The 115,343-nt window shown below is 46.3% G+C and carries 105 protein-coding genes and 2 riboswitches (2 of these 107 only partly in view); of the genes, 64 read left to right on the top strand and 41 right to left on the bottom strand.

Features of this window, described 5'->3' with window-relative positions; all coding sequences use genetic code 11:
- The 4 genes from QRD89_RS17825 to QRD89_RS17810 all read right to left on the bottom strand — a co-directional run.
- On the bottom strand, positions 1–514 hold the beginning of the coding sequence (locus tag QRD89_RS17825) for a tetratricopeptide repeat protein (protein ID WP_008639959.1). Its footprint begins 749 nt before the window's first position; only the first 514 of its 1,263 coding nucleotides appear in the window; its start codon is at positions 512–514; the stop codon falls past the left edge of the window.
- Between the two features lie 147 nt (positions 515–661).
- Positions 662–1,297, bottom strand: a complete 636-nt coding sequence (locus QRD89_RS17820; protein ID WP_286095940.1) for an SDR family oxidoreductase — start codon at positions 1,295–1,297, stop codon at positions 662–664.
- 66 nt (positions 1,298–1,363) lie between these two features.
- On the bottom strand, positions 1,364–2,311 hold the full coding sequence (locus QRD89_RS17815) for a PD-(D/E)XK nuclease family protein (protein WP_286095939.1): 948 nt from the start codon (positions 2,309–2,311) through the stop codon (positions 1,364–1,366).
- Entirely contained in the window at positions 2,304–2,657 is a 354-nt protein-coding gene (locus QRD89_RS17810) for an MGMT family protein (protein WP_286095938.1), read from the bottom strand. Before QRD89_RS17810 ends, QRD89_RS17815 begins: the two co-directional genes overlap by 8 nt.
- Positions 2,658–2,797: 140 nt before the next feature.
- Here QRD89_RS17810 and thiD point away from each other — a divergent pair, with 140 nt between their 5' ends.
- Positions 2,798–3,601, top strand: a complete 804-nt coding sequence (gene thiD, locus QRD89_RS17805; RefSeq protein ID WP_286095937.1) for a bifunctional hydroxymethylpyrimidine kinase/phosphomethylpyrimidine kinase — start codon at positions 2,798–2,800, stop codon at positions 3,599–3,601.
- 43 nt (positions 3,602–3,644) lie between these two features.
- On the opposite strand, the gene trhO is transcribed toward thiD, so the two are convergent.
- The 4 genes from trhO to QRD89_RS17785 form a co-directional block, all read right to left on the bottom strand.
- Positions 3,645–4,586 carry an oxygen-dependent tRNA uridine(34) hydroxylase TrhO gene (trhO, locus tag QRD89_RS17800; protein ID WP_008639949.1) on the bottom strand — a complete coding sequence of 314 codons (942 nt, stop codon included), beginning with the start codon at positions 4,584–4,586 and terminating at the stop codon, positions 3,645–3,647.
- A 91-nt stretch (positions 4,587–4,677) separates the two neighbouring features.
- The gene (locus QRD89_RS17795; protein WP_026577787.1) at positions 4,678–6,039 is read right to left on the bottom strand and encodes an MFS transporter; all 1,362 of its coding nucleotides are present in this window, start codon (positions 6,037–6,039) and stop codon (positions 4,678–4,680) included.
- Positions 6,040–6,240: 201 nt separating this feature from the next.
- On the bottom strand, positions 6,241–6,789 hold the full coding sequence (locus QRD89_RS17790) for a cysteine hydrolase family protein (protein WP_286095935.1): 549 nt from the start codon (positions 6,787–6,789) through the stop codon (positions 6,241–6,243).
- Positions 6,790–6,837: 48 nt separating this feature from the next.
- Complete coding sequence (locus QRD89_RS17785) at positions 6,838–8,025, bottom strand: MFS transporter (RefSeq protein ID WP_008639946.1); 1,188 nt, start codon at positions 8,023–8,025, stop codon at positions 6,838–6,840.
- A gap of 364 nt (positions 8,026–8,389) precedes the next feature.
- Between QRD89_RS17785 and treP the strand changes: the two genes are divergently transcribed.
- The 4 genes from treP to QRD89_RS17765 all read left to right on the top strand — a co-directional run bounded on the left by treP (position 8,390) and on the right by QRD89_RS17765 (position 12,858).
- Positions 8,390–9,799, top strand: a complete 1,410-nt coding sequence (treP, locus tag QRD89_RS17780) for a PTS system trehalose-specific EIIBC component (RefSeq protein WP_026577790.1) — start codon at positions 8,390–8,392, stop codon at positions 9,797–9,799.
- 27 nt (positions 9,800–9,826) lie between these two features.
- Complete coding sequence (gene treC, locus QRD89_RS17775; protein ID WP_286095934.1) at positions 9,827–11,512, top strand: alpha,alpha-phosphotrehalase; 1,686 nt, start codon at positions 9,827–9,829, stop codon at positions 11,510–11,512.
- A gap of 25 nt (positions 11,513–11,537) precedes the next feature.
- Positions 11,538–12,254, top strand: a complete 717-nt coding sequence (gene treR, locus QRD89_RS17770; RefSeq protein WP_008639660.1) for a trehalose operon repressor — start codon at positions 11,538–11,540, stop codon at positions 12,252–12,254.
- A 97-nt stretch (positions 12,255–12,351) separates the two neighbouring features.
- On the top strand, positions 12,352–12,858 hold the full coding sequence (locus tag QRD89_RS17765; protein ID WP_286095933.1) for a DUF6933 domain-containing protein: 507 nt from the start codon (positions 12,352–12,354) through the stop codon (positions 12,856–12,858).
- A 246-nt stretch (positions 12,859–13,104) separates the two neighbouring features.
- Here QRD89_RS17765 and QRD89_RS17760 read toward each other — a convergent pair whose 3' ends face one another.
- A complete protein-coding gene (locus QRD89_RS17760) occupies positions 13,105–14,388 on the bottom strand; it encodes a helix-turn-helix transcriptional regulator (RefSeq protein WP_286095932.1) in 1,284 nt (427 codons plus the stop codon).
- A 321-nt stretch (positions 14,389–14,709) separates the two neighbouring features.
- Here QRD89_RS17760 and QRD89_RS17755 point away from each other — a divergent pair, with 321 nt between their 5' ends.
- Positions 14,710–16,662 (top strand): aconitate hydratase, encoded by a 1,953-nt coding sequence (locus tag QRD89_RS17755; RefSeq protein WP_286095931.1) that lies wholly within the window; start codon positions 14,710–14,712, stop codon positions 16,660–16,662.
- 49 nt (positions 16,663–16,711) lie between these two features.
- Here the strand turns inward: QRD89_RS17755 and QRD89_RS17750 are convergent, their stop codons facing one another.
- The 4 genes from QRD89_RS17750 to QRD89_RS17735 all read right to left on the bottom strand — a co-directional run bounded on the left by QRD89_RS17750 (position 16,712) and on the right by QRD89_RS17735 (position 19,206).
- The gene (locus QRD89_RS17750; RefSeq protein WP_008633760.1) at positions 16,712–17,671 is read right to left on the bottom strand and encodes a ring-cleaving dioxygenase; all 960 of its coding nucleotides are present in this window, start codon (positions 17,669–17,671) and stop codon (positions 16,712–16,714) included.
- A gap of 71 nt (positions 17,672–17,742) precedes the next feature.
- Entirely contained in the window at positions 17,743–18,444 is a 702-nt protein-coding gene (locus QRD89_RS17745; RefSeq protein ID WP_026577794.1) for a YqjF family protein, read from the bottom strand.
- A gap of 63 nt (positions 18,445–18,507) precedes the next feature.
- The gene (gene sda / locus QRD89_RS17740; protein WP_081594774.1) at positions 18,508–18,657 is read right to left on the bottom strand and encodes a sporulation histidine kinase inhibitor Sda; all 150 of its coding nucleotides are present in this window, start codon (positions 18,655–18,657) and stop codon (positions 18,508–18,510) included.
- Between the two features lie 21 nt (positions 18,658–18,678).
- A complete protein-coding gene (locus tag QRD89_RS17735) occupies positions 18,679–19,206 on the bottom strand; it encodes a helix-turn-helix domain-containing protein (RefSeq protein WP_008633756.1) in 528 nt (175 codons plus the stop codon).
- A gap of 256 nt (positions 19,207–19,462) precedes the next feature.
- On the opposite strand from QRD89_RS17735, the gene QRD89_RS17730 reads away from it, so the two are divergent.
- Positions 19,463–20,074, top strand: coding sequence for a trimeric intracellular cation channel family protein (locus tag QRD89_RS17730; RefSeq protein ID WP_008633753.1), 612 nt, complete (start codon positions 19,463–19,465; stop codon positions 20,072–20,074).
- A 121-nt stretch (positions 20,075–20,195) separates the two neighbouring features.
- On the opposite strand, the gene cysK is transcribed toward QRD89_RS17730, so the two are convergent.
- From cysK to QRD89_RS17715, 3 genes are all read right to left on the bottom strand, one after another.
- Positions 20,196–21,125 carry a cysteine synthase A gene (gene cysK / locus QRD89_RS17725; RefSeq protein WP_008633750.1) on the bottom strand — a complete coding sequence of 310 codons (930 nt, stop codon included), beginning with the start codon at positions 21,123–21,125 and terminating at the stop codon, positions 20,196–20,198.
- Positions 21,126–21,207: 82 nt separating this feature from the next.
- Complete coding sequence (locus QRD89_RS17720; RefSeq protein WP_008633747.1) at positions 21,208–21,840, bottom strand: YpmS family protein; 633 nt, start codon at positions 21,838–21,840, stop codon at positions 21,208–21,210.
- A gap of 18 nt (positions 21,841–21,858) precedes the next feature.
- Entirely contained in the window at positions 21,859–22,782 is a 924-nt protein-coding gene (locus tag QRD89_RS17715; RefSeq protein WP_286095930.1) for an SGNH/GDSL hydrolase family protein, read from the bottom strand.
- A 171-nt stretch (positions 22,783–22,953) separates the two neighbouring features.
- Between QRD89_RS17715 and QRD89_RS17710 the strand changes: the two genes are divergently transcribed.
- On the top strand, positions 22,954–25,230 hold the full coding sequence (locus tag QRD89_RS17710; RefSeq protein ID WP_286095929.1) for an ATP-dependent DNA helicase: 2,277 nt from the start codon (positions 22,954–22,956) through the stop codon (positions 25,228–25,230).
- A 51-nt stretch (positions 25,231–25,281) separates the two neighbouring features.
- Here QRD89_RS17710 and QRD89_RS17705 read toward each other — a convergent pair whose 3' ends face one another.
- Positions 25,282–26,736, bottom strand: coding sequence for an Eco57I restriction-modification methylase domain-containing protein (locus tag QRD89_RS17705; protein ID WP_286095928.1), 1,455 nt, complete (start codon positions 26,734–26,736; stop codon positions 25,282–25,284).
- 290 nt (positions 26,737–27,026) lie between these two features.
- On the opposite strand from QRD89_RS17705, the gene QRD89_RS17700 reads away from it, so the two are divergent.
- The gene (locus QRD89_RS17700; protein WP_008633739.1) at positions 27,027–27,614 is read left to right on the top strand and encodes a biotin transporter BioY; all 588 of its coding nucleotides are present in this window, start codon (positions 27,027–27,029) and stop codon (positions 27,612–27,614) included.
- A 43-nt stretch (positions 27,615–27,657) separates the two neighbouring features.
- Here QRD89_RS17700 and QRD89_RS17695 read toward each other — a convergent pair whose 3' ends face one another.
- On the bottom strand, positions 27,658–28,053 hold the full coding sequence (locus QRD89_RS17695) for a hypothetical protein (RefSeq protein ID WP_008633737.1): 396 nt from the start codon (positions 28,051–28,053) through the stop codon (positions 27,658–27,660).
- Positions 28,054–28,228: 175 nt separating this feature from the next.
- On the opposite strand from QRD89_RS17695, the gene QRD89_RS17690 reads away from it, so the two are divergent.
- Complete coding sequence (locus tag QRD89_RS17690; RefSeq protein ID WP_502875614.1) at positions 28,229–29,329, top strand: M24 family metallopeptidase; 1,101 nt, start codon at positions 28,229–28,231, stop codon at positions 29,327–29,329.
- A gap of 99 nt (positions 29,330–29,428) precedes the next feature.
- Here the strand turns inward: QRD89_RS17690 and QRD89_RS17685 are convergent, their stop codons facing one another.
- From QRD89_RS17685 to QRD89_RS17675, 3 genes are read right to left on the bottom strand one after another with little or no spacing between them, the layout of a single operon-like run.
- A complete protein-coding gene (locus QRD89_RS17685) occupies positions 29,429–30,508 on the bottom strand; it encodes a methyl-accepting chemotaxis protein (RefSeq protein WP_286095926.1) in 1,080 nt (359 codons plus the stop codon).
- Positions 30,505–31,245: a hypothetical protein gene (locus QRD89_RS17680; protein WP_286095924.1), complete on the bottom strand. Its 741-nt coding sequence runs from the start codon at positions 31,243–31,245 to the stop codon at positions 30,505–30,507. Before QRD89_RS17680 ends, QRD89_RS17685 begins: the two co-directional genes overlap by 4 nt.
- A gap of 21 nt (positions 31,246–31,266) precedes the next feature.
- Positions 31,267–31,626, bottom strand: a complete 360-nt coding sequence (locus QRD89_RS17675; protein ID WP_008633729.1) for a hypothetical protein — start codon at positions 31,624–31,626, stop codon at positions 31,267–31,269.
- A 187-nt stretch (positions 31,627–31,813) separates the two neighbouring features.
- Between QRD89_RS17675 and QRD89_RS17670 the strand changes: the two genes are divergently transcribed.
- The 11 genes from QRD89_RS17670 to QRD89_RS17620 all read left to right on the top strand — a co-directional run bounded on the left by QRD89_RS17670 (position 31,814) and on the right by QRD89_RS17620 (position 42,044).
- A complete protein-coding gene (locus tag QRD89_RS17670) occupies positions 31,814–33,448 on the top strand; it encodes a pyridoxal phosphate-dependent decarboxylase family protein (RefSeq protein WP_286095923.1) in 1,635 nt (544 codons plus the stop codon).
- 137 nt (positions 33,449–33,585) lie between these two features.
- A complete protein-coding gene (locus tag QRD89_RS17665; protein ID WP_008633726.1) occupies positions 33,586–33,927 on the top strand; it encodes a lmo0954 family membrane protein in 342 nt (113 codons plus the stop codon).
- Positions 33,928–33,943: 16 nt separating this feature from the next.
- Entirely contained in the window at positions 33,944–34,585 is a 642-nt protein-coding gene (locus QRD89_RS17660) for a PspA/IM30 family protein (protein WP_008633724.1), read from the top strand.
- A 72-nt stretch (positions 34,586–34,657) separates the two neighbouring features.
- On the top strand, positions 34,658–35,377 hold the full coding sequence (liaF, locus tag QRD89_RS17655; protein ID WP_008633723.1) for a cell wall-active antibiotics response protein LiaF: 720 nt from the start codon (positions 34,658–34,660) through the stop codon (positions 35,375–35,377).
- The gene (locus QRD89_RS17650; protein WP_062514940.1) at positions 35,374–36,411 is read left to right on the top strand and encodes a sensor histidine kinase; all 1,038 of its coding nucleotides are present in this window, start codon (positions 35,374–35,376) and stop codon (positions 36,409–36,411) included. The genes liaF and QRD89_RS17650 overlap by 4 nt, the downstream gene beginning before the upstream one ends.
- Positions 36,404–37,036 (top strand): response regulator transcription factor, encoded by a 633-nt coding sequence (locus QRD89_RS17645; protein WP_008633720.1) that lies wholly within the window; start codon positions 36,404–36,406, stop codon positions 37,034–37,036. The genes QRD89_RS17650 and QRD89_RS17645 overlap by 8 nt, the downstream gene beginning before the upstream one ends.
- A gap of 237 nt (positions 37,037–37,273) precedes the next feature.
- Entirely contained in the window at positions 37,274–37,972 is a 699-nt protein-coding gene (gene rpiA, locus QRD89_RS17640) for a ribose 5-phosphate isomerase A (RefSeq protein ID WP_039870697.1), read from the top strand.
- A gap of 83 nt (positions 37,973–38,055) precedes the next feature.
- On the top strand, positions 38,056–39,579 hold the full coding sequence (locus QRD89_RS17635; protein ID WP_286095920.1) for an RQC-minor-2 family DNA-binding protein: 1,524 nt from the start codon (positions 38,056–38,058) through the stop codon (positions 39,577–39,579).
- Between the two features lie 186 nt (positions 39,580–39,765).
- The gene (locus QRD89_RS17630) at positions 39,766–40,407 is read left to right on the top strand and encodes a DUF4166 domain-containing protein (protein WP_008633713.1); all 642 of its coding nucleotides are present in this window, start codon (positions 39,766–39,768) and stop codon (positions 40,405–40,407) included.
- Between the two features lie 12 nt (positions 40,408–40,419).
- The gene (gene kynA, locus QRD89_RS17625; RefSeq protein WP_008633712.1) at positions 40,420–41,238 is read left to right on the top strand and encodes a tryptophan 2,3-dioxygenase; all 819 of its coding nucleotides are present in this window, start codon (positions 40,420–40,422) and stop codon (positions 41,236–41,238) included.
- Positions 41,239–41,336: 98 nt separating this feature from the next.
- A complete protein-coding gene (locus QRD89_RS17620) occupies positions 41,337–42,044 on the top strand; it encodes a hypothetical protein (protein ID WP_286095919.1) in 708 nt (235 codons plus the stop codon).
- Between the two features lie 107 nt (positions 42,045–42,151).
- Here the strand turns inward: QRD89_RS17620 and metX are convergent, their stop codons facing one another.
- Together metX and QRD89_RS17610 are read right to left on the bottom strand one after the other, a co-directional pair.
- The gene (metX, locus tag QRD89_RS17615) at positions 42,152–43,207 is read right to left on the bottom strand and encodes a homoserine O-acetyltransferase MetX (protein ID WP_008633710.1); all 1,056 of its coding nucleotides are present in this window, start codon (positions 43,205–43,207) and stop codon (positions 42,152–42,154) included.
- A gap of 31 nt (positions 43,208–43,238) precedes the next feature.
- Positions 43,239–44,912, bottom strand: a complete 1,674-nt coding sequence (locus tag QRD89_RS17610; protein WP_008633709.1) for an O-acetylhomoserine aminocarboxypropyltransferase/cysteine synthase family protein — start codon at positions 44,910–44,912, stop codon at positions 43,239–43,241.
- A gap of 114 nt (positions 44,913–45,026) precedes the next feature.
- Positions 45,027–45,136: riboswitch (SAM riboswitch) on the bottom strand.
- Positions 45,137–45,283: 147 nt separating this feature from the next.
- On the opposite strand from QRD89_RS17610, the gene QRD89_RS17605 reads away from it, so the two are divergent.
- The 3 genes from QRD89_RS17605 to QRD89_RS17595 all read left to right on the top strand — a co-directional run bounded on the left by QRD89_RS17605 (position 45,284) and on the right by QRD89_RS17595 (position 47,278).
- Positions 45,284–45,481 carry a DUF2188 domain-containing protein gene (locus tag QRD89_RS17605; RefSeq protein WP_026577807.1) on the top strand — a complete coding sequence of 66 codons (198 nt, stop codon included), beginning with the start codon at positions 45,284–45,286 and terminating at the stop codon, positions 45,479–45,481.
- Positions 45,482–45,568: 87 nt separating this feature from the next.
- Complete coding sequence (locus QRD89_RS17600) at positions 45,569–46,795, top strand: NAD(P)/FAD-dependent oxidoreductase (RefSeq protein ID WP_286095917.1); 1,227 nt, start codon at positions 45,569–45,571, stop codon at positions 46,793–46,795.
- A gap of 30 nt (positions 46,796–46,825) precedes the next feature.
- Complete coding sequence (locus QRD89_RS17595; RefSeq protein WP_008633705.1) at positions 46,826–47,278, top strand: hypothetical protein; 453 nt, start codon at positions 46,826–46,828, stop codon at positions 47,276–47,278.
- Between the two features lie 284 nt (positions 47,279–47,562).
- Here QRD89_RS17595 and QRD89_RS17590 read toward each other — a convergent pair whose 3' ends face one another.
- A complete protein-coding gene (locus tag QRD89_RS17590) occupies positions 47,563–48,408 on the bottom strand; it encodes a TetR/AcrR family transcriptional regulator (protein ID WP_286095916.1) in 846 nt (281 codons plus the stop codon).
- Between the two features lie 120 nt (positions 48,409–48,528).
- Between QRD89_RS17590 and QRD89_RS17585 the strand changes: the two genes are divergently transcribed.
- Together QRD89_RS17585 and QRD89_RS17580 are read left to right on the top strand one after the other, a co-directional pair.
- Positions 48,529–51,654: an efflux RND transporter permease subunit gene (locus tag QRD89_RS17585; protein ID WP_286095915.1), complete on the top strand. Its 3,126-nt coding sequence runs from the start codon at positions 48,529–48,531 to the stop codon at positions 51,652–51,654.
- Positions 51,655–51,779: 125 nt separating this feature from the next.
- Positions 51,780–52,745 (top strand): NAD(P)/FAD-dependent oxidoreductase, encoded by a 966-nt coding sequence (locus QRD89_RS17580; protein ID WP_008633702.1) that lies wholly within the window; start codon positions 51,780–51,782, stop codon positions 52,743–52,745.
- A 63-nt stretch (positions 52,746–52,808) separates the two neighbouring features.
- Here QRD89_RS17580 and rarD read toward each other — a convergent pair whose 3' ends face one another.
- Positions 52,809–53,714 (bottom strand): EamA family transporter RarD, encoded by a 906-nt coding sequence (gene rarD, locus QRD89_RS17575; RefSeq protein ID WP_026577810.1) that lies wholly within the window; start codon positions 53,712–53,714, stop codon positions 52,809–52,811.
- Positions 53,715–53,859: 145 nt separating this feature from the next.
- The gene (locus tag QRD89_RS17570; protein WP_286095914.1) at positions 53,860–55,446 is read right to left on the bottom strand and encodes an FAD-dependent oxidoreductase; all 1,587 of its coding nucleotides are present in this window, start codon (positions 55,444–55,446) and stop codon (positions 53,860–53,862) included.
- 142 nt (positions 55,447–55,588) lie between these two features.
- On the opposite strand from QRD89_RS17570, the gene QRD89_RS17565 reads away from it, so the two are divergent.
- From QRD89_RS17565 to cls, 9 genes are all read left to right on the top strand, one after another.
- Complete coding sequence (locus QRD89_RS17565; RefSeq protein ID WP_286095913.1) at positions 55,589–56,845, top strand: EAL and HDOD domain-containing protein; 1,257 nt, start codon at positions 55,589–55,591, stop codon at positions 56,843–56,845.
- 94 nt (positions 56,846–56,939) lie between these two features.
- Positions 56,940–57,371 (top strand): MarR family winged helix-turn-helix transcriptional regulator, encoded by a 432-nt coding sequence (locus QRD89_RS17560; RefSeq protein ID WP_286095912.1) that lies wholly within the window; start codon positions 56,940–56,942, stop codon positions 57,369–57,371.
- Positions 57,371–58,561, top strand: coding sequence for an MFS transporter (locus QRD89_RS17555; protein WP_286095911.1), 1,191 nt, complete (start codon positions 57,371–57,373; stop codon positions 58,559–58,561). The genes QRD89_RS17560 and QRD89_RS17555 overlap by 1 nt, the downstream gene beginning before the upstream one ends.
- 74 nt (positions 58,562–58,635) lie before the next feature.
- Positions 58,636–59,808, top strand: a complete 1,173-nt coding sequence (megL, locus tag QRD89_RS17550) for a methionine gamma-lyase (RefSeq protein WP_286095910.1) — start codon at positions 58,636–58,638, stop codon at positions 59,806–59,808.
- A 167-nt stretch (positions 59,809–59,975) separates the two neighbouring features.
- A complete protein-coding gene (locus QRD89_RS17545; protein ID WP_026577814.1) occupies positions 59,976–60,470 on the top strand; it encodes a PTS sugar transporter subunit IIA in 495 nt (164 codons plus the stop codon).
- A 157-nt stretch (positions 60,471–60,627) separates the two neighbouring features.
- Complete coding sequence (locus tag QRD89_RS17540; RefSeq protein WP_026577815.1) at positions 60,628–61,572, top strand: carbohydrate kinase family protein; 945 nt, start codon at positions 60,628–60,630, stop codon at positions 61,570–61,572.
- A gap of 13 nt (positions 61,573–61,585) precedes the next feature.
- Positions 61,586–63,043: a glycoside hydrolase family 32 protein gene (locus QRD89_RS17535; RefSeq protein WP_286095909.1), complete on the top strand. Its 1,458-nt coding sequence runs from the start codon at positions 61,586–61,588 to the stop codon at positions 63,041–63,043.
- 81 nt (positions 63,044–63,124) lie between these two features.
- Complete coding sequence (locus QRD89_RS17530) at positions 63,125–63,667, top strand: transcription repressor NadR (protein WP_062514922.1); 543 nt, start codon at positions 63,125–63,127, stop codon at positions 63,665–63,667.
- Positions 63,668–63,823: 156 nt separating this feature from the next.
- Positions 63,824–65,266, top strand: a complete 1,443-nt coding sequence (gene cls / locus QRD89_RS17525; protein WP_008634964.1) for a cardiolipin synthase — start codon at positions 63,824–63,826, stop codon at positions 65,264–65,266.
- A gap of 195 nt (positions 65,267–65,461) precedes the next feature.
- Here cls and QRD89_RS17520 read toward each other — a convergent pair whose 3' ends face one another.
- Positions 65,462–66,616 carry a S1C family serine protease gene (locus tag QRD89_RS17520; protein WP_286095908.1) on the bottom strand — a complete coding sequence of 385 codons (1,155 nt, stop codon included), beginning with the start codon at positions 66,614–66,616 and terminating at the stop codon, positions 65,462–65,464.
- A 185-nt stretch (positions 66,617–66,801) separates the two neighbouring features.
- Here QRD89_RS17520 and QRD89_RS17515 point away from each other — a divergent pair, with 185 nt between their 5' ends.
- The 3 genes from QRD89_RS17515 (at position 66,802) to QRD89_RS17505 (ending at position 69,396) form a co-directional block, all read left to right on the top strand.
- Positions 66,802–67,488, top strand: a complete 687-nt coding sequence (locus QRD89_RS17515; protein WP_008634967.1) for a response regulator transcription factor — start codon at positions 66,802–66,804, stop codon at positions 67,486–67,488.
- Positions 67,485–68,816, top strand: a complete 1,332-nt coding sequence (locus QRD89_RS17510) for a sensor histidine kinase (protein ID WP_286095907.1) — start codon at positions 67,485–67,487, stop codon at positions 68,814–68,816. Before QRD89_RS17515 ends, QRD89_RS17510 begins: the two co-directional genes overlap by 4 nt.
- A 64-nt stretch (positions 68,817–68,880) precedes the next feature.
- Positions 68,881–69,396, top strand: a complete 516-nt coding sequence (locus QRD89_RS17505) for an acyl-CoA thioesterase (protein WP_008634970.1) — start codon at positions 68,881–68,883, stop codon at positions 69,394–69,396.
- A 45-nt stretch (positions 69,397–69,441) separates the two neighbouring features.
- Here QRD89_RS17505 and QRD89_RS17500 read toward each other — a convergent pair whose 3' ends face one another.
- From QRD89_RS17500 to QRD89_RS17490, 3 genes are all read right to left on the bottom strand, one after another.
- Positions 69,442–70,158 (bottom strand): ABC transporter ATP-binding protein, encoded by a 717-nt coding sequence (locus QRD89_RS17500; protein WP_008634972.1) that lies wholly within the window; start codon positions 70,156–70,158, stop codon positions 69,442–69,444.
- Position 70,159: 1 nt separating this feature from the next.
- The gene (locus tag QRD89_RS17495) at positions 70,160–71,800 is read right to left on the bottom strand and encodes an ABC transporter permease (protein WP_286096895.1); all 1,641 of its coding nucleotides are present in this window, start codon (positions 71,798–71,800) and stop codon (positions 70,160–70,162) included.
- Between the two features lie 87 nt (positions 71,801–71,887).
- Positions 71,888–72,964, bottom strand: coding sequence for a Fe(3+) ABC transporter substrate-binding protein (locus QRD89_RS17490; protein ID WP_286095906.1), 1,077 nt, complete (start codon positions 72,962–72,964; stop codon positions 71,888–71,890).
- Between the two features lie 269 nt (positions 72,965–73,233).
- On the opposite strand from QRD89_RS17490, the gene QRD89_RS17485 reads away from it, so the two are divergent.
- The 3 genes from QRD89_RS17485 (at position 73,234) to QRD89_RS17475 (ending at position 78,032) form a co-directional block, all read left to right on the top strand.
- Positions 73,234–74,643, top strand: coding sequence for an alanine/glycine:cation symporter family protein (locus QRD89_RS17485; RefSeq protein WP_008634984.1), 1,410 nt, complete (start codon positions 73,234–73,236; stop codon positions 74,641–74,643).
- Between the two features lie 145 nt (positions 74,644–74,788).
- On the top strand, positions 74,789–76,681 hold the full coding sequence (locus QRD89_RS17480; RefSeq protein ID WP_286095905.1) for an ABC-F family ATP-binding cassette domain-containing protein: 1,893 nt from the start codon (positions 74,789–74,791) through the stop codon (positions 76,679–76,681).
- 103 nt (positions 76,682–76,784) lie between these two features.
- Positions 76,785–78,032, top strand: a complete 1,248-nt coding sequence (locus QRD89_RS17475; RefSeq protein WP_008634989.1) for an aminopeptidase — start codon at positions 76,785–76,787, stop codon at positions 78,030–78,032.
- A gap of 43 nt (positions 78,033–78,075) precedes the next feature.
- On the opposite strand, the gene QRD89_RS17470 is transcribed toward QRD89_RS17475, so the two are convergent.
- Positions 78,076–79,209: a hypothetical protein gene (locus tag QRD89_RS17470; protein WP_286095904.1), complete on the bottom strand. Its 1,134-nt coding sequence runs from the start codon at positions 79,207–79,209 to the stop codon at positions 78,076–78,078.
- A complete protein-coding gene (locus QRD89_RS17465) occupies positions 79,202–79,735 on the bottom strand; it encodes a sigma-70 family RNA polymerase sigma factor (protein WP_286096894.1) in 534 nt (177 codons plus the stop codon). Before QRD89_RS17465 ends, QRD89_RS17470 begins: the two co-directional genes overlap by 8 nt.
- Before the next feature lie 130 nt (positions 79,736–79,865).
- On the opposite strand from QRD89_RS17465, the gene QRD89_RS17460 reads away from it, so the two are divergent.
- The 3 genes from QRD89_RS17460 (at position 79,866) to QRD89_RS17450 (ending at position 83,276) form a co-directional block, all read left to right on the top strand.
- Complete coding sequence (locus QRD89_RS17460) at positions 79,866–81,359, top strand: phytoene desaturase family protein (protein WP_286095903.1); 1,494 nt, start codon at positions 79,866–79,868, stop codon at positions 81,357–81,359.
- 42 nt (positions 81,360–81,401) lie between these two features.
- Positions 81,402–81,575: a hypothetical protein gene (locus tag QRD89_RS17455; protein ID WP_008634993.1), complete on the top strand. Its 174-nt coding sequence runs from the start codon at positions 81,402–81,404 to the stop codon at positions 81,573–81,575.
- A gap of 174 nt (positions 81,576–81,749) precedes the next feature.
- Complete coding sequence (locus tag QRD89_RS17450) at positions 81,750–83,276, top strand: BCCT family transporter (protein ID WP_008634995.1); 1,527 nt, start codon at positions 81,750–81,752, stop codon at positions 83,274–83,276.
- A gap of 120 nt (positions 83,277–83,396) precedes the next feature.
- On the opposite strand, the gene kynB is transcribed toward QRD89_RS17450, so the two are convergent.
- The 3 genes from kynB to recQ are packed head-to-tail and all read right to left on the bottom strand — an operon-like array spanning position 83,397 to position 87,464.
- The gene (gene kynB / locus QRD89_RS17445) at positions 83,397–84,017 is read right to left on the bottom strand and encodes an arylformamidase (RefSeq protein ID WP_026577824.1); all 621 of its coding nucleotides are present in this window, start codon (positions 84,015–84,017) and stop codon (positions 83,397–83,399) included.
- 12 nt (positions 84,018–84,029) lie between these two features.
- A complete protein-coding gene (kynU, locus tag QRD89_RS17440) occupies positions 84,030–85,310 on the bottom strand; it encodes a kynureninase (RefSeq protein ID WP_286095901.1) in 1,281 nt (426 codons plus the stop codon).
- Positions 85,311–85,325: 15 nt separating this feature from the next.
- On the bottom strand, positions 85,326–87,464 hold the full coding sequence (recQ, locus tag QRD89_RS17435; protein WP_286095900.1) for a DNA helicase RecQ: 2,139 nt from the start codon (positions 87,462–87,464) through the stop codon (positions 85,326–85,328).
- 111 nt (positions 87,465–87,575) lie between these two features.
- On the opposite strand from recQ, the gene QRD89_RS17430 reads away from it, so the two are divergent.
- The 4 genes from QRD89_RS17430 to QRD89_RS17415 all read left to right on the top strand — a co-directional run bounded on the left by QRD89_RS17430 (position 87,576) and on the right by QRD89_RS17415 (position 91,974).
- Positions 87,576–88,511, top strand: coding sequence for an NADP-dependent oxidoreductase (locus QRD89_RS17430; RefSeq protein ID WP_286095899.1), 936 nt, complete (start codon positions 87,576–87,578; stop codon positions 88,509–88,511).
- Positions 88,512–88,685: 174 nt separating this feature from the next.
- A complete protein-coding gene (locus tag QRD89_RS17425; RefSeq protein WP_286095898.1) occupies positions 88,686–90,146 on the top strand; it encodes a circularly permuted type 2 ATP-grasp protein in 1,461 nt (486 codons plus the stop codon).
- A complete protein-coding gene (locus QRD89_RS17420) occupies positions 90,139–91,101 on the top strand; it encodes an alpha-E domain-containing protein (RefSeq protein ID WP_008635009.1) in 963 nt (320 codons plus the stop codon). The genes QRD89_RS17425 and QRD89_RS17420 overlap by 8 nt, the downstream gene beginning before the upstream one ends.
- Positions 91,102–91,122: 21 nt before the next feature.
- Positions 91,123–91,974 (top strand): transglutaminase family protein, encoded by an 852-nt coding sequence (locus tag QRD89_RS17415; protein WP_008635011.1) that lies wholly within the window; start codon positions 91,123–91,125, stop codon positions 91,972–91,974.
- Between the two features lie 48 nt (positions 91,975–92,022).
- Here the strand turns inward: QRD89_RS17415 and brnQ are convergent, their stop codons facing one another.
- Positions 92,023–93,339 carry a branched-chain amino acid transport system II carrier protein gene (gene brnQ / locus QRD89_RS17410; protein WP_008637853.1) on the bottom strand — a complete coding sequence of 439 codons (1,317 nt, stop codon included), beginning with the start codon at positions 93,337–93,339 and terminating at the stop codon, positions 92,023–92,025.
- A gap of 352 nt (positions 93,340–93,691) precedes the next feature.
- Here brnQ and QRD89_RS17405 point away from each other — a divergent pair, with 352 nt between their 5' ends.
- Positions 93,692–95,554: a cation:proton antiporter gene (locus QRD89_RS17405; protein ID WP_008637852.1), complete on the top strand. Its 1,863-nt coding sequence runs from the start codon at positions 93,692–93,694 to the stop codon at positions 95,552–95,554.
- A gap of 58 nt (positions 95,555–95,612) precedes the next feature.
- Here the strand turns inward: QRD89_RS17405 and QRD89_RS17400 are convergent, their stop codons facing one another.
- Positions 95,613–95,801, bottom strand: a complete 189-nt coding sequence (locus QRD89_RS17400; protein ID WP_008637851.1) for an SE1832 family protein — start codon at positions 95,799–95,801, stop codon at positions 95,613–95,615.
- 114 nt (positions 95,802–95,915) lie between these two features.
- Between QRD89_RS17400 and QRD89_RS17395 the strand changes: the two genes are divergently transcribed.
- Positions 95,916–96,755, top strand: coding sequence for a GNAT family N-acetyltransferase (locus QRD89_RS17395; RefSeq protein WP_008637850.1), 840 nt, complete (start codon positions 95,916–95,918; stop codon positions 96,753–96,755).
- Positions 96,756–96,798: 43 nt separating this feature from the next.
- Here the strand turns inward: QRD89_RS17395 and QRD89_RS17390 are convergent, their stop codons facing one another.
- On the bottom strand, positions 96,799–97,992 hold the full coding sequence (locus QRD89_RS17390) for an MFS transporter (protein WP_062514910.1): 1,194 nt from the start codon (positions 97,990–97,992) through the stop codon (positions 96,799–96,801).
- A 71-nt stretch (positions 97,993–98,063) separates the two neighbouring features.
- Complete coding sequence (locus tag QRD89_RS17385; RefSeq protein ID WP_008637847.1) at positions 98,064–99,134, bottom strand: AI-2E family transporter; 1,071 nt, start codon at positions 99,132–99,134, stop codon at positions 98,064–98,066.
- 148 nt (positions 99,135–99,282) lie between these two features.
- Here QRD89_RS17385 and pepT point away from each other — a divergent pair, with 148 nt between their 5' ends.
- The 5 genes from pepT (at position 99,283) to QRD89_RS17360 (ending at position 102,972) form a co-directional block, all read left to right on the top strand.
- Positions 99,283–100,512 (top strand): peptidase T, encoded by a 1,230-nt coding sequence (gene pepT, locus QRD89_RS17380; RefSeq protein WP_286095897.1) that lies wholly within the window; start codon positions 99,283–99,285, stop codon positions 100,510–100,512.
- 318 nt (positions 100,513–100,830) lie between these two features.
- Complete coding sequence (locus QRD89_RS17375) at positions 100,831–101,604, top strand: TerC family protein (protein WP_026577832.1); 774 nt, start codon at positions 100,831–100,833, stop codon at positions 101,602–101,604.
- Positions 101,605–101,833: 229 nt separating this feature from the next.
- Positions 101,834–102,028, top strand: coding sequence for an SE1561 family protein (locus tag QRD89_RS17370; protein ID WP_062514904.1), 195 nt, complete (start codon positions 101,834–101,836; stop codon positions 102,026–102,028).
- A complete protein-coding gene (locus tag QRD89_RS17365) occupies positions 102,025–102,498 on the top strand; it encodes a GNAT family N-acetyltransferase (RefSeq protein WP_008632210.1) in 474 nt (157 codons plus the stop codon). Before QRD89_RS17370 ends, QRD89_RS17365 begins: the two co-directional genes overlap by 4 nt.
- Positions 102,499–102,516: 18 nt before the next feature.
- Entirely contained in the window at positions 102,517–102,972 is a 456-nt protein-coding gene (locus tag QRD89_RS17360; protein WP_008632213.1) for an OsmC family protein, read from the top strand.
- A 55-nt stretch (positions 102,973–103,027) separates the two neighbouring features.
- Here the strand turns inward: QRD89_RS17360 and QRD89_RS17355 are convergent, their stop codons facing one another.
- Positions 103,028–104,692 (bottom strand): glycoside hydrolase family 13 protein, encoded by a 1,665-nt coding sequence (locus QRD89_RS17355; protein WP_286095896.1) that lies wholly within the window; start codon positions 104,690–104,692, stop codon positions 103,028–103,030.
- 250 nt (positions 104,693–104,942) lie between these two features.
- Between QRD89_RS17355 and QRD89_RS17350 the strand changes: the two genes are divergently transcribed.
- The 9 genes from QRD89_RS17350 to QRD89_RS17310 all read left to right on the top strand — a co-directional run bounded on the left by QRD89_RS17350 (position 104,943) and on the right by QRD89_RS17310 (position 113,990).
- Positions 104,943–105,458: a hypothetical protein gene (locus tag QRD89_RS17350; RefSeq protein WP_286095895.1), complete on the top strand. Its 516-nt coding sequence runs from the start codon at positions 104,943–104,945 to the stop codon at positions 105,456–105,458.
- 70 nt (positions 105,459–105,528) lie between these two features.
- A riboswitch (FMN riboswitch) is annotated at positions 105,529–105,678 on the top strand.
- Positions 105,679–105,808: 130 nt separating this feature from the next.
- Positions 105,809–106,900, top strand: a complete 1,092-nt coding sequence (ribD, locus tag QRD89_RS17345) for a bifunctional diaminohydroxyphosphoribosylaminopyrimidine deaminase/5-amino-6-(5-phosphoribosylamino)uracil reductase RibD (RefSeq protein WP_026577835.1) — start codon at positions 105,809–105,811, stop codon at positions 106,898–106,900.
- A 5-nt stretch (positions 106,901–106,905) separates the two neighbouring features.
- Positions 106,906–107,556, top strand: a complete 651-nt coding sequence (ribE, locus tag QRD89_RS17340) for a riboflavin synthase (protein WP_008632222.1) — start codon at positions 106,906–106,908, stop codon at positions 107,554–107,556.
- A gap of 12 nt (positions 107,557–107,568) precedes the next feature.
- Positions 107,569–108,762 carry a bifunctional 3,4-dihydroxy-2-butanone-4-phosphate synthase/GTP cyclohydrolase II gene (locus QRD89_RS17335; protein ID WP_008632224.1) on the top strand — a complete coding sequence of 398 codons (1,194 nt, stop codon included), beginning with the start codon at positions 107,569–107,571 and terminating at the stop codon, positions 108,760–108,762.
- A 15-nt stretch (positions 108,763–108,777) separates the two neighbouring features.
- Positions 108,778–109,245: a 6,7-dimethyl-8-ribityllumazine synthase gene (gene ribH / locus QRD89_RS17330; RefSeq protein WP_008632226.1), complete on the top strand. Its 468-nt coding sequence runs from the start codon at positions 108,778–108,780 to the stop codon at positions 109,243–109,245.
- Positions 109,246–109,357: 112 nt separating this feature from the next.
- Positions 109,358–110,782, top strand: coding sequence for a cryptochrome/photolyase family protein (locus tag QRD89_RS17325; RefSeq protein ID WP_286095894.1), 1,425 nt, complete (start codon positions 109,358–109,360; stop codon positions 110,780–110,782).
- 22 nt (positions 110,783–110,804) lie between these two features.
- Entirely contained in the window at positions 110,805–112,046 is a 1,242-nt protein-coding gene (locus QRD89_RS17320; protein ID WP_008632228.1) for an aminopeptidase, read from the top strand.
- A 204-nt stretch (positions 112,047–112,250) separates the two neighbouring features.
- Positions 112,251–113,267, top strand: a complete 1,017-nt coding sequence (locus QRD89_RS17315; RefSeq protein ID WP_008632230.1) for an acyltransferase family protein — start codon at positions 112,251–112,253, stop codon at positions 113,265–113,267.
- 60 nt (positions 113,268–113,327) lie between these two features.
- Positions 113,328–113,990 (top strand): type 1 glutamine amidotransferase domain-containing protein, encoded by a 663-nt coding sequence (locus QRD89_RS17310; protein ID WP_008632231.1) that lies wholly within the window; start codon positions 113,328–113,330, stop codon positions 113,988–113,990.
- Between the two features lie 81 nt (positions 113,991–114,071).
- Here QRD89_RS17310 and QRD89_RS17305 read toward each other — a convergent pair whose 3' ends face one another.
- Positions 114,072–115,343: the 3' portion of a YjiH family protein gene (locus QRD89_RS17305; RefSeq protein ID WP_008632232.1), read on the bottom strand. Its footprint extends 81 nt past the window's final position; only the last 1,272 of its 1,353 coding nucleotides appear in the window; the start codon falls outside the window, past its right edge; it ends in the stop codon at positions 114,072–114,074.

Here is a 115,343-nt window from a genome sequence, read left to right as displayed (position 1 = left end):
ATTCACGGAAATGCCGAAGTGCTTCACGTAATTCTCCTTGAAGGAGGTAATGAATACCGACAGTTTTGTAGAAGAAAAATCTGTATTCACTGGAAGCATCCTGCACGATATCTTTCAATTCTTTAAGCGTTTGTTCAGGAATCGGGTTTCCAGTCATCGTCATTTCATGCCTTACCAGAATGACGTTGAAAAGGTTGACCAGCAGAATGTTCTTATTGTCCTCAAGGGAGATTCTGCACTTCTCCTTCATCTTCTTCATTAGTGGAAAGTCCCTCATCTGTGCTGCTTCGTGCCATTCAAGAAGGTCCTGATATATACGTTCATCGAAGTCTTGGTTAATATCGGTCAGTTTGATGTTCAAACGTTGTCCTAATAAACGATAGATCTCGTCACTGGCGTTTATTGTGTTGTGTTCAATTTTACTTAAGTAGGATACTGAGCAAATTCCAGAAGCTAATTCTTCCAATGTCATATTCTTGAATTTGCGATGTTGTTTAATCAACGTACCTTTCATGTTCACAACTCCCTTTTGGCCGCCAAGTATACACATTATAACAAAAAAAACCTCTATGCAAATCATTTCCGAGTGTATAGGTTGGTTTTTTTGATTTGGGAGCACGAGAAAAACCCAGCCGGAAGAAGGCTGGGTTGTCCTTTTTTTTTATAGAGATTTTAATGCATCTTCAATCTGGGTGTCTCCTTCGATCATTTCAAAAGTTTTGTGATAGGCCTGTGGCTCTTGCAGGGCTGCAATCATTGTTTTCGCGACATCTTCACGGGATATCGTGCCGCTCTCTAATTTATCTCCTACCTTAATCTTACTTGTACCGGCCTCATGAGTTAAGCCGCCTGGACGGACAATGGTGTAATCGAGTTCCGTCGCCTTCAGGTATTCGTCTGCTTCGCCCTTCATTTTCATATAGAATTCCAATTCTTTCGGACCGCGTTCCGGCTCACCGGCCGCCATTCCTGAAAGCATAATGAATTTTTTAATGCCGAGTTTTTCCGTCGCTTTCGCCAGGTTGACGGCACCATCCCGGTCGACTGCTTCCGTCTGATCATCGCCTGTTTTGGAACCGGAACCGGCTGCGAACATGACGGCATCCATTCCTTTAACGGCATGCCCGACATCCGAACGCGTCACATCGCCAAGGACAGGGATACCGCCCAGCTCTTCCACTATCGCTTTCTGCTCTTCTTTACGAATCAGTCCGTAAGGTTCGTGGCCGGCTTCTTTTAAATATTGGATGAGAAGACGACCTGTATGACCGTTTGCTCCTGCAACTAGTACTTTCATGTGAAAATCACGACTCCTTTTATGGTTATTCAAGACTACTCTTTATGTAGCCGGAACGGAAAAGGGTTAAACATGGGAGTCGGGGAAGCATAATTCCTGGTAATTACAATGGGCGCAGATACGCGGATTATCCTGCATTGGAAACTGCTGCAGAGGAAGGGGAGCATTCTTTTCCGGATCCTCCAAATAACGCTGCATCTCTTTCATGCTTACTTGATAGAGGTTTTGGACATTGATTAAATCCTGTTCGGTCAGTTGGTGCTCCACATACGTACCCTCCACAAGGTATTCATTTCGTATGATGATGTCATCAAGGGATTCGATGTCATACTTCTGCTTCAGGTAGAGTGCATACAGGGCGAGCTGATTCCGGTCTTCTTCTGACGATTTACCTGTTTTCCAATCGACGATAATCCATTTGTTTTCGGATGTATCCTTATAGACCAGGTCCATGACGACGAATATTTTGACGCCGTCGCTCTTCATGAACCGGAACGTTTCTGCATCAATGAACTCCATACGATCTTTCTTCAGCACGTCGGCGAATGTCTGGCTTGCGTAGAAATTCTTCACTGTATTTTGAAGACGGCTGGTAATTTTCTTCACTTTTTGTTCCGGGAGCTTTTGCTGTTGGCTGTAATAGATTTCATGAAGCATGGTAAAGTGCTTCGGACGATTCATCCATAAATGCTCTTTCTTAATGGATTCGATAAAACCTCTATTCAAGTGATGACGCACTTCTTCTGTAAAAGCTTCCTCGAATTGGAATGTTCCTTCTTTACGGACTTGTTGGATAGTCTGGTAGATCAGATCGTGGACAACGCTTCCGAAATGCATTTCCAAGTTCGTTATTTTCTTTAACCGATAAGCTTGTTTCGCCAAACTGTCAGACTGGCTTAACCAGCCGTTGTGGGAAGCGTAATAGTCATAGGCGTACTTTCTTAAACATTGAAGCATCGTTTTATGTCTGGATATGGACCAGGATAATTCCGGGTAAGGCTTCACTTCAAACATCGTCTAACCATCCTTCTTCATCTGATAAGGAGCTCAGAACGACTTCATCCTGGATCTGGTAGGTGTTAAGTGAAACCTTGCCATGGATGACCGTCATTCCTTCTGCTTCAAGTTTGAGCTGCTGAAGGTGAGCGCGCTCTTCTTCTGAGAGCACAATTTCTCCGTTTCTATTTACGACTCGATGCCAAGGCAGGCTGTATTGATCACTCATCGCATGGAGAATGCGCGATACTTGTCTGGCTGCTCTCCGGTTTCCTGCAAGGCGCGCCACCTGTCCGTAAGTCGAGACCGATCCTTCTGGTATCTTTTGAATAATTGCCAGGACTTTCTCGGTAAAAGGTTTCAATGAAGAATCTCCTTTTCTAGCTTTTTCACCTTCTATCCTAACAAAAAGGCGGGGGAGGGGGAATCCATTCCGTTAGCAGAGCGTTCTTACAATTTGATACAATTAGAAAATAGGAAAAGAAGAGAGGGGTAGGCACGTCTATGAGTATACCGAAAGTGTTAAGTATCGCCGGCTCAGCAGCTCAAGGGAGCGCGGGCATACAAGCTGATTTAAAAACCTTTGAGGAGTTCGATGTCTATGGCATGAGTGCTATAACGGCCATAGTCGCAAATAATAGTACAACAAAGCAGGGGATTTTCACACAGCCTTTAGAAGCAGTGGAGGCTCAGATCCATGCTTCTTTGGAACATGTTGGCGTCGATGCTCTTAAGACAGGGATGTTATTCACGGAAGACATCATTGATCTGACAGCAAGACTTATAAAAGAAGCGAATGTGTCGAACGTCGTCGTCGACCCTGTCATGATCGGAAAGATGGGTTCCCAGCTGCTAAAGGATGAAGCTATCGCTGCGCTTGTGGAGAAGTTGATTCCGCAGGCTGCCATTATCACTCCGAACCTTCAGGAGGGCGCCCGTTTGGTGAATAGCCCTGTCCCTGAGAACCCAGACGATATGAAGATGATGGCGAGGGACCTCTATCAATTAGGCGCTTCTTACGTCCTTCTTAAAGGCGGTGCTTTGGAAGGACATCCAGCTGTCGATATCTTATATGATGGTACGAGCATCACGGAGCTTGAGTCGGAACGAGTGCAGACCATCCATACGAGTGGAGCCGGCTGTACCTATTCCGCAGCGATTGCAGCTGAATTAGCGAAAGGCAGTTCTGTAGAGGATGCGGTCCGCCGTGCGAAATCGTTTGTGACAACAGCGATTCGTTATGCATTATCCTTCGACCGCGGCATCGGTTCGACCTTTCACGCTGCACATCGATTAAAAAAAGATTAAAAAAATCCCCGCACTGGGATCAAACACAGTGCGGGGATTTTCATTATCCGTTAATACGATCGTACTTATCAATCTGCTTCTTACGTTCAACATCCCAACGATTTTCCGGATGCTCCTTGCATTCTGCTGTACATGCGGCATGGTGTTTCTCTTCACAGTCTTGACAGCAGACGTACTGCCGGTTACATACCGGATTACTGCAGTTGATCATGCGGTCTTCTGCTTTTCCGCAATGCTCGCAAGTTGCAATGACTTTTTCTTCAACCTGGTTGATCGGAACAGAGATGCGCTCATCAAAGACATACATCTTACCGTCGAACAATTCACCTTTGACTTCCGGATCTTTTCCGTAAGTCGTGATTCCGCCTTCCAGTTGATAGACGTCCTCTACACCGTTCTTCTTAAGGATTCCTGTCAATTTCTCACAGCGGATTCCTCCGGTGCAATACGTAAGGACTTTCTTATCCTTCCATTGATCTGCATTCTCAGCAATCCATTCCGGAAATTCGCGTGATGTCTCTACATCCGGGCGGATGGCGTTACGAAAGTGTCCAATTCGGTATTCGTACTCGTTTCGACCATCGATGACGATGGTGTTCTCGTCCTTCAAATATTCGTTGAATTCTTTCGGCTTCAAGTGTTTGCCGCCGAAAGTCTTCGGATCGATATCGTCATCATCGATGCTCCAGTTGACGAGCTCCGGTTTGACGCGGCAGTGCATTTTCTTGAATGCATGTCCGTCGTGCTCATCGATTTTGAAGTGAATATCAGCAAAACGCTCATCGGAGCGCACATAGTCCATATATTCTTCCACTTGTTCGACTGTTCCGGAAACCGTACCGTTTATTCCCTCGTGGGATACGATAATACGTCCTTTCAGCCCAAGATCCTTACAGAATTTCAAGTGGTTTTTGCAATATTCTTCATAGTCAGGAAGGTCGACATACTTATAATACAGCAGAACTCGATAATCTTTTGAGCTCATATATGATTCCTCCTAAATGTAAATCTATAAACTAAAACTCATTAATAACAGAAATGTCCATACTCCATCATATTAAATTACGTTTAAAAAATCAAATGTCACTTGTTTGAACTTTTTCCATCGCTTTCTTTTTCTTTGCGTAAAGAAGGAAGATGGAGAAAGACAGGGTCATTAGAAAGACAAGCATGCCGAAGGGCAGGTCGAAGTCTTCTTTTCCATAAGGGGCATGACGCATCTCGAGCAAAATTCCGGCAAGGACTGATCCTGTAGCACTTCCAATGAAATGAATCTGCTGTTTTAAGCCGATTCCTGCACCGATCTGTTCTTTAGGAAGAATCTGCGATACTTCGTTCGTAGAACTGGACGATAGGCTGGAGAAACCGAAACTTGTGAACATGTAGGCGATCATGATCATAGAAGGGTGGAGGCCGGCGAGTAAGAAATAGGCCAATGCTGCTATGGAAAGCAGTAACTGGGATAAAATCAGCACACGGATATTCCCATAAGCATCAATCATCCTCCCGATGAATATGGCAGCAACTGCAGAGAGAATCGCACCGGGGAAAATAAAGAAACCAATAGCCGCAGCGCTTTGACCGTACACTTGCTCCAACATGACAGGCATAAGAAACAGAACTGCGAAATGTAAGGTGAACCCAAGAAAGCTCAATATCAATATTTTTCTGTACTGTGCATCAGCCAACAGCTCAGGTTGGATAAACGGTGTATCTGTTTTGTTGATACGAAGCCACAGGAGTGCTGCTGTGAGCAGTCCTCCCAGTAAATATCCTGTGCTGAAGCTCGATATATACAAGAGAAAGAACGTAGCACTGCTCCCGGATAAGAAGGCACCGATCCCGTCAAACCGCCCCTTGCCTGTCGTTTCCTTCGGCATGAGCCGGAAGAGCGCAGGCAGGACGCCCACAGCTAGAATAGTGACGATGAACAAATAGTTCCAATCCAGGTAATCCGTGACCACCCCCCCTATAACCGGCCCAAGGCCGAAGCCTAACGAAGTGGAGGAAGCAATTAAAGCATAGGCACTTCCGCGTCGGGATGCAGGAATATAGCGGCCGGCAAAGACCATGGATAAACCAGGAACTGCCGCAGCTCCGACTGCCTGACAAAGACGTGCAATCATCAGCCATAAGTAACTTTCAGCGAAGAAACCTAGAATGGAAGCGAAGCTGAAGATAGTAATTCCGATCGTCAGCAGCTTACGAATCGGCAGGTAATCGGACAGTCTCGTGAAGGTAATAGTGAAGATAGACAGAACAATTGAATATCCTGAGACGATCCAAGCTCCCTCGGATGGCAGCAAAGTAAATTCACGCAATATATTTGGTAAGGCGATGTTGAACATCGTCGTATTCATAACCACAATCAGCACGGCTGCACTAAGGACAAAAACCGTACGGAAATGAGATTGGGAGGGACGAGATAGAGTTTCCATGTTGATGACCTCCCTCATCGTTTATTAATGAAAGAAAAGTCCCTGTAATACCCGACATACTATACCACACGGGTGGATCAGGAGAGAAATAAGACGCTCGCGCTATTTACGTCTTCTCTTCAAAGCCTTTTGTGCTATAAGATGTGTGGACCTTGAACAGCCAAAAACAACGCCCGTCCTTTATAAGGATGGGCGTTGTTTTTAATGAAGGACTGCTCCAAGCGTCTGTTCAAAATGTTTCAGAGCAAAGTCGTGTCCGACGTTGTTAAAGCTTGCGACTCCTTGTTGATGAATGTGAATGTCATATCCGTAGTTGTAAGCATCCATTGCTGTATGAAGTACACAGATATCGGTGCAGACTCCGACCAGATGGAGTTCTTGTATTCCACGTGCCCTCAGCTGCATGTCTAAGTCCGTTCCGGCAAAAGCACTGTACCTCGTTTTGTCCATCCAATAGGTAAATGGAGAAGCTTTGGCCGATTCGTATACCTCGGCTAAGCGCCCGTAAAGTTCCCGGCCTTTCGTTCCGCGGATATTATGCGGCGGGAAAAGCTTTGTTTCCGGGTGATAGATGTCATCCTTTTCATGCAAATCGACACCGAAGATGACGAACTCTTTCTTCTTCAGAAAGGACGTGGTCAAATCCGTGACATATCCCTCTATCTCCTGCCCGGGCTTTCCACATGTAAGGGCGCCGTTATCTGCTACAAAGTCGTTTGTATAATCGATGATAAGTAATGCACGATCCATACAATCCCTCCATATATCGTTTGACTCTATCATAGCAGAACAGGAGGGTTAATAGGTCGGCGCTTCCTTCATGGCATGTGATTTCTTTTTAACGACAACGGACATTACCGTACCACAGGCGATCAGGAGAGCGCTCGTCACAAAGAATACCATGGAGAATCCATAAGCTCCTGCGATCATACCGCCCATTGCAGGGCCGATGATGTTTCCTAAAAAGCGCAGGCTGGTGTTGTAGCCTAACACTTCTCCCTGCATGGCGACAGGGGCTTCCTGACGGATGTACGCTGTGCGCACTGGTATGATGCCGCCGATGGATACTCCTAATAGGAAGCGAAGTACAACCAGCTGCCAGATATTCGTTACGAAAGCGGCGGGAAAATAAACAATACCCGCCATGAATAGGAGAGCAATCATAATTTTGATATACCCGACCCGATCGGCAATTCTTCCCCAGCGCTTAGCCATCAACAAGTTACCAAGACCTGCAGCGGAGAAGGCGATTCCTGAGAACAGAGCCAAGTTCTCCGGTCCATGTAAATCACCTACAAATAAGGAAAGGATCGGCTGGATGCTGAAGTGAGCTACTTGAACAAATAAAGAGATAATCATGACCATCAGCAGGATCGGGTGCCTGACAATGTGCAGAATGACCTCTTTTGAGTTGTAGCTGGACTTCTCATCCTCGCTTTCCTGGACAACCCGCTGCTCCTTTATACCGAATAAGACGAGGAAAGCAGAGATCCCTACTGTAATCGATACGAACTGAAATGTTGTCGCGTACCCGATTGAATCGGCGATCCATCCCCCTAGCATCGGGCCAAGCAGACTGCCTGTTATGCTTCCTGTCTGCAGAGTACCGAGAACTTGGCCGGCAATATCCTTCGGTGTCTGCGTGGAAATCAGCGCCTGGGACATCGGGATGAACCCGGTGAATATACCCATAAACATCCGCAGCAGGAACAGCTGCCAGACGCTTGTGACGAAGCCCATCAGAAAAACCGAAACGGCCAGCCCGGAAGCTGATAGAATAAGGATTTTCTTTCTGCCGTATCTGTCCCCGATTTTCCCCCAGACAGGGGAGAAGAGGAAGGCGGTGACGAACGTGACACCGAAGACCCAGCCGGACCACGTCTGAACATAAGCATCCGTGAAATTTCCGAGTTCTTCTATATATAAAGAAAGGAAAGGTAATACCATCGTGATACTACCAGCAATGAAAAAGTTAGCAAACCACATAATCCATAGGTTTCTCTTCGCTTGCGTTTCATTAGTCAGGATAAATATCCCTTCTTCCTATTTATTTCGTTACCCTAAACATATATAGCACAGTTCCATTTCTACTTAAAGTCTTCTGCTTATCGTTTGTAAATGAAAATGATGTTAGCGGTTGCATAACCTGTATATACAAGTTATACTTGCAACAGAACATGTATATACAAGTTGTTTTTGGAAGCGTTTAATATTTACGATTTTTGGAAACCGAAGTAGGGTACTAGTATGAATACGGTTATAAATACATCGCCTTCGGTTACCGACATTCTGTTTCGTAAGCGGTTTCTCGGTTTTTGGCATTGGTATTCCAAACTAGGGAGGTAACGGTATGAATTACAAAAAACAGGCAGAGCAGATTTTAGAGGCGATCGGTGGAAAGGAAAATCTCTCTGCAGCTACTCACTGTGTCACGCGTCTTCGGTTGGCCCTTCATGATGAGGGCATTGTCGATCATGAAAAATTGAACAATATTGACGCAGTCAAAGGGTCCTTTTCGACGAACGGTCAATTTCAAATTGTCGTTGGTCAAGGAACAGTGGAGAAAGTTTACAAAGAATTCATTGCTTTAGCAGGTGTGGGAGAAGCATCGAAGGAGGAAGTGAAGGAAGCGTCCAGTAAAAAGATGAATCCGCTGCAACGTGCCATCAAGACGCTGGCGGATATCTTCATTCCAATCCTACCGGCAATTGTAACAGCGGGTTTACTGCTCGGAATCAATAACATTCTGACAGCGACAGGAATCTTCTGGGATGACCAGTCCATCATCGATGTGTACCCGCAGTGGTCCGGCCTTGCTAACATGATCTTTATCATTGCGAATACGGCTTTCGCCTTTCTGCCGGGTCTCATTGGTTGGTCAGCTGTCAAGAAGTTCGGTGGGAGTCCCATCCTTGGTATTGTTATCGGTCTCGTGCTTGTTCACCCCGACCTCTTAAGTGCTTGGGCATACGGGGACGCTGTAACGGAAGGAAATGTCCCGACGTGGAACTTATTCGGGTGGGAAATCGACAAAATCGGTTATCAAGGACAAGTACTACCGGTTCTGGCTGCCTCCTATCTATTGACGAAAATTGAATTATTCCTTAGAAAGCGGGTGGCAGACAGCATTCAGCTGCTTGTTGTCGGCCCTGTAGCACTATTGGTAACAGGTATCCTTACATTCATTATTATCGGGCCGGTAACGTTCGCCGTAGGGAATGCGATTACAGATGGTCTTGTTTCCATCTTTAACTCCTTTGCTTGGCTTGGCGGATTGATTTATGGTGGTTTATACGGAGTGCTCGTCATCACGGGGATGCACCATACATTCCTGGCTGTTGATATTCAGCTGGTAGGAAGTACAGAAGGGACATTCCTCTGGCCGATGCTCGCTCTATCTAATATTGCACAAGGGTCAGCTGCTTTTGCCATCTGGCTCGCTGCGAAAGATGATAAACTGAAGGGTCTTGGTGTGTCTTCCGGTATATCTGCTTGGCTTGGCGTTACAGAACCAGCTTTATTCGGAGTGAACTTACGATTTAAATATCCATTCGTTATCGCTATAGCATCCTCGGCAATTGCAGGTTTATATATTTCATCTCAAGGTGTATTGGCAAGCTCGATTGGTGTCGGAGGAGTACCGGGTATCTTCTCCATCATCCCGGAGTATTGGGGAGACTTCCTCATTGGTATGGCAATCGTCATCGTGCTGCCGCTTGTCGGAACTTACTTGTATGCAAAACGGAAGCAAGACGTTTAAAAATGAAAAAGAATCGGTGGTGTTATCATGAATGAACAACCATGGTGGAAGAAAGCAGTCGTCTATCAGATTTATCCAAAGAGTTTTCGTGATACGACTGGAAACGGAGTCGGTGATATTCAAGGGATTATTGAAAAGCTCGATTACTTGAAAGAGCTTGGAGTCGATGTCCTGTGGCTGACACCTATGTACAAATCCCCTCAGAACGACAACGGTTATGACATCAGTGATTACTATGATATTCACGAAGAGTACGGGACGATGGAAGATTTCGATCAACTTCTGCGGGAAACGCATGACCGCGGCATGAAGCTTATTATGGACATCGTCGTGAACCATACGTCCACGGAGCATGAGTGGTTCCAGGCATCCCGGATGTCCAAGGACAGTCCTTATCGGGATTATTATATTTGGAAGGACCCTGTGGACGGCGGGGCACCTACGAATTGGAAGTCCAAGTTCGGAGGCAGTGCATGGAAATATGAAGAGGAGACAGGCCAATATTACCTGCACTTGTTTGATGTTACCCAGGCAGATCTCAATTGGGAAAAGGAAGCTGTTCGAAAAGATGTTTATGATATGATGAGCTACTGGGCGGAGAAAGGTATCGACGGATTCCGATTGGACGTTATCAACCTCATATCCAAAGATCAGGAGTTTCCGAATGACGATGGTACCATCGCGCCAGGAGACGGTCGTAAATTTTACACGGACGGGCCGAAGGTGCATGAATATATGCAGGAAATGAATAAAGAAGTGTTTCGTCCTTATGACCTTATGACGGTCGGTGAGATGTCTTCGACGACGATTGACCACTGCATCAACTATACAGCCCCGGAGCGGAATGAATTGAGCATGACCTTCAACTTTCATCATCTGAAGGTGGATTATCCAAACGGGGAGAAATGGACCGTGGCGGACTTTGATTTTCATGAGCTCAAGAGCATCCTCTCCACATGGCAGGAAGAGATGCACAGAGGGAATGGATGGAATGCATTATTCTGGTGTAACCATGACCAGCCCCGTGTGTTGTCCCGGTTTGGAGACGAGCAGAATTATCCGTTGGAATCCGGGAAAATGCTGGCAACGACAATTCACATGATGCAGGGTACCCCTTACATTTATCAAGGGGAAGAATTCGGAATGACGAACCCCGGCTTCTCTTCTATCGATCGCTACAGAGACGTGGAATCCTTGAATATGTACGAAGCTTTCCAAGCGGAAGGGTACAAAGAGGAAGATATCCTTGCGATTCTTCAGCAGAAGTCGCGTGACAATTCCCGTACGCCGGTACAATGGACGGCAGAAAAGAATGCAGGTTTCACGAACGGGACGCCGTGGATTGACGTAGCGGACAACTATGAAACGATCAATGCAGAAAAAGCCATGAAAGAGGAAGGATCTATTTTCCAACACTATCAAGAGCTGATTCGTCTGCGGAAAGAATATGATATTATTACTCATGGAGACTACCGCCTGATTTCTCCGGAACATGATCGTGTGTTTGCGTACCTGCGGGAGTGGAACGGAGAACGGTTATTGGTCGTTAACAACTTTTACGGGGAATCCGTTGATTTTGTTCTTCCGGATGATATAGAAACTTCAGGACAATCCGAAGCGTTGGTAAACAATTATGAGAATGCTCCGGCACTTGATGAAAAACTGGAACTTCGTCCATATGAGTCGGTAGTTTACCATTGGAAAGATATATAATTAAAATAAAGAACGGTGAAGACCGATGAAAAACAAGTATTTTGTTATCTACAGTGAATTGGCGGAGAGAATTCAAAGTGGAGTGTTGACTCCAGGGGATACCCTTCCTTCCGAGCATGAGCTGACAGATGAATTCCAGACATCTAGAGAGACAATCCGAAAAGCTTTGCACCTGCTTGCTCAAAACGGCTATATTCAAAAAGTGCGGGGGAAGGGATCTGTCGTACTCGATCACGGGAAATTCGAATTTCCTGTTTCCGGATTGACGAGCTTCAAGGAGCTTGCCGATCAGATGGGACAGACCTTCCATACGTCTGTTCACGAATTGGCGCGTATCAGTGGACAGGGGGAGTTGGGGGAGCGGTTGAACTGTCCTCAGCAAACCAACCTGTGGAAGGTTGTCCGATCGCGGGAAGTAGGAGGAGAGAGGATTATTCTCGATAAAGACTTCCTTCGTGAAGACATCGTTCCGGATTTGACGAAGGAAGCAGCCGAACGTTCCCTATACGAGTATTTGGAAAACGAATTAGGTCTTGTCATCAGTTTCGCTAAAAAGGAGATTGTTGTCGAGCCGGTTACGAAAGAAGACGAAAGCTATCTGGATCTGGCCGGACATCCGCAAGTTGTCGTGATCCGCAGTTACGTCTATCTGGCGGATGCAACGGTGTTTCAGTACACAGAGTCCAGACACCGTCCGGATAAGTTTCAATTCGTTGACTTTGCCAGACGTACCAAATTATAAATAAAACATGATGCAAAGAAGGACCGCAACGGTTCTTCTTTGTTTTTCTTACAGAAAGCGTTAGAATAGAGGCACACGAGAGAAAGGGGTGGAGAAAGTGTTCGTTATCGGAGCGACAAAGAAATTACAGAATGAGATAGATAAGCCGATCCAGGACGTAGAAGCATATAAAGAAGTACCTGAAATCCATCAATGGCATGCGAACCTGGTTACTTTCAACCGCAGGAAATGTTTAATCCTTGTCAACAATGCGACAGGCCTTAACCTGACCTTATTCGGATTGAGAAAGCCGCAATTCGACCACCTCGACACCGTCATTAAAGGTTCGCTCAAGCAGCTATTTCAACTGCTTGAAATCGACGAGTCTGTTGGGGAAGAAATGCTTAGGGCGGCAGATGAAATCGTATATACGAAAACAAAAAACAGGCGGGTCATAGGCATCATGAATGATCTTAAATCTACGATGGAACATCAGCTCCAAGGCCAAGCCTATGAAGACATTGATGCCCAGAAAATAAATGAAGAAAATAATAAGATGCCTTTCCGTCCGCTGGAGCATACTTATCCTTATAAAACTTTCATTAAATATTTCCAAAATCAGTAGTGCTGTCCCGGCGCTGCTGATTTTTTTCATGAAAAAAAGACCTCTACCGGGTCAGGGTAGAGGTAAATGTTTATATAGGTATAGGATTAGGGGAGGTGCTTAAAAACTGTTACATACTACTAAAAAGAAGTTAAACTACGTCTTCAACTAATGGTCTTGGGTAGGTACGTACTGCCTCATCCTGTGTCAAAGGAGCTAAGACAGAAACAACAATGCCAACTGCAGCGATGAAAGCGATGGCTTTCTTCATAAGATCATGCCTCCTAAATGAGAATGTTTATTTAACAATTGCATTGCTAACCTTAAATATTCAGAAGAACGCTTATACATCCTTTGCTTCTCAAATAAGTCGGCTAGGAATTTAGCGTATCTGATGACATACTCCGGATCCTTCATTTCTTTGAAATATGGAAGTACTTCATCTTCAAGAAATTCAAGGGTATCTGGAGCGTTCGTTAGTATCTTTTGAAAAACATCAAAATGATACGTGTGCTCTTTTGAAGGGAAATCTACAAGCCTTTTTTTACCTTCATTTACCCAATAGAGGCATCCTTCCTTGTTACCTATGAGGTAGTGCTCGAGGATTAATCCGTGAATAATATTCATGTATTCATAGATATCATAGGTGGAAGATGATGCTTCTGTGTACTCCAGGCTCTTTTTGTAATGCTCGATGGATAACGTATGATTATCTAGATTAGAGTCTAAAACAGCCATGTTAATATAAACCAGTTTCAACTGCTGGTGGTCCTTAGTCTGAGAAGCGATCTTGAGAGCAGACTCGTAATTCTCCCTCGCTTTTTCATGATTCTGGAGCCTGCTGAAACTTATTCCTAAAATGAGATGGCAATCAGCACTCTTTCCTAGGTCGTAATGATCTTTATAAATGCGGAGTGCCTGTTCTGTATAAAAAATAGAAGCTGACACATGGTGCGCCTGACTTGAACTTAGTGCCAAGTGGTAGAAAAGGTCGCTCACTTCCCAGCTTTCCATATTCATGGAGCGCGATAAGACTTCCGCCTTCATCAACTGCTGGAATGATTCCTCGAAATCACTTCGGTAATACTGGAGCAGTCCATTGCTCAAATGATAGTAGTACTTCATCTCATCATCAAATGTATCCAGGTGCTGCTTTATTTCACTCCATGCTTCATAAGCCTCCTCCACTTCGTTTTCTAACAAAAAGTGGCGGATGCTGTACAGCTTGTAGTAAATATAAAGGTGATGATTGTTCCGCATATCCTGCTGACTGAGCAGCTCCTCCTTCAACCTTCGTGCTTCTTCCTTCCGCTTGAACATGATAGCTTCATACCACTTTTTCAGCTTTTCTTTGGAAGGGTGGCTGTAGGAAGCGTCATGGAATTCCAATCCCAGACGTTCATATAGCATTTCCAGCACTTCGGAGGCAGGCACGGTCTGATTGTTCTCAATCTTAGACAGATATGCCGGCGAGATGATTCCATCTGCTAACTGGTTTTGCGTCAAACCCTGTTTCACCCGATGGAACCGGAGCACTTTACCATATTCCATTTTCAACACACCTAGTTGATCAACTGTCGACTCTTAAGAGATGTTGCTCTTTCGAATCTATTTTTAGAATACATCCTCAATTAGTAATAATCAACTATATTTACCAGTTTCCCAAGTCTCCCTTTAAACGGCCCTTTAAGAGGTTTTTTGACTGGTGACTTTCCTGATATAAAGGGAAACCAGATTTTTCAGGGTGAGAAAACTATCGTAATTTGTCATTATAAGGAAACTTTGCATAGGGACGATGTCTTACGGGTATGGGGTTTATAGGAAAAAAACGCCAAATTACCAGGCGGTAAACCATGTGAAGGAGGAATCGGTGTGGGTTATAACGTCACACAAAAGCTGATTAACAGCCATCTTATTCAAGGAGAAATGACACCAGGTTCGGAAATAGGATTAAAAATTGATCAAACCCTTACCCAGGATGCAACAGGGACAATGGTGATGCTTGAGCTTGAAGCGATGGGGGTGGAGCGGGCACAGACGGAAGCGTCCGCTCAATATGTCGACCATAACTTAATACAGGAAGACAATAAGAACCCGGATGACCACCTGTTCCTGGAAAGTGCAGCCAAGCGTTTCGGTTTGCATTTCAGCAGGCCGGGAAACGGAGTGAGTCATCCCGTCCATATGCAGAGGCTCGCTGCTCCCGGGAAGACGCTGCTTGGATCGGACAGTCATACGTGTGCGAATGGATGTATGGGCATGCTTGCCATGGGGGCTGGTGGAATCGATGTTGCTATGGCTATCGCAGGAGAGCCTTTTTATGTGAAAATGCCGAAAGTGTGGGGAGTGAAGGTGACCGGTGAGCTTCCTGATTGGGTAAGCGCAAAGGATGTCATTCTTGAAATGCTGCGTAGACATGGAGTAAAAGGGGGCGTCCATCATGTTTTTGAATATTACGGCCCGGGTTTGAAAAACCTTACGGCGATGGACCGCCATGTCATTGCAAATATGGGAGCGGAACTAGGCGCTACGGGAACGGTTTTTCCAGCGGACGAAGTTACGCGTCGTTTCATGGCACGGCAAGGGAGGGAAAAAGAGTGGTTTGAGCTCTTGCCTGATGAGGGAGCGGGGTACGATGTGCATGACGAATTGCATCTCTCTGACCTGGCCCCTCTCATTGCAAAGCCTTCCAGTCCGGGGAATGTGGTGCCGGTCGAAGAGGTGGAAGGGGAGGCGATCTATCAAAGCTATGTAGGTTCTTCCGCTAACCCTGGGTACCGGGATTTTGCAGTAGCATCAGAAATCGTCGCTGGTAAACAAGTTGCGGACGGTGTTTCGTTTGATATCAACCCGACATCCAGGCAGATGCTCGTCGATCTATCTCAGAATGGTCATATAGCTAATTTCCTCCAGGCAGGAGCAAGGCTTCACCAAGCGGGATGCAACGGATGTATCGGCATGGGACAAGCACCGGCGACAGGAAGAAACAGCTTGCGGACGACTCCTAGGAATTTTCCAGGGCGTTCCGGAACGAAAGAGGACAGCGTGTATCTATGCAGTCCGGAGACTGCTGCAGTAAGTGCGTTGGAAGGGAAGATTACAGACCCTAGAAAATCGGGTCTCGCTTATCCTTCGGTCGTTGAACTTGAAAAGCCGACGGTAGATACGCGGCTGCTTGACGATCCGCTTCCGCTTTCGGAAGCAAAAAAGGTTAACCTCGTGAAAGGTCCTAATGTGGCTTCCATTCCGGAAATGGGTGAGCTTCCAGACGAAATGGAGCTCCCTGTATTATTGAAAATGGGGGATGACATTTCGACGGATGAAATATTAGCAGGCGGGGCGAGAGTCCTTCCTTACCGAAGCAACCTTCCGGAAATCAGTAAGTTTGCCTTCGAAATTGTAGATGACACCTATTACGACAGGGCGATGGATGTGAAAGAATCCGGCGGCCATGCGGTTGTTGCCGGTGCGAATTACGGGCAGGGATCGAGCAGGGAGCATGCGGCTTTAGCTCCGAAGTATCTTGGATTGCAAGTGGCTATTGTCGAAGACTTTGCCCGTATTCACTGGCAGAACCTTGCTAACTTCGGTGTACTACCACTAACCTTTACCAATGCTGATGATCTAGAGAAGCTGGAAGAGGGAGATGTTCTTCAATTTAAGGATCTGCGGAACAAACTCTCTAAATCCTCTACCTTTCATGTCGAAGTAAAGGGGAAAGACCTACAGATTGAAGTGGAGCATGCTCTTTCGGAGCGTCAAATTGAAATCATGAAGGCGGGCGGTCTGATCAATTGGGTGAAGGAGCGCCTGGATAAGGACTGATTTAATACAAAAAGAAAAGCCGGACCTGAAAAGGTGCCGGCTTTCTTTATTAGTCTTGTGGAGCTGTTGTGTGAATTGGTTTAAGGTTTCTTTCGATTTCTTCCCGTTTTTGTTCAAGAAACGGCGGAAGTGCCAACGCTTCCCCCAGACGGTCTTCCGGTTCATCCGTGGCGAAACCAGGACCATCTGTCGCCAGTTCAAATAAAATGTGGTTCGCTTCCCTGAAATAAAGGGATTGGAAGTAGTAACGATCGACAAGCCCGGAATTCGGGTACCCGGCAGCATCAATGATTTCTTTCCATTTGGTGAGTTCTTCCTTGTTCTCCACCCGGAAGGCGACGTGGTGGACGCTTCCTCTTCCAGGTCGTTCCCGTCTGTCTGCATCCGTCTCTTCCACGTGGACCTCTGCACCTGTGCCACCTTCGCCTGTGCTGAAGACAGTCCAATTATCGTACTCACCTGTTTTTCGGAATCGCAGAATTTCTGTAAGGACATGCTCCGTTTTACTCTTATCAGAGACAGTAAGTCTTACAGGTCCCAGCCCTGTAATACCAAAATCAGCTGGTACCTCGGATCCTTTCCATGGGATTCCGGCTGCTACACCCTTGTTATGTTGATCGGATACAAGCATTAACCGTTGGTCTTCCGGATCACGGAAAGACAGAGTGAGGCGTCCGAAGCGCTCCTCCATTGGATCATGGGCTACTTGATGCTGTTGGAATCTCTCGAGCCAATAATTCAGTGCTTCGTCGTTTGGGACGCGCAGTGTGGTCGTCGATATGCTCTGAGAGCCCGGATAGGTGTGTCCGGCGCGATGAATTTCAAAAAAAGTTAAATCGGTTCCGGGACGTCCTTTTTCATCGGCATAAAACAAGTGATACATGGAAGGGTCGTCTTGGTTAACAGTTTTTTTTACTAAACGCATTCCTAATATGCGGGTATAAAAGTCAAAGTTTTTCTCTGCATTTGCTGTGATGGCTGATACGTGATGGATGCCTTTAAGTTCCATAAAGGTTCCTCCTCTGATTATCTCGAATTCAAGATAATTATAATACGCAGAGGATACATTGTCAAAAGAAGCTACTTTACTCGTTCAAATGGAAAAATCCTCGTTTGTAAAGTTTTAGAATAATAGGCGGTTGGATCTTGTTCTGTTACGAAGGAGGGGAGGAAATCGAGCAATTGATTGACAGGAAGGTCGACTTTGACTTTCTGCAACCGCCAGTGCTTATGCTGGATTGGTCCCTTGTACACCTTTTGGCCTCGGACTGTCCAGAGGGCATATCGTTCGGTAAGCCAGTAAAGAAGGGATCCTGGTGCAGGATGAACGGCAGGGGAAAAATGAGATGCCTCCATATGGAAATGAGCGTTCGGATAGCCTTTATGAATTCTTCTGCTGGAGAAATGAATCCTCTCCGGTGTCGTGTCCATCCGCATGGATGCATGCACGTAAGGAAGAGAAAATCCTGTTCGGGCTAAAAAAACGCCGAGGGGGTGATCGGCATCCAAAGTGAGGAAATAAACTCCTGGTTCTCCTTTATAAGTGACATAGGTACGGACATTCAATTCCAATAATTGATTGCCGAAAGGAAGAGAAGGAAGGTTCTTGAACCGGATGTGGTTCATACGAAACGGGACGACGGCTATCCAAGCCGAACCGTCAAATTCGTCCAACTCAAACACACTTGGTATATACCTGGCCAAAATCTCAGCGGGTACGGGCCAATGGAGGAAGATAAGATCTTCCCATTCCTGATGCATAATCCATTTTTTTGAAGACATTCTCATCACCTCCCCAATGGTTTACCCGCAGGGAGGGAGAATCATACATGAATGTGAAGATCGTCACTTCATTCGGAGCGGAACGTTTTTCCGCTCTTCTCGCTTGTGCAGTTCTTTCTTCAGCAAGAGGATGAATTCTTCTTCCAGGTTCAAATCCACTGCTCTTTTTAGAGAGTCCTGCAACACCTTGTAGGAGAGCCTTTCGACAATCATGCGGTTGCCCCCTTTACTTTGCTATGACGGAAGTGCGGTCGATGCCGTAGCTGCTCCTATAATTCGTCCATGTGAATCAAAGATAGGTTGGCAGAATACGTCGTAACGAATCAATCCCTCGGATAACGGGAAAGGAATTGTTTTTCTGATGCTCTGTCCTTCCTCTATGACCTTGCTTTTTAATTGCATTAATTCAGTAGTACCGACGTTATCATCCAATTCATCATCCCTTTTCCCGATCACGGAGTTCATTTTGAAATCAGGGTGCGGGTTATACATCCAGGTATAGCGTAGATCCAAGTCGCAGTGTGCGACGGTAATTGGAGAATGGACCAATGCTGTTTCAAATGGTTCGCTCAGGTGTTCGGTATAAAAGAGTGAAGGATTTATGTGAAGAAACGAAGCAATTTGAGAAGCGACCGCCATGCTGGGATTGCGCGTTCCATTTTCGATTTGAGCATAATAGGCCCGGTCGATATGTGCGCCTGCTGCGATTTGTTGTTGTGTCAGTCGTTGTTCTTTTCTAAGTTTGATAAGCCATCTTCTCATGGTTAAAATCACACCCTACTTTCTTTTTTCATATAAATATTTCTTCCTATATATATAAAATCCTTGTGGCAGTTTGCAACGTAGTGGAATTTCTTTGCTTAGAAGAAAACTTTCGTATAAATAGTAATTATAACGATTTATTTCGAGTATGTTCGACGAAATTTTTAGCAGCTGTGTAAAAAAATACATAGCTTCGCCTACAGGTCTGATATAATCAAATCGGCTTGCATTTTTCAAGGGGAAGAGGAGGAAAAGGATGACTTGGGAAATCCTGAATATATTAGCTGTCAGCGCTTTTGCTTTCAGTGGGGCCATTGTCGCTCTCAACGAAAGGTACGACATATTCGGTACGTTTATTCTCGGGATTGCGACACCGTTCGCAGGTGGGATTATTCGTAATATCGCATTAGGGATCCCGGTCGTCCATGTTTGGCAGCAGGGATATCTGTTTTATGTCGCGCTTGGAACAATCGCTGTTGTCTATTTCTTTCCGAAGACATGGGTGATGGCATGGGACAGATGGAATTTCTATCCGGATGCCGTTGGTTTATCAGCTTTTGCTCTTCAAGGGGCCTCCTTTGCGGTCGCCAACCAATTTCCGCTTGGAGGCATCATTTTTTCGGCAATCCTGACAGGAGTCGGGGGCGGCGTTGCCAGAGATGTGCTTGCACAGCGCCGTCCGATGGTTCTTCATCAGGAAATATACGCAGTATGGGCAATGCTTGTGGGGCTGGCAGTCGGCATCGGGCTTGTAGATGTAGGGAGTGCGTGGCAGACTTATGCATTATTTATCCTGATTATCTTGTGCAGGGTGTTCTCTTATCGATTAGGATGGCATCTAAGGTTTCGGGATTTGTATAGAATTTGATCATAAAAAGGCCGCCCCGCTTTGGGACGGCCTTTTCTACGATTAGCTGCAGTAAGACAAGTTTGGACAGGAGAAAGAAAACTTTCTCATTTTTTCTTTGTGATACGGAGTTCTTCTGTAGTTAATAACGGAAAAGGTCTCCGGAAAGGTAGCGCTCACCGGTATCTGGTGCGATACATACGACTACTTCGCCGGGATTTTTTTGTTTAGCTGCTTCGATGGCAGCCCAACAGGCGGCACCGCAGGAGGTTCCAAGGAGCAGCCCTTCCTCACGGGCGAGACGTCTCGTAATTTCGTAGGCATCTTCATCGGTCACTTGTAAGATTTCATCATAAACATCCTGATTCAGGATGGAAGGAATGAAACCAGGGCTTGTCCCGACCAATTTATGCTTCCCTGGCTTGCCGCCTGATAAAACCGGGGATCCTGCAGGCTCTGCTACATGGATAGTCATATCCTTGTAGCGTTTTTTCAACTCTTCTCCCGTACCTGTAATCGTCCCGCCGGTCCCGGCTGTAGAAACGAAGGCAGATAGAGGTTTGCCCAATTCATCCATAGCTTCGATGATCTCTGCAGCTGTCGTATGGCGGTGTGCATCCGGGTTTGCCGCATTTTCGAACTGCATCGGCATGAAGCTGCCTTCGATTTCTTCCACGAGTTCTTTGGCTTTCGCGATGGCTCCGGGCATTTTCGCATCTCCAGGCGTCAGGACGATTTCTGCACCGTATGCTTTCAGTAGATTGATTCGTTCCTGTGTCATCGTATCCGGCATAACGAGGATAGCGCGATATCCTTTTGCAGCTGCATTCATAGCAATCCCTATGCCGGTATTGCCGCTTGTCGGCTCGATAATGGTCGCGCCTTCCTTAAGCAGCCCTTCTTTTTCTGCTTGTTCCATCATATTGAAAGCGGCGCGGTCTTTTACGCTTCCGCTTGGATTGTATTTCTCCAGTTTCAGGTAAATATCGGCTCCACCTTCAGGAGCCACACGGTTCAGTTTGACTAACGGAGTATCACCGATCAAATCTGCTATGTTGTTAACGACGCGCATGTTGTCACTTCCTTTTAGTAGTGGGGATAATACTATTAGTTTATCACAGTCGGAAACCGGTTATCACATCCACTGCTTTCTGTCAGAACTTGTCTTCTACCACTTTCTGCGCTAACTGAAAGGAGTTTCTTGGTACGGAGATCTTGAACGCCAGCTGATTGGAGTTCAGGTTGAAACGATCTACCTGGACGTTGAAATTACTTGCTGTGTCCATCTGAGTGACGGCTACATAAATGTTCTCTTCGTTGGGATTTACGGTTACCCACTCAGGAAAGTCATAGTTATCTTTAACAAATTCCAGTACTTTTTTGTTCGGGAGAGGAAGCTTTCCGAGGGAAATGCGTTCCTGCTCCAGGATAAGATCTCCGTTTTCCTGAACAACCGGACTTAATTCCACTTTAATCGGAATGACCTGATCGAAGGCTTTAATATTCCCTGCCAACGTTACGTTACGGTCAAGAGATATGGAATAGTCAAAGCCGGTTTTTTCCGAGAACTCTCCGAGGTAGTCGTTTGCCAGCTGCTCCAGATTCTCCTTCGTCGACACAATAGTGAATTCCGCATCCTGTGTTTCCTTCTGCTGATCGACGTTGACGATGGTATAAGAGCTGGGAAGGAAAATAAGACCGACTACTGAAGCCACCACAAGAAAATTAATGATTGCCAGTATCCAAAAAGAGGTTCGCCATTTGTTGCTGAATAATAATTGTTTCATCTCTACATTCCACCTGTGTTATTGTTCGACGTCATCTTTGATATATTCCAACACACGTTCTGCCATTTGCTTGTAACCACGTTCATTCGGGTGAAAATTATCTTCCTCCCATAGAAGTTCATCCTCGGATCCTTCAAACAAGTCCCTCACCGGGATGAAAGTAACGTTCTCCTCTTCTGCAACGACCTCTTTGCTGATTTCGTTCCAATCTTCCATAATCTTCCCTAATTCGGGGATATTATCAAAGTAAAGATTAAAAGGATTGTAAAGACCGATCAGGTAAATAGGGGCATCCGGGTTCTCTTCGCGAATCATGGAAAAAATGGTTTCCAGTTGTGTTTGATAGGAATCCTGTGCGTCCACAAAGTCCTGGTAATTTAAGTTTGTAAAATTATCCTTCACAACTTTCATTACATCATTGGCTCCAATGGTTATTAAAATAAGGTCAGCATCCTCTAAAGCGGTGGAAATTTCCTCCTGCTCCTCCAGGCGGCTGATCAGTTGATCGGTTCGGTTTCCCCGTTTCCCGAAGTTATCAATGTGAATCAAATCTCTTTCTTTATTACTGTTGAATGTGTCCTCTAAAATTCCTACGTAACCGCCATTGTCCGTATCATCTCCAACCCCTTGAGTCAGAGAATCACCGAGGGCTACAATTTCCATGTCATCTTTCACGAACAACCCTTTCGCACTGTCGATGACGCCGGTGAATACATCTTTCAGTCCCTCGCTGATTGCTCTGTCTGAATCTTCTTCGTCGGGTGAGAATTCCTGTTCCTTCGGTTCCGAGGAAGCCGGCTTGGACTCCGAGCGCTCCTTTTTAACTGTTGAATGATCCGAATCTGTCGAATGCTCTTCAGGAGTATAGATAAATGCGGCTGTTATGAAGAAGGCCAGGAATAAGGAGAGTGAAATGGAAGCGATCCATCTCCATTTTTTCAACGTGCATCCCTCCTGGAAAGTATTGGCTTTATTATATGCTGGTGACATATGTTTGGGAAATGGAAAAGTTTTATCTACAATTATATCACGAAGACTATACAATAAACATACGGGAGCCCTTGTCAGAACATGAGGGTGGAGCGGTCGATTTATTCAAAGGAGAGAGAAGCGATGGAAGATCAAATGACGATATCGGTACGAGATCTTGTATCTTATGTTTACCGGACAGGAAGTATCGATGAACGTTTTCAATCGAATACCGCTTTAGTGGAAGGAACGGCAATTCATCAGGAAGTCCAGAAGACATATAGAGATGGGGATGAGAAGGAATTATTTCTTCAGCATGAGTTTGAACAGGAAGGAATAGTTCTACTCGTTCAAGGAAGGTGTGACGGTCTGCTCCAGACGGAGGACGGCCCTGTTGTCGACGAAATAAAGTCGACAGCGAGAGAGTTGGAAGAATTGGATGAAGACACCCACCCTGTCTATTGGGCTCAGGCGAAAGGGTATGCCTTCATGTATATGCATGACCACCATTTAAATCACATCGTTGTGCAGCTTACTTATGTTCAAAAAAAGACGAAAGATAAAAAGCGGATGCGAAGGACGTTCCGGTATGAAGAGCTGAAAGCATTCATGGAAACGACCGTGAAGGCTTACTCCTCTTATGCTGGAATTCTTCTGCACATAAGAGAGCAGAAAAAACGTACCGTTCCGGATCTGGAGTTTCCCTTCAGCGGCTACCGTAAAGGACAACGGAAGCTGGCTGGAAGTGTGTATCGGACCATCAAAGAAAAACGGCATTTATTTGCACAGGCTCCTACTGGAATCGGAAAAACGATTTCTACTTTATTTCCTGCTGTGAAAGCTTTCGCTGAGGGAGGGCTGGATAGAATCTATTACCTGACAGCGAAGACGATCACACGTTCCACAGCGGAGGAGGCTCTGCAGTTGATGGAAAAGGAAGGTCTGGAAATCAGGTCTGTCACTTTGACGGCTAAAGATAAGGTCTGTTTTCAGGAAGAAACCATCTGCCAGCCGGAGTATTGTGAATTTGCGGACGGGTATTATGACCGAATCAATGGGGCGATTGTTGATATATTGAGAAAGGAAACAACCATGACGAGGCACACAGTGGAAGAGTATGCGCGCAAACATCGCGTCTGTCCATTTGAATTTTCCCTGGACTTGTCGGATGTCGCTGATGTGGTCATCGGAGATTACAATTATATATTTGACCCCCGTGTAGCTTTAAAGCGGCTGCTTCCGGAGAAAAAGAAGAAGACGACACTGCTTGTCGACGAAGCCCATAATCTTGTTGAGCGTGCGCGAGAGATGTATTCTTCTAAATTGGGGAAAAGGGATCTTGAAACGGTGGTTGAAGACTGGCGTGGAGAGCAGGAGGAGGTGGCACGCGCTGCCGACTCTGTCGTGAAAGACTTAGCTCGGCTGGAGGATCCGAAGACGCCCCATAAACAATTGGATGAAATTCCAGGAGCGTTGGAAGAAGGTGTGGAACGGTTTATTAATCAGGCAGAGCCGGTTCTTCAGGAAAGGGGAGAAGATGTACGTAAAGAACACCTGCAGGATGTGTACTTTCAATCACAGAATTTCCTTCGGATACTGGAGCTGGTCGATGACCACTATCGTTTCATAGGAGATAGCAGCGTAGGCGATTTTCAATTGACTTTGTTTTGTCTGGACCCGTCTCTGGTCCTGAGGAAAGTATCCGGCGGCTTCCGGTCCAGTACTTTCTTCTCGGCGACGCTGTCGCCGTTTGCTTATTACAAGGAGATGCTCGGAGGTTCGAAAGAAGATTATATTCTCCAGCTTCCATCTCCGTACGATTCTGATCAAATTGATGTGCAAATAACTCCGCTTTCGACACGGTACAAAAACCGACAGGAAACGTCACGTGCCATTGCGGAACGGCTTGATGAGCAAGCGGGACACCTTCAAGGAAACCATTTGTTTTTCTTTCCTTCCTACCAGTACATGGAGTTGGTATATGATGCTTTCCGGAACGTATCGGACTATAAGGCTGTCATGCAGGAGCGGGGAATGAATGAAGACAGGCGGGAAGATTTTCTCTCTCAATTCGTTCCCGGCGGAAACCTGATTGGATTTGCCGTCCTTGGCGGGATCTTCTCAGAAGGTGTCGACCTCAGAGGAGATCGGCTGAATGGCGTAGCGGTTGTGGGAATCGGTCTTGCACCCAGAAGCTTCGAAAGAGAACTGATCATGGACTATTTTAAGAGCAAGGGTCGGAATGGTTATGATTATGCCTATGTTTATCCAGGTATGAACAAGGTGCTTCAAGCAGGTGGACGTCTCATCCGATCAGAGAAAGATCACGGCATTATCCAATTGATCGATGACCGCTTCTTGACAAGGAAATACTTGCAGCTGCTTCCCGAGGAGTGGGGAAATTATCGAATGATGAAATAATAAGATTTCCCGGGGAATAAAATGTAAGTATTCCATGAAACCCAGGATATTTTAGATTTTCTCTAGAATATCCTGGCAGAAGGATTCGACATGGGTACGGTTTTCTCCGGATATTCCATATATGTCATAAATCGCACCATCAACGATCGAGTGTAATAGGGCTGTATCCATCTGTGGATCGGCCTTTTTGCCTTCCACCAGCTGTTTTGTTGTTTGGATGACGAGGTGCTTCTTATCTTCCGCCGGCAGCACATACGGAATTTTCTTGATATACCCGGAAGTAATCATATTCGTTCGGTTGAGTACTTTTCTTACCATATATTTAATGAGCTGGCTGTTTAACAAACCCAAATAGTAGAATAAATCCTCCTCATTTTCCGGGAATAGATTGGCATTCACTCCGAAAAGGCTGTTTTCCGGCAGGTAGGCTGCGGAGAAGTCTACGCCCATGGAGGAACAAGTAATTCCCCGTCTATAGAAATAAGCCCTGTTCCTAACGGTGAAAGATGGATAAATCGCCTCATTATCTTCCCAATCTTTATGAATATAAAATTTCGGTTCATAATACCATGCATCCTTTACCCCGCCATTTTTATAGAACGGAAGCCATTCTTGATCATCTTTCACATCCTCACGCCTGCGCAGGAAAAGGGTGTCATTCCCTGTTGAGATTCCTGTACCGCCTTTTAAGACATTTCCTAACTCTTCATGGGGACGCAGAAAGTGAGCAAGAATCTCCTCGGGAACGTTGACTGCGAAGTTGTTGTTGGGAAGATCGTGGAAGTGCGCTTGCTTTAAGTATTGGATCTTATCCTCTGTGATATTTTGGTATTCCTGCGTTTCCAGACGGTCTACCAGCTTCATGACCATATCTTCCTGGCGTTCATTTCCCTCTTTCTTTTTTAATGTCAGGATGGCTGTTCGAACATCTGCCTTTCCTTTGTGAAACAGTCTGCGTGGTGCAAGGACAATCTCTTTTATGATGGTTTTTTCCAATAAGTAGGCTCTGAATTTTCGATAATACACGTTCGTAAGGAAAGAGTCCTGCACAATCATTGTCAAGACTCCGCCGGGCTTAAGCAGCTTGATCCCGTTGTGGATAAATAAAGAATAGAGATTATGCACACCGATGCCGCCGTAGCGTTCTGTGATGGCTTTTTTGTTTTCGATGAAGTAGTCGCTCTGACGTTTTGATTTGTAAGGAGGGTTGCCGACAATGGCATCAAACTTTTCTTCCAGTTCGACCTTAAGAAAATCGACGTGACGGAAAGTGATACCCTCATGCGGGGAAGGAGTAGCTGTATCGATATCGTAGGCGTGAATTTGGGAAGGGGAGAAGCCCTCTTTCAATAAGGAATAAACAAAGACACCGTCACCGGTGGCAGGGTCCAATATCTCCGGGTTCCTTCTATTATCTGGCAAGTGATTGGATAAAGTCTGGACCATGTATTCTACTGTTTCCGGCGGTGTACCGTACTGGCCCATGGATCTTTGTCTTGAGAACATACTACCCCTCCTGGTACTTTTTAGGTATACATTACTATAATTATAGGTAAATGTCACCAATTAATAGTCTTATAGTCATTTATTATTCCAATAAAATAACAAAGGGAGGGAGCATATAGTCTTGTTTTGGGCTTTTTTAGAAGGAGTGTGATTCTGTGGAAAGGAAAATACCCGAATCTGAATACAGGGAATTCACTACAAATGTTTTTGTTAACCTATAAAAAATAAAGTTGACAATAGGTTTTCCTTTCCCTTATGTTTATAGCAGACAAGTTCTAGGAGGAGTGACCATGGGGAAATCGAGGATGACAGCATACGACATTACATTAGGTGCATTATTCGTCGCTTTGATGGCAGTGGGAGCAAACATAACGGCTTTCCTGCCTTTCCTGCAGGTTCTTGGTGTTCCATTGACCTTGCAGACATTTATCGCAGTTTTGGCAGGATTGATTCTTGGTAGTAGATTAGGCTTCTTTTCCATTCTTGTGTATGCCGTCCTGGGGTTGATCGGGGCGCCTATCTTTGCCGGCTTCGGCGGTGGGTTATCCACGGTCTTCTCACCGACATTCGGATTTATCATCTCTTATTTTATCCTTGCATACTTTGCCGGAAAGGTTGCAGAAACGAATCGGCGGCTGCCGGTATATATTGCCGGAGCGCTCGTCGGTATCGCGGTCAATTACTTGATCGGAGTGAATTGGTTCTATGGGGCAATGAATTTCTGGGTCGAAGGAGATCCAGTGAGTTATGTAGTATCATGGACGAGCATGGTCCCATTTTTGATTAAGGATATTGTCCTGGCTGTCTTTGGCGGGTTATTTGCCTATCGTATGGAGAAATCTTTTCTGTACAAAACGCCGCTGCGCCAATCGGCGTGAAGGACACAAAAAAGCAGAGGGAGCTCCCTCTGCTTTTTTGTGTTTATTCTGTTATGGATCTCCCATGAATCCAAGTCATTAGTGCAAAGAGGAAAAACGCAAGAAGAAGGATCGTGCCGCCGACGATGAAAAATACGGTATTGAGAGTTCCTAATCCGGGGAGAGGCTGCGTATAGTAAAGCCACATGCCGACAGTCAGTCCGAATACACCGAAAAAAGACGTCCATACGTGTGCTGCGGCCAGCTTGGACTCTTTCGGAATAGGAAATACTTTATAGAAGACGCCGAACGCAAACAAAGACAGCCATCCGACAACGAGAATATGAGCATGGATAGCGCTGAGCTGCAGTCCGCCACCGCCGGCCATGTGCGAGCCGATGAATGCCCCGACCAAAGCATAAATGGCTGAAGTTCTTATGAAAAATCGAGTACGATCCATAGATAAAGAGAGCCTCCGTTTCCTTCGGTTTACGTTATTATATATGAGTTTCCTCTTAATGGAAACTATGACGGTAAGGATCAAACGATGATAAAAACAAATGGCCTGTATTTGGAAAGGTGCGGGCCATAAGATATGATAGTGGTAGATATACATAGGAAATGAGGGAATGAAGATGGAACAAAGAAGAGCGACATTCATGAATGATATGAAGGAAAAGAATATCGATGCAGCATTTATCAACTCTGCAGAAAACTTTTATTACTTGACGGGTTTCTCCACAGATCCTCATGAAAGACTGCTGGGTCTCCTGATCTTCCCGGAAGCTGATCCAATAGCTATTCTCCCTGGGATGGAAGAGGGACAGCTGCGGGATGCCGGTTGGGCGTATGACGTAATCGGCTATGCCGATCATGAGAACCCTTGGACGCTGATGAAAGAAAAGCTTGGAGAAAAAGCGCTTCTCCGCGCTGGTGTAATAGGGATTGAGAAGGAAGTGTTATCTTACGGACGGAGTGAAGCCTTCTTCGATATATTTAGAGAAGCGGCGGTCGTAGATGTAGAAGGAATGCTTAATGATATGCGTCTTGTTAAAGATGAAACCGAAACAGCCATCATGCGGGAAGCCGCAGAACTCGCAGATTACGGAGTGAAAGTAGGGAAAGAAGCGCTTAACGAAGGCGTTACGGAAATGGAAGTGCTTGCCACCATTGAGTATGAGCTGAAGAAAAAAGGAGTAGCGGAGATGTCCTTTTCCACCATGGTTCTCTTCGGTGAGAAATCCGGGCATGCTCATGGTAATCCAGGAAACCGCCGTTTGAAGGCTGGGGACCTCGTGCTGTTTGACTTGGGTGTCGTTTGGAAAGGATATACTTCGGATATTACAAGAACCTTCGCATACCAATCTGTCAATGATTCTCAGAAAGAGATTTATAATACGGTTAAACAGGCGCTGGAGGCCTCACTTGCCATCAGTAAACCGGGAACGAGGATCGGAGACTTGGATACAGCTGCCCGTGATGTAATTACAAAAGCCGGTTATGGAGATAAATTCCCTCACCGCATCGGCCACGGACTCGGTATCAATGTCCATGAATTTCCTTCCATGAGTCATTTAAATGACGGTGTGTTAAAGCCGGGGATGACGTATACCATTGAACCGGGAATTTATGATCCGGCCGTTGGAGGGGTTCGTTTGGAAGAAGACGTATTAATTACGGAAGATGGCTGTGAAACGTTGACAAAAACACCGATAGAATTGGAAATTGTGGAATAAGTGGGGAGGGCGGACTCCAGGAAAAGGGAGTCTGACCATTTATCTACTTAAGTTTCATGACAGACTGGAAAAAGCCGCCTGAATAGGCGGCTTTTCTTATTAGGAGGCAGCTGGTTGATCTGTGTCGGGTATTTCAGGAGTGGCCATATCCTTGGTGCTCGTTTGCTGGAGTGCTTCTGCTTTATGGACAAGCTCAGCCATCGTGGCAAGTTCATCGTCGCTGATTTCTTTGAGTTCATCAAACATTTCGACAGACTCCTGGGTGATGAAGGTAACTTGCTCTACCGCTGCTACGATCTGCTGTACACCGGCAGACATTTCGTGTGTAGATACGGAAGTTGCTTCGTTGTTTTCCGCAATTACTTGTGTTGCTGCAAGTATTTCTCCGAATAACCTGCCTACTTCCTCCATCGATTTCGAGGTTTCATCGGACTCTTTCAAGCCTTTTTCCATGGAGGAAACGGCGGCTTCCGTCTCCTGTTTGGTACCATCGACAATTCTGGTCACTTGATCAGATGAATTCTTCGTCTGTTCTGCAAGCTTGCGTACTTCATCAGCAACGACGGCGAACCCTTTGCCGTGTTCACCGGCTCTTGCTGCTTCAATGGCAGCATTCAGGGAAAGTAAGTTGATCTGTTCGGATATGTCCGTGATCACTTTGGCGATGGAACCGATCTCTCTTGACTTCGTCCCCAGATTTTTAACTACTTCATAGCTGTCTGTAACTGTATCATTTAAGCTGCGCATCTGTTCGATGGATCCTTGAATGGTTCCATTCCCTTCCTGCGTCCGTTCCAGGGCCATGGAAGACTGTTCGGATATGTCGGACGATCGATTTGATAAATCAAGAATCGCTGAATTCATTTCCTCAAGCGCGGCAGAGCTTTCTTCCGTTGCAGCCAGCTGTTTATTAAGTCCGACACCCACTTCGTCCATGGCAGCACGGACGATTTCTGCTTTCTCAACAGCTTCGTACCCTTTGTCTATGAGCCCGGCTGTATCATATTCCTTTTGGGGGATATCGGTGGTTTCCGGAATCTCTGTCACCAACTCCGGTTCAAAAGGAGTATGGTACTCTTCGTCCAAAACCTTTTTTCTTAAATCATTGTAACGGTAGGCGAAAAATATGGTAGTACCCAATAAGACGATACTGACGGAAGCTAACAGGTATAGGGTCATGCGTCATTCCTCTCCTTGTGTGCAGATGAAAGGTCTTTGATCACAATAATGGTTCCCTCTGATACAGAAGAAGGGATTCCTTTCAAGCGTTCGTTTTGCTTATACTCATGCATGATCGGCTTCCCGGCGAGGGTCTCATATTTTTGGAATCCATGGTATTTTTCCATAACACGGAAGGACTTCGGATTTGTCGCTTCTCCATAGACAGCTGAGAGGCCTTCTTCGACGGCTCTGTCCATAAGGGTGTTCGTCATGGATTGGATAATATCATGACGCTGCTCTTCAGCAGTGACCCCGATCATGAACAGATGGAGCATTTCTCCATCTTCTATGTCTTTCCCGTTACGGATTCTGTAGTCTTCTTTAAATTGGAGATCGACATCTTCCAATACGTGCAGAATGACATTCATGTCTTTGAAGGAGCCTTCAAAGACATCTTCTCCAATAATCTCTGGAGCATTCGTATCACCTGCAAGCACTCCTCCAACCTCCCCATTTTCGTCTACAGCTGCGATGCAGTAGCCTTGATCGACCGTCGCCTCCACATACTCTTTTGTGAATTGATAGAAGTCGTCATAGGTAATATCCAGGAGTCCGACCATCGGCTCCTGAACCCATTTGCCTGCTACGTCTACTCCGATGAAAGACGTAGCTAAGCATGCGCTGGCTTTATGAATGAAGAGATCGTCTTTGGAGGTCAGGATCTGATAGGTGTAAGTTTTTTGCTTTTGAATCATTGTTCATGCCTCCTTGTTTGTTTAATGCTGAATCACTTTTCCTTTAAATTGGATGCGTTCAAGGGCATTACGGAGCTGGACCTGTGCAATTTTCGAAGTAGGATAAATCATATGGATATCTTTGAAGCCCAGACTGGAATAATAGTTGAGTGTGTCATCAAGCTGTCGGACGACAGAAGATGGAACGGTTGTCTGATGGGTGCCGTCGATCACCAGATTATAGCGCCGCTTATCGACTTTTTCGATCGTACTCTGCAAATCGACCATATACTCTGCGGCATCCTCCTGTTTAATCAATCCGAATACCTGAATCCTTACCTCTTTCTCCTGTTCCTGAATGACCATCTTATATTTTCTCTTATCAACAACAGTTCCTGTCATTTTACATAATCTCCTCGCTTATAGAGTGGTCGTGTCTATTCATAAGGATTATCGACAAGATTCGATTGTTATTTAACTGCCAGGTGCAAAAGTTTATTATTCTATCTCGAAATAATATTTTTAACCTTTTCCACCTTTTGGACGATGTTCTATGTGGGAAGACCTAATACAAATGAGGTGGTTTGAAATGAAAGAAATACAAGCAATGTATCCTAGTGAAGATGGAAATGCAGAGAAGCGGGATCAAATAATCCACTATATAAGACAGCTGCTGGAGGGTGTTGATGAAAAGAAAAATCCAGAAAAGTTAACACTCGGACAGGGGGCGGAACAAGACGACAGATTCTATGAGAACCTCTCCGAGCGTGCAGAGATTCCCCTGAACAGGCAGTCTATTGAAAAAGTAATAGAGGAGTTAACGGAGCTTGCGGAGGGGCACCGGTTTGTAAACAGCCGATATGTCGCCAATGCTGCTCCACTCCCTAATATCCCGAGTATCCTCGGTAATCTGACCATGGTGCTTCTGAATGGCAATAATCTGTGGGATGTGGAGGGATCTGCTGCCGCGGCTGCAGAAGTTAAAATTACCAGTATGCTTTCCAAATTGGTGGGGTATGATCCGTCCGAAAGCGGAGGATATACGACGTGGGGAGGGCAGGGAGCGGTCTTTCAGTCGTTAAGGCTTGCCATAGCCAGACGCTTCCCTGATTCGAATAAAACGGGTCTCCCGGGTAAACTCTACTGTTTCTGTTCAGAGTTATCCCACTATAGTTTATACAAGGCGGTCGAAGCGACAGGAATCGGTACGGACCACTTAATTCGTGTAGAGACGAAAGAAGATCACTCGATGGACATAGAGGATTTGAAACATAAGATGAATACAGTGATCAAGCAGGGGGGCATTCCTGTCTATGTTTTGGCTAGTACCGGAACGACAGACACTTTCGGGATTGATTCCGTGGCATCTATCAAAAACGTGACGGAGGAGATGGAGCGTCTGTATGGGTTGGATCCTGTCTACATTCATGCAGACAGTGCGATGGGAGGAATGTACACCTTCTTTAATGCGTACGACTTTGACGCCAATCCTTTATGCTTCAATAAAGATACCGCTGTCGTCCTCCGTGATTATCAGACGAAATTCAGGCAGCTTTCGCTGGCCGATAGTATGGTGTTTGATTTTCATAAGCTGGGACAGACGCCATACACATCCAGCCTCTTTCTCATTAAAGATAAACGTCTGCTTGGTGCTGTGGATCTGGAGCATGACGAGACGCCTTATGTCGGAAACAGAAGCTATGGGAGCTACCATACCGGTTATACGCTGGAGTGTTCCAGAATGGGAAGTTCTCTCGCTATTTATGCTTCTTTGACAGGGATGGGAATCGAGGGATACCAAAAGGTCCTTGGGAACTACATTACTGTAAACCTTGCTTTCCGGAAGGAGTTATCGGAGAAAGTCCCGTGTGCGGTTATGACAAATGCCCCTTCTCCTGTGACGACATTCCGTATCTACCCGGAGCGGGTAAGCTGGGGTGACGAGAGGTGTGGCAAGATGACTGCAGCGGAACTGGATGAATTGAATGGGTTTAATGCGGAGTTCGCGGACTATATCGGGCATAGGAGAGAGGAATTTTATTTCGGTAGTACGTCTAAGCAGCGACTCGTTCCTGCCTGCGATTCGGATGAAAGGACGGCGGTGTACGCCCATAAATTTTTTGCCATTTCGCCTTATACCACCCTTGAAAAAGTGGAGGAATATGTCGACTTCCTTGCTGGGAGTGTGGAAATGTTCAAGAAAGAATACATGCATACTGTATAAGGTTTTGCTCTCCTTTTTCCGATGGTTCTAGATGTGCCTAAGTCTCCAGGCGTAGGTGAAAATATATCTCCGGCTCATTACGACATTTTTCTTTCCTCGGTATGATAGAAACAAGAAATGAGCGAGGAGGGAAAAGGATGAAGAAATTTTTACTGTTTATCGCCGGGCTGGTCGCTCTCGGGGTTCTGCTGGCTAACCTGGGTCCGATGGTTCTGCTTGGTGTCAGCGTCTGGCTGTTGTATGTCGTTTTTAAACGGTTTGTGAAGAGTGATTCCACAGCCGGCAAGATCGGCTGGACAGTCGTCGGGCTGCTATTGGTCAGTATTGCATTATCCAATATTTATGCAGTGATCGGTTTGGCTGCCGCTTACGTTCTTTACTTGATTGTTAAGAATTGGACGAGCAGAGAAGAAGAACCGGTCGAATCCAATGACCCGTTTACAAATTTCGAAAGACAATGGGCAGAGATGAACAAATAAAAAGGAGAGATTTGAAATGGCAAACGTATTTAAACGATTGAAAGATTCCATTACGGCAGATCTTCATGAAGCTTTGGATCAGAAGGAACAGAAAAATCCAGTGGCTATGCTTAACCAATACTTGCGGGAGAGTGAGAAGGAGACGGAAAAAGTCCGGAAGCTGGTGGAGCGTCAATATCGTTTGAAAGATGAATTCACAAGGGAATACCAGCAGGCGCAGGATATGGCAGACAAGCGTCGTCGTCAATCTGAAATTGCGGAGAAAGCCGGCGAAACAGATATGTATGAGTTCGCATTAAAAGAAAAGCAGGAGTATGAAGCACGTGCGGAACGTCTCCAGACAGCGAGAAGAGACAGTATCGAACAGTTGGAAGCTCTGGAACGCAAATATGAAGAGATGAAGCACAAGCTGAAAGATATGCACTTGAAACGGATGGAATTAATGGGCAGGGAGAATACAGCGAGAGCCCATCATCGTATGAACCGGGTGATGGAAGATACCTCGGACAAGCCGTATTCCCGTTTCGCGGAAATCGACCGTTACATTGATAACCTGGAATATAAAGTGAACTCCGCTTACTATCACAATACGTTTGACAGTAAAATGGCCAAGATTGAGAAGGAATGGGAAACATCCGGGGAAGTGTCTGCAAAATAGAAATCGTGGTATGATAAGGACGCAGTTTTCTGCGTCTTTTTATTACCTTTAGAAGCAAGGAGGATGACTCATATGATTAAAAAATGGAAAACAGATACGATCAACTTGATTTTATTCATAGGGGTGATCCTCCTTATTGTAGAAATTGCGTTCTTTAATGGAGGCCTTGTCTTCACTCTCTTTTTTGCAGGGATTCTGACATATGTAGGAAAGAAGAAATATCGACGAATGTGGGGAAGGGTTTGCTTTTGGCTTGGCATTATTATTCTTGTTTTCACTGTGTTAAGTATGATAGCTGTTCGTTTTCTCATCGTTGCTGTTCTGTTTCTGTTTGTTCGCGATTATTGGAAATCCCGTAAGGAGCCGGAGCGGATCGAGCCTGAAATTATCGATAATTATCAAGAGTTTCCGTATCAGGAGCCGTTGTTAAAGCAGAAATTCTTTGGAGATCAGGAGACGCCTGACCGCTCCTATGGATGGAGAGATGTCAATATTCAAGGTGGGTTCGGAGACAGAATCATCGACTTGAGTCAAACCGTCCTCCCGGGTGATGAGGCAGTCATTTCTATTCGCCATTTCATAGGAAACTTAATTGTCTACGTACCGTATGAAGTGGAAGTGAGTATTCACCATAGTGCTTTGGTCGGTCGTGCGACAGTCTTTCAATATAAGAATACAAAAGTCCTGAACCAGGTTCTATCTTATGAAACAGAAAACTATCGAAGCACCAGACCGCGAGTGAAAATTATCACGTCCAACGTTTCAGGAGATCTTGAGGTGAAGCGAGTGTGAATATATGGAAAAGGCAAGTGATGACAGGTCTGTTAACGTTTCTTGCGTTTTCGCTGATCCTCCTTGGTATTACCTTTGTTACGTTCCCGGTGGGGTCATTGGCGGAGTTATGGAGCCGGGAAGTCATGGATCTTCCATATGTATTACTCGTTTTGTTTCTTGCCGCAATGGGCGGAATAGTATCAGGGGTTCTCCAGGGGTGGTACTGGAGAAGAAGGTGGAACGGTGTGCAGTACCAGCTTGAAGAACTTGTAAAAGGTAATGAATTGTTTTACGAAGGAACTGATTTGAAGGAAATCAGTCAGATAGACGAAGCGATACGTAAATTAGAGAGGAAAATAGCTCAGCAGACAATTGCCAATCAACGGCTGGCCACGGAGCGCGCGGAAGAAAGAGAGCGCAGCCTCCAGGAAGTTGTTGTCCAGGAAAGGAACCGCCTTGCACGGGAGCTGCACGACTCGGTGAGTCAGCAGCTGTTTGCAGCCTCTATGATGATGTCAGCCATTAATGAAACGGCTGATGACGGTCGGGGAAGTCGTCAGCTCCAGATGGTGGAACGGATGATACACCAATCTCAGCTGGAAATGAGGGCTCTGCTCCTCCACCTCCGTCCTGTGGCTTTGAAAGATAAGACATTGAAAGAGGGTGTGGGAGAGCTGCTTGGTGAATTGACACAGAAAGTGCCAATGGAAATCAGTTGGACCATGGAGGATCTTCATTTAGAGAAAGGACTGGAAGATCAATTGTTCCGAATTCTTCAGGAATCTGTTTCCAACACGCTGCGTCATGCGAAAGCAGAAGCGCTTGAGGTGATGCTGATTGAGAGGGATCACAATGTCATTCTCCGCATCGTGGACGATGGTATCGGATTCGATGTAGAGCAGGGGAAGGCAAGCTCCTACGGATTGCAGAATATGCAGGAAAGGGCGCTGGAAGTAGGTGGAACGTTGAAAATTGTCAGCGTCGAAGGACAGGGAACGAGGCTTGAGGTGAAAGTGCCGCACCGTGAAGAAGGGAGAGAAGTGCATGATTAGAGTACTGTTTGCTGATGATCATGAAATGGTCCGTATTGGTGTGTCGGCATATTTGTCTGCACAGCCCGACATTGAAGTCATTGCAGAAGCGGACGACGGGCAGGCGGCGGTCGATTTAGCGTTACGTCACCATCCTGACATCATTCTCATGGATTTGGTAATGGAAAATATGGATGGGATTGAAGCGACAAAGCAGATAACGGAACAATGGCCGGAGGCGAAGATCATCATTGTCACCAGTTTTCTTGATGATGAGAAGGTATATCCAGCTCTGGAAGCCGGCGCCACCAGCTACATGCTGAAAACGTCGAAAGCGGAAGAGATTGCGAAGGCCATACGATCTACATTCGATGGCCAGTCTGTGCTGGAACCGGAAGTGACAGGGAAAATCATGACAAAAATGCGTAAGCCCGATGCGGCTGATCTGCACGATCAACTGACCGCGCGGGAGAAAGAAGTTCTATTACTGATGGCGGAAGGCCGGACGAATCAGGAAATCTCGGAGCAGCTGTTCATCGCTTTGAAAACCGTTAAGGTTCACGTCAGCAATATCCTTGGCAAGCTTCAAGTATCTGATCGCACCCAGGCGGTTATCTATGCATTTAAGAACGATCTGATCGAATGAGAACTCCGACCCGTGTCGGAGTTCTTTAATGATTTAAGGAGACATATACGAAGGTTGTCAGGATGATCAAGTAGAAGATGATCAATTTGATATAGTACTTTCTCATATCCATCCCTTCTTTCAGAAAATAATTTCTTTTCTCATCTTATGTGTTCAGAACAATGGAGATTCCTGTATGGTGGATGATGCTTGTTTTCTGTCGTTTTTGGGAATACCAAAGAGGAAGAGGTGATACACGTGCGATGGAACAATCAACTGGCAGATGCGCCGGTATGGCAAGGGGAAATCTCCAACCGATCAGGTAAAGAAAAAATAGCTCAAGAAGTGAGCAGGTTGGTGCGTGAAGGAGATGTGATAGGAGTAGGATCGGGGTCGACCGCCTACTTAGCCCTGGAGCAGATTGCTGACAGGGTGAAGGAGGAGGGGTTGACCATCACAGGGATTCCAACTTCGAAAGAAGCCGAGATGAATTGTGCCTATTTCGGCATTCCTACAGCTTCCCTCATTCAGGCGAGACCTGACTGGGGATTCGACGGAGCAGATGAGGCGGATGATCGTAAGAGGCTTATTAAAGGAAGAGGAGGAGCACTGCTTGCTGAAAAGCTTGTAATGGCGAGTTCTCCGAAAACGTATATTTTAGTAGATGACAGCAAATTCGTTACCGAGCTTGGTGCAAAGCAACCGGTTCCGGTTGAAGTCGATCCGAGAGCGATCCACCTTGTGGAGACGAAGCTTGAGCAGTTTCCGATCCGATCCGTTACGCTCCGGATGGCAGCGGGGAAGGACGGGCCTGTTTTTACGGAAGCAGGAAATGTTCTGCTCGATGTGGAATTCATAACTATTGAAGATGATTTGGAAAAAGCTCTGGGAGCCATCCCCGGAGTGATGGAGACAGGCCTGTTTATTGGGTATTCCGTGGAATTTCTTACGATATAACGCCCATTTTCAGGATAATCATTGGTACATCTTAATACTTTTTCTATAATAGAAGTAAATCCTTATTTCAAAGGGGAATCATTATGGGACTGCCACAAAGGATTGCTTACCAGGATCAGCGTTACCCGTATATTGTACTTGCACCGATCGGGAAGAAGAATAAGTATATTCGTTCGATCGGTCACAAGTTTGAACGGGGGTTGCTTTCCAGGCTGAATGACGCCATCATGGACCAAATTGATGCAAAAGGACTCGATGTTACACCGATCCGCCGTTATTTGGGATTGGAGGAAAATGCGGTCCTTCCCGTTTCGTTCCGCAAAGACGAAATCCATGACCATTTACTGCGCCCAGAATTATTTCTATGGAAGTCCCTGCCTGAAGAACATGGACTACCTTTAAAAGACGAATATCAATACGGTACAGATTACACGCAGCTTTCCTCAGAGCAGCTTAATGATCATATTGGGGAAGTGCTGGAGGATTATCTGTTCTTATCCCATATAAGCTCGGAAGAAAGGGAGCATTGGCTGAAGAAGATAGCTGCTGCTTTCCAGCAGCATCCGCTCGTCCGGCTGTACCATCAAAAACAGCAGGTGATCGATGCTGTGGAAACGATGAATCAGTCTTCGCTGCTGTCTGTTTTAAATTATCCCGAAGATGTTGCTTATTGGCGGCACCGCGTCGAAATAGTCATGCGTCCGTTCCGTTCCCTTCCTGACTCATGGGTGCGAGGGAAGGAAGACAGCTGTTCCCATGATAAAGTCCTGACCTTCCATTCAAGCAGCCGCACAATCCGGTGCGAGTGTGAAACGTGCGATTTCAGGCTTTACTATGATGTAGATGTCGACATTGTGCGTTTATCAGAAGAGTACGACGTAGAGCGGGCGGCAAAACGAACGGCGACTATAGAAAGACAGTTCAACGAAGTTGCCCAACAGAATCCGCGTCTCCTGGATCAGCTGGCTCAACTCAAAGCTTTGAAAAAACAGCTGGCTACTGCGAGAAAGACATTGGATGAAAGCCTGCAGGTTTTCAAACAGATAGAGCGATATCAACGGAAGCAGGAACATCTTACCTCGTATCCGCTGCTGGATATGTACGACAAGCTGAGCAGGACTTACATTCCTGATTGCCTGGAATCGTCAGAGCTGCTTTGGATGTCGGAAGTGGAGCTTCATGACATTCGTATATTAAAGCAATTGAAGGAATGGAAGAAGCTTGTTCCTGAACATGTGTATCCATTCACAAGTCATGTGCTGGAAGAATTAAAGGTGAAGCTTGAAGAAGTGCGCTATGCGGATGACGATATCATTCTGACAGTAAAAGGACGCCCGCTCACTTTTGCAGATACGCAGCAGATATTGGATTTAATCTATTACTATGGAACGGATCATCCTGCCCATACCCTTGTTCAAGTACTGGCAGGGAAGGCTACGAATAAGTTGAGGACGCTGCAGCTGCATGAAACACGTTGGTTCGGTCAGTTATCTCATTGGCCGGAAAAGCACATCCAGAAGATTTTTAATCAGCTGGAGAAGCAGGGGTGGCTTATGAAACAGCAAAAGGGATATTCTGTGAGCGATTACGCAGAAGAGGTCATGTAATCGTGTTATGGAATCCATTACAAAGAGACGGCCCGCGCTTATGCGGGTCTTTTTTTTCCTAATTATCATTGGTTTGGTAAGCGTTTTCTTGTGATATAATTTGGACAAGTACATGGTAGGTTTCCATAACTGATCCAGGTGAAATATGCTGGTCGGCTCTGGGGATATTCGGAAAGGAGTATAACGATGAAATCAATATATCAGCAGGCATTGGGAGAGGAATTTGAGAGGCTTCACCCGGAATTAAAGAAAAAGTTCGGTTTGACGAGTGATCAGCATTTGATGATTCTTGGTCAGGGGAGAATGCAGGAGATAAGAGGTACGCACCCTGTCCTTCGACCTCTTCTGCAATTCGGTGTCCGCGATCATTTGGTATTCGGTGAAAGAGGGAAAGACGTTCCTTTCACGATAGAGAATTATGCATATCAGGATGAACAGGGGCGGGAAACAGTCAGTTGGATCCGGCGTTTCTTCTTTCCTTATGCTATTCGCGGTTTTGACGCTGCTATGCATTTTAATGAAGAGAAGCAGACAATCGTCGATGAACTCGGTAAAAGCGGAAACGTTCAGACGAGTTTGTCCATGCATGTTACCCCGGAAGGCGGCCTTTATATGGAATCTGCCGGTCTCCAGTTAAAAGAAAAGACTGTTTTAAATGCTGTCACCTCTGTTTATGAACACTTTGATGAGAGGGAGAATGCCATCCGTGTTCACGTGCATGTGGAACATCCGGCACTGGGGACACTTCTCATGTATGAAGGAACGGTCCATGTCGAATATTTACCGATGACAGTCCGTAACATTCCTGAGCGGGGACTGTTGGAATAGAGGAGGGATGAAGTGGGAAAGGAAAAAGATGAACAAGTGTACACGGATTTTTCTACGAGTATGACTTACGGGGAATACCTTGGATTAGACGAACTCCTCTCTGCCCAGAAGCGGCTTTCTGAACACCACGACGAAATGCTGTTCATCATCATCCATCAGGTGAGTGAGCTGTGGATGAAGTTGATTCTTCATGAACTTCAAGCTTCTATTCAGTCAATACGAAATAAGAACATACAGCCAGCATTCAAGATGCTCGCACGAGTGTCAAGCATTCAGAAACAGATCATTCAGGCCTGGGATGTGCTTTCCACGTTGACGCCGGCAGAGTACATGGAGTTTCGTCATACTTTGGGCAAAGCATCCGGATTCCAATCGTTTCAGTATCGCATGATAGAATTCTCCCTTGGATATAAGACACCCCATGTATTAAGGATATATGAGAAAAATCCGGAGTTACATAAGCAGTTGCAGTCCGCCTACGAAGCACCGGGTATATATGACGTGGCAATTGCGGAGCTTGCAAGAGCCGGCTTTTCTATTGACTCCCGCAGCGATTATACACAGACATATAGGCGAAACGAAAAAGTAGAGGCAGCCTGGGCCGCGGTTTATCAGGATGTCGAACGTTATTGGGAACTGTATCAACTTGCGGAAAAGTTGGTTGATATCGAAGACAGCCTGCAGCAATGGCGATTCAGGCACATGAAGACGGTTGAGCGTATTATTGGTCACAAACAGGGGACCGGTGGTTCTTCAGGCGTAGGTTATTTGAAGAAAGTATTGGATCATCGTTTCTTCCCGGAGCTTTGGGACGTCCGGACCCGTATTTAATCGACAGAAAAGACTGAATATGACTGCATGATTAAAATATTATTACATTTGTGTTACAATAGGTTATGTAATCATTATTAAACAAAGAGGTAATTTCTATGAATCAACCTATTATATATATATTTGGTATCGCAGTCTTGTTCTTGTCCGCCTGTTCCTTCATAGCCAATGCCAACGAGGATAAGGACGGGAAGCAATCAACTAAAATGCCTATCTATGATGTAGATATTGAATCGGATGTAGAAGATTATCAGGATTACCACATCTCCATCCAATATCCTGATACCCCCAACAATCAAATTGACCAAAAAATTACGGATTATGTGAATCAGCGTAAAGCCATGTTTAAGCAGAAAAGCTATTTGAGTACACAAGAGCAGGAAGTGGATCAGCCTACGGAATTGCAAATAAACTTTGAAGTCATCCATCAGGACCATCGTTATTTTAATGTGCGCTTTCTTGAAACGATGAGGATAGGATCAGAAGAGCCCATCGAAATGCAGACCGTTTTGAATTTTGATAAGAAAACGGGCTCTGCCATTGATATGGAGAAAATATTTAAAGCGGACAAGGATTATTTAGGTATGGCGGAAAAGCTTGCACGCGAGGAGCTGGACGACGAATCTGTTCAGATCGATCCTCGAAACCTGGCCTTGTCAGACAAAGGAATCCTCTTGTACTTGGATCAATCGAAGGAAGACTGGCCGGATCATCTGCTTCTGAAGAGGAAAGAAGTAAAGGAATGGCTGAAGGAAGAGTATCTGGAAAACCTCGGACAGAATCAAACAGCTGAAGGGAAGCAGTAAGCGAAAGAGTCTTTTCCCTTAATGGCGAGGAGCTTTAAAAAACTGTCAAGAAACTCAGTAAAATAACAAGCGGAAGAGGCCGGATGTGAAAACATCCGGCCTCTTTCTTATGTGTCTAATTTTTCTTTAATCCATTGCCCCCATCGTTCGAACTCGACTAAAAACCCATCATGGCCGAAATCAGTCGTCACATGATAATGCTCCGCTTGGGGTGCGAGAGCAGAGAAGCGGGCGATTAAACTTTCCGGATAAAGGAGGTCATGTTCGAAACTGATGGTATAAATAGGTGCTTCATAAAGGGCGGCTGCTGCTTCCCATCCTCCTCGTTTTTTTCCAATATCATGGTTATTCATAGCTTCAAGCAAGTATAAATAGCTGTTGGCATCGAAACGTTCTTTGATCTTGGCTCCCTGATGATCGAGGTAGGACTGGATATCATAACGATCTTCTTTGGCCTGTGATCGGTCGAACCGCTGCTGAAAAAGTGTACCACTGCGGTATGTGACCATTCCGGTCATGCGGGCTATTTCAAAACCCTGCAGAGCTGTATTGGATTCGTAATTTCCTCCATTGAATGCGGGATCGGAGCATATGGCTTTTGATCCTATGTGGTTGAAGGCAATCCCGTAATCGCTCAAATAAGGAGTGGCTGCGAGAATAAACAGCTTCTTCATAAAGGTCGGGTACAGCAGACCCCATTCATATGCCTGCATACCGCCCAGTGATCCCCCGACGACTGCCTCTAACTGCTGAATACCCAGTCTTCTAAGCGCTTCAAATTGGGCGTTAACCATGTCCCGGATGGTAACAGGTGGGAATGTTTGTTTGTATTCCTTACCGGTGTCAGGGTTTATGCTCGCGGGTCCTGTAGAACCGTGACATCCGCCGAGCACGTTGAAGGTAATGACTTGATAGTGTTTCGTATCGATGGGACAGTCGTCTCCGATCAAGCCAGCCCACCAGCCAGGTTCTTCCTTTGATCCGACTGCCAATTGGTTTCCCGTCAACGCATGGCAGACTAAAATGACAGGAGCATCCGCTTTACCATAACGCTCGTAAGCGAGTTCTACATCAGTCAGCCGATCTCCTGACTCTAATTCCAAAGGACCAATGGAAAGGACTGGACTTTCTGTTTCCTGGCTGACTGGGTTTTTCAATGACATGAACGAATTCTCCTTTCCGTAATGCTTTCGATTAGACCGATTGTAGAGAGGAGGAGATGCTTTTTCCTGTACGAACCGCTACGACAGCGTCATATATTCGTATACCGGAAATCGTGGTTTCCTCATCCTCCGCTATTGCCTCATTAATCCACAAAATTCCGTGCGGCTGCTGCTCGATAATCGGTTCATCTGTGTTCAACCGGTCAAAATGAAGGATATCCACATAAGTAGGTGCCTCTTCTTCTGAGGATAGATCCACAATCGTATAGCCGAGTTGAGCAAGTCTGTTTACATCCTCCGGAGAAGGACTTGTGGTAAACCCGATCGTCCTTTTCCTCAGTTGGCCTTCTGAACGATCCAAGGATGATTGTAGAATCGGCAGTGCTGGATGGTTCCTGTTTTTACTTGCCGACCCAGCACCTGTAGCTTGGCGGATGGCAGCATCCAATTCATCAATCAAGTCATCAACCGACTCCAGGCCTACAGACAGACGCACGAGCTCCTCGGTGACGCCCGATTTCTTCAGGTCATGCTCGTTCAACTGTTGGTGTGTGGTGGATGCGGGATGAATAATTAACGATTTTGCATCGCCGACGTTAGCTACATGGGACCACAATCCGATGTTGTCTATCAGTGTACGACCAGCTTCCCTGCCGCCTGAAATACCAAAAACGACGATGGAGCCGTGGCCGTAATGGAAGTACTTCTCAGCAAGGGGGTGGGTAGGATGATCGGGTAATCCCGGATAACGCACCCACTCGACTCCTTCATGTTTTTCTAAATACCTGGCAATCTCGAGTGCCTGATCCGCATGCTTTTTAATTCGGAGATGCAGCGTCTCCAACCCTTGCAGCAACAGGAAAGCATTTTGCGGGCTTAGGCATGCCCCGATATCCCGGAGAAGTTGGACGCGGAGTTTAACCGCGTAGGCTGCGGGACCGAGATCGGCGTAGCGGATTCCATTGTAGCTCTCATCCGGAGTTGTAAATCCAGGGAACTTCTCGTGGTCCCAGTTAAAACGGCCGCTGTCAATGACGACACCGCCAATCGTCGTGCCGTGTCCCCCGATCCATTTCGTAGCGGAGTGGACGACGATATCCGCGCCCCATGCGAAAGGTTGGCATACATAAGGGGTGGCAAAGGTGTTATCGATAATAAGTGGGATGTGATGACTGTGGGCTACAGCTGCCACTTTCTCGATATCGAGAACATCCAGACTCGGATTTCCAATCGTTTCCGCGAAAATAGCCTTTGTATTTGAGGTAATGGCTGCTTGGAAGTCGTCATGGCTGCTGCCTTCAATGAAACGAACATGGATTCCATACCTCGGAAGGGTATGGACGAAGAGGTTGTATGTGCCGCCGTAAAGGTTGGAGGAAGCCACGATTTCATCTCCGGCCCCTGCAATATTCAAAATGGCGAGTGTGATCGCTGACATTCCGGAAGAAGTAGCTACAGCTGCGGCTCCGTCTTCCAATAAAGCCATCCGCTGCTCGAAAGCATCCACGGTCGGGTTCATGATCCGCGTATAAATGTTTCCCGGTTCTGCAAGGGCGAACAGGTTCTGAGCGTGGTCTGTGTCTCGGAAGACATAAGAGGTCGTTTGATAAATCGGCACTGCGCGGGAACCGGTAGCCGGGTCTGGCTCCTGTCCGCCGTGTAACAACAAAGTCTCTGGACCGTACGGGTGGTTAGGGAAAGTCATCAATCATTCTCCTCCTTGGATTGTTGTTCCTAGGAACCTCTACCTTGGTGGCGGAAGGCAAACGAAAAGCCCTCTTCTGTAAGAAAGAAGAGGGCTGTATGTACGGATTACCTCCCCTTATCTTTCAGATCACCGGATCTGTAGGATTTAGCACCTTTTCAAGTCTTTGCTTGATGGTTGCCGGGCGTCGTAGGGCCTAGTCCCTCTGCCGCTCTCGATAAGAGTGTATTCGATTAGTCTGACTTGTTTGAAATTATATACGTGTGCCTGTGCAATGTCAAACCCTTTCTCCGAGGTCTTTGATGTTTGAGTATGCATCCAGCTGGGAATGCTCTTACTACATTCAAAAATAGTAGAGGAGTGAAGATAGAATGAAAGAATATAGTGTAGTCCCAAATAAAGACGTAACAGGCTGGTTTGTTAAAATCGAAGACGTGGCTCCGACAGATCTTTACGATGAACGTGATACTGCCATCGAAAAGGCTGAAGAAATGGCGAAAGGAAACTCACCAAGCAAGCTTTCCATTATGAATCAGAATCACGAAGTAGAAGAAGAGCGCACGTACTAATACATGACTCCCGGAAACGGGAGTTTTTTTATGTTATGAATCTGGTAGAGTGGAAGCAGGATTAGTAGAAAAGAAGAGGGGATCTTTATGGACAATCGCTATGATGTGGTCATTGCAGGTGCACGGGTGGCAGGCGCGAGTTTAGCAGTTCTGCTTGGAAAACTCGGAAAAAAAGTACTTCTTATAGATAAAGCTCCTTTCCCGAGTGATACGTTATCAACTCATTATATGTCGCATACCGGTTACTTAGAAGAACTCGGCATTTTAGACAAATTGCTGGCTGGCGGCCTGCGGAAGGTGGATCGGATGAGGACACATATCGGTTCCAGTTACATAGATGGCCCGAGGTCTGCCTACACGGTCATACCAAAGCGTGACCGCCTGGATATGCTTCTTATAGAACGCACCTTCCTGTACGAGGGAGTAACCTTTCTTTCAGAGACAGCTGTGCGGGAGGTTTTGTGGGATCAAGACCGCATGGTAGGGGTGAGGATAAAAGGGAAAGGGAGAGAGAAAGAGGTGTATGGTGATTTAATTGTCGGAGCAGATGGTAAACATTCGACGATCGCCCGCCAGGCAGGTGCGGAAGTGTATCACGATACACCGCCTCTCAGACCAGTGCTGTACGGATATTTTGAGGGAATTCCCCCTTTGGAAACGCCTACTACGGAAATATTTCTTCATGAAGGAAGAATCGGCTTTTTGTTCCCAATGGAACAAGGAAGAGATTGTATCGGTCTTGAGGTTCATCCGGATGAGTTTAAAACTATGATGAAAGATTCCCCCGAAGCGTTTGTCCGTATGTACAAGCAGCTGTATGGAATGGAAAAGCGGTTGGAGAATGCCCGTTTGCAAGGAAGTATCATCGGGACCTCAGGGGTGCCTAACTTTTTCCGTAAACCTTATGGAAACGGATGGGCCCTGATCGGCGATGCAGGTCACAGTAAAGACCCAAGTACAGGACTTGGTATTAATGATGCTTTCATGCAGGCGTTTCTGCTCGCAGATGCGTGCATGCGGATCGATGCAGGTGATGACAGGGAAGTGGTCATGGAAGCTTTCCAGAAAAAGCGGGATAAACACCTCTTCCCGGGCTTTCAGTTGACGCTGGATTATATCCACTCGTTAAAAAGGTTCTCGAAGAATGAACTTGCCCTGTTTCAAGCGATGGCTGCCAACCCGATGGTATGGAACAAAGTGGCGCCGAAATTGGGGGATTATTTGAGAGAAGGGACCAGAGACTTTCCTCTGCTTTACCAATCTGTCGAAATGGAAGCGGAAGCATTCGGATATGACAAGGATTCCTCTCCCTGACGGCGAACTATATAAAGAGAGGTGATGGGGATGGAATGGACGAAAGAAACCGCATATGCAAAGCTGCAAGAGGTTTATACAGATAAGGTCATGCAGGAGGAGAAGCGGAGAGTGTTCCAACAAGTTTACCGGCACCTTCGTGAACATTTGGATGATCTATGTGTCAGTCATGGTTTAAAGGAGCAGGCGGAGAAACAGCTTGGATTCTTTAAGGAATATACGTTCATGCCGGGAGATAATCTGTTTCAATCCATGCGTCACGTTTTTCTGTTGGCAAGAGGCGAAAGAAAAGAGGAAGAGGCAGTGACCAGGCAGCACTTGGAACGGATCTATCGCGCGCTTTATCAGCCGGCAGGTTTGAAGAATCCATATATCCCGGATTCGTTTTGGGATACACCGGTCGGGGTAGCTTGTCTTGTTGCGGAAGAAGGAATTGAAGCGGCTTATCCTGTGCTCGATCAAATCATGGAAGCGGAGAAATAAAACCAAAGCCAGTCACATTTGTGACTGGCTTTGGTTTGCTTCCGCAGTGGTTTTGGAGTCGGTGTGCTCCGGGCTTTCCACGGGACGTCCAGTGCTCCTCGTAGCTTTTCTCTATCAGGGACCTGTCTGTTTCCGCTGTTCCTGTTGCCCATTTTCATGTCCCAAGATTGTCCTACTATAAGTCAATGAACGAGAGAGTGTTTGAACAAGAAACGTTTTTACATATGCGGAGAGGATTATTGTTCTATCTTTATCCTCTCCAGTTTCCACACAGGTTTGTAATCTTAGATTCTGTAGAAAAGGCGGAGCTCCTGCAGGAACCCCTTATAATCCTCGAGGGGTTCTAAATTGGCAGAGAGAGCTTTCAAAATGGCGGGACGTGGCTCCTCCCGTTTGATCTCTTCCATCAATACAGTTAACGTATCCGCTGTATCGCGATCTGCCTCTTTTTTTCTGGTCTTTAATTCTTCCAGGAAGACCTTTTTACGATTGTCTGTAAAAGCATCCGGCAAAATGTTCTTAATAAAGGATTCGTTGATGACTGGTTGGTCATTGTGCTTCTCGAACCCTTCCACTATATAATCCGCGTATCTTAACATGGAACGCGAAATCGCTTCATAGTCTACGTCAGCTGCTTCAATAATAATTAAATCCATATAACCCTTCAGTATTCCCTGCATTAACAGGCTGACTTCCCAGAGGATATCCTCTTTGTCTTCTCCGTAGATTTTCCTTAGATGGTAATGGTAGAAGAGGTAGGATTGAAGTCGTGTTTTATTGATGAACTCCTCAATATTGTCATTGAACGGAATGGCCTGCTCGCGGATCTGCATTATTATGAAATCTCTGTGCGCTGCTAACTCTTCATAGGTGACCTGCATCTGTTTCAGGAAGGTTTGGCGGGCATCTAAATTTAATTCATTAATGCTGTCGATCTTCCCTTGAATCTGATCATAGTAATAGTGGAAAATGTCCATCAGCAAGGCGTCTTTTGACTTGAAGTGAAGGTAGAATGCACCTTTCGATATTCCGCATTGTGTAGCAATTTCCTGTACTGATGTCGAGCTGAACCCTTTTTTGGCAAACAACTTGATTGACTGTTCAATGATATAGGTGGACTTCGGTTCCATATATGTTTCGCTCCTTTGACGTTGAAAAAAGGTGGACTTCCCACTTGACCATGACTGTTCGGTCATATATATTATATTGGTGAGTGACTGAACGGTCAAATGGAAGGGGAGAGTTCTTTTATGAAAAAAATCATCGATTTTTCGATGAATAACAAATTCGCTGTTTGGCTCATGACAATTCTGATTACAGCCGCCGGACTGTATGCGGGATTGAATATGAAGTTGGAAACCATTCCAAACATAGAGCCGCCGATTATAACAGTGACTACTACTTACCCGGGTGCGACACCCGAAGAAGTGGCATCCGAAATATCAGAACCACTGGAGCAGCAGGTCGGTAACTTGAGTGGTGTAAAGACGGTAAGTTCGACCTCCTATCAGAATGCATCTTCACTTCAGCTGGAGTACAGCTTTGATAAGAGCTTGGACGAAGCGGAAGACGAGCTGCAAGAGGCAGTTGCGGATGTCGCCCTGCCTGAGGATGCTCAGGAGCCGTCCGTGTCCCGCTTGAACTTCAATGCTTTTCCTGTCGTAAGCTTCAGTGCCATCGATAAAGATGCCTCTTTGGAAGAACTGACGCAGGAAATGGAAGACACTGTCGTACCGGCACTTGAAGGTCTGGAGGGAGTTGCAGATGTTCAAGTTTCCGGACAACAGCTGAAAGAAGTCCGTATGACACTGGATGAGGACGCGCTTGCAGAACGCGGTCTTGATTCAGAGACGATCAAGAACTTGATACAAGGTTCGAATGTCAATTTCCCATTAGGGCTGTTTACGTTTGATGATTCACAGAAATCTGTCGTTCTGGATGGCAGTGTAGCCAATATAGAAGAATTGAAAGAATTAGAGATTCCTGCTGTACCTGCTTCTGGAGGCGGGGAAGCGCAGCAGGCCCCGGGCGGCCAGAACAGCCCGACAGGCACCGGTCAGGCACAAACGACTTCTTCCATCCCGACAGTAGCACTTGGAGACATCGCTGATATTGAAGTCGTTGGAGAAGCGGAATCCATTTCCAGAACCAATGGAGAAAATTCTATTGCTGTTCAAATCGTCAAGTCGCAGGAAGCGAATACAGTTGATGTCGTAAATGCGGTGAAAGCAGAGACAGAAGACCTCCAAACGGAATTGGACGGAGTGGAGTTTATTTATTCCTTCGACCAAGGAGAACCGATTGAAGAATCTGTCAGCACGATGCTGAATAAAGCGTTGTTTGGTGGAATCTTCGCTGTCATCGTCATTCTGTTGTTCTTAAGAAATATTAAAACGACTATCATATCCATTATTTCGATCCCTCTATCCCTGTTGATCGGGATCATTATCCTTAATCAAATGAATATTACGCTGAACATCATGACGCTTGGAGCTATGACGGTCGCCATCGGACGTGTCGTCGATGATTCCATTGTTGTTGTAGAAAACATATACAGGCGAATGTCTCTGCCTGGAGAATCATTGCGGGGCAAAGCGCTGATCAGGGAATCGACAAGAGAAATGTTCATGCCGATTCTTTCTTCGACGCTCGTAACCATCGCGGTGTTCCTGCCGCTTGGGCTTGTGGAAGGAACGGTCGGACAGATATTCCTTCCATTCGCTTTGACAGTAGTATTTGCTTTGCTGGCTTCTTTACTCGTTGCTGTCACCATTGTACCGATGCTGTCCCATACGTTATTGAAAAGCGATAAAATTAAGCAACAGCCTCATGAAGAGGGCGGCGGCCGGCTCGCTCGCTGGTATAAGTCAATATTGACCAAGGCTTTGAATCATAAGATCATTACATCGATTATCGCTGTTGCTGTATTGGTCGGGAGCATAGCCTTACTTCCTCTTGTCGGAACGAGTTTCCTTCCGGATCAGGAGCAGAAGATGGTCATCGCGACGTATAACCCGGAACCGGGTCAGACATTAGAGGATGTAGAGGCAGTTGCTGATGAAGCGCAGGACTTCTTCCTCGACCGTGATGGGGCGGAAACAATCCAGTATTCCGTCGGTGGAGAAAACCCAATGAACCCGGGTGCGTCGAATCAAGCGATGTTCTTCGTAGAATACAACGATGACACGGAAGCTTTTGACAAAGAAACGGAAACGGTCATTAAGGAATTAAACGCGAACTCAGATCAGGGAGAGTGGGTAAGCCAGGACTTCTCTGGTACTGGTTCAAGCAGTAACTTGGAGCTGAGGGTATATGGAGAAAATATCGATGAAATCAAGCCGGTTGTGACAGAGCTGGAAGATCTTCTTTCACAAGAAGATAACCTTCGTAATGTCGACTCCAGCCTTTCAGAATCCTACGATGAATATACACTCGTAGTGGATCACGATAAACTGAGTGAACTTGGCGTTACGGCTGCCCAGGTAGGAATGGAACTCAGCCAAAATAGAGAAGAACCTGTTCTGACAACTGTGCAGCAGGATGGAGAAGACTTGAACGTTTACTTAAACGTGGAGGAACCGGAATTATCAACGATAGAAGACTTGACCTCGCGGGAAATTCAAACGCCGCTAGGCCAGACGGTTCCGGTTTCTGAAGTGGTTGAAGTGGAAGAAGGAACGACTGCGGATACGATTACTCGTCGAGACAATCGTGTGTATGCGAGTGTCAGTGCAGAAATTACGGTAGACGACGTCGGAGCCGTTTCGGGTGACGTTTATGACAAAGCACAGGATATCGATACACCGTCCGGCGTAGAAATCACCCAGGGCGGAGTAGCCGAAGACATTGCTGATTCCTTCTCCCAACTAGGATTGGCCATGCTTGCTGCCATTGCAATCGTCTATTTGATTCTGGTCATCTTCTTTGGTGGAGGACTTGCGCCGCTTGCCATTTTGTTCTCGCTGCCATTCACCATCATTGGAGCGGTGCTTGGGCTGCTTATCAGCGGAGAAACCTTGAGTATTTCCGCTATGATTGGAGCACTCATGCTGATTGGTATCGTAGTAACGAACGCAATTGTACTAATTGACCGTGTCATCCATAAAGAGAAAGAAGGATTTACGACACGCGAAGCCTTGATTGATGCAGGTGTGACAAGACTCCGTCCGATTCTGATGACGGCATTAGCCACGATCGGCGCGCTGCTTCCGCTTGCGCTTGGTTTTGAAGGCGGTTCGATCATCAGTAAAGGGCTGGGTGTGACGGTAATCGGAGGTCTGGCAAGCTCGACGCTGCTGACACTGTTGATTGTTCCGTTGGTTTATGAGATTTTGTCTAAATTCCGCAAGAAAAAGCGGGTAACAGTAGAAGAGTAGGCGACTTCCGTACTATGTCCCTTGTTGAATAGTAAGTGGTAAAATAAGAACATCCTTGGATTGTCCGGGGGTGTTCTTTTTTCATGAAAGAGCATTCTACGAAAAGGAATATGGAGGTGGCTTAATTGGATCACTATGAGATTACGATCGTCGGTGCAGGGCTTGCTGGTATTACGGCAGCCAGAAGGTTTAAAAAACAAGGCCGGGATAATTTCGTTCTTGTAGATAAAGGAAGAAGTGTCGGCGGACGTCTCGCTACCCGTCGTGTCGCTCAGGGGAAGGCGGATCACGGCGCCCAGTTCTTCACAGTGAGGACCGAAGAGCTGGAGGAGGAAACGCAGGAGTGGCTCGATGAGGGGTGGGTGAAACGTTGGTTCGGGGAGGACTATCCTCGCTACACAGCAGTCGATGGAATGAACGGGTTAGCCAAACAGCTCGCCCAAAATATCCGTACTTCCTTACATACGAAGGTCGTCAAGCTGATGGAAATAGACGGCGGCTATCGTTTGTTTGGGGAAGATGGCGCAGAATGGCAGTCCGACAAAGTTCTGTTCACAATGCCGGCTCCGCAGGTTGTGGAGTTGATACGAAACAGTAATCTTGATATGGATCCTTCTTCTTGGAAACAGCTGAAGGATATCTTGTTTGAGCCTACTTATGTCGGGATTTATCATTTCAATGAAGCGACGGGTCTTCCGGATGGAGGTCATCTGGATAAGGATCTCCCGGAGGGCGTGGAACGGGTGGTTGACCATCAGAAAAAAGGAATATCTGAAGATCCTGTTGTCAGTGTTTATATGCAGGGGGATTGGTCCAGAAAGCATTATGGGGAAGATTATGTACTTTCCCTGATTAAGGACAAGGTCGATACTTACCTCGACTGGAGTCATTTAGAGTCGGAGCAGCTGAAGCGTTGGCGGTATGCGCAGGCGAAGAAGGTCGTCCAACAATCCTATCTCGATTTGTCGGGAGACGGTCGCCTCGTCGCAGCCGGGGATGCTTTCCTTCGCCCGAATGATCAGGCGGGGAGGACCAGACTCGAAAGTGCCTATCTATCCGGCAAAGACGCTGCGGCTTTTCTAAGCTGGTAATAACGTAAAAAAGCTCTCTGTGCGCAGAGAGCTTTTTTGATTAAAGAGCGAGGCGGTAAAGGATCAGCTCGCTTTTCTATAATATTTCTGCAGACGCTTCATCCGGCTGAATGTATAGACGGCGAGTCCTGCCCATATCAGACTGAAGGATACAGCGTGTACGGATGTGAACGGTTCTTCATAGAGGAAGACGCCGATCAAAAGCATGATAGTCGGAGCGAAGTACTGCAGGAAGCCGACCATGGACAAGGGGATTCGCTTCGCTCCTGCCCCGAATAAGAGCAGCGGGATGGCTGTGACAATACCGGAACCAAGTACGAGAAGAGTTGTTGATGAAAACACAGTGATTTCTTCCCATTGTCCATATTGTCGTTGAAGAAGAAAGGCAACGGCCACAGGAGTTACAATCATGGTTTCTAATGCAAGTCCGAACATAGCGTGGAGCGGGACGAGCTTCTTCAGTAGTCCATACGCACCGAAGCTGAATGCGAGCAGCAGGGCGAGCCATGGAATGGAACCGAAATGGAATGTCATGTAGAGGACGCCCAGACCTGCAAGAAGGAAGGCGGTCCACTGTGCTTTTGAAAATGTCTCTTTAAGAATAATCATTCCGAGCAGGATGCTCACCAGGGGATTAATGTAGTAGCCGAGACTTGCCTCTACCACATGCCCTGTATTGACAGCCAGTATGTAAACAACCCAGTTAATGCTGATGGTGATCGAAGCAAATACAATTCCGATGATCTGTTTTTTATCTTTTAGAATCAATCGAGCCTGTTTTAGAAATGCATGATAATTACGAGTAGCCAAAATCACGATTCCCATGAACACGAAGGACCAGACGATCCGGTGGGCGAGAATTTCAAAGGCTGGGATGTGCTGAATCAACTTCCAGTAAATAGGGAGGAATCCCCAGCATATGTAGGAACCGGCAGTGAGAAGGATGCCTGCTTTTTGTTCTTTGTCCATGTGAAGAAGTCCTTTCTGTGTGGCTCTTAAAATTTTTCATACGAATCATTATAGCACCGATTCCTGGAAAGGACAGCAGGGAAAAAGACGCAGGAAAGATAATAAAACCAGACACCTGAGGAAGTGGTGTCTGGTTTTATTCCAATCAGATTTGATCTTGATTTCCATTCGAATCCTCTTCTAGTTGAACAGGAATATCTTTTTCGTCTTCTACAGCAAGCTTCATAAGCGGACGGTCGGCAGGTCCTTCCATCACAGACCCGTCAAAAGCGAAACGCGATCCATGGCATGGACAGTCCCAGGTGCGTTCAGCATTGTTCCACTCCACTTCGCAGCCTAGATGGGTACAGGTTGTATCCAAAACATGAAGCTTCCCTTCTTCATCTCTAAAGGCGCCGGCGCGCTCTCCTTTCCATTGGACAACCATCCCTTCGCCCTTATCCAATGTTTCCGGACGGTCAGCGACAAGTTCCAGTTTTCCTTCGATTAAGTGACTGGCGACATCAAAATTTTGGGACAGGAAGTTTTTCATGCTTGGATCTGCTTTGAAACGGGCCGGCTTGAATAATTCGTGATAGAGGGACTGCTCTCTCATAACATAATCACGAAGCAGCATGGCTGCGAGTGTTCCGTTCGTCATGCCCCATTTGCGGAAGCCGGAAGCGATCAAAACCCGATGATTGTTCCTTGTTATTGGTCCGATATAAGGTACTTTATCAAGCGTCGTCAAGTCTTGCGCAGACCACTGAAACAGCTTCTGTTTTATGCCGAATGTCTCGGAGGCGAATTCTTCCAAGGCTCGGTAGTGAAAGGAAGTATCGACACCCTGGCCTGTTTTGTGGCTTTCGCCTCCGATCAGCAGTACAGAAGTTCCGTTGTAGTCGGCTGTTCTTATCGAGCGTTTAGGTTCATCAATAGAGATGTACATCCCTGGTGGTACGGCCTTTTCCGGCTCAATAGCTATGACATAAGAGCGTTCTGCATACATGCGGCTGAAGTAGAGGCCCTTTCCGTCATAGAAAGGGAAGTGGCTGCAGGAGATGACGTAGTCGCTTGTAAGTGTGAACCCTTCCCCGGTGCGTACATGAACTCTTTCGGCTTCTTTCACGTCCACGGCCTTTGTGTGTTCGCAGACTTCGCCGCCAAGACGGATAAATTCGTCGACAAGTCCTTTCAAATACTTCACTGGATGAAATCGCGCCTGGTTTGTCATGAGGAGCGTCCGGTTGGCATCACTGTCAAAAGGGACCTCGTCTCCGATCGCACCTTCAATTTTCAGTTTTTGATAGGCCTCGTATTCTTGTTCGAGCTTATGAGCTCCCTGCTTCGTAGTGGAGAATAGAAATGCATCTTCTTTCTCCCATTCACAGTCAATCTTGTGTTTGGTAATAAGATTCTCCATGGTTTGGAGTGCATCCATCTGAGCCTGATAGTATAAGGCAGCCGATTCTTCCCCGAAGTGTTTTAACAATTCATTGTAGATCAGCCCGTGCTGGGCCGTTACTTTAGCAGTCGTATGGCCGCTGGTCCCATTCAACAGTACATCTGATTCAATCAGGGTTACCTGTCTGCCTTCTTTTGCAAGCAGATAAGCGGTTGTAATTCCTGTGATGCCACCGCCGACGACTGTGACTTCTGTTTGTTTATTTTCTTTGAGTGCTTCGAAAGCAGGCAGGCGTAAATTTTCGCGCCACATCGGCTCTGGTTGTGTCCATTTCTCGTGATGTCCCATGCTTTTCCTCCTATGAACGTTTCTTTATCTTCATTATTTCCTTTCTTTACCGTTTCATGTATATCCTCTCCAAAATTAACAAGTAAATGGGTTTGTAGTATAATTGAGGAAGTGTATGCGTGCGTTGGAGGGAGGTTGGAAAATGTATGTGTTTGTGGCGAGACAGCCGATTTTAACGGTTGCCGATGAAGTGTTCGGTTATGAATTGTTATATAGAAATAGTGAAGAGAATCGTTTTGTGCCGGTAGATCCGAACAAGGCGACGTCTGAGGTGTTGATGAACGGGTTTATTACAATCGGTTTGGAGCGCCTTTCCAGGAACAAACCATGTTTCATTAACTTTACGGAAGACTTATTGCTGGAGAAAGTACCGGAATATTTCCGTCCGGATCAGCTGGTCATCGAGATTCTCGAGAACGTCTCTTTAAGTCTGGATTTGATCCGGGTGTGCAGGGACTTGAAGCAGAAAGGGTACTTAATAGCCCTGGATGACATGATCGATATTAACAGGCCGGCCTTGATGGAACTTCTGCATTATGTTGATATTCTAAAAGTGGACGTACGAGCGGTTTCTGATGAAAATCGTAGGAAGATCATCCAGCTGGCGGAAGATTTCTCTTTGACTCTTCTTGCAGAGAAGGTGGAGACATTGGAAGAACACCAGCGTTGTATGAAGGAAGGCTTCCGATTGTTTCAAGGATTTTATTACAGCAAGCCTGTTATCGTCCAAGCGTCTTCTATTATGCCGCTGAACATTACGTATCTGCGGTTAATTCGTGAATTGTCTGTTCTGGAGGAGTCAGTCGATGTCGATAAGGTGACATCCATATTGGAGCAGGACCTCGCATTAACCTATAAACTGCTCCGCTTGATCAATTCTTCCCTTTATAAGCCGAAGTATTCCATTCGCTCCATCAAGCAGGCAGTCATGCTGCTGGGCACCGAGACGCTGAAAAAGTGGATGTACGTCTTGACAGTAGAGAATGCTGCTCCTCCCACGCACCCTCGGGAGCAATTGGTTATGAAAACGAGTCTGACCAGGGCAAAGGTGTGTGAACAACTGGCTTTGGCTTCAGGAGAAGGAGATATGGCAGACGGACATTTCCTAACGGGATTTCTTTCTCTTATTGATGTCATCACTCAGCGCCCATTGGCGGAAGCAGTAAGCATCCTGCCGCTGGAGGCAGATATCTTAGCAGCTCTTCAAGGCGGTGAAAACCGTTTCCGGAAAATCCTTGAATTAGCCGTCCATTTGGAGACGGCAGATTTTCAGAAGCTGGGAGAGTCGTTAGGCGGGATGCCTTTGAACGTGTCTACGGTGTTTGAAATATACGCCCAGGCTGTCTCTTGGACGGAAGAGCTGTTTCAAGAGAACTTTATGGAAAAAATAACAGAATAGACAGACCTGGAACATCATGTTAAAATACTCTTTATGTGTTTAGAGAGTATTTTTTTACGACAACCGTTACCTAGGTAAAGAAAGGAGGAGTATAGTGTCACTCATCTTTCACCACATTCAGCAATTATCCCGTAATGTGAATCAATATTTGAATGAAGCGCTCAAGGAGGAAGAAATCTACATGTCCCATTGGGCTGTCCTGTTCCAACTGTATTCCAATGGAGGAGTGATGACGCAGTCCTTATTGAGAGAGCGGCTTAATATCGAAGCGCCTCCTTTGTCGAGGGTCATCGTTAAATTAGAGAGTTTGGGATACGTATCCAAAGGTCCCAGCGAAGATCAACGAACAAATGACATCACTCTTACCGAGGCTGGCACAAAAGCATTCCCGAGATGGCAGCAAGCCATCCAAGATTCAGAAGAAAGGCTTCTGAAGGAACTGGGTGCGGATAATGAACGGGATCTGGAGTCTTTAATCAAGCATTTATCGGATATAATTTCGAAGGAAAGAAGGAAGTCAAATTGATGGAAAAGGAACCACTATGGACGAAGAATTTTTTGACGGTATGCGCCAGTAACTTTTTCTTATTTCTCGTCTTTTACTTAATGTTCGTTACGATGCCGTTGTATGCAATGGACGGTCTTCACGTCGGGGAGGGGGAAGCTGGACTTGTCATTACGATCTTTCTTATCGCTGCCATTCTCATCCGTCCATTGACGGGACATTGGGTGGAGACGATTGGAAGGCGCCGCATTGCTCTGACCGCGCTCTCCATTTTTGGAGTCAGTGCAGTTTTGTACCTGTTGACGGACGCCTTTACGGCTGTACTCGCTATTCGTTTTCTTCAAGGAATCGGATTTGGTATGGGGACGACGGTTCTGGGCGCGATGGCGGCAGATGTTATTCCAGTTCAGAGGAAAGGCGAGGGGATGGGATACTTTGCCATGTCTATGAATATTGCCATGGTCATCGGACCTTTCCTTGGACTGTTCCTTGTTAAGAATACGGGGTTTCGTTTCATGTTCCTGACGTGCCTTGTCTTCGCCTTTGCTGCTTTGGTGACGGCTCTGTTTATTACGATATCGGAGGAACGTAGTGGATCGATGCAGCGTAGCTTCGTTCCGAAAGTGTCAGGCCTCTTTGAAGTAACGGTCATCCCGATTGCGCTGACGGGAGCAGTGATGGCGCTCGCGTACTCCGGGGTGCTGTCGTTTGTATCCGTGTATGCGAAGGGGCTGGGACTGGAAACATATGCAACATTCTTCTTTGTCGTATATGCGGTCGTGCTCCTCCTTTCTCGTCCATTTACAGGCAAATGGTTTGATCAGCACGGAGAGAACGTCATCGTCATTCCTGCGATTGCCGTTTTTGGAATCGGAATGATTCTATTGAGCATCGCAGACAGCGGCTTGCTGCTGCTCATCTCCGGCGGTTTGATCGGCTTAGGCTGGGGAACCATCGTCCCGAGCTTTCAAACGATTGCATTGAAAAAAGTGCCGGAGCGCCCCGGTGCCGCGACAGCTACTTTCTTCGCAATCTTCGATACGGGAATGGGTGTCGGCTCTTACGTAGTAGGAGCAGTGGCATCAGGAATCGGCTTTTCTTCTCTGTATTTTAATAGTTCCTTCCTTGTTTTTGCCGGGATCATCATTTATATGGTTCTCCATGGAAGAAGGAAACAGAAGGCGAGCCCCCGCATAGAATATAGTAGTTAAGAAGGAGGTCTTTCCCTCCTTCTTTTGTTAAGATTATTGTAAACGCTTACAATATATAGGTGGGAGAGATAGGTATGAAAAGGGAGAAAAAACAGATAGAGACAGAGATGATCCATGGTGGTCCGGAAAGAAACTACGAAGGAAGTTTAGCAGCACCGATTTTTCAAACGTCCACTTTTTCGTTCTCATCGGCTGCGGAGGGGGAGCGCCGATTTGCCGGGGAAGAGGAAGGGTATATATATACGCGCCTCGGAAACCCGACCGTGCGGGCGTTGGAAGATAGAATCGCTGTGTTGGAAGGCGGGGAGAAAGGGCTTGCTTTTGCATCGGGAATGGCAGCTGTTTCCGCTGTGTTGATCGCCCTGACGAAAACGGGGGATCATATCCTGTGTTCCAACGGGTTGTACGGATGTACATTCGGGCTCCTTACCATGATGGAGGAGAAGTATGACATTACACACAGTTTCAGTCATATGAGGACAGAAGAGGAAGTGCGGGAGCAAATAACGGATAGGACGACGTGTGTCTTCATTGAAACGCCGATTAATCCTACAATGCGGGTGATTGATCTTGAGATAGTCGCAAAAGCAGCTAAGGAATATGGTGTTCCGGTCGTGGTGGACAATACATTCTGCACCCCTTATCTCCAGCGCCCATTGGAAAAAGGGTGCGATATTGTTATCCATAGTGCGACGAAATATATCAGCGGACACGGAGATGTTATTGCAGGTCTTGTGGTCGGCGATGAAGAATTCATGAACCGTCTTCGAATGTCGGAACAGAAGGACATAGGTGGAGTATTGTCTCCTTTTGATGCCTGGCTGCTTTTGAGAGGATTAAAAACGCTCCATGTCCGTATGGATCGCCACAGTTCGAATGCACAAGTGATTGCTGATAAGCTGGCTTCTCACCCGAGAGTAGAGCGTGTCTATTATCCTGGAGTAAGGGAGATAGACAGCCCGGCCGGCCGGCAGATGAGAAATGGCGGTGGAGTCGTTGCTTTTGAACTGAGTGGAGGCAAGCGTGAGGCGCAGAACTTCATTGACAGATTATCGTTTATTCGGATTGCCGTCAGCCTTGGGGATGCGGAGACGCTTATTCAGCACCCCGCCTCGATGACCCATGCAGTCGTACCGGCACACAAAAGGGAAGAAATGGGGATTACCGATTCGCTGATCCGCCTGTCCGTAGGACTTGAAGCAGCTGATGATATTTGGCATGATATATATCAAGCATTATCCGTGTGAGCGGGAAGAAGCCGGAGCAATTTGAACCGGCTTCTTCTTTAAATGGACAAAGGTTCCGCGTTTACCTTATTTTTTGAAGGGAAAAGAACCACATGGATAATGTGAGGAAGGAAACGGACAGCAATACCCTCTAAATACAAATGATAAGCAGAAAGGGACGATGCAGTATGTTTAAGAAACTATTTGGTAAGAAGAGTGTAGAAGAGCAAATCGTAGCACCTGTAAATGGTAAGGTTGTACCTCTGGACGAAGTGGACGACCCTGTATTCAGTCAGCGGATGATGGGGGACGGAATCGCTGTCGAGCCCAGCGACGGAAAGGTCGTGGCACCCGTTTCCGGAGAAATTGTCCAGCTGTTCCCGACGAACCACGCAATCGGAATTAAAACGAAATCCGGTGTGGAAGTTCTTGTCCATATCGGTCTTGAAACCGTATCCATGGAAGGAGAGGGGTTTGAAGGACATGTGAAAACCGGCGATCACGTGGATGTCGGAGATCATTTGATCACGTTCGATGTTGAATTAGTGAAAGAGAAAGCGAAAAGCACGATTACACCAGTGGTCATCACGAACTATGATGATATCGTCGATCAATTCGACCCTGCTTATTCCGACGGTGCAAGCGCAGGTCAGACGACCGTTGCCACACTCCAGACAAAATAAAAGGACAAGCCCTTGATGAGGTATTTCAAGGGCTTTTTTTTAGATCGGAAACTTTCTTAGATTAGGATTGGAAACGTTACCGGGAACGACGTATAATGAAAACAGAGTTTGTCCCAATGGTAAGGGAACGGCCAATTGTAAAGAGAGGATGAGTGATATGAAGAAAGGTATCATCAGTTTAGGAGAAGCCCTGATCGATTTTATCCCTTTGGATGATCAGAACATAAATTTTCAAAAAAGTCCCGGCGGGGCACCTGCTAACGTAGCCGTCGGTCTTGCACGGCTTGGAGCAAAATCTACGTTCCTCGGTAAAGTAGGAGACGACGTACTCGGACGCTTTTTGAAAGAGACACTGGGCAGCTATGGTGTACATACGGACCACATGTACTTAACGCAGGACACGAGGACCGGTGTCGTATTCGTTACGCTTGGGGAAGACGGAGAACGAAGCTTTGATTTCTACATCGATCCAAGTGCCGATCGTTTTCTTGAGGAAGAAGAGATTGATGATGATTTATTCCGAGCTCATAACTTATTCCACTTCGGTTCGATTTCCATGATCAATGAGCCTTCGAAGTCTGCTACCAAGAAGGCGGTTGCGCGTGCCCGAGAAGAAGGGATGATTGTTTCTTATGATCCTAACCTCCGACTCGGGTTGTGGCCTTCCGGAGAGCAGGCGAAAGAAACAATTCTTTCTATGCTCGGAGAGGCGGATGTTGTGAAAATCTCAGAAGAAGAATTGGAATTTCTTACAGGGGAACAGGAAATAGATAAAGGTGTAAGAGCACTTGCATCGTATGACATTCCATTGCTTTACGTAACGATGGGCGGGGAAGGAAGTCATCTGTTTACAAATTCCGGTCATGTCCACGTTCCGGCTATGAAAGTAAAAGCTGTCGACACCACAGGAGCGGGGGATGCCTTTGTTTCAGGGATCCTTTATCAATTAAGCGAGCGTAATCAAGCTGTTGACGAGTTATCTATGGAAGACATGGAATCGATTACTCGTTTTGCAAGTGTATCGGGTGCGCTTGCGGCCGCGACCAAAGGGGCAATGACGGCATTACCGACCTTGGATGAGGTCGAAGGATATTTGAAATAAGGGAGGCGTCGTTTTGTCAGAACGCGATTTAGAATTACGAAGACTAGCTAACGAAGAAGTGGAGAAGCATAAGGACACAGTGGAATCCGATCCTTACCGCCTGAAGTATCATCATATGCCCCCGGTCGGGCTGCTGAATGATCCGAACGGATTTATTCAATGGAAAGGTACGTACCATCTTTTCTACCAATGGATGCCCTTCGACACCGGCCATGGTGCGAAGTTTTGGGGCCATTACGCCTCCGAAGACTTAGTGAAATGGCGGCATGAGCCCATAGCTTTGACGCCTTCGGACTGGTTTGACAAAAACGGAGTTTATTCAGGAAGTGCAGTGGTTCATGATGATGAACTCTATCTTTTCTATACGGGAAATGTGAAAGACGAGAATGATAACCGGGAGGCTTATCAATGCATCGCAGTATCGCAAGACGGTGTACACTTCGAGAAACAAGGGGTGGCTGTCAACCTTCCTGAAGGGTACACACCTCACTTCAGAGATCCAAAAGTTTGGAAGAAAGCCGATCATTGGTATATGGTCATTGGAGCACAAAGCGAAGATCTTCAAGGGAAAGTTGTTATGTTCCAGTCATCAGACTTAAAGAACTGGGAGTTGATGGGTCCGGTGACAGGAAGCGGGGAGGGGACCCTTGGCTCCTTCGGTTATATGTGGGAATGTCCCGACTTGTTTGCACTAGGTGGAAAAGACATCCTGATCGTATCGCCTCAAGGACTGGAACCTCAAGGTATGAACTATGCCAATACGTATCAGAGTGGATACTTCGCAGGTGCTCTTGATTACAACACTGGAAAGCTTGAGCACGAAGACTTCCGGGAACTAGACCGAGGGTTTGAGTTCTATGCCCCTCAAACGACCCTGGACGAACAGGGTAGAAGGCTTCTCTTCGGATGGATGGGTGTGCCTGACCAGTATGAACAGGCCCATCCAACCATCGAATATCAGTGGGTTCACTGCATGACCCTTCCGAGAGAATTGACCTGGAATGGCACGCAGATCATTCAGAAGCCTGCGGAAGAGCTTAAGCAGATGAGAGGACCGGTGCTCCTTCATTCGTCTATTACGATTAACAATGATCAAAAGGCAATCAGAGGGATAGAAGGGAAAAGCGTTGAGTGGAACCTGGAGTTTGAGAAAATTGAGGATCAATTCGCCATCGAGCTTTTCCAATACGCTTCTTTAAGTTATAAGGACGGCGTGCTCACCTTGTCCAGGCCCCATTTGGAGGACAAAACGAAAACGGAATTCCGTCGGGTCGCCCTTGAACAAGGGTTGAAGAGTATGCGTTTGTACGTCGACCACTCCTCTCTTGAAGTATTCATAAATGAAGGGGAAGAAGTTATGACTTCACGAATCTTCCCTCAGCCGGAAGAAGAACATATTCTGTTCACCTCCCTCGGTGAAAGTACATTCTCTATTGAACAATGGAAGCTGGATGGTTTTCAACACGCCTGATTGCTAACGGACGTGTGCTTCCAGAATAAATACAGATTGTGATAAAATGTTCTTATGTTAATCGTACGGAGGGGTCATGTGATGAGTCAATCTTCTAAAAAAATGAAAGCAAGTGAACGGCGCGACCATATTCTAACGTTATTGAAACAGAAGCGTACTCCTGTAACGGGAAGCTCTCTGGCAGAGGAAATGAACGTGACCCGCCAGGTGATCGTCGGCGATGTGTCCTTGTTGAAAGCTGCCAATGAACCGATTGTCGCTACTAGTCAGGGGTACATGTACATGACAGATGCGAAAGAAGACATGGCATTCGAACGGACGATTGTGTGCCAGCATGCCGGTGAAGCAACAGAAGAAGAATTGAATATTCTTGTTGACCACGGAGTCCATGTCCAGGACGTCGTCGTAGAACATCCGATTTACGGCGACTTGACAGCTCAGCTGCGCATAGCGAACAGGCGGGATGTGAAGAAGTTCATTCGGAAGGTCGAGTCCACCAACGCCTCGTATCTTTTGGAACTCACGGGAGGTATCCACACCCACACGATAGCAGCGGATAATAAGGAAGCATTGGATGAAGCAGAAGAAGCCTTGCAAGAAGCCGGTATTCTTCTGAATCAATAGCCATGCAGAAAAAAGGGAAATGCTTTATCAAGAAGCATCTCCCTTTTTTCTTATGAAGCGGAAGAGATATCCCTCTGTTTTAATCAGGGTGGTTTCGGGGATGAGTGTGGTATATTTAAATAATAATCGTAAGATAGGTAAAGGCAGGTGATTCCAATGGATTTTTTACCTCACATACTCAGCTTTCTCCTAGCATTTAACGTTCTTCTCGCTCTGGCGATTGTGTTCCTCGAACGAAGGGATGCGAGTGCGACATGGGCATGGTTGATGGTCTTGTTGTTCTTACCGATCGTCGGCTTTATCTTATACTTAATCTTCGGAAGGCGTTTGAGCAACAAAGAAATTTTTACGTGGGATAAGAAAAGCAGGCTTGGCTTACTGACCGCTGTGCAGGAGCAGCTGCAGGCGATCAAGGAGGATAAGCTGGAAGTGTATCATGAGGACATCATTCCATATGAAGATTTAATTTATATGCACTTAAAGAATAATGATGCATTGCTGTCCCAGAACAATGAAGTGGAAATATTCACGGACGGCCAGAAGAAATTCCATGCTCTGATGCAGGATATTGAAGAAGCGGAGGATCACATTCATCTGCTGTATTATATTCTTAGAGATGATAATCTCGGGCAGAGGCTGGCGGACGTCCTGATAAGGAAAGCACAGCAGGGACTTGAGGTAAAATTACTATATGATGATATGGGCTCGAGGCTCTTGAAGAGAAAGTACAAGAAGAAGCTGGTCGAGGCAGGAGTTCAAGTCGAGTCTTTCTTTCCGTCTCTTATTCCAAAGGTCAATTTCAAAATCAATTATCGTAATCATAGAAAACTGGCAATTATTGATGGGAAGATCGGTTACATCGGCGGTTTTAACATCGGCGATGAATACTTAGGGTTCAACAAGCGTTTCGGATACTGGCGTGATACGCATTTGAGAGTGGAAGGGGAAACGGTCAATCATATGCAGACTCGTTTCATCCTTGACTGGAACCAGGCCTCCAGAAGGGATATCGTCTATGAAGAGCGTTATTATCAGGCGGAACCTAAGGGGGATGTCGGCATGCAGATCGTTTCCAGCGGGCCGGATTCCGAATGGGAGCAGATCAAGCATGGGTACATTAAGATGATTCTGTCTGCTAAGGATTATGTGTACATTCAAACGCCTTACTTCATTCCTGATGACAGTTTGCTGGATGCACTCCGCGTAGCTGTCCTTTCCGGGGTCGACGTCCGGATTATGATCCCCAACAAGCCGGATCATCCATTCGTATACTGGGCTACTTACTCCAATATCGGCGATATGCTGAAGGCGGGAGCAACCATTTATGTATATCAAAAGGGGTTCCTGCATGCGAAAACGTTAGTAGTTGATGGGAATATAGCATCCGTCGGAACAGCAAACATCGATGTTCGAAGCTTTCGGTTGAATTTCGAGGTCAATGCCTTCCTCTACCATCCGGATATCTCCAAAACCCTGGCAGACCGATTTCAGGAAGACATTGCAGATTCGACAGAGCTCACTTTGAAGCTCTATCAATCCAGATCGAAATGGATAAGGTTTAAAGAAGCCATTTCCAGGCTGTTATCACCGATTCTTTAAATAGAAGCGGAAATAAAAAGAGCCCCTGCGCATTGCGCAGGGGCTCTTTCGAGAGAGGTTGGTTATAATAATGGTGTCTGAAAGGTCTGCGGCAAAGTTCAATCAGGCATTGGTTGGAGGGGGGATCGTATGCCTGGTCCCCTTTAACCGCCAGACGTTTCAAGACATATCAAATTAATAGCTTATCTGTTGTTCTTATTGAGAGGTTAGCGTAAGTTTTATATTCATTGGGCTGCCGTCACGATAAACGGTCAAATCTGCAGTATCTCCATCGTCCATTTCGTTATAAAGATACTTTCTTAGATCAATGAGGGATTTTATTTCTTCCCCATCGATTTCCGTAATGACATCGTACCGGTCGATTCCTGCCTTTTGGGCGGGGGAACCTTGTTCGATACCCTGTACAAGCACGCCTCCTTTAACATCCTCCGGGAGACCTAATTCATCCTGCAGGATTTGATTAGGTACCTGAGTGACATCTTGGAGTGAAACGCCCATATAAGGCCGTTCTACTTGTCCTTTGGATTCCAGGTCCTCGATGACTGGCTTGGCTACATCCATCGGGATGGAAAATCCGATGCCTTCCACTTCTGCTTTGGCAATTTTCATCGAGTTAATCCCAATGACTTCCCCTTGCAGATTTATCAATGCCCCACCACTGTTTCCTGGGTTGATGGCAGCATCCGTTTGGATCACTTCGGTCTGCCAGTCTGGCTGTTGGTCTCCGTTAATATCTACAGGGATATCCCTTTTAAGACCACTGACAATACCTTTGGTGGCTGATCCAGCGAACTCCATGCCTAGCGGGTTACCGATGGCTATGGCTGTCTGGCCGACCTCTACGTCTTTCGCTTCACCCAACCGGGCAACCTTTTGGACGTGTTCGCTATCTATCTGTAAAACGGCTAGATCTGTTAACGGGTCACTGCCTTTCAATTCGGCATTCACTTTCGTTCCATCACTTAAAATGACTTCCAGTTCGGAAGCATTCTCTACTACGTGATGGTTGGTGGCAACAAAAGCTTTATTACCGTCTTTCTTATAAATGACCCCGGATCCAGTACCGGCTTTTTCTGCACCTTGTGAACCATTCTGGATATTGCTTATCCCGACGACTGCTGGGGAGGCTTCATCTATCGCCTGAGTTACGGCCTCTTGTGTTTCTCCAATCTCAAGTTCGTTCGCTTGAGCAGTAGGCTGATCTGTGTTGATATGGATGGAAATTCCTTTCCATTGGAACACAGTCGTAACAAGAAAAACAGCGATGATGGCACCTAGGACGCTGAAGGCCAATCCAGAACGCTTATACTGGCTTTTTCGGTGTTTTTTCTGTTTTTCGTCATCAAACATAGAGAAGCGCTGGCTCCTTTCTCTTCGTTTCGATGTATGTCTCTTGATGTCTCTTACATTCTTTATAATACGCTCGATATATGGAATGACTTTGGAGTAAATGTGGAAAAAGTGTGTAATGAAGGGAGAACGCCCGCTAATATGAGAAAATAAGTAGAGGACGATCGTTTGAAGGAGGAATAAGCATGGACTATAAGATCGGTCTTGTAGAAGATGATCCGAATATAAGAGATATTGTGGAAGGATATTTGAAGAAAGAAGGCTATCGTGTCTACGCTTCCGATACGGCTGAAAAGGCGTGGGAGGTATTTGAGGAAGAGACACCTGACTTGTGGGTGTTGGATATTATGCTTCCAGGTATGGACGGGTATGAGTTTTGTAAGAAGATAAGGCAGACGTCGGAAGTACCCATTTTAATCATATCAGCGAAGGATGATGAAGTCGATAAAATCCTGGGGCTGGAGCTTGGTGGAGATGATTATTTGACGAAGCCCTTCAGCCCGAGAGAGTTGATGGCGCGTGTGAAGCGTCATTTAAAGAGATGGGAAGCATTACGCCCTGTCTCCGAAGAACAGGGAGACAGGGTTATCGCAGGGGAGCTAGAGTTGAGTTATTCCGAGCGTCGGGCTTACTTCCGATCCGAAGAGGTGGAAGTGACGACAAAAGAATTCGAAATGCTCCGCATCCTCGCATCCCAAGTTAATCGTGCTTTTTCCCGGGAGGAACTTCTCATCAAGGTGTGGGGAGAGGACTACTTCGGAAGCGATCGGGCGGTGGATGATCTCATCAAAAGGTTGCGGAAGAAAATGAGCCAGCTTCCGATTGAGACCGTTTGGGGACATGGCTACCGGCTCCGGGAGAAGGGGTCATGAAGCTTCAATACCAGCTGAATGCCGCATTTGCTGCCTTGATCATCGCAATCATGTCCATTACCGCTTTCTTCATTTATTCTCTGCTCATGGATATGCTGATTCAGGACGAACAGAGACAATTGAAGGGGAGAGCCGAATTGCTGATCAACGTCATTAATGAAGACGGACCCGACAGGAACACACAGCTGTCCGAGCTGATTCAAGATAGAAATTATCCGATCCTTCTATTCGACAGGAGTACGGGGGAAGTATTGTTCCGGACGATGCCGGCAGACATCGCATACACCTGGATCGACAGGTATGAGGATGAATTGATGGGGCAGGAAGTGTGGGAAAGCCGGGAAGAGAAATTTGTGGTCTACGATTTTGCAGTGAACTCCGGAAACGATCAGGTATTGGTGATGGCTACACCGCTCAATGACCTGCAGGCTGTCCAATCCGTCTTCGCGCTCCGGATGCTTGCTGTTTTCGTAATCGGTCTGTTGATGGCTATCATCGTCAGTTATGTGCTGACTTGGAGGCTCGTCACTCCACTGACGAAATTGAAACGAGAATTAAAGAAAATTGAGAAACGGCAGTTTTCTGATGTTCAGGAGGTGGAAGCTTCCGGAGAAATCCGGGAAGTGGAGCAGAGCGTAAGGCAGATGGCGAAAGAACTCTCGCGCTACATTCATTCGCAGAAGCAATTCTTCCAAAATGCCTCCCATGAATTGAAGACCCCGTTGATGTCTATCCAAGGTTATGCCGAAGGGATCAGGGACGGGGTGTTTGAAGGGGAAGCAAGAGAAAAGGGCTTGAATGTAATGGTAAGCGAAACGGAACGATTGAAGAAGATTGTAAATGAAATGATCTTACTCGCTAAGCTGGACAGTAATGAAGACGTCTACCATCCGGAAGACACGGATCTCTCTGAAATAGCCAATCAGGCCAAAGACTTGATCTATCCATTGGCGAGAGACAAAGAAATTGCGTTGGAGATGGGAAATGCAAGGCCGTTCCGCGCCAATGTAGATCCGGAAAGAGTACTGCAGGCGCTGATCAACATTTTAAGCAACGCCGTTCGTCATGCCGAAACGAAGGTCTCTATCGAAACGGAAGAGAAAGAGAATCGTTTTTTGGTCCGTGTTATAGACGATGGAGGAGGTATTCCGGAAGAATTGCTTCCACAATTGTTTGAGCGTTTCATTAAAGGAAAAGGAGGAGAAACAGGTCTTGGTCTCGCTATTGCCAGAGCCATCATTGAGCGGAGCGGTGGAGAAATCAGCGCGTCCAACAAGAAGAATGGGACCGGAGCTGTTTTCGAGGTCCAGTTTTTTAGAAGAGAGTGAGAACGGACGAACATGGTATAATAGGAACAGAGAACGATTTCACATAGAAGAGAGGACAGAGACGATGGAAGCAAAACCATGTATAGATTCACTGACTGTTAAAAGTTCACACGTGCTCCCACCGGATACGAACAGCCACGGAACATTGTTCGGAGGAAAGTTGATGGCCCATATTGATGACGTAGCCGCTATTGCCGCCGTCCGTCATTGTCGTAAACCCGTTGTCACCGCTTCAACGGACTCTGTAGACTTTCTGCAGCCGGTTTTTGAAGGAGATACGATCTGCCTGGAGGCCTTCGTCACTTGGACACATAACACATCGATGGAAGTGTTCGTAAAAGCGACGACAGAGAATTTGCTTTCCGGTGAACGGAAAGTATGTACTACGGCTTTCCTGTCCATGGTTGCCGTGGATGAGAATAATGAACCTTCTCCAGTGCCTGGAGTCTATCCGGAATCAGAAGAAGAGAAATGGCTCCATGCGGGAGCTCAGAAGAGACATGAATACCGCAAGAACCGCAGGAAAGAATCGAAAGAACTGGCAGAGAAGTTCGGGACAGACCTGCCTTGGAAAAAATAAATGATTAAAAGACGGGCTTCTTTTAAAGAAGCCCGTCTTTTACGTTTATTTCATATGAACAAGTTGTGACTGGGGGGAAGGGTCCTGTTTCATTGTACAGATGGATTCCCAGTTATAAGCTGCGCCGTCTCTTATGGTGAGTATCCTGTCCGCTATCGCCTTGGAATCCTCCCGGTCGTGCGTGACCAGGATGGATGTGGTTCCTGTCTTTTTAATAATGTCCTTCAACTCACTCCGGATTTTAATTTGTAAATCCGCATCAAGATTACTGAAAGGCTCATCTAATAATAACAGAGAAGGTTTTGGGGCAAGTGCCCGGGCCAAAGCGATACGCTGCTGCTGTCCGCCGCTCAATTCATGCGGATACCGTTTTGTAAATGCCGTCATATTTACTAAGGACAAAACTTCATCCACGCGCATTTTCTTTTCTTTTTGCTTCATGCCTTTTAGTCCGAAGCGGATGTTCTCAGCAACCGTCATATGAGGGAATAAGGCATAGTCTTGGAATACCATACCGACTCCGCGTTTTTCAGGAAGAACGAAGGTATGATCATCCGTCATCGTCTCCTCGTTAATGACAATGCGCCCTTTCTCAGGCTTCTCCAGTCCACATAAAAGGCGTAGGACTGTACTCTTTCCGCTTCCGCTTTCGCCAAGGATGGAAATAATTTCTCCTTTTTTAATATGAAGGTTCAAGTGATCGACTGTGTACGATTTCACATTCTTGTATTTGAAGGTAAGGTCCTGAATGGTCACAAACATATCATGTAGGCTCCTTTTCTAATACTTGATAAAAAATGTAGATAGCCAAGGCGCTGATCAATACAATAATGATCGATGCCAGAGCTGCTTCCTGTATTTTCTCATCGCTGGCATACTTAAACGCATTGGTTGACAGCGTGTCGAAGTTGAACGGCCGAAGGATCAAGGTCAAGGGAAGTTCTTTTATTATCTCAATGAAAGCCAGTAGAAATCCACTGATGATGGGCCCTTTCAGCATAGGGAGATCTACTTTGAAGAACGACTGCGTCACGTTCATTCCCAGCATTCTGGATGCCTCGGTGTACTTGTTGCCTATCTTATCAAAACCAGCTTCTATGGAATTATAACCAACTGCCAGAAAGCGTATGATATAGGCGGACACCAGTATGATCAGACTTGTGCTCAGGAAGAGCCGGCTTTCCAGACCCGTTTGTTGATAGAACAAGGAAAGCTTCTCATCCAGGTCAATGAATACAGTGCTGATTCCCACTGCAATCACGGCCCCTGGAATAGAGTAACCGAGAATGGTCGACTTGGATGCTAATTTGGAAAGAAAACTTTGATGCATCCTTGAAAAATTAGCAATGATGACAGCGAATAGGGTGATAATCATTGCACCTGCAATAGACACAAGGAGAGAATTCCATATTAATTGTGCAAATGCAGGGGATGCGATCTTTTTATACGTCAGGAACAGCCAATCAACCAACTGAAGCACAGGGATCAAGAACCCTGCAGCAAAGATAAGGAAACAGTAAAGAAATGCCATGGCTGCCTTTACACCATGTAAACGAATTGGTGTCAATGGTCTGGCTTTGGCTGTAGTCGTACTATATTTCTTCCTGCCCCGCAGCCATCTTTCAAGCAGCAGTACAATAAATACGATCATCATAAGTGTGGCAGATAATTTGATTGCTGCGTTCAAATCATTCATTCCGAACCAAGTTTGAAAAATGGCTGTGCTGAATGTGGGAACACCAAAGTATTGAACGACCCCATAATCATTCAGCACTTCTAATAGAACGAGGCTCGCTCCTCCTACAACTGCACCTCTGGACACCGGGAGGACGACACGGAAGAATATTTCCATTGGATTCCGTCCCAATAAACGGGCATTTTCAATTAACGAAGCGGATTGGTTGGCAAGGAAGGCCCGCGTTATCGTATAGACGTAAGGGTAGAGAAATAATGTGAAAATGAGAACAGCTCCGGGTAAGTTCAGGATGTTGAAGTAGTCCTGATTCACTTCCACTCCCCACTGGTTTCTTAACGTAGTTTGAATGACTCCTGTATAATTGAGGATCCCATTGTATGTGTATCCGGCAATATAAGGAGGAACTGCAAGGGGAAGAATGAGCCCCCATTTAAAAAATCCACGCAGAGGGAAGTCATACGCGGAAATAATCCAAGCTAGACTTGTCCCGATAAGAATCGTGAATAATCCGGTGCCTATGATGAGAAGGCCCGTGTTCGTTAACAGGTCTGGTAAAATGTACGTTTGTATGTGTTCCCAGTTTTCTGCTTTTCTGGTGAAAAAGTTAGTGAAGATGGAGAGATTGGGGATCAGGATCAGAACAACGATAGCTATGGTGAAGAGCGTCCAACTATTTGTATAACCGGATAATTTTCTGGAGAGTTTCAAAAGCGACACATCCTTTAACGACCGCACTGTTTTCTCATAGTGGAAGTACCGCACAGGAAACCTGGTGCGGTACTTCTGATTCAACTGTTATTTCCAACCGACTTCATTCATAATTTGAATGGCTCTGTCATTGTTTTCGCCAAGTTCATTCAACGGGATATCCTGTTCTTTAAAGTCTCCCCAGCTTTGCAGAAGCTCTGATGCTTCTACATTTGGATTGACAGGGTATTCGTAGTTGGCTTCTGCAAATTCTTTCTGTGCTTTCTCTTCCGTCAGAAACTCCATGAACTTTTTAGCGTTTTCTTGGTTTTTACTGCTGGTTGTCATACCTATTCCGCTGATATTGACGTGTGTACCCGTTGTTTCCTGGTTAGGGAAAATCACCTCGAGTTGTTCCGCCGCCTTAACTTCTTCTTCCTCTTCAGAATTCAGCATCTGGCCGAGGTAGTATGTGTTCATGACTGCAACATCTCCTTCACCGGATGCAATGGCTTTCGTCTGATCGCGGTCACCGCCTTGAGGATCTCTTGCCATGTTGTCTACAATACCCTTTGCCCAATCCTTCGCATTCTCTTCCCCATCGATGGATATCATGGATGCGAGTAGAGACTGATTATAAATGTTGGAGGAAGAGCGGATTAAGACTTTCCCTTGAAAGGCATCTTTGGTCAAGTCGGAATACGTTTGGATGTCTTCTTTATTAACTCGATCTTTGTGAGCTACGATAATCCGGGCCCGCTTCGTCAAGCCAAACCAGGTTTTATCTGTATCCCGGAATTTTTCAGGGATGTTCTCTGTAAGTACGTCACTGTCTACAGGTTGAAGTAACTCCTGTTCTTTTGCTCGGTGCAGGCGTCCGGCATCGGCAGTAACAAGAAGATCTGCCTCTGATGCTTCGCCCTCTCTGGCCAGGCGTGCAATCAGTTCGTCATCTTTACCTTCTATCACGTTGACTTTAATGCCTGTTTGTTCTTCAAATTCTTCGTATAGCTGCTGATCTGTGTCATAATGCCGCCCTGTATATAAGTTGATTTCGCCTTTATTCTTTTCTTTTTCATCGCCCGCCGTTTCCGAGCTTTCTTCTTTACTGCTGCTTCCGCAAGCGGCTAAGAAGAGGGAAGTGAGTAGTAATAAGAATCCAATTAAATACTTTTTCTTTTTCATCTGCATCCACCTCTGCTATGTAATCGGTTAAGTGAAGAATGATAATCATTATCAATCTCTTTTCTATCTTAATGATAAGGATTATCAAAGAGATGTCAATAGCAATTTTTACTCTTTTCTATCTTGTAAAGAGTTATGGAAGAAAACCTAACATATATGATATGATAAACAAGTTGTCACTTTTCGAAGTTTTTAAAAAGATTTAATCGGGAAAGTGTTAATAACTGGAAACTAAATGAATTTTAAAAATTACAAAAGAGGTGAATGGTATGGAAGCAGTTCTATCGTTCTTAAACGATTGGATGTGGGGAACCATCCTTGTTGTGGCATTGCTCGGAGTAGGTTTGTGGTTCTCTATTAAGTTGAAATTTATTCAATTCCGTTATATTCCGGAAATGTTCCGCGTGTTATTCGATAAACGATCCATTTCTGCGGAAGGGAAGAAAGGAACATCGCCTTTTCAGGCATTTGCTATCAGTACAGCATCACGGGTTGGTACAGGTAACCTTGCTGGTGTGGCTGCGGCAATTACCATCGGTGGACCTGGTGCAGTATTTTGGATGTGGATTGTTGCGATTCTGGGTGGAGCATCCAGCTTCATTGAGAGTACGTTAGCTCAGGTGTATAAAGTTCCGGATAAAAACCAATATCGAGGCGGTCCTGCCTATTATATTGAGAAAGGGCTTAAGAACAGGACGCTGGGTATAGTCTTCGCTATTACGATAACGTTTACATACGGTCTTGTATTCAGCTCTGTGCAATCCAATACCATTCGCCTTGCGTTTGAAAATTCATTCGACATCGGTAAATGGTTGATGGGTGGTATTTTGACCTTGGCTGTCGCGTTGATCATCTTCGGTGGTCTGAATCGGATCGCACAAGTTACACAAATCATTATTCCAATCATGGCTATCTTCTATATTATTCTTGCTGGGTACGTGCTTATCATGAATCTTGGCCAAGTACCGAATATGATTGGACAGATCTTTGCAGGAGCCTTCGGTTTCAGAGAAGTTGCCGGTGGAACCTTTGGAGGTATGATTCTGATTGGAATTAAGCGTGGACTCTTCTCGAACGAAGCTGGGATGGGTAGTGCGCCAAACGCTGCTGCTACGGCAGAGGTGTCGCACCCGGTTAAGCAGGGGTTGATTCAGACGTTGGGTGTCTTTACAGATACCCTGCTAATCTGTAGTGCGACAGCTGTCATCATCCTGTTCGCGGGAGACTACGCCAATACGGACCTAGACGGTATTCAATTGACACAGGCTGCTTTTGAATCGGAGCTTGGTGCGTGGGCAGCCATCTTCATCGCGGTTGCTATTCTCTTGTTCGCTTTCAGTTCTATCATTGGAAATTATTATTATGGTGAAACGAACATGGACTTTATCAAGACAAGCAAAGTAAATATCTTCGTTTATCGTATCGCAGTACTAGCGATGGTCATGTTCGGTGCTATTGCTGAATTCGGCCTTGTTTGGGCATTAGCGGACTTAATGATGGGAATTATGGCTTTGATCAACCTTTATGCTATCTTCCGCTTGGCACCTGTTGCTTATGCTGCATTGAATGACTATCGTAAACAGCGGAAAGCCGGTAAGGACCCGGTCTTCTACCAGGATCATCTTCCTGATGTAGACGGTATGGAATATTGGAAGAGAGAACACGAACATGGTTCATAAATAGGATGGAAGTACAGGAACTGCTCTGATGATCAATCAGAGCAGTTTTCTTTTTGGAGACGCGTTATGGCCTGGCGCCGGGCAAGCGAAAGAAACCAATAGATGTGATATGATGAATGCAGATTATGTTAAAGGGATGAGCGGAATGAGCTTACTATCAGTGAATGAGTTAACCAAAAGTTATGGAGATAAAGATCTCTTCGATCACATTTCTTTCACCATAGCTAATCAACAGCGTATCGGCTTGATCGGTGTCAACGGAACTGGGAAATCGACACTGTTGAAGATTCTAGCCGGGATGGACAGCGTGGACGCGGGGGATATGGACCACGCAAAGGATTTTCGTGTGGAATACCTGCCTCAAGATCCTGAATTGGATGAAAAGAAAACCGTCCTTGAACAGATTTATGAGGGAAATGCAGAAATTATGGTTGCGATGAGGCAGTATGAGAAAGTGCTGCTGGAACTCTCGGCAGATCCAGAGGACACGGATGTTCAAGAGCAGTTGTTCCGTGTGCAGCAGCACATGGAGGAGAAGAACGCCTGGGAAGCGAATACAGCGGCGAAGACGATCCTTTCCAAATTAGGCGTCGATTATTTCGACAAGCAGATCGGTGAGCTGTCCGGTGGCCAGAGAAAAAGGGTGGCCATCGCCAAAGCATTGATACAACCGGCAGATCTGCTTCTATTGGATGAGCCGACCAACCACCTTGATAACGAAACGATTGAATGGCTGGAAGAGTTCCTTGCGTCATATCGAGGTGCGTTGATGATCGTCACCCACGATCGGTACTTCCTGAATCGGGTGACCAATTTGATTTATGAATTGGATAAAGGCAGGCTTTACACCTATGAAGGGAATTATCAGACTTTCCTTGAGAAGAAGGCAGAGAGAGAAGAGTGGGAACGGCAGGCGGAGCAAAAGCATCAAAACACACTGAGACGTGAACTTGCCTGGCTGAGGGCTGGTGTAAAGGCGAGATCGACGAAACAGAAAGCACGTATTCAACGAGTCGAATCCATGAAAGAAGAAACGTTCCATACACAGAAAGAAGAAGTGGATATGGCAATCGGCTCCACAAGACTGGGAGATCAGGTTATCGAGTTGCAAGGGGTGACCTATCAGTATGAGGGTCAGAAACTGTTTGAGAATCTCGACTACCTTATCGTTCCGGGGGAAAGACTGGGCATCATCGGCCCTAACGGCTCCGGTAAAACGACGTTGTTGAACGTCATGGCGGATCGCCTGCAGCCCTACAGAGGTGTTGTGAAAACAGGGACCACCGTAAAAATCGGTTATTATACGCAGGATCATGGGGAATTAGATGAAAGCCTTAAGGTAATTGAATACATTAAAGAAGTGGCAGAGGTTATTCGTACGGCGGACGGAACGGAAATTACCGCAGAACAAATGCTTGAGCGTTTTTTGTTCCCGAGACCTCAGCAATGGACGTATATCAAACGTTTATCCGGTGGAGAGCGACGACGGTTGTATTTGCTGCGTGTGCTGATGAGTGAACCGAACGTCTTGTTTCTTGATGAACCGACCAATGACTTGGATACGGAAACGCTCAGTGTCCTGGAAGAGTATCTCGAGCATTTCCCTGGGGTTGTCGTGACTGTATCCCACGACCGTTATTTCCTTGATCGGGTTGTCGATAAGCTGCTCGCTTTCGAGGATGGAGGCTTTGTGCGCAAATTTTATGGTAATTATACGGAATACCTGGAATTGAAAAAGGAAACAGAACAAAAGGCTCAAGTGGAGAAAAAAGCCTCCCTGCAGGAAGAAACGCGCCGATCCAACCGTAAAAGAAAGCTCTCCTATAAAGAAAAACAGGAATGGGAAACGATTGAAGATGAAATTGCTGAATTGGAGACGAAGCTGGAAGATTTAAATCATCAGCTTGCAGCGGAAGCAACCAACTATGACAGAGTGCAGGAATTATCTTCCGATCAGCAAAAGGCGGAAACAGAGTTGGAAACGAAAATGGAGCGGTGGGAAGAATTGTCGCTCATTGTGGAAGGAATGGAAGACTGATAACCGGGGGACTCGGATTGGCCGAGTCTCCTTTTTTGTGGTTCTGGTTATAATATGAAATAATGTATTCGGATACAAGGAAACTGAATTGGAGGAAAATTCAATGAAAATGCCTAGTGTTGAGAAATTAGAGAAATATGCAGATCTTGCTTTACGAACAGGTGTGAACCTGCAAAAAGGCCAGCTGCTAATGATTAACTCTACTATTGAAGGTGCAGAATTCACCCGTATTGTAGCACGTAAAGCTTTTGAGCTTGGTGCGAAGAATGTACATATTAACTGGTCTGACGACGCACTGACGCGTATGAAATATGAACATGCGGATAAAGAAACGTTATCTGACGTTCCGGAATGGCAGCAGCAGAAGTTCACCTACTTTGCAGAGCAGGGGGCGGCAGTACTATCGATTCGTTCTACTGATCCGGATCTTCTTAAAGGAATAGACGGAGAGAAAATTGCAGCGGCGAACAAAGCCGGGGCAGAAGCAATGTCTACTTTCCGTTCCTACACGATGAATGACCGTATTCCGTGGTCGATTGTAAGTATTCCTGTACCTGCCTGGGCACAAAAGATCTTCCCGGGGGAAGAAGAGGATACAGCGGTTGAGAAACTTTGGGAACAAATCTTCAGCATCGTCCGCGTCGATCGTGAGGATCCTAATGAAGCGTGGGCAGAGCACAATAAAACATTGATCAAAGCCCGTGAATTCCTGAATAAGAAGCAGTATAAGAAGCTGATTTATAAGGCACCGGGTACGGACCTTGCTGTCGGTCTACCGGAGGGGCACGTTTGGAAAGGCGGTCCTGCGCAGACAGAAGGAGAAGAGATTCCGTTCAATCCTAACATGCCGACAGAAGAAGTGTTCACCGCGCCTCATAAATATGAAGTAGAAGGTACGGTCTCAAGCACAAAGCCGTTGAACTATGGTGGGAACGTCATCGATCGATTTAAACTGACCTTCAAAGAAGGGAAAGTCGTCGATTTTTCAGCCGAAGAAGGAGAAGAAACATTGAAACACCTTCTTGATACGGATGAAGGTTCCCGTCGTCTGGGGGAGCTGGCATTGGTGCCGCATGAATCTCCGATTTCCCAGTCGGGACTCATCTTCTACAACACATTGTATGATGAGAATGCCTCCTGTCACTTGGCGCTTGGAAAAGCATATCCAACAAACATGACCGGCGGTTCATCCATGAGTGAAGAGGAGCTTGATAAGAACGGGATCAACCACAGCCTCTCCCACGTTGATTTCATGATGGGTTCTGCTGAGTTGGACGTCGACGGCGTTCTTGCAGATGGAACAACAGAACCAGTGATCCGTAAAGGAAGCTGGGCTCTTACTTTCGAATAATAAGATAGAAAAAGGAAGCTGATATTTCAGCTTCCTTTTTTTGTTACCAGCGTACATCAATGCCTTCGAATTGGAGTTCCTCATAGTTTGGAACGACGGTGGGGTCGAGTCGGACGATGGTTAGAGATTTCAGTTTTAAAAGATCATCTACTGTCCCATTGAAAGAGGAACTTGCAATATTTAAATATTGGACATGCTGCATCCCTTCCTGCATGGAACTTAAGTCAGTGACGGTGTCACCGATGATGGTGACCTGTTCCAATATGGGGAGGTGCTTCAGCAGATATCCCGGGATGACTGCATGATTGAGTTTCAAGACGCGGAGCGACTGCATCGCTTCAAAGACCTCTTCATTCTCATCTACAACATAAGTGCTGTCTAAATGAGATGCATTAATTGTTAATTCCTGAAGGTTCATCAAGTCTGCTTTCGTAATTTCCTCCGGCTTCTTATTCAAATCACGGGCGATCGATCGTAACAGCAGATCGTTTATTTCCAATGGCTCTTGATCATCCTCAAAAGTTTTGAAGGCATGGTCTGTAGGATTAGAGTAGAACGTCTCAATCGTTACGTGCTTTCCATCTTCTGAGAGGGTGGAGATCTTTACCAAAGGACTGACCTCAAAGGAGGGGATGTCTATTTCAAGGAACACGTCGATCTCGCCATTTTGATAATCCTCGAGGTCCGGCGTGCGCTTCGGCGACCAGGATTCTGCAATGCCGTCATTGTCTTCCTTCCAATGATAAGCATAGGTATAGGTCGCGTTTTCTTCCACACCCACTTTTGGTAACGTTTCTCCACTTCCGTACTTATCCAAGACGTCTTGCATATTCTCCGGGAGAGGGTTGGTAAGGATAACCTGCTTGAATTCTTCCAGAAACGCTTCCTGTGTAAGCTTCGGTTCTTTAACGGATACCAATGGCTCCGTTTCTGACTCTGGTTTGCTCTGCTCCGGAGACGCGGTTTGTTCAAAGAGGTTGCTGGACTGCACGTAATAGATGGTCCCTGATAAGAATAGAACGGCAAGCAAAGCCGTCAGCAGGCGAGGAACAATAGTCGACCGTAAATGTTTCCTTTTTCTTCCTTCGTAAAACCTACGGCGGTCTCTATCCGTAAATAACGGCTTTTCACTGATTCTATTATCAAGAGCCTCTTGGATCTTCTTCTTATTATTCAAGGGTCCACTCTCCTTCTATGAGCTTTTCCTTCAGCATTTCTCTTGCGCGCTGCTTTCTCGTCTTTACAGTGGATAAGGGGATGCCGGTCACTTCTGCGATTTCTTTTTGTGTCAGGTGTTGATGAAACGTAAGAATCATAACTTCCCGGTATTTAACAGGCATATTCAGGATTGCTTCTGCAATTTCTTCCCACTGCTCTTTCTGTAAGACAACGTCCTCCAACTGTTTAGGATCCGTCTGTTCCAACCATTGATCTTTCATGAGCTTCATTCTCTGGAAAGGAGACCGAAGAAAATCCTTGCAGCGGTTGATAGCAATCCGCATTACCCACGTCTTTAACTGTGAACGACCATCAAAACGATCCCATTTCCTATAAACCAGCAGGAGTACCTCTTGAAACAGATCGTCTGTGGTGTGGTGATTTTTCACATATGTATATATCATCCGTTTTAACATTTCGCCGTATTCCCTCATCACGAATTCAATGGCTTCATCACGTGTGAAGGAAGGCTCCTTACGTTCCATCACCAAATTTCACTCTCCTTTCTGATTGTTAGACGTTCCCATGTGGAGGAAAGTCTTCTTTTTTCCTTTATTATCGTCAGACAGAGCATAGAAGGTATTGAAACGGGGGTTCAGGGGGAAAACAGAAGAAATGGAGGTGAAGGTGATGTATGATGCAGCCATAGTTGGAGCGGGGTTCGGTGGTTTGGCAGCTGCTGCGTCCCTTGTGAAGCGAGGACGAAAGGTCGCTGTCTTTGAAGCCTCCAATGAGCTGGGAGGAAGTGCCGGGAAATTTGACCGTCAAGGCTACCGTTTCCAATCAGGTGCAACGGTCGGAATGGGTTTTGAACCGGGAGGTGTATTTGATCAATTGTATGACGAGCTTGGTCTCGAGGTTCCTGTTATGACCACACTGGATACGATCATGGATATCCACATGCCTGATCGAACCATTCACTATTATCGGGACAGACAAGCGTGGTATGAAGAGATCGAGCTTCACTTTCCGGAGAAGTCCGCGGCTATTCAAGCTTTTTATGATGAAATCTTCTACGTCGGTGCCCTTGTCGACCGTTTAATAGACAAGCTTCCAATATTTCCGCCCCGGACATGGAAAGATGTTAAAAACCTGCTGCCGATGGTGGACCGGTCTTCTTTGCGTCTGCTTCCGTTCCTGAACCAGACAGTCGAAGATCGATTGAAGAAATATGGATTGGAACGCCACCAGCTGTTTCGGACGTTTCTTAATGGAGAGCTGATGGACAGTGTACAGACAAGCGTAGAGTATTGTCCGGCCTTTCTTGGTTGTGCAGCTCTCCAGACGTTTCATAAAGGTGCCTACGCCGTTCATGGAGGGCTTGCAACGATAGCAGAACAGCTTTCCGAATATATCAAGAGCGGCGGGGGAGAGATTTATATGCGCCACCCTGTACATCGGGTAGAGAAGGAAGCGGGAATGTTCCTTCTTCATTCCAAACGCAATAAAGTATTTCAGGCGAAAGAAATCATCCTTAACAATTCGGTCCATAATCTCCATGATACGTTATCAGAAGAGCTTCTGAAACAGACCTATATTAAGAAGACAAAGGAAGTGCAGCGGGAGGCATGGGGGGCTTTTATTATACATGCCGGGATCGACACATCTGTATTCCGAAATACAGATGTGCTGTATCATCAGTTCATCGATCCGGAACGGCCGGAGGAACTGCATGACGGAGGGCAGTTCCTCTTATCCCTTTCCGATCCGTCAGATGAGAGCATGGCGCCTGAAGGGAAGCGGTCTCTTACCATATCGACCCATACGGAGTTGGAGCAGTGGTGGCAGGCGGAGGAGTATGAAGAACATAAAGAAGCCATGAAAAACCGGATGCTTCAGACGGTGGAACACTACTTCCCGGGATTCGCGGAAGGGTTGGATATTGTCCTGCCGGGTACACCATTGACTTTTCATAAGTGGCTGAGAAGAAAGGAAGGAAAAGTTGGAGGATATGCACCGGATGGGAGATACAGCTGGTTGAAGAGCTATTCGGTCCGTACAGGTATCGACGGTGTTCATCAATGTGGCGATACGGTATTCCCGGGGGCAGGCACCCTCGGTGTCACACTCTCCGGTTTAATGGCAGCGAAAGAAGTTTCGGCTGATTGAAAACGTGGAGTAAGGGAATAAGAAAGGAAAGGAGCGATGTAAATGCCAGGTCCAGAACATGAACTCCCGGGATTCCAGGCGAACCCTAATGAGTTTGACAAATGCAGCAGCTGTGGAACACTTTTGACGAGCAAGCAGGAACAGGAAATGAAGCTTTGCAAAGAGTGTCAAAGAAGACACAAAGATAAAGAAATTGAATATGACGAATCAGAATGAAAAAAGGTCACGGAAGCGTGACCTTTTTCTCATGGAGTTGTCAGGATATAATGCAACATCAGGGGAATATTACCAAACGATAGGAGTAAACTGTTTCTTTACATCCGAATCCCTTGATGTTAAAGTGGTCCACTGTGCTTAAAACAACTAAGAGTTACTATGAAGGAGAGAATCATGAAAAATAAACAAACAAATGGAATCGATTGGCCGGTATTTGCGATCAGCGGCGGACTGCTGGTACTATTCGTAATTTTTGCCTTAATCGATATTGATTTGATCGAACTAATCGTAAATGAGAGCTTTGCATGGTCAGCAAAATACTTCGGTGCCTTCTGGCAGGTACTTATGTTAGCTACGTTCTTTGTGGGCCTTTGGCTTGGTTTCTCTAAATATGGAAAGGTAAAGATGGGAAACAGGGAGAAGCCCGAGCTCGGTTTATATCAATGGCTTTCTATCATTATGGCTACCCTTCTGGCGGGCGGCGGTGTTTTCTGGGCGGCGGCCGAGCCGATGTGGCATTTCCTGACGGTTCCGCCATCCCAAGCCGGGGTGGAAGCAGGTACGGAAGCAGCTGTCGATCCAGCTTTGGCACAAAGTTTCATGCACTGGGGTTTTCTCGCATGGGCTATTCTAGGAACGATCAGTGCTATCGTTATGATGTATGGCCACTACCATAAAGGAATGCCGATGAAACCTCGTACCCTTCTTTACCCTATTTTCGGTGAAAAGCTGCGAAACAGCTGGCTTGGTACCGTAATCGACGCGTTCTCTGTCATTGCGGTTGCTGCCGGCACAGTTGGTCCGTTAGGCTTCTTGGGGTTACAAGCGAGTTATGGTTTGCAGGCCATTTTCGGAATCCCGGATGAATTCGGCACACAGTTCACTATCATATTGGCCGTGGTGCTGGTTGCGACTATCTCCGCAGTAACAGGATTGCATAAGGGAATTCAGTTCCTGAGTAATTTCAATGTCCGGCTCGCGTTAGGTTTGATGATCTTCATCGTTATCTTTGGACCGGGCGGGTTTATCATCAATCATTTTCTTTCAGCTTTCGGCTATTATATCGATCAATTTGTTCCGATGAGTATGTATCGGGGAGATGAAGGATGGTTGTCCAGCTGGACCGTATTCTTCTGGGGATGGTTCATTGGGTACGGACCGATGATGGCTATTCTCGTAAGTAGAATTTCCAGAGGACGGACGATTCGTGACATTATTATAGCCGTTTCTATTTTCGCACCGATTATTTCTACCTTCTGGTTCACCGTGCTGGGCGGTTCCGGGATTTCCTTTGAGTTAAGTAATCCAGGATCAATTTCAGAAGCGTTGGAGGCCGGGGGGAACCCGGCGGCTATGTTTGCCATCACGGAGCAGTTCCCTCTGGCGACTATCATTTCACCATTGTTTTTGGTATTGACGATTCTTTTCGTCGTGACCACAACAGATTCCATGTCTTATACCATTGCTATGGCTGTCACAGGACAGGGGGACCCTAAGAAATGGGTTCGTGTCTTTTGGGCGGTTCTGATGGGCGCAATCGCAGTGATCTTGTTGGTAACAGGAGACAGCGGAATTACGCAGTTGCAGAACTTTATTGTTGTCACCGCTGTACCTGTTTCCATTTTGCTGCTTCCAATGCTGTGGCTTGCTCCTAAGGTCGCTAAACAACTGGCCTTCGAGCAAAAAACAAATAGGAAATGACTTTGGAAGGGGAAGGAGAGGCCGTCGTCGTATCACCCTATCCACTCTTTCTTAAGGTAAAGTGAATCAATAAAAGGAAAAAAGCTTAGAGCATGGGTTCTAAGCTTTTTTTATGGAGAATTATTTTTCTCGCAACACAGCACGTACCGGACTCCCATCGCCGTCCTCCATTTTCAACGGAAAAGCCATGAGTTCATAAAATCCAGGAGAAACGTGATCCAATTGCAGACCTTCGAGGATGAGAATGTCGTTAGCATATAAGGAATGATGACCAGGTAAAGCTTTGCTTTTTTCCGTATCGACAGAGGGCGTATCCACGCCGATCAAATCGATGCCGTGTTCCCGAAGCAAGGGAGCTAGATCTTCGCCGATGGTGGTGTAGGTATTCGGGAATTTAGTGCGGTCTTTCCAACTCTTTGTTTGGAGTATCACCTTCGTTACGGCTGTCAGGTCGATGCCTTCCAAATCTTTCGCTTGAATTCTATCTTTATCCGGAAGGGAGAGGACTAAAGCATCACCGATATATCTCTCCAATGGGACTTCAGCAATTCTCCACCCATTGGAGTCATAATGGTAAGGCGCGTCCACATGGGTTCCGATATGGTTGCTTGCCTGGAATTGACCGACATTAACAGAACCTGTTTCTTTCATCGTAAATGTATGCTCATAGTGAAAAGGCGTATCTCCCGGCCATGGCGGGGTTCCTTCATGCAGGGGCATGCTGATATCGATAAGTTTCATGTTTCTGCCTCCTTATGCTATGATTCCACGCTCGTTTTCATATTGCTTATGCTTGTCTTGGTCCATAATGTCTTTCAATACCTGGACCACTGTAAATACATCTTCGAAGGATGTGTAGAAAGCGATCGGAGCGAGTCGGATAACATCTGGTGCCCGGAAATCCGGGGTGACTCCTTCTACTTTCAATGCTTGGCATATACTTGCTGCCTCTTTGTGCAGAAGACAGATATGGCCGCCTCGCCGTTCATCTTCCATAGGATTGGCGATACGGAAGCCTTTCCCGGAAAGCTCTTGATGGATGAGGTCCATAAAAAGCCGCGTCAGCTTTAATGATTTAGTCCGTATAGTGTCTATACCAGCTTCGTGAAAAAGCTCCAAGGAACCAAGAAGCGGGGCGGAGCTCAAAATGTGCGGGGTTCCAATCTGGAAAGCACCGGCATCTTCAGCAGGCGTCAGTTCGTGTTCCATGTCGAACTGTTTCTGTTTATTAGAGCTGAACCACCCGGCAAGGCCGGGACTCCTGCCTAAATGACGTTCGTTGACATATAAACCGCCGACACCTCCTGGTCCGCTGTTCAAGTATTTATACGTACACCAAACGGCAAAATCGACTCCCCATTCATCAAGGGAGTGCGGAACAGAGCCGATGGAATGAGCCAGGTCGAAACCGACGATGATGCCATGTTTGTGCGCTGCTTCTGTAATCCTTTGGATATCCAGAAGCTGACCGCTGCGGTACAGGACAGAAGGCAGCAGCAACAGAGCAATATCCTCTCCCATTTGATTGATGATGTGCGTCTCCTCCAGCGTGTAACCATCTTTGCTTTGAATCTGTACTAACTCTTGTGCCGGGTCTAAATCCCGAAGTTTGATTTGGCTTTTCAGAGCATAGATATCGGATGGGAAATTCAAGGTATCTGCAAGAATTTTTGTTCTTTTACCTGCCGGGTTGTAGAAAGTGGCCAGCAGTTGGTGGAGATTGGTCGTAATGGAGCCGGTGTTAATAACCTGATGCGGCTTTGCTCCGATGAGGGGAGCCGTCTCGTCTCCCAGCTTCTCCGACAAATAGAACCACGGCTCTTTCGCTTCCGTCCATCCATCAATCCCCGAGGTTTTCCAATCCTCCAGTGACGTAAACAACGATTGTTCTGCCCGTTTGGAAAGCAGGCCCAGTGAGTTTCCATCCATGTAATAGCTGCTTTCCTTCAAGTAAAACTCTTTCTTGAAGTGCTTCATCGGATCTTCTTGGTCCAACTTCCGAACGGCGTCCAACGTCCATAGATGCTTTGTCATTTCGGGTTCCTCCTTTTATACTAAATCGTGTTTAACTAAAACAGCTTTGATGGCAGAATAGCTGTAAGTGTCCGGAAGCATGTCTTTTAAAGGTTTAAGCTTCTTATCCTCCAATTGTTCATAGGCTTCCAGTACAGAGGTCTCCTGTTGCTCATCAAACCAGCTTGGCCAGTTGATATCATAGCCTTCCTTGGCTGCACGGAACAAATGGCTCTCAATGGTAAGTTGACTCATGCCCCTGGCTTCAGCTATCTCCTTTGGCGTCTGTTCCTCGAGTTTCCACATCTCGTAACTGATGATGTGACTCGGTCGATCGTCACCTGGGTCTCTCTTTAAAGGAGCAGAGGGGGAAGAGGAGGCAGGCCGTGGCTTATCCGCCGCGGCTTTTGCCCATGGCTGAATCATTTCAAGAAATGCTTCCCCGTATTTCTGATATTTCTGTTCCCCGATACCTTTTATCTTCAACATGTTATCTTTCGTTTCCGGGAGATAAGCGGTCAAGTCCTTCAAAGTCGCATCAGAGAAAATGACATAAGGCGGCAGGGATTCTTGTTCGGCTATCTGCTTGCGTAAACGGCGTAATTCTTCAAAGTATTCTACGTTGTAATCAGCCTTCGTTTTTGTGACGACGGCTTCCACCAGCATGATTACAGGTTCTTCTCCTTTAATTACTTTCTTAGCCTCCTGGGTTAGCTGTAAGGTTGGGTAACGGCCGGAACCGGGGTACAGATAACCTTCTGCGGTGAGAAAATGAATAAAGCGCGTCAATTCTTTTTCCGTATAGTTGGACATGATTCCATAGGTAGACAAGGAATCGAAACGAAACTGCTTTACTTTTTGGTCCTTCGATCCCCGAAGCACCTTCGCGGTAAGGGAGGCACCGAACCGTTCCCCCATCCTCTTCACACAGGACAGCACCATTTGAGCTTCTTTCGTCATATCCGTCTTCTGCCCTTCATGCATACAGTTCGAACATTTTCCGCATGGCTCCACAGGTACCGGATTGTCGAAATAGTCAAGAATATATTGCTGCAGGCACGTGTGGGTGTGGCAGTAATTAATCATAGCCTGAAGTTTATCGTATTCAGCTGTCCGCTTCTTTTCAGAAGGAGACTGATCAATCAAAAAGCGCTGGAGGTTGATATCCTGACTGGTGAAAAGCAGAACGCAGTCTCCCGGTTCTCCATCCCGACCGGCCCGACCGGCTTCCTGATAATACGATTCAATATTCATCGGCATGGAGTAGTGGATCACGTAACGGACGTTGGATTTATCAATCCCCATTCCAAAAGCGTTCGTAGCAACCATGGTGGTCACCTTGTCCTGGACAAAATCCATCTGTGTCTGTCTACGCTGGTTCTCCGTCATCCCAGCATGATACTTCCCGGAAGCATATCCCTTTTCCGATAAGTATGTATGCAGTTGGTCAGCATCTTTACGAGTAGCGGTATAAATGATGCCGGCATCCTCCGGAACTTTCTGCAAATATGTTTCAACGAAGTCACGCTTATCGCGTCCTTTGATGACCCGGAAGGATAGGTTTTCACGGGCAAAACCTGTGTTGACCACGGCTTCTTCCGGCACATCGATGAGGCGCTTAATATCTTCGATTACTTCTTTCGTGGCCGTAGCTGTTAATGCCATGACCACCGGGAGGTTCGGTATGGTACGGAGAGTAGGGACGATCGATCGGTAGCTTGGGCGGAAGTCATGTCCCCATTGCGATATGCAGTGGGCCTCGTCGAAAGCGATCAAGGACAGCGGGATGGAGGAAAGTAGATTAAGGAAATCCGGTGCTTCCATCCGCTCCGGTGCGACGTACACAAAAGAATATCTTCCTTGCCGGATGGCAGTCATGCGTTCCTGCTGTTCTCGTGCGGAGAGGGAGCTGTTGATGTAAGTCGCCGGTATTCCATAGGATAGGAGAGCGTCGACCTGGTCCTTCATCAATGAAATGAGAGGGGAGATGATCACGGCAGTACCATCTAGTGTGAGCCCGGGGATTTGATAGCAGAGTGACTTCCCTCCGCCTGTCGGCATGACCGCGAGCGTGTTATGCCCATGAAGGACATGTTGAATTACTTCTTCCTGCCCTGGCCGGAAAGAGGAATAGCCGTAATATTGCTGTAGTATTTTTTCCGCTTGCTGCATCATTTGGATCATCCTTTATTTGTAATCATTCGTGCCTCCATCTTATCATGTTTCAAGCTGGATCTGTGGGGAAAACTACACGGGTAAAGCACAAACAAAAGGAGTGATCGCTGCATGAAAGCGGTTGTTATCGAACAGTACGGAAATAGAAATGAATTGATAGAGAAGGAAATGCCGAATCCCGAACCGGCTGCTAATCAAGTGGTGGTGGAAGTCCACGCGACGTCCATCAATCCAATCGACTGGAAGCTGCGCGAAGGATATTTGAAAGAAATGCTTGATTTTGACTTTCCGATAATTCTTGGATGGGACGTCGCAGGAATTATTAAGGAGACGGGCGAAGACGTCCGTGGCTTTAAAACGGGAGATCGCGTTTTTGCGCGGCCGGATACGACAAGGTTCGGCACGTATGCGGAGTATACGACCGTCGATGAGCACCTTCTGGCACATCTTCCTGATGGGATCGGGTTTGAAGAAGCTGCTGCGGTTCCGTTGGCAGGGCTGACTGCATGGCAGTGCCTCGTTGACTTCGCGGATATAAAGGAAGGGGACAAGGTACTTGTTCATGCTGGATCCGGCGGAGTCGGACATTACGCGGTACAGATTGCAAAAAAAATGGGAGCGTATGTTGCAGCCACTGCCAGCGGTAAGAATAAGGATTGGGTCAAGAAGCTGGGTGTTGACCGGTTTATCAATTATAAAGAAGAGGACTTCTCGGAGGTACTTCATGATTTCGATATCGTCGTTGATACATTAGGTGGAGAAATTCAGGAGAAGAGCTTCGCTGTATTGAAAAAAGGAGGGCGAATGCCTTCCATCGTTCAGCCTCCTGATGAAAAGCTTGCTGAGAAACACGGGGTAAAAGCGGGGTCTGTATGGCTGGAACCAAGTGGTGAACAATTGGCGAAGTTAGCGCAGTTCATGGAGGAAGGAAGCCTTGTCTCCGTCATCGGCCACACCTTCGACTTTTCCGGTGAAGGATTGCGGGAGGCTCATAAATTAAGTGAGACGCACCATGCCAAAGGAAAAATTGTTATTAAAATGAAATAGACCACTTTTTATGTCCCTTTGATAAAGCGAAGGGACACTTTTTTGGTCAGTTATTATAAAGCGATTACATAAAATAGAGGCTGCATTATTTTCGAATTTTCTTACAATTTTTGTGTACCTGCAGTAAACTAAGGGTAAAGGCTTTTAAAGAAGCAGAATTGGAGGAGAAGTGGTGTGCTTACAAATTATAAGACCGGGGTATATTTTGACGAAATGATGCATTCGGATGGAGGGCCAAAACAGCACTATCAATGGTTCTATCAACTCGTACAGCAGTTCTCCGAACGTGAACTTATGAACAAACATGAAACGGCCCAGATGAATTTTCTCAGAAAGGGTATTACGTTTACTGTTTACAACCACACAGGCGGGACGGAGCGGACGATGCCGTTCGATTTCGTTCCCATCATTATTCCCAGAGAAGATTGGGAGAAGATCGAGCGCGGGATGGTGCAGAGGATGAAAGCCCTGAACCACTTTCTTGAAGATGTCTATAATGATCAGAGGATTGTTGAAGCTGGAATCGTTCCGAAAGAATTAATAGAGAACAACCCCTATTACTATAAGGAACAAGCGGGTGGGTTATCCATTCCTCTGAATAACCACATTTTTCTTGCCGGTGTCGATTTAATTCGTGATGAGAACGGGGACTATCGTGTTCTTGAGGATAACCTCCGGAACCCATCCGGGATGTCCTACGTATTCCAAAACCGTTACGTCATGAGACAGGTGTATCCGGAGCTGTTCTTCCAGCATGCCATCGAGACACTGGAGCACCAGATTTCCGAGCTGCATCAGGCTGTCATCAGTCATGTGCCGGAAAATGCTCTACAAGACAAAGAACCAAAGGCTGTCCTGCTGACACCTGGTACATATAACTCCGCCTATTATGACCATGTTTTCCTCGCGCAGCAAATGGGAATCGACCTCGTCGAAGGCCGGGACTTAACGGTGAAAGATGATGTAGTGTATATGAAGACGATCAGGGGGCTGCAGCGGGTCGATATTATATACCGTCGTATTGACGACGATTTTCTCGATCCGGAAGCCTTCCGGCCGGATTCTGCTTTAGGAGTTCCGGGGTTGCTTCGAGCCTACAGGAAGGGGAATGTTTCGATTCTGAACGGGATTGGAAACGGGGTAGCAGACGATAAAGCCATGTATGTTTATGTGCCGGAAATGATTCGTTTCTATCTGGATGAAGAACCAATCATCCCGAATGTAGAAACCTATTTTCTTAGTGATCCGGAACGTCTGAGTTACGTTTTAGATCATATCGATGAACTGGTCATTAAAAATGTCGGTGCCTCAGGAGGCTATGACATGCTGATTGGTCCACAATCGAGCGAAGAGGAGCAGGAAGAATTCCGTCGCAAAATCATCGAGCACCCTAATCAGTATATCGCCCAGCCGACGATCAAGCTTTCCAGAGCCCCTGCATACCAGGGGGGACGTTTCTACCCATGCCACGTCGATCTAAGGGTCTTTGTCATGAACGGGCGGAAAACCAACGTCCTGCCGGGAGGTCTGTCGCGGGTTGCTTTAAAAGAAGGATCGCTTGTTGTGAACTCTTCTCAGGGTGGCGGCGGTAAAGACACATGGATTATGACAGAGGGTGGTGGTGTTCATGCTTAGCAGAGTAGCAGATTCTCTTTATTGGATGTCACGTAATTTGGAAAGGGCGGAAAACAATGCGCGTGTTCTCAGTGTCCAGCTCATCCATTCGCTGGAAGCAACCAGTCAGGAGACAGCGGATCGTGATTGGGAAGAGGTACTTGAAATCTGTTCCTCTAAAGCGGATTACTATGATACTTATGAGCGACTCGACAGTGAGACGCTTCTGGAATACTTAACCATCAGTCCGATCAATATGAATTCCTTAATCAATTGCATGAATTATGCACGGGAAAATGCACGTATAACCAGGGACAACCTGCCGGGGGAGCTCTGGGAAGTGTTAAATGAGTTCCATCTCAATCAAAAGGATTGGCAGGAACTACCGAATACAAGACAGCATACGCAAAGTTACTTGAAGAATGTAGTAAATACATCGATGACGGCTCAAGGAGTTATCGAGTCCAGTATGACACGTGGAATTCCTTATACATTCATTAAAATTGGAAAATGGCTGGAGAGGGCGGAAAAAACGGCACGGCTTTTGAACGTCACCTGTGAGAAGAACAGAAAAGAGTCGACGGTCGATACGGCTACCTATTATTATTGGCTGACAGCCTTGCAGTTCTTAAACGGATATGACGCCTATATTAAGGAGCATCCACCTACCATGGACTCCAAAAGTGTGCTGCGTTTCATGATTCAGGAGGAGACGTTCCCCCGTTCGATCCGTTACTGCATGAACCATGTCTGTGAAGCAATTGAAAATTTAGAAGATGGAAAGATATCTCATTATTCTGCGGACTTATTCGAAATGCTTGAAGTGATACAAAACGAAATCCAACAAACGAATATCGAAGAGATGGATATGGAACAGCTGATGCATTTTCTTGATCATTTCCAAGATCGTTGTCTCACATTCAGTCGAATGTTTTCAGAGACATATTACCTCATAGAACCTATTCGTGTGAAGTAGACACATACGGGAGGAATACAGATGAAATACCACATAGAACATACCAATACATTTCAATACGACAGCCCTGTGGATCAAAGTATGAACCACATCCGGTTAAAGCCGAGAACCGATGAATGCCAACGGTTGCTGACCTATCGGACGGAGATCACTCCGGGGTCCATGACGAAAGAACATATCGACTTATGGGGGAACCATGTAGAGACATTCTTCATCCCGGAGAAACACGACCACTTAATGCTGAAGACGAGTTCAACTGTCAGCATTCAAAAAAGTCCTTTCATCCGAATGATCACCTGTTCGGATGAAATGAGAGAGATCTTCCATTCGGAATTGTTCCATCACCATTACCTGGCTTATTTAAATGATACGCCATACACTTTCTTATATAAGAACCAAGTGGAAGATATTATGAAGGAGGTAGGCGGTGCGGAAGACCCCGTGCGATTCTCGCTGCGTCTGATGGAATACCTGCATCAATCTATTTCCTATGACACTATGACCACAGAAGTGAGTACAAAAGCGCATGAGTCCTGGCCGCTGAAAGCGGGCGTATGTCAGGATTATGCCCACGTGATGCTCGGTGTGCTTCGTTCCCAGGGGATACCTTCCAGATACGTCAGCGGATACTTATACGTAGGTGAAGACTCGGCGTTGGTAGGAGATGCAGCGACACATGCCTGGGTGGAAGTGATGGTACCCGGCATCGGTTGGGTTGGCCTTGACCCGACGAACAATGTGGAAGCTCTCGAACAACATATTCGAATTGGAACAGGGCGGGACTATGCAGATGTCAGTCCTCTCCAAGGAGTATATCGTGGAGGCGGGCAGAGCCTTGATGTGAAAGTAAGCGTCACGCTTCTGCATCAATAATAAAGAAAAAATCCCTCTTCTGTATGAAGAGGGATTTTAAGTAAGCTGTTAATTCTGGTAGCTTTCCTTGTGGTTCGGTTGTCCTTTAATCGAATGAATGATCAAGCCGATTAATCCTCCGACAATTGCCGGCACGATCCAGGCCAAACTGAAATCGTAAAACGGCAGATGGCTGATGATGGGTTCCAGCAGAGAAACGTCCGTCCCAAAAGCTTTCAGTCCGTCATACAGTCCGATAATAGCTGTAAATAGAACAGCACCTCTGTACACATAAGGGGAGTGCTGGAACAGTTTTCCCATAAAGGTAAGAGCGACTAGAACGATAGTAATCGGGTAAACGAAAACAAGTACAGGAACAGAATAGGCAATAATTTGATTCAGTCCGATATTAGCAATCGCAAAGCTGAGCAGCGTAACGAGCAGGTTAATCTGTGTATAAGACAATCCTTTGATCCGGTTGGAGAAGAACTGTGCGCAGGCAACGTTTAATCCGACACATGTCGTGAAACATGCAAGTCCTACAATGACACCGAGCAGGATGGTACCAAGATCTCCGAACATAATGGTAGCAGCGCCGGAAAGAATGGCACTTCCGTTCTCATACGTTCCTTCTGTAGCCATCCGGGCACCAATCCATCCAATGGAAACGTACACAGCGATTAAACCAATGGCTGTCACCAGTCCGGCTTTCAATGTACGATAAGTAATTTCCCTCGGTTTCGTTACCCCGCGCTCGCGGAAGGATGACACGACAATCAGACCGAAAGCAAGCGAAGCGATAGCATCCATCGTTAAATAACCTTCAACAAAACCGGAGAAAAAAGGCTGCTCTGCATACTTTGGTTCAGGCGGTTGTATGGGACCATCCAATAAGAAAAAGCTGCCGATAACCAATCCTAAAATTGCCAGGAAAAGCATGGGTGTCAAGATCTGTCCCACACGGTCCACCAGCTTGGATGGGTTTCGGGCAACGATGTAGACCAAGGAAAAGAATATAACGGTGAACACCAACAAGGCATAAGAAGCACCATTCGTAAATGGAGCGACTCCTGTTTCGAAAGCTACGTTGGCAGCTCTTGGAATAGCGAAAAATGGACCGATCACAAGATAAACCATAGAGGTGAACAACAGACCGAATGTAGGGTGCAGTCTACCTGCGAGCTGGACGGCTCCATTCTTAACGAGTGAAATGGCTGCAATTGTGACTATAGGCAGGCCTACCCCGGTGATTACGAAACCAATGATTGCGGGAATATAAGAAGTACCTGATTCAAACCCTAAGGAAATGGGGTATATTAAGTTTCCGGCACCGAAAAATAGAGCAAACAAAGTAAACCCGATCACAATGGTATCTTTTGCTTTCATAAACTTGCTCCTCCTCTTAGATGTCTCTATATTTTGCGTAAAAAAACCGCTCTTATCCATGGCAAGAGCGAGGCACACTATGGTACTTTAAACGAATTTTTCGACAAAAACAATCAATTTTCTTCATTCACCGGAGTAATACTATCAATTTCAAAAAATTATGTCAACGATTTATTAGAAAATTTAAAAGGTTATGATTTCCATGACGGTATGATTTTCCTATATTCAGGAAGGATTTAGGGAGCGCCCCTTCTTGGTTTACAGACGAGGGGGAGGTCGATAGAATGTGTTCTATATAAAAATAAGAAAAAAAGGTACATATACACATTCATAATATAAAGGAGTTTATTCTATGGTGGATTCGCTGTTACTTCAATTCATGTTAATAGGTTTTCTAGGTATCGGTTCCCAATGGGTGGCTTGGAGGTTTCGCCTTCCAGCCATCGTTGTTATGTCGATTGCGGGGCTGCTTGCAGGTCCGGTATTCGGGTTAATGAATCCGGAACAGGATTTTGGTGAGTTGTACAGTCCGATTATCTCTTTGGCGGTAGCTGTCATTCTTTTTGAAGGAAGTTTGAACCTTGACTTCAAAGAAGTGAAGGGGCTTGGAAAGCCGGTGTTTCGAATTGTTACATTAGGAGCCTTCCTGAGCTGGATCTTAGGTTCTCTGGCAGCCCACTATGTTGCCGGACTATCGTGGGCAGTCGCTTTCACGATCGGCGGGTTATTTATCGTAACAGGACCAACCGTCATCCTGCCATTGCTCAGGCAGGCGAAATTAAAACCCAGACCGGCAAAGATTCTCAAGTGGGAAGGAATTATCGTGGATCCGATCGGAGCACTGCTCGCAGTCTTTGCATTCGAATTCATCGTGTTCTTTATGGAAGAAAGTGCGAGCCCTACATCTCTTCTTCTATTCTTTGCAGCTTCCGCATTCGCTGTCTTTCTCGGCTGGGTGTGTGGGAAAGGGACAGGGTGGATGTTTGAAACCGGTTATGTACCGGAATTTCTGAAGTCACCAGTCGTCTTCACGATCGTTATTGCATGCTTTACCATCGCTGATGAGATCATGCATGAAACAGGGCTTCTATCCGTGACGGCTATGGGGATGACTCTTGCCAATATGCATATATCATCCATTGCAGATATGCGGCATTTCAAAGAGAATATTTCCCTGCTGTTAATATCGACAATCTTTGTCATGTTGACGGCTTCTTTAACGGTAGATACGCTGCTTGAAATATTTAATCTGCAAATTATCGGGTTCGTTATTTTGATGTTGTTCGTCGTCCGGCCGTTGTCGATTTTCCTGTCTACAGCAGGAACGGGGTTGTCCAAATCTGAAAAACTGTTAGTGGGATGGATTGCTCCAAGGGGAATCGTTGCTTTGACCGTTGCAAGTTACTTTGCCAGCGTTTTATTGGATGCAGGGTTTGAAGATGCTTCGATTCTCATTTCCCTTACGTTTGCGCTGGTATTTACAACGGTAGTGGCTCACGGGTTCTCCATTGGATGGCTTGCAAAGAAACTTGGCTTGTCTATGGAAGGGCCTCCCGGCGTTCTCATTGCAGGTGGAAGTGCGTTTACTACAGGTCTCGCCAAGGTGCTGGAAGAGCTGAAAATTCCGGTTCTTCTGACAGACTCCTCCTGGCAGAAACTTTCCCGTGCAAGATCACGGGGGATCGAATCGTATCACGGCGAAATCTTGTCCGAACAGACGGAATATTATTTAGATATGACGCCGTATGAGTATTTAATTGCTGCATCGGAGATGGATTCTTATAATGCGCTGGTCTGTACGACATTTGTTCCGGAATTCGGGAGGAACAACTGCTTTCAGTTGAGCTTGAGCAATGCAGAAGGGGATAATCTGGAAAGCCTAGTCCATACCATCGGCGGGCGTGTGTTGTTCGAAGAAGGTGCATCATGGGAAGAAATGAATGCTCGGGTGGAAAACGGATATGTGTTCCGTAAGACCACCATCACGGACCAATACACGTTTGATAACTATCGGGACAATGTGGATGAGCATGCCATGCTCCTTTTCGTGAAGCGTCCGACGGGGAAAGTGGACTTCTTTACTCCTGACATGGAATATCGTCCGGAGAATGGGGATATCATCGTCTCCTTGATGCCTCCGAGCAAAGAGTTCGAGAAGATTCAGGAACGATTGGAAGATCAGAGGAAAGAACAAGAAAAACAGAAGGAAGACTAATAAGAGCAAAAAGGTGGAGGGTTATACCCTCCACCTTTTTGCATTTGTTTCGTTGTATTTATTTAGTTGTTTCTGCCTGTTTCAGTTTAGTGTTCAGTTCTTTAAGCTCTGCTTCCATCCTCTCCAGCTGCTTTTCGGCATTACGGACATTGCCGCCGGCAGCTTCCAGTTTATCAAGATCCCCCTGGATACGGATATAGTCGGATTTAAGGAATGTGATTTGATCTTGTATTTCTTTTTTAGTCATCATACATGCTCCTTTCCGTTGTTGCTGGATGATTAGTCGGGACGTATAATAGAAGAACTATCCATATTCAGAATTTTAACAAAAAACAATGAAAGAAGAAAAGGGGGAAGAGGAATGGTTGTACGAAAAGAAACAGACCCGGTCACTTTTTTGAATCAAGTAGAGGGGCTGTTGATGCATGGGGAAGCTCAAAATAATCTGCCGCTTGGCCTCCTTGAAGATAGGAAGCGGACGGGTACAGATCAGGTCTGTCATATGCTTACAGTCATAGAAAGAGAAAATCCAGTTTATGCAGTACTCCGGACACCGCCGCACTTATGGATTCTTCCTTCAACAGAGGTCATGGAGAAACCTTTCATAAAACAGCTGGTCGATTATTTGCATGGTGGGAACTATGAGGTTCCCGGCGTGCTTGGAGATCGCCGTGCTGTTCAATGGTTTGTAGAAGAATGGGAAAACGTTTCAGGATTGAAAGGGTCCCTGCATATGGAACAGGGGATTTATCGTCTGGATGATCTGCAACCCATTGCGGATGCTCCGGGGGAACTTGTGCCGGCTGTGGAATCTGATCTGCCGCTTCTGCAGGCATGGATGTATCAATTTGGTATAGAAACGGGCGAGAAGAACATTTCTGAGCGTGCAGAAGTATTGGCAGCGGAAATGGTGGAGGAACGTAAAATCTATTTATGGAAAGTAGATGGAGAACCGGTTTCCATGGCGGCAAGAGCAAGAGCGACGAAGAATGGAGCGACCATTAACGCTGTGTACACACCGGATGTATTCAAGCGTAACGGATATGCATCTAAAGCTGTCTGGCACTTAACGGATAAGCTCTTGCGGAGCGGATACCGATTCTGTTCTCTCTACACGGATATGGCCAATCCCACATCGAACTCGATATATAAACGGATCGGATACAAGCACGCAGGGGATTCGATCGTCTATACTTTTTGAATTGAAAAATGCGGAGGACAGCAGTCCTCCGCATTTGTTTGTTCTATCTTGGTGCCTGCCACGGTTCCGTTTGTTTTCGTTGGTCTAGGAAAGTAAGAATCATAACGACGAGGAACAAAAAGCTGGACAGTTTAAATAAGGTAGCCGTCTCTACAAACTGATAAACGAATCCAAGCAGGAAGGCACTTGCCCCGATTCCTAAATCGATGGATGAATAATACATGCCGTTGGCGATTCCGCTGCGCTCGGTCGTCGTTTTTGATATAACCCATGCCTGCAGGGCGGGCATCATGGAGCCGTAGCCTAGTCCAAACAACGAACCGGCGATGATCAAGTCCACGTTCGAGTTGGATAATGCAAGGAGCCACATGGCGATGAAAGACAGGCCGGAACAAACGATAATCAGCTTCCAAGGTCCGTGTTTATCGAAATACCTTCCGGTGATTGGACGCGACAGGGTGGCGAATAATGCATTAAAGAAATAAAACAAGAACGTACCACTGAGTCCCTGCTCATTCCCGAAGATGACAATATAAGTAATGACAGAACCGTATCCGAAGGTGTTTAGGATGGTGACAAGCGCTGGATACCAGCTCTTTTTCTCGACAAGCGACCCGACGAAGGAGAATTTTGGAGGGTTTTTTTGATTTTCATAGACCTGCGCCGGTGTGACAAAAGACGTGAAGGCAAACAGGATGATGGCAATGACTCCAAGCCCCGCAGAAATCCACACGAGGAGATCGAAAGAGTAGTTCTGATAAAGGAAGATACCGATACTGGGTGCCATAATCATACCGACTGTAACGGACAATCCGAAATAGCCCATGCCTTCCCCGACCCTGCGCCTTGGTACGAGGTCGACGGCGGCGGTACCGTTGACGGTGGTGGACCACCCCCAGGCGATTCCGTGGATGAATCGGATGATCAGGAGTGCGACGACAACCTGAGTGACCGGGTACAATACGGTCATGATCAGTAAGGATACGGCTCCGACCATGACGAGTACCTTGCGCGGCCTTGTCATGAGCATATGACCGATGAACGGCCGGATGATGATTGCAGCAAAGGCGAAGGTCGTCGTGATAAGTCCTACCTGAAGGCTGGTTCCACCAATGGATTCTATGTATGGAGGTAAGTTAGGGAGAAGCATTTGAAAACTCATGAATGTGAACAGGTTGGCAATGATCAGGAAAATGAATGGCAGCGTCCATAGCTTCTGTTGTGTAGAATGTGTCATTTTAATGGTCCTCTCTTTCTGTCAAAAAGGAAACCCGTCATGCACAGAGCACGACAGGCTTCACTGGAATCTTAAGTTGTCTCTGACTTTCGTTCTATCCACTCATGATAGAAGTGGCTGATGACTGTTTTAATGACGGCATAGGCAGGAATCGCGAACAATAACCCGATGAAACCGGCCAGGCTTCCGGCAGCCAGGATCAGTGTGATGATTGTCAGCGGATGGATGCTTAATGCTTTACCCATCACGTTAGGAGATACGAAGTTGCCTTCCAGCTGTTGGGCGATAACGGTAATGACAGCTACCCATACGGCAAGCATCGGGTCCTGGAAAAAGGCAACCAGAATAGCCGGGATGACCGCTAGAAATGGTCCGACGAACGGAATGACGTTCATTGCCATTGCAAACAAGGAGAGTGTCAAAGAATATTTCAGACCTATAATTAAATAGCCGATCAACAGAAGCAGCCCGACGACGATACTCACGGTAAGCTGCCCGAGAATAAAGGAATTCAAGGTCCGGTCTACTGATCCCGAAAGTTTACGGAAGCTTTCAGCTGTTTTCTCAGGCAAGAATTGAGTAATAAATGGTACGAGCTTATCTCCGTCCTTCAACATGAAGAAAAGGAAGAATGGAATCAATACGAGAGCAAACACAAAACCGATGAGCTGGCTGATGAAGTTGATGATGATCATCGATGCGTTTTGAACATAAGACTCCAGGTTCTCGGCAAATCCTGAGATGGTGTCATTGAATTCATCCGGAATAATATCCTGATTCTGCTGCCAGTAGGTGACAGCATCACTGACCGCATTTGCCATTGCAGGAATGTTATCGATCAGCCTGGTAAACTGCTCCTGAGCGATCGGAGCGATGAAGCGGCTGATCAGAAACCCGATAAACAGGAATAACGCGAAGACAATGATAATTGCCAGTACACGAGGGATGCGGTTCTTCTCAAGGAAGTGCATAATTGGACGTGATATATAGAAAAGAATCCCTCCTCCGATCAGCGGTACGGCGATTGCACCGATATATGTCAGGACAGGTTCAAAGAAAAAACTGATTTCATGCAGCAGAAGAATGAGTAATACGACTAAAACGGCAGCCACAAGGGCTTGGAACCAACGCTTATGTATCAAGGACACACACACCTTTATGGAAAGTTTTTTTGGAAGGATGTTTGTTTTATATAATAAGAATACCAAAAAATGACGTGAAGCAGTACACTTACTTTAGGAGCTTGAAATCGCTACACTTGGTATAGAACACTAGAAGGAGGATACCGATATGCAGAAGGAATTGTTAGAACGTTTCATTTCTTATGTGAAGATGAATACTCAATCCAATGAGGAAAGCAGTCAGACACCATCCACCGAAGGGCAATGGGATTTGGCACGTCAGTTGGTGGAGGAATTGAAAGCCATCGGGATGGAGGACGTAACCATAGATGAGCATGCGTATGTGATGGCTACACTGCCTGCAAACACAAAGAAGGAAGTACCGACAATCGGCTTTCTTGCTCACATCGACACAGCTACTGATTTTACAGGTGAAGGAGTAAATCCACAGATCATTAAATATGAGGGAGGACCGGTTCAACTGAACGAAAGTACAGCCCTTACACCGGATGAATTTCCTGAACTTGCTACATATAAAGGAGAGACGCTCATTACTACAGACGGGACGACATTACTTGGTGCTGATAATAAAGCCGGAATTACGGAAATCATGACCGCGATGGATTATTTGATTCAGCATCCGGAAATAAAGCATGGAGAAATCCGTGTCGCATTCACGCCGGATGAAGAAATCGGACGGGGGCCCCATAAGTTTGATGTCAACAGGTTTGCAGCCTCCTATGCTTATACGGTAGACGGGGGTCCGGTAGGCGAGCTGCAATATGAAAGCTTTAATGCCGCAGCTGCCCGCGTGACGTTCCATGGTCACAGCGTGCATCCTGGCACGGCTAAAGGGAAAATGGTAAACGCGCTGAAACTGGCTGTGGAATTCCAGCAGCAGCTCCCTCAGAACGAAGCGCCGGAACATACCGAAGAATATGAAGGCTTTTATCATCTGCATACGTTCAAAGGCGATGTGGAGGAGGCGGTACTTAACTATTTGATCCGTGATCATGATAAAGCAGAGTTTGAAAACAGGAAACAAAACCTGAAACGATTGGCCGCTGAATTGGAAGACGCATACGGAAAGCACCGCGTTTCCCTGGAAATCAATGATCAGTATTATAATATGGGCGAGAAGATTGCTCCTGTGAAGCACATCGTCGATATTGCCTACGAGGCGATGGAGAATTTGGAAATCGAACCACTAGTCAAACCGATCCGCGGCGGAACGGATGGTTCCCAATTATCCTACATGGGGCTGCCGACTCCGAACATTTTCACAGGCGGGGAGAACTTCCACGGCAAATACGAGTACATTTCCTTGGAAAGCATGGAGAAAGCAACCCGTACCATTGTAGAAATCTCCCGGTTATTTGAAGAGAAGGCAGGGGAATGACGACTGCTGTCCTGTTCATCAAACGCTCATTTAATCCTTTTGTATAAGCTTAGTCCTATGCTCCATACTAAGGTTGTAAAAAAGTGGGTGAAAGCCGTTGACTTTCGAAGGTCGAGTGCTATGATAGGAATAGATTCAGCGTTCCTTAAAGGGGAGTAGCTTATACAATAAAGTCGTCATTTCGGGATGGATCCCCGGCTTTATTGGCAACGTTCGTTGTTAGCGAGACCTTTACCCACTGTGGTAAAGGTCTATTTATTTATAGTCCTGTCCACCACAGTGGCCGGGACTATTTTTAATGGAAAAGGAGACAGAATATTGGATGCTCAATTATTGATCGAGTATGGCTGGGTATTAATTGTTTTAGTCGGGTTGGAAGGTATATTGGCAGCAGATAATGCGCTGGTGTTGGCAATCATGGTCAAACACCTGCCGGAGGAAAAACGGAAGAAGGCGCTGTTTTACGGATTGGCTGGTGCATTCATACTTAGATTTGGTTCCTTGTTCGTCATTTCCTTTCTTGTGGATGTGTGGCAGGTACAGGCGCTTGGAGCTGCATATCTGTTATTCATATCAGGAAAGCACTTATTTGATAAATGGAGAGAGCGTGGAAAAGAGGAAGAAGAAGAGGTCGTCGCCGTTGAGAATCAGCGGGGCAAAGGTTTCTGGGCAACGGTTTTAAAAGTGGAACTTGCTGATTTGGCCTTTGCGGTCGATTCGATTCTTGCTGCGGTAGCTCTTGCAGTCGCTTTGCCGGAAACACCTCTTCCGGAAGTGGGGAGTTTGGACGGTGGGCAATTCGCTGTCATCCTTGCGGGAGGTATGATCGGGATCATCATCATGCGTTTTGCGGCCAACGTTTTCGTTAAATTGTTGAAATCACGGCCTGGATTGGAAATTGCTGCCTTTGTCATCGTCGGATGGGTAGGGGTAAAGCTCGTCGTTTCTACATTAGCCCACCCGAATATTCAGATTCTCGATGAGCACTTCGCTCATTCTACGACGTGGAAGCTGATCTTCTACTCTATCCTCGTGTTGATTGCCGTTCTTGGGTGGTTCTTGTCAGGAAAGAAAGAAGTACAGGAAGACTGAGAAAGGAAAGAGCATGCAGTTTGTTATATTTCCCTTCGTGATGTTGATGGTTCGGAGTTCCGCAGCTGTAGTGGTCCGACATCTTAATAGGATTCTTAACTAAGTTAAAGGTAAGAGCGGCAGGGTATGCCGCTTTTTTTGTGCCAAATTCTTTTCAACCCACATACCGGCAGGTTAAGATAGAAGTAATAACGATGGAGTGACTAACTATGACAGGAGGGTTTTATCGATGGGCAAAGCCGTACAGCATCCTTCCGAACAGTTTCATTACATTAAGAATCGGATTCATATGTTGAATCAAGTCGTGTCTACCATGGAAGCGGAAGACGTGGATATGGAAGATTTCAACAGGGTCCTGGATATGATTGAACAGTTGCAGATGAAAATGACCCGGTTTAAACAGGACTGGGAGAAAAGCGAATGAATGATATCTGGAAGTTCACCAAAATGACCCAGCAGGAGGCGGAAACGATCGCCGAATGGAAGTACCCTGCCCCTTATGACTTTTATGACATGACAGCGGATGAAGAGGATTACGTGGAATTCATTGATCCAGTTAGAAGAAATCCAGAGACGTACAGTGTCAGCCAGGGAGGAAGCCTCATTGGGTTTTTCAGCTTTACCAAGAACACAGCTGTGGACATCAGCCTGGGACTGCATCCGGAACGTACCGGGAAAGGCGAAGGGGAATACTTTCTCAAACAAGTGCTTCTGTTTGGCCGGTCCCTGTACGGAAACAGACGCTTCACTTTAGCTGTAGCCGCTTTTAATAAACGGGCGATTCGTGTTTATGAGCGGTGCGGTTTTTCTTGCACGAAGAGTTTCGAGCAGGCGACAAATGGAGATGTGTTTGATTTTATCGCTATGGAGCATCAAGGATCGAGGACCCCTTAGATAAGGAGAGGAAATAGAATGGCAGATCATCATTTTTACTTGAAAGCCGAATGGCCGGGAGGACGAAACGAAGTCGGCCATATCGATGCAGGAAACTTAAAGACGAAAATATCCATACCCGCAAGCATGGACGGGCCTGAAGTAGGCACGAACCCGGACGAAATGCTGTTGGGAGCAGCTTCAACGTGCTATATCATAAGTCTGGCCGCCATGATTGAGCGTGCCGACCTGCCTTTGCAGGAAATGGATATGGACTCGGAAGGAATTGTCGACGTTACCAATGGTGTTTTTACTTATAAGACGATTATCCATCGTCCACGCGTCGTTTTAAAGTCCGGTTCTGATGAAAAGCAATTATCCAAGCTGAACCGTTTGGTGGAGAAGGCAGAAAAAAGCTGTATGATCTCCCGCGCGATCGAAGGAAATGTTGAACTTCGTCTGGAGGCGGATGTAAGGATCGCCGATGCTGAATAAAAAAAGGAGTGTCTCTGGCTTTTGCGGCGGGAGACACTCCTTTTTTCTGTTGTATTTAGTTGTTTGAAACGATATATACACGTGCTTCAAACGGTTTGAGTGGAAATTCCTTTGCTTGTATATGCTTTGGTACTTCCATATTGGACAAGACGAGAGCACTGGAATCGAGGGAGAAAGAAGATTGAACACGGGCGACGCTGCCGGTCAAATTAGCAAAGACGATCGCTGTCTTGTCATGGAGCGTACGCGTGTATGCGTAAATGTGTGGATCGTCTTCCATGATCAATTCGTACGTGCCGTATGTGAAAAGATCATGGTCTTTCTTCAGGCGGATCAGATTCTTGTAATGATTAAGAATCGATGCGGGGTTGTTTTCCTGATCAGCGACATTAATGGTCTGGTAGTTTGGATTGACTTGGAGCCACGGATCTCCAGTAGTGAATCCCGCATTCGGTTCATCGCTCCACTGCATAGGAGTCCGACTGTTATCCCGAGATGTATTCCAAAGAATTTCCATGATTTCTTCATGAGGGACTCCCTGTTCCTTTTTCTTCTGATACAAATTCTTTGCAGCCACATCATCGTAGTCTTCGATGGAAGGGAAGGCGAAATTCGTCATGCCGATTTCCTGTCCTTGGTAAATATAGGGTGTGCCCTGCATAAGGAAATACATAGTTGCGATGGAGGTGGCACTTTCCCTCCAGTACACTTCATCATCTCCCCATGTGGATACGACACGGGCTTTGTCATGGTTCTCTACGAAGAGTGCATTCCACCCGTCTCCTTCCAAGCCTTTCTGCCAACGGGTCAGTACTTTTTTCAGTCCGGGAATATCCAACTGCTGTTCGGCATTCTGATCCCACAAGTCCAAGTGTTCAAATTGGAAGATCATATCCATCTTCCCATTCTCGCCGACCCATAAATCCGCTTCATCTGCGCTGACTCCGTTCGCTTCTCCAACGGTCATGACGTCGTAATTCGAATAGGTTTCCTCCTTGAATTCTTGAAGGAACTCGTGGATACCTTCCTGATTCATATGCATATCAAAGGAGGAGACGTACTTCTCTTTCTTTGGATTCGGCATATCAGGAAACCCCGGCCGCTTCTTGATATGGCTGATTGCATCAATGCGGAAACCGTCGATCCCTTTCTCGAGCCACCAGTTGACCGTATCGTAGAGCGCCTTCCTTACTTCGGCGTTCTCCCAGTTCAAATCCGGCTGCTTTGTAGAGAAAACGTGAAGGTAGTACTGCTCCGTCTTTTCATCCCATTCCCACGCCGATCCATCAAAAATACTCTCCCAGTTGTTCGGCTCGCTTCCTTCTTTCCCATCCTTCCAAATATACCAGTCGCGTTTTGGATTGTCTTTCGACTGCCTTGATTCCATAAACCAAGGGTGTTCATCGCTCGTATGGTTCAAAACCAAATCAATGATCAGCTTCATCCCGCGTTGGTGGACTTCCTCCAATAGACGGTCAAAATCATCCATCGTACCGAATTCTTCAAGAATATCCTGGTAATCAGAAATATCATAACCGTTGTCGTCTTTCGGAGATTTGTACATTGGACAAATCCAAATAAAATCGATGCCCATTTCTTTCAAATAGTCGAGCCGGTCGATCATTCCCTGTAAATCACCGATGCCGTCCCCGTTCGAATCCTGAAAGCTCCGCGGGTACACCTGGTAACCAACCGCTTCTTTCCACCAAACACGCTCCATAACCATCGCTCCATTTCTTTAGGAAATAAAATTATTAATGCAATCGATTGCATGACGAAGGATATCTATATAGTACTGATTATATAGAAAAATCAAAAAACATCCACTTTAAGATAAGCCTTTTTGTGCAAACGTTTTCTTTTATTTGTATCCTAATCGAATATCTTTCGATTTACAATAGGGAGAGGTGTGAAACTTATTACATGATGCAAGCGTAAGCAATAAGAGAGAATACCGGGAGGGTGATTTGATGCGCGGGTACAAAATTGCTAAGGATAAGGAACGACGTGGCATCTGTGTAAGTAATGATTGTGGAGAAGTGATCGGTGAAATTTATAAAACTTCCAAAAGAGGCTTGGAAAAGGAGAATAATTTTCTTTTTTCCTTTCGTTCTCAGGAGGTTTCTTTCGGTATTCAGAAGGGACGCATCCTTTTTGCTGCGTATCGTTATTCCATCTCAGGCATGGAATTCATCTTTAAAGACAACCCCTTGAAAAGTCTGCTTTATTTCTGTGTGGAAGGGGAGGTACGGGGAGACGCCGTAAAGCTGGAGGAGAACTGGAATAAGGAAATAGAAGTAAAAACAAAAAAGAAAGAGCTGGCGGTTATTCGTCCTTTTACATGGAAGACGGGGGCGGATCTGTCGGTTTCTGAGGATGTCACTGAAGAGTCCTTCTTGTTTCCCCTGATTGTGCTAACGTATTTTTTATATAAGGTGTATAAGGACGAAACAGCATTCATCGACGGACTGATCGAATGGATGTAAGGGGTTGTCAGACGTAAGGATTGCGAATTTTGTTCGTTTCCGTTATATTTAAAGTGTTCAAATCGAATAAGAGAACCTTCGGGGTCGGGTGAAAATCCCAGCCGGCGGTAAAGAGCAGCTGCTCCAAGCCCGCGACGGAAAGTCAGTGTTAAGCACGGCTTTCCCTGATTTGGTGAAAATCCAAAGCCGACAGTTAAAGTCTGGATGGGAGAAGGTTGTAGGAACGTAATGGTACATTTCTTGAGTTAAGTGTACCCTTTGTTTGCTGTACGCAAAAAAAATTACGTTAACGACCCTGGAGAAGTATGTCTTCTTCAGGGTCTTTTTTTTCAAAAATCGGAGGGATGCAGATGGAACGCGACGAGAAATATATGTCTATGGCTGTGGAAATGGCGAGCAGCACGGTAGGGCAGACGAGCCCTAACCCTTCCGTAGCGGCTGTTGTGGTGAAAGATAACCAAGTTGTCGGCGTAGGTGTCCACGTCAAAGCAGGTGAAGCCCATGCAGAGGTGCATGCGCTGCGAATGGCCGGGGAAAAGGCGGATGGCGCAGAGATCTATGTGACGCTTGAGCCGTGCAGTCATCACGGGCGCACGCCTCCTTGTGCACAAGCTGTCATAGATGCGGGAATCAGACGTGTCATCATTGCATCCCACGACCCCAATCCGAGAGTGTCAGGAAGAGGAATAGAGATGATGAGAGCACATGGCCTGGAAGTAGAAATGGGTGTGCTGAAAGCGGAAGCCGACAAGCTGAACCGCGCTTTCTTCCATTCCATCCAGACAGGAATGCCTTATGTCCGGTTGAAATCAGCCATGAGCCTCGATGGAAAGATTGCAACATCGACAGGCGAGAGTCAGTGGATTACGGGCGAGAAAGCACGTGCTGACGGGCATCGATACCGCCACCTTTCGGACGCTATTCTCGTCGGCATCAATACAGTACTGATGGATAATCCAAAGCTGACAACAAGAATGGAAGGGCAGGGTTCCCATCCCGTTCGGATTGTCATGGATACACATTTGAGGATTCCTCCATCGTCGCAGTTAATTCAAAACGGCGAGGCGCCTACATGGATCTTTACTCTGGAGAACGATCAAAAGAAGAAAGACTTGCTCGAAGAACAGGATCATGTGGAAGTCATTCGAATGGAAGGCTCGACTATTGCCGTCGATGATGTGCTTCGCTATCTTGGAAAGAAGCGGATTACTTCCCTTCTGGTAGAAGGCGGGGCGACTATAGCGGATGCTTTCGTCCGTGCCGGGAAAGTAGATGAAACAGTAACCTATATCGCACCGAAGCTGATCGGCGGCAGAGAGGCGCTGACCCCTGTCGGAGGCAAAGGGATCCAGCAATTGAAGAACGTCCAGTCGTTTGAAGTGATCTTGACGGAAATACTGGGAGACGATGTCAAAGTCGTATCTGTGAAAAAAGGAGAGTAGAAACAATGTTTACAGGAATCGTTGAAGAAATAGGAACGATGAAATCCGTAAAGAATAAGACGGAAGCGTTGGAAGTGACGGTCGAAGCAGATGTGGTAGTAAAAGATGTCCAGCTTGGAGACAGTATCTCGGTAAACGGCGTCTGCCTTACTGTGACAGGCTTTACGGATAAAACCGTAACCTTCGATGTCATGCCGGAAACCTACCGAGCGACGAATATTCACGAATTAAAACAGGGGAGTCCGGTGAATCTCGAGCGCGCCATGGCTGCCGGCGGGCGGTTCGGCGGCCATCTAGTTTCCGGACACATTGATGGAACGGGCACCATCGTTTCCAAGAAGCCGGAGTCGAATGCTGTTTATTATGAGATTGAACTTCCGGACGAACTCATTCATTATTTCGTATATAAAGGATCGATTGCAGTCGATGGTACATCTTTGACGGTCTTCGGTGTCTCAGAGAACAAGGTGACGATATCCTTGATTCCTCATACGGTCGAGCATACAGTTCTCGGCGGGAAGGACCGCGGGGACCGAGTGAATATAGAATGTGACATGATCGGTAAGTACGTAGCCCATTTTCTAGGGGCAGAAAAGAAGCATGAACAAGCGGCTGGTATGTCGCAACAATTTCTTAAAGATAACGGATTTGCATAAGGGGTGAAAACTATGTTTGATTCCATAGAAAAAGCATTGGAAGATTTGAAAGCGGGGAAAGTCGTCATCGTTTGTGACGACGAGGACCGTGAAAATGAAGGAGACTTTATCGGAATTGCAGAACATGCGACTCCTGAGATGATCAATTTCATGATCAAATACGGCCGGGGTCTCGTCTGTGCTCCGGTGACGGAAGCGTTGGCTTCTGATCTCGAGTTGATGCCGATGGTGGATAGTAATTCCGACCCGAACCAGACGGCGTTCACGGTAAGCATCGACCATACCTCCACAACGACCGGGATTTCTGCAGATGAGCGGGCCCGGACTGTCAGGGAGATGTTGAATCCGGAGGCAACAGCAGCTGACTTTCAACGTCCAGGCCACATTTTTCCTCTGATTGCTAAAGAAGGCGGTGTCCTGAGAAGGGCAGGCCATACGGAAGCAGCGGTGGATTTGGCACGGCTGGCCGGAGCAAAGCCTGCCGGCGTTATTTGTGAAATCATTAAAGATGACGGAACGATGGCGCGTGTCCCCGATCTGCGGGAGATGGCCGACGAATTTAATATCCCGATGATCACGATTGCAGATTTGATCCAGTACCGCCATAAGAAAGAAAACCACGTCAAGCGTGAGGTGGAGGTGAAGATGCCTACGGAATACGGAGATTTCCGGGCTGTTGCCTTCACGAACGATATTGATAATAAAGACCACATCGCACTTGTCAAAGGAGATATCGATCCAAACGAACCGACGCTTGTCCGTGTGCACTCTGAGTGTCTGACTGGAGATGTCTTCGGATCCTATCGCTGTGACTGTGGTCCACAGCTCCACAATGCATTGAGACAGATTTCTGAAAACGGAAGCGGTGTCCTGCTTTATATGAGGCAGGAAGGGCGCGGAATCGGACTTTTGAATAAGCTGCATGCTTATAAGCTTCAGGAAGAAGGCTTGGATACGGTCGAAGCGAATGAGAAACTCGGTTTCGGACCGGATCTTCGTGACTATGGCGTGGGTGCTCAAATATTAAAGGATCTTGGCATCACTAAATTGAGATTGCTGACGAATAATCCTAAGAAGATCTCCGGCCTCGGCGGCTTTGGACTTGAAGTTGTAGAAAGAGTCCCGATTCAGATGCCGTCCCGCAAAGAGAACGAGCGGTACTTGAAGACGAAACAATCCAAGATGGGTCATTTATTTCACTATTAGAAAGGGAGATGGAACATGGTTAAAACAATAGAAGGAAACTTAGTAGGAACTGGTTTGAAAGTGGGAATCGTCGTAGGACGGTTTAACGATTTCATTACAGGTAAACTGTACGAAGGAGCAGTCGATGCGTTCAAACGTCACGGTGTAGAACTGAATGATGTGGAAGTCGCCTACGTACCGGGTGCTTTTGAAATTCCTCTTGTAGCCTCCAAGATGGCGAATTCAGGGAAATATGATGCAGTCGTCACCCTTGGTGCTGTCATCCGCGGATCTACTCCGCACTTCGATTATGTATGTAACGAAGCAGCAAAAGGAGTTTCCCAGGCATCGAACCAGAGCGGTATCCCGGTGATCTTCGGTGTCATTACAACAGACACAATTGAGCAGGCAATCGAGCGTGCGGGTACGAAAGCTGGTAACAAAGGTTGGGAAGCAGCCACTGCGGCGATCGAGATGGCTACATTGATGAAGCATTTCGAGTGATTTAATACACCAAGAGCTGTTCAGTTCCATCTGAGCGGCTCTTTTTTTATACGTCCGGTTTATGGCTTTTATTAAAAAGGAAAGGATAATAGAGAAGGAGTGGAAGAGAACAATGACAAAGAGAGCGGTCTGGTTCCGCAGAGACTTACGATTACAGGACAATACAGCATTAGCGAAGGCTTTGGAGCATACAAAGGACGGGGATGAACTTCTCCTGTTCTTTCATATACACCCGGCTTTAAATGAATCATTTACAGCAAGGCATGATTATTTCTTCCAAACCCTTGCATCTTTCGTTGAAAAAGCAGAAGATGCCGGGGCGCCGGTTCATTTTATTACAGGGGATACAGAAGATGCATTTGAAAATTTAATCGAAACTGCCGGGATCGATATGGTTTATTTTAACCGAGACGAAACAGGGTTCGGCTATGAGAGAGATAAGCAGGTCGAGAAATACGTAACGTCTCTGGATGTCGACGTCTATCATTACTTGGACCACCATATTCATGGTGCCGATGAAGTGAAGAAGCAGGATGGCGGTTTTTACAAAGTTTTCACTCCTTATCTGAAGAAGTGGAAGCAGCTTCCGAAACCGGCGGTGCAGAAAGTCGATGATGAGTTACTGAAGAAAGCTGCCGTCGATGAGCGTGCCTCGTTCAAGGAAGGGGAATCCGCGTATGCTGATTTGCTCGAAAAAATCGAAGCAGATTTCGGCGGTGTCGGGGAAGCAGATGCGTGGGCACGTCTGGAACAATTCCTTGATGCGGATATTTACGATTATGACGAGCGCCGTGATTTCCCTGCGGTCGATGGGACAAGTCTGATGTCCAGGTATTTGAGGACCGGTGCCATTTCTGTACGCAGTGTCTATCATCAGATCCATGACCAGGTCGACTTCCGTAAGAAAACGGAAGGAGTGGAAACGTATATATCCGAGCTTGCCTGGCGTGATTTTTATAATATGATTTATCACTTCTATCCGAATGCACATGATGAAGAAGTAGTAGAAAAGTATCAAGGGATTCCCTGGAATAATGACGAAGACGTATTGGAGCGTTGGAAAGAAGGAAGGACCGGATTTCCTATCATTGATGCGGCGATGAGGCAGTTGAACGAGAGCGGCTGGATGCACAACCGGCTCCGTATGGCGGTTGCGTCGTTTTTGACGAAGGATTTGCTGATGGATTGGCGGAAAGGTGAACGTTATTTCCAGGAAAAACTCGTCGATTATGATCCCGCCTCCAACATCGGGGGATGGCAGTGGGCGGCTTCAACCGGAACGGATCCGGTCCCATATTTCCGCGTATTCAACCCGACCCGGCAGTCCGAAAGGTTCGATCCACATGGGCGGTTTATTAAAGAATGGCTGCCGGAGCTGCGGGACGTCCCGAAGAAATATATCCACGAACCAGCGAAGATGCCGGAAAACGAACAAGAGAAAGCGAAGTGTATGATCGGGGAGGATTATCCGGAACCGATGGTTGATCATAAACGAATGCGTGAGAGAGCGATTCAATTATTCAAAGATAAATCATAACAGTCTTAGAGGAGGTATATAGATGAGTTTTCAGAGGAAACTGGAAAAATACGCAGATATTGCTTTAAAGAAAGGTGTTCATTTACAGCAGGGACAGGGGCTGATCATCAACGCCCCCATCGAAGCAGCTGATTTCGTGCGCACCATCGGGGCGAAAGCATACGGTAGAGGAGCTAAGGACGTCCACATGGAGTGGAGCGACGAAATGTTGAATTACATGAAGCTTAAGAATGCCCCGATGGAAGTGCTGGAACATTTTCCGGAATGGAAAGCAGAAGGGCTGAGGCAGATGGTGGCAGACGGTTACGCTCTTCTCAGCATTTATGGGCCGGACCCCGACCTTCTTAAGGATGTGGACTCGGAACGCGTGGCGAAAGCGAATAAAGCGAGTGCAGAAGCGTTGACCGAGTATCGGGACTACGTTATGAATGACAAAACCACCTGGTCTGTCATCGCTTATCCACAGAAAGCGTGGGCAAAGAAAGTGTTCCCTGACGATTCAGCCGACAAAGCGCAGGAAAAGCTGTGGGAGCAGATCTTCCATATTACGAGAATCGATCAGGAAGACGCTGTACAGGCATGGGAAGACCATAATGACAGGCTTCGAAAAATCCGTGAATTCCTGAATGGAAAGCAGTACAAGAAACTCCACTACAAGGGACCCGGCACGGACCTGTCCATCGAACTTGTGCAGGATCATATTTGGCACGGGGGATCAGCTGTTTCTGAAGGAGGGGTTGAATTCAACCCGAATATCCCGACAGAAGAAGTGTTTACCATGCCTCATAAAAACGGAGTGCAGGGGACGGTGACAAGCACCAAGCCTCTTAATTACGGTGGGAATCTGATTGATAATTTCACACTGACTTTCCAGAATGGTATGGTGGTCGACTTCTCTGCAGAGTCGGGAGAAGAGACGCTGAAGCATTTATTGGAAATGGATAATGGGGCGAAACGGTTAGGGGAAGTTGCTCTCGTACCTCATGAGTCTCCGATCTCCCAGTCCGGACATATATTCTTTAACACACTTTATGATGAGAATGCCTCCTGCCACTTAGCACTTGGAAAGGCTTATCCGACGAATGTAGCAGGCGGATCCGGCTTTACGAAAGAGCAGATGGATCATCATGGTGTTAATGACAGTCTCATTCACGAGGACTTCATGATGGGTTCCGGGGCGCTGGATATTGATGGAGAAACCCATGATGGAAGTTATGAACCTATCTTCCGCAAAGGAGCATGGGCCATTCCCCTGGAAGATTAATCAAGGAAAGACACCCCGTCGGACGGGGTGTCCTCTTTCTTTTTTGACGGATCATTTACAAACACTTTCCATCCTTGACATTCGTATTACAGTTCATTTAAATTGCGATGAATACCGCTTGGATTGTTCATAAATGTGGTAACAATAGGGTAGAGATAAATTACAGAGACAACTTTTTCTATTCATAAAGAAGGGTGAGACCACATGAAGCGTGATGCTTTTTTTGACAATGCAAAGTTGGTGTTGATTTTCCTTGTCGTTTTCGGACATTTGATACAGCCGTTCACCGGCGATTCCAGACCTATGTACACCCTTTATACATGGATCTATACGTTCCATATGCCTGCATTCATTTTCCTTGCTGGATTCTTTGCGAAAGGCTCCGGCGAGAAGGACTATATTATGAACTTAGCGAAGAAGCTGATTCTTCCTTACTTGATATTCCAACTCGTTTATACCGGGTATTACTTCTTCATCGGTAAAGAGTCTGAATTGACCGGTATTTTCTACCCGCACTGGTCCCTGTGGTTCTTGTTCAGCTTGTTCTGCTGGCATATTCTCCTTTACTGGTTCAAGAAGGTACCGCCGATTCTCGGGGTGGCGATTGCCGTCCAAATCGGAGTGGTGGTTGGATACTTTACGGATATCGGTCACCATTTCAGCTTGTCACGAACATTCGTATTCTTCCCGTTCTTCCTTGCTGGTTACTGGTTGACGAAAGATCATGTGAAGCAGTGGAGAACACGAAGGGTAAGAGAAATCAGCCTTGTGATTATGGCCTCTGTCGCTGTATTGATTGCGATGTTTCCGGAGATCAGTTCCGGATGGCTGCTAGGTTCTAAGTCATATGAGGTACTCGGCAGTCCGGAAATGGGCGGTATCGTCCGTTTGGGAATCTATGTTCTAGCCGGAATTATGATGGTCAGTGTTCTTTCCTGGATACCGGGAAAAGAATTCCGTCTCACTTATTTGGGCGGAAAGACCCTGTATGTCTACTTGCTCCATGGCTTCTTCATCCAGTTTTTCCGTCAGGCCGGCTGGTTTAAGGTCGATAACGTATTCGACGTGCTCGGCCTCGCGATTATTGCGGCAGCTATCGTATATCTACTGTCCAGCAGCATAATCAGGACGTTGACCCAGCCGCTGATCGAAGGACGCTTCCAACTGATTAAGAAATGGTGGAGCCGTATGGTAAATAAAGATTCCACCTTCCAATCTTAATGATTGAAATGCCTGGACTTGCGAATAATAGGAAAGATATTTGCAAGGAGGGGTACAGATATGACGAAAAAAATCCTGATGATTGTAACGAATGCCGATCGTATGGATGGGAACGAAACGGGACTCTGGTTATCTGAATTCGTCGAGCCCGCCACCGCATTCATGGAGGAAGGCTGGGAAGTAACCGCAGCCAGCCCTCAGGGTGGACGGCCTCCCATTGATCCGAACAGCTATAGTAACGAACTTCCCCGGTTCTGGGACGGTGTGATGGAACCCATCCATGATACGGTTCCGCTGGGCGCTGTGGATCCTACGAAATACAGTGCTATCTTCTTATGCGGTGGACACGGGACGATGATTGATTTTCCTGCTAATGAGCACTTAGAGGAACTGCTTCGGCATTTTCTAACCGAAGGGAAAGTTATCGCCTCTGTCTGCCACGGGCCGGCCGGATTTATCGGAGTGAAAGACCACAACGATCAGTTGCTCCTGGAAGGTCGGAAAGTGACCGGATTCACAAATGAAGAAGAAGAGAAGACGGGGCTTGCTTCTGTCGTGCCGTTTTCTCTGGAAGACCGCATGAATGAATCCGGTGCCGTGTTTGATAAGGGGGAGGACTACAGCGATCATGTCGTTGTCGATCTTCCGTTTATCACCGGGCAGAATCCTCAATCCAGCTTAAGTACGGCCCAAAAAATTATAGAGGAATTGAAAACCCGCTGAGTGTGATCTCAGCGGGTTTTTTAAGTACATGCATGTATGAAAAAAACCGCCGAGAGAGAATTCTCGGCGGGAGTTAGGATTTTAGAACAGGAAATGTGCAATTAGTGTAATGATCGGAAGTGTAATGATGGTACGTTCAAGGAAGATAATGAACAAGTCCTTCATATTGACCGGCACCTTCGATCCGAGAAGCAGCCCACCGACCTCAGACATGTAGATCAACTGAGTTACGGAAAGTGCAGCAATGATGAATCGTGTCATTTCACTTTCGATGGAAGAACCGATAATGGCAGGCAGGAACATATCGGCAAATCCGACGAGAATGGTTTCTGATGCTTCTTTAGCATAAGGAACCTGCATGAGCTCAAGTAATGGGATAAACGGTGTTCCAATCCATGCAAAGAATGGAGTGAATTCGGCTACCACTAGAGCCAGCGTCCCTAGAGCCATGACAATCGGGGCGACACCCATCCACATGTCCAGGATGTTCTGCGCTCCCTGTTTGAAGAAGTTGGCGAGGCTTGTAGACTTGCTTCCTCTTTCTACGGCTTTGGCATAGCCGTAAGTGAACAGATTGTGGTGTTCGGGTACTTCTTCGTTCTGGTCTGCTGGTTCCTCTGTAACATAGGTGTCCGCTTTGCGTGAGAGCGGAGGAATACGCGGCATGATTAAAGCAGCGATAAATCCAGCAGCGACGACGGTCAAATAGAATGGTATGAACATATCTCCCAGCCCTACTTCTTTAATGACCACAAGGCTGAAGGTGATGGATACGACAGAGAAGGTCGTCCCGATGACGGCAGCTTCCCGTTTAGTATAATAGCCTTCTTCGTATTGTTTACTTGTCAAAAGGACACCGATGGTTCCATCTCCGAGCCAGGATGCGAGGGAGTCAATCGATGATCTTCCCGGCAAACGGAACAACGGCCGCATAATCTTCTGCAGCACGACGCCGAACATTTCGAGCAGGCCGTAGTTCAATAAAAGCGGCAGGAACAAGCCTGCGAACAGAAACACGGCAAATAAGACGTGGAGCAGGGAATCGAGCAGCATGCCTCCGGTATTCTCAGAGGTGATGGCCTCCGGGCCGATTTGGAAGTACACCATAATGGCGAAAATCATTCCTAAAACACGAGTAAATGCCCAAACGGGTGACACATTAAATAATGATTGGAAGAACGGTTTATCCTCCAATGCATTTGGTCCTGCCAGCTTCGTCAAAATCGTGCCGATGGCAGTTATCGTAATAATGATCGTCATGATCAAGGATAAGTAATCAGCTAAACCTGTCTCGACCCATCCAGCCAGTATGGCGATAGGAATCGTAATCGCGCCGTCTTCGCCGGAGATCGG

This window comes from Halobacillus sp. ACCC02827, from assembly GCF_030291935.1.
Lineage (GTDB): Bacteria > Bacillota > Bacilli > Bacillales > Halobacillaceae > Halobacillus.
This window is presented reverse-complemented; position numbering and strand designations above follow the sequence as displayed.

Excerpts from the sequence above, each read along its gene's own strand:
- QRD89_RS17565 (WP_286095913.1), top strand. The coding sequence starts at position 55,589 with ATGTATGTGTTTGTGGCGAGACAGCCGATTTTAACGGTTGCCGATGAA.
- QRD89_RS17465 (WP_286096894.1), bottom strand. The coding sequence starts at position 79,735 with ATGGAACGTAAGGAGCCTTCCTTCACACGTGATGAAGCCATTGAATTC.
- QRD89_RS17310 (WP_008632231.1), top strand. The coding sequence starts at position 113,328 with ATGACGAAAAAAATCCTGATGATTGTAACGAATGCCGATCGTATGGAT.
- ribH (WP_008632226.1), top strand. The coding sequence starts at position 108,778 with ATGGTTAAAACAATAGAAGGAAACTTAGTAGGAACTGGTTTGAAAGTG.
- QRD89_RS17545 (WP_026577814.1), top strand. The coding sequence starts at position 59,976 with ATGTTTAAGAAACTATTTGGTAAGAAGAGTGTAGAAGAGCAAATCGTA.
- QRD89_RS17720 (WP_008633747.1), bottom strand. The coding sequence starts at position 21,840 with ATGAAACAATTATTATTCAGCAACAAATGGCGAACCTCTTTTTGGATA.
- ribD (WP_026577835.1), top strand. The coding sequence starts at position 105,809 with ATGGAACGCGACGAGAAATATATGTCTATGGCTGTGGAAATGGCGAGC.
- QRD89_RS17665 (WP_008633726.1), top strand. The coding sequence starts at position 33,586 with ATGAAGAAATTTTTACTGTTTATCGCCGGGCTGGTCGCTCTCGGGGTT.
- QRD89_RS17540 (WP_026577815.1), top strand. The coding sequence starts at position 60,628 with ATGAAGAAAGGTATCATCAGTTTAGGAGAAGCCCTGATCGATTTTATC.
- QRD89_RS17635 (WP_286095920.1), top strand. The coding sequence starts at position 38,056 with ATGGGACTGCCACAAAGGATTGCTTACCAGGATCAGCGTTACCCGTAT.
- QRD89_RS17400 (WP_008637851.1), bottom strand. The coding sequence starts at position 95,801 with ATGACTAAAAAAGAAATACAAGATCAAATCACATTCCTTAAATCCGAC.
- QRD89_RS17420 (WP_008635009.1), top strand. The coding sequence starts at position 90,139 with ATGCTTAGCAGAGTAGCAGATTCTCTTTATTGGATGTCACGTAATTTG.
- QRD89_RS17510 (WP_286095907.1), top strand. The coding sequence starts at position 67,485 with ATGAAGCTTCAATACCAGCTGAATGCCGCATTTGCTGCCTTGATCATC.
- QRD89_RS17320 (WP_008632228.1), top strand. The coding sequence starts at position 110,805 with ATGAGTTTTCAGAGGAAACTGGAAAAATACGCAGATATTGCTTTAAAG.
- QRD89_RS17820 (WP_286095940.1), bottom strand. The coding sequence starts at position 1,297 with ATGAAAGTACTAGTTGCAGGAGCAAACGGTCATACAGGTCGTCTTCTC.
- QRD89_RS17760 (WP_286095932.1), bottom strand. The coding sequence starts at position 14,388 with ATGGAATATGGTAAAGTGCTCCGGTTCCATCGGGTGAAACAGGGTTTG.
- kynB (WP_026577824.1), bottom strand. The coding sequence starts at position 84,017 with ATGAAACTTATCGATATCAGCATGCCCCTGCATGAAGGAACCCCGCCA.
- QRD89_RS17585 (WP_286095915.1), top strand. The coding sequence starts at position 48,529 with ATGAAAAAAATCATCGATTTTTCGATGAATAACAAATTCGCTGTTTGG.
- QRD89_RS17785 (WP_008639946.1), bottom strand. The coding sequence starts at position 8,025 with ATGTGGTTTGCTAACTTTTTCATTGCTGGTAGTATCACGATGGTATTA.
- brnQ (WP_008637853.1), bottom strand. The coding sequence starts at position 93,339 with ATGAAAGCAAAAGATACCATTGTGATCGGGTTTACTTTGTTTGCTCTA.
- QRD89_RS17600 (WP_286095917.1), top strand. The coding sequence starts at position 45,569 with ATGGACAATCGCTATGATGTGGTCATTGCAGGTGCACGGGTGGCAGGC.
- QRD89_RS17700 (WP_008633739.1), top strand. The coding sequence starts at position 27,027 with ATGGGGAAATCGAGGATGACAGCATACGACATTACATTAGGTGCATTA.
- QRD89_RS17505 (WP_008634970.1), top strand. The coding sequence starts at position 68,881 with ATGGAAGCAAAACCATGTATAGATTCACTGACTGTTAAAAGTTCACAC.
- QRD89_RS17705 (WP_286095928.1), bottom strand. The coding sequence starts at position 26,736 with ATGTTCTCAAGACAAAGATCCATGGGCCAGTACGGTACACCGCCGGAA.
- treR (WP_008639660.1), top strand. The coding sequence starts at position 11,538 with ATGAAAAACAAGTATTTTGTTATCTACAGTGAATTGGCGGAGAGAATT.
- QRD89_RS17370 (WP_062514904.1), top strand. The coding sequence starts at position 101,834 with ATGGGCAAAGCCGTACAGCATCCTTCCGAACAGTTTCATTACATTAAG.
- QRD89_RS17315 (WP_008632230.1), top strand. The coding sequence starts at position 112,251 with ATGAAGCGTGATGCTTTTTTTGACAATGCAAAGTTGGTGTTGATTTTC.
- treC (WP_286095934.1), top strand. The coding sequence starts at position 9,827 with ATGAATGAACAACCATGGTGGAAGAAAGCAGTCGTCTATCAGATTTAT.
- QRD89_RS17355 (WP_286095896.1), bottom strand. The coding sequence starts at position 104,692 with ATGGAGCGTGTTTGGTGGAAAGAAGCGGTTGGTTACCAGGTGTACCCG.
- QRD89_RS17350 (WP_286095895.1), top strand. The coding sequence starts at position 104,943 with ATGCGCGGGTACAAAATTGCTAAGGATAAGGAACGACGTGGCATCTGT.
- QRD89_RS17480 (WP_286095905.1), top strand. The coding sequence starts at position 74,789 with ATGAGCTTACTATCAGTGAATGAGTTAACCAAAAGTTATGGAGATAAA.
- thiD (WP_286095937.1), top strand. The coding sequence starts at position 2,798 with ATGAGTATACCGAAAGTGTTAAGTATCGCCGGCTCAGCAGCTCAAGGG.
- ribE (WP_008632222.1), top strand. The coding sequence starts at position 106,906 with ATGTTTACAGGAATCGTTGAAGAAATAGGAACGATGAAATCCGTAAAG.
- QRD89_RS17520 (WP_286095908.1), bottom strand. The coding sequence starts at position 66,616 with ATGTTTGATGACGAAAAACAGAAAAAACACCGAAAAAGCCAGTATAAG.
- QRD89_RS17730 (WP_008633753.1), top strand. The coding sequence starts at position 19,463 with ATGACTTGGGAAATCCTGAATATATTAGCTGTCAGCGCTTTTGCTTTC.
- QRD89_RS17415 (WP_008635011.1), top strand. The coding sequence starts at position 91,123 with ATGAAATACCACATAGAACATACCAATACATTTCAATACGACAGCCCT.
- rarD (WP_026577810.1), bottom strand. The coding sequence starts at position 53,714 with ATGGACAAAGAACAAAAAGCAGGCATCCTTCTCACTGCCGGTTCCTAC.
- metX (WP_008633710.1), bottom strand. The coding sequence starts at position 43,207 with ATGTCATTGAAAAACCCAGTCAGCCAGGAAACAGAAAGTCCAGTCCTT.
- QRD89_RS17795 (WP_026577787.1), bottom strand. The coding sequence starts at position 6,039 with ATGGAAACTCTATCTCGTCCCTCCCAATCTCATTTCCGTACGGTTTTT.
- QRD89_RS17595 (WP_008633705.1), top strand. The coding sequence starts at position 46,826 with ATGGAATGGACGAAAGAAACCGCATATGCAAAGCTGCAAGAGGTTTAT.
- QRD89_RS17455 (WP_008634993.1), top strand. The coding sequence starts at position 81,402 with ATGCCAGGTCCAGAACATGAACTCCCGGGATTCCAGGCGAACCCTAAT.
- QRD89_RS17710 (WP_286095929.1), top strand. The coding sequence starts at position 22,954 with ATGGAAGATCAAATGACGATATCGGTACGAGATCTTGTATCTTATGTT.
- QRD89_RS17670 (WP_286095923.1), top strand. The coding sequence starts at position 31,814 with ATGAAAGAAATACAAGCAATGTATCCTAGTGAAGATGGAAATGCAGAG.
- pepT (WP_286095897.1), top strand. The coding sequence starts at position 99,283 with ATGCAGAAGGAATTGTTAGAACGTTTCATTTCTTATGTGAAGATGAAT.
- QRD89_RS17680 (WP_286095924.1), bottom strand. The coding sequence starts at position 31,245 with ATGATTCAAAAGCAAAAAACTTACACCTATCAGATCCTGACCTCCAAA.
- QRD89_RS17750 (WP_008633760.1), bottom strand. The coding sequence starts at position 17,671 with ATGGAACTTAAAGGCATCCATCACGTATCAGCCATCACAGCAAATGCA.
- QRD89_RS17660 (WP_008633724.1), top strand. The coding sequence starts at position 33,944 with ATGGCAAACGTATTTAAACGATTGAAAGATTCCATTACGGCAGATCTT.
- QRD89_RS17365 (WP_008632210.1), top strand. The coding sequence starts at position 102,025 with ATGAATGATATCTGGAAGTTCACCAAAATGACCCAGCAGGAGGCGGAA.
- QRD89_RS17675 (WP_008633729.1), bottom strand. The coding sequence starts at position 31,626 with ATGACAGGAACTGTTGTTGATAAGAGAAAATATAAGATGGTCATTCAG.
- QRD89_RS17645 (WP_008633720.1), top strand. The coding sequence starts at position 36,404 with ATGATTAGAGTACTGTTTGCTGATGATCATGAAATGGTCCGTATTGGT.
- megL (WP_286095910.1), top strand. The coding sequence starts at position 58,636 with ATGAAAAGGGAGAAAAAACAGATAGAGACAGAGATGATCCATGGTGGT.
- QRD89_RS17630 (WP_008633713.1), top strand. The coding sequence starts at position 39,766 with ATGAAATCAATATATCAGCAGGCATTGGGAGAGGAATTTGAGAGGCTT.
- QRD89_RS17500 (WP_008634972.1), bottom strand. The coding sequence starts at position 70,158 with ATGTTTGTGACCATTCAGGACCTTACCTTCAAATACAAGAATGTGAAA.
- QRD89_RS17690 (WP_502875614.1), top strand. The coding sequence starts at position 28,229 with ATGGAACAAAGAAGAGCGACATTCATGAATGATATGAAGGAAAAGAAT.
- treP (WP_026577790.1), top strand. The coding sequence starts at position 8,390 with ATGAATTACAAAAAACAGGCAGAGCAGATTTTAGAGGCGATCGGTGGA.
- QRD89_RS17735 (WP_008633756.1), bottom strand. The coding sequence starts at position 19,206 with ATGAGAAGATGGCTTATCAAACTTAGAAAAGAACAACGACTGACACAA.
- QRD89_RS17490 (WP_286095906.1), bottom strand. The coding sequence starts at position 72,964 with ATGAAAAAGAAAAAGTATTTAATTGGATTCTTATTACTACTCACTTCC.
- cls (WP_008634964.1), top strand. The coding sequence starts at position 63,824 with ATGGATTTTTTACCTCACATACTCAGCTTTCTCCTAGCATTTAACGTT.
- QRD89_RS17790 (WP_286095935.1), bottom strand. The coding sequence starts at position 6,789 with ATGGATCGTGCATTACTTATCATCGATTATACAAACGACTTTGTAGCA.
- recQ (WP_286095900.1), bottom strand. The coding sequence starts at position 87,464 with ATGATGCAGCAAGCGGAAAAAATACTACAGCAATATTACGGCTATTCC.
- QRD89_RS17570 (WP_286095914.1), bottom strand. The coding sequence starts at position 55,446 with ATGGGACATCACGAGAAATGGACACAACCAGAGCCGATGTGGCGCGAA.
- QRD89_RS17360 (WP_008632213.1), top strand. The coding sequence starts at position 102,517 with ATGGCAGATCATCATTTTTACTTGAAAGCCGAATGGCCGGGAGGACGA.
- QRD89_RS17430 (WP_286095899.1), top strand. The coding sequence starts at position 87,576 with ATGAAAGCGGTTGTTATCGAACAGTACGGAAATAGAAATGAATTGATA.
- QRD89_RS17605 (WP_026577807.1), top strand. The coding sequence starts at position 45,284 with ATGAAAGAATATAGTGTAGTCCCAAATAAAGACGTAACAGGCTGGTTT.
- QRD89_RS17405 (WP_008637852.1), top strand. The coding sequence starts at position 93,692 with ATGGTGGATTCGCTGTTACTTCAATTCATGTTAATAGGTTTTCTAGGT.
- QRD89_RS17530 (WP_062514922.1), top strand. The coding sequence starts at position 63,125 with ATGAGTCAATCTTCTAAAAAAATGAAAGCAAGTGAACGGCGCGACCAT.
- QRD89_RS17620 (WP_286095919.1), top strand. The coding sequence starts at position 41,337 with ATGAATCAACCTATTATATATATATTTGGTATCGCAGTCTTGTTCTTG.
- QRD89_RS17335 (WP_008632224.1), top strand. The coding sequence starts at position 107,569 with ATGTTTGATTCCATAGAAAAAGCATTGGAAGATTTGAAAGCGGGGAAA.
- QRD89_RS17695 (WP_008633737.1), bottom strand. The coding sequence starts at position 28,053 with ATGGATCGTACTCGATTTTTCATAAGAACTTCAGCCATTTATGCTTTG.
- cysK (WP_008633750.1), bottom strand. The coding sequence starts at position 21,125 with ATGCGCGTCGTTAACAACATAGCAGATTTGATCGGTGATACTCCGTTA.
- QRD89_RS17450 (WP_008634995.1), top strand. The coding sequence starts at position 81,750 with ATGAAAAATAAACAAACAAATGGAATCGATTGGCCGGTATTTGCGATC.
- kynU (WP_286095901.1), bottom strand. The coding sequence starts at position 85,310 with ATGACAAAGCATCTATGGACGTTGGACGCCGTTCGGAAGTTGGACCAA.
- QRD89_RS17460 (WP_286095903.1), top strand. The coding sequence starts at position 79,866 with ATGGAGGTGAAGGTGATGTATGATGCAGCCATAGTTGGAGCGGGGTTC.
- QRD89_RS17610 (WP_008633709.1), bottom strand. The coding sequence starts at position 44,912 with ATGACTTTCCCTAACCACCCGTACGGTCCAGAGACTTTGTTGTTACAC.
- QRD89_RS17395 (WP_008637850.1), top strand. The coding sequence starts at position 95,916 with ATGGTTGTACGAAAAGAAACAGACCCGGTCACTTTTTTGAATCAAGTA.
- QRD89_RS17555 (WP_286095911.1), top strand. The coding sequence starts at position 57,371 with ATGGAAAAGGAACCACTATGGACGAAGAATTTTTTGACGGTATGCGCC.
- sda (WP_081594774.1), bottom strand. The coding sequence starts at position 18,657 with ATGATTGTCGAAAGGCTCTCCTACAAGGTGTTGCAGGACTCTCTAAAA.
- liaF (WP_008633723.1), top strand. The coding sequence starts at position 34,658 with ATGATTAAAAAATGGAAAACAGATACGATCAACTTGATTTTATTCATA.
- QRD89_RS17390 (WP_062514910.1), bottom strand. The coding sequence starts at position 97,992 with ATGACACATTCTACACAACAGAAGCTATGGACGCTGCCATTCATTTTC.
- QRD89_RS17515 (WP_008634967.1), top strand. The coding sequence starts at position 66,802 with ATGGACTATAAGATCGGTCTTGTAGAAGATGATCCGAATATAAGAGAT.
- QRD89_RS17475 (WP_008634989.1), top strand. The coding sequence starts at position 76,785 with ATGAAAATGCCTAGTGTTGAGAAATTAGAGAAATATGCAGATCTTGCT.
- QRD89_RS17325 (WP_286095894.1), top strand. The coding sequence starts at position 109,358 with ATGACAAAGAGAGCGGTCTGGTTCCGCAGAGACTTACGATTACAGGAC.
- QRD89_RS17685 (WP_286095926.1), bottom strand. The coding sequence starts at position 30,508 with ATGACCCTATACCTGTTAGCTTCCGTCAGTATCGTCTTATTGGGTACT.
- QRD89_RS17485 (WP_008634984.1), top strand. The coding sequence starts at position 73,234 with ATGGAAGCAGTTCTATCGTTCTTAAACGATTGGATGTGGGGAACCATC.
- QRD89_RS17590 (WP_286095916.1), bottom strand. The coding sequence starts at position 48,408 with ATGGAACCGAAGTCCACCTATATCATTGAACAGTCAATCAAGTTGTTT.
- QRD89_RS17815 (WP_286095939.1), bottom strand. The coding sequence starts at position 2,311 with ATGTTTGAAGTGAAGCCTTACCCGGAATTATCCTGGTCCATATCCAGA.
- trhO (WP_008639949.1), bottom strand. The coding sequence starts at position 4,586 with ATGAGCTCAAAAGATTATCGAGTTCTGCTGTATTATAAGTATGTCGAC.
- QRD89_RS17745 (WP_026577794.1), bottom strand. The coding sequence starts at position 18,444 with ATGTCTTCAAAAAAATGGATTATGCATCAGGAATGGGAAGATCTTATC.